The following is a 100,095-nucleotide window of genomic DNA, read 5'->3' as shown; positions in this document are numbered from 1 at the left end:
ACCAACTACATCGCCAGATCCCTGCTCGAGTCCGGCGGATTCAGACCTCAACTACACCCTCATCTGTGAAGAGCCTGTTTGAGAGAGCCCTCGTGGAACCTTGTGACCCAACTCACTGCGGCGTGTCCGTGCTGGGTAGGGTGAGCGCGGGAGGGCTTCTCATGGCTGCCGGCACCTGTCGGCGTGCGGTTCGGGAGGCTCGCGCACTCTGCGCCTGCGTCGATCGATCCCGGGCGGCGCGCGCGGACGAAACCAGGACCAGCAGATTCTCAGGAGCACCCATGAGCCGCTCGATTCGTGTCACCAAGGCCGTCGCCGTCGCGTCGTTGTTCGGCGCCGCGACGATGGTGGCGCCCGCCGCCAACGCCGCCCAGGAACCGTCGATGACGATCACTCTCGGTGCGACCGTCACGGGCAAGACGGTCGACGTCGCCTACAAGGACAGCGGCGTCCAGTACTACGCCAACGACGGCCGGAAGGCGATGAGCCGCTACGGCGCGATGGCGTTTTTCGTCGACTACGGCGACGACAGCGACCCCGACGGCTACGACGGTCGCCCCGGCCTCACCTGCGAGACGACCGGCCCGACCTCGCCGTTCCGTGACTCGGTCTCCTCGGGCTACTCGCACACCTACCGCAAGGCGGGCACGTACACGATCACGGCCACCGGCTACTTCTGCGGTGAGGGCGGCCTGCAGACGGTCGAGAAGACGACGACCGTCAAAATCGCCAAGCCGGCGCCCGCGCCGAAGGTGAGCGCCGCCGCGCACATCGAGTACACCGTGGACGGCCTGACCGCGACCCTCGTGCCCTCCGTCACCGGCACACAGCACGAGATGAAGTACGGCCGCGACAAGCACGCCAAGTACGGTGTGCCGCTCGTGTACACGATGGCGTTCCCCGAAGGTGCCGAGGTCTCCGGCGGCGCCACGAAGGGTGGCATCAAGCGTGCCACCTGCACGAAGCACGGCTCGGTCGAGTTCGACCCGGTGATGCTGAGCGGCGATCCTGTCGTCGTCACCTTCCCGAAGCCGGGCACCTACGAGGTGACGCTGAGCGCCGATGTCTGCACGAGCCAGCGCATCGTGTCGAAGACTGTGGCGATCGTCGTCCCGCCGACGGACCCAACGCCGACGGACCCGACCCCGGAGCCCACGACGCCGACGCCGACGCCGACCGAGCCGACCCCCACCCCGACGACGCCGGTCCCGACCACGCCGGCTCCGACCACGCCGGCTCCGACGACGCCGGTCCCGACCACCCCGGTTCCGACGACGCCGGTCCCGACCACCCCGGTTCCGACGACGCCGGTTCCGACCACCCCGGTTCCGACGACGCCGGTTCCGACCACCCCGGTTCCGACGACGCCGACGACCAACACGACCGTCCCGACGACGACGACGTCGACGACGGCTGCGACCACGCCCGGCACGGGCCCCAAGGTCGAGACCGACCGCAAGGGTGACGACACCAACGCCCTTTCGCTCGGCGTCGCGGGTCTCGTCGGTGCGGGTGCGCTCGGCGGCATCGTCGTCGCTCGCCGTCGCCTTCAGCAGTGACACCGCGGTCCTGAACCGCTGACCACACCCCACCCTGGCCCTCGCCCGGTGGGGTGTGGTGCGTCCGGCTGGCCTTCGAATCGGCGCGGATCTCAGGTGCGACGCGGGCTGGACACGACGCGCAGCGCAGGGCCGACGGGGTGCGCGCTCGGACGCCGACGTGCGGCGGGTGCGCTCATCGCCTACTGTCGCGAGCGAATCCCTCCCCCTGAGCTCCCACTGAATCGAAGGCGTCTCGTGGCCATTGACCTCGTCTGGATCGTGCTCGGCTTCGCGCTGCTGCTCGCGGTCTTCCTCCCGACCGCCGTCGAGCGCTTCCCGTTGTCGACGCCGATGGTGCTGCTCGGCGTCGGGGCGCTCGTCGGCCTCGCGCCGATGCCGAAGGGGTTCACGTTCTCGCCGCAGGAGCACGAGGCGTTCGTCCTGCATGCCTCCGAGGCGACGGTGCTCGTCGCGCTCATGGGTGTCGGTCTCGCCCTCGATCGGCCGATGCGCGTTCGCAGCCTGACGTCGTGGCGCGCGTGGGCGCCGACGTGGCGTCTGCTCGCCATCGCGATGCCGCTCGGCATCGTGGGCGTCTCACTGCTCGGCTGGACGCTCGGTCTGGCCGCGCCGACGGCGTTGCTGCTCGCCGCGGCGCTCGCCCCGACGGACCCGGTGCTTGCCTCCGACGTCCAGGTCGATGGGCCGCAGACCGAGGCCACGCAGGAGATGACGCAGGACACCGAGATCGACGAGTCGGACGAGGTGCGGTTCGCGCTGACGTCGGAGGCCGGTCTCAACGACGGTCTCGCGTTCCCGTTCGTCTACGCCGCGATCCTGTGGGCGAGCGAGGGCTCGCCGTCGCACTGGGGGTGGAAGTGGCTCGGTTGGGAACTCGTCGGCAAGGTCGCGCTCGGCGTGGCCGTCGGCCTCGTCGTCGGGTGGGTGCTCGGCAAGCTGTTCTTCCGGCTGCCGGCGAAGAAGTATCGCCTCGCCGACGCCGGTGAGCCGCTCGCCGCGCTCGCGGCGATCATGTGCTCGTAAGGGCTGACGGAGCTCGCCGGCGGGTACGGGTTCCTCGCCGTGTTCGTCACGGCGATGGCGATGCGTCAGGCCGAGCGCGGCCACCGTTACTACGCGGACATGCACGCGTTCATCGAACGTCTCGAGCAGATCCTCACCCTCGTCATGCTCCTGCTGCTCGGCGCGGCGGCGACGAACGGTGTTCTCGCGCACGCTGATTGGCGCAGTGCCGTCATCGTCGCGGCCCTCATCCTCGTCATCAGGCCCGGCGGGGCGTGGCTGTCGCTGCTCGGGCGGCGCGACGACACGGCGAAGGCCGTCGGCCTGACGACGGGGGAGCGCTGGATCACGTCGTTCTACGGCGTGCGCGGCATCGGCTCGATCTTCTACATCGCGTACGCGACGGGGCACGCCGACTTCGCGGGCAGCGACTGGCTGTGGTCGACGATCGCCCTCGCCATCATCGTCAGCGTCGTCGTGCACGGCTCCACCGTCACGCCCGCGATGAACTGGCTCGAACGTCACCGCACGAACCACCGTCGGGCGCTCGCGGACGCTTGATCCACCTGCGCCCCGAGGGCGCCTGCGCTGCACCCCGGCGCCGGGCTGGCAGGGCCGCACACGCGGGCGCGTTTCTTCACCCCTCGAGGTGAAAAACTGCGTGCAGGAATGCTTCTGGGGGCCGGTGGTGTTGTGATCGATGAGAGAGCTCATCGATCTGAAGGAGAGACCTCATGGCCTACCGCACCGAAAACCCCGCCACCGGCGTCGTCGAGAAGGAGTACAACTCCGCGACGGATGCTGACGTCACCCGCGCCATCGAGCGCGCCGACGCCGCGTTCGGCACGTGGCGCACGACGGACGCGTCCGAGCGCGCCTCCGTCCTCGCCAAGGTCGCCGACATCTACGACGAGCGCGCCGACGAGCTCGCCCGCGTCATCGGCGCCGAGATGGGCAAGCCGCTCGCGCAGGCGCAGGGTGAGGTCGCGCTCGCGTCGTCGATCTTCCGCTGGTACTCCGAGCACGGTGAGGAGCTGCTCGTCGAGGAGCAGCTGAACATCGGCGACGACGCGAAGTCGCTCGTCGTCACCGACCCGATCGGTGTTCTCATGGGCGTCATGCCCTGGAACTTCCCGCACTACCAGGTCGCGCGGTTCGTCGCGCCGAACCTCATGCTCGGCAACACGATCCTGCTCAAGCACGCCTCGATCTGCGCGCGCACGGCCGAACTGATCGAGGAGATCCTCCACGCCGCGGGTGTGCCGCGGGATGCCTACATCAACCTGTTCGTCAGCAACGAGCAGATCACGTCGATCATCGAGGACCCGCGCGTGCGCGGCGTCTCGCTGACCGGTAGCGAGGGCGCCGGCAAGGCCGTCGCCGAGACCGCGTCGCAGAACCTCAAGAAGAGCGTCCTCGAACTCGGTGGCTCGGACGCGCTCATCGTCCTCGACGACGTCGACGTCGCCGAGACGGCGAAGGCCGTCGCCACCGCGCGCATGAGCAACGCCGGGCAAGCCTGCAACTCCCCGAAGCGCATCTTCGTTCCGTCGACGATGTTCGACGACTTCGTCAACGGCGTTGTCGCCACCGTCGAGGGCATGAAGGTCGGCAACCCGGACGACGAGGGCACGGACATGGGCCCGCTTTCGTCGGTCGAGGCTCGCGACGACGCGATCGCCCAGGTCGAGCGCGCCGTCGAGCAGGGTGCGACCCTGCGCACGGGTGGCACGGCGCTCGAGCAGGACGGCGCCTGGATGGCCCCCGCCGTGCTCACCGGTGTCACGCGTGAGATGGACGCCTTCAAGGAGGAGATCTTCGGCCCCGTCGCCGTCGTCTACTCCTACGACTCGATCGACGAAGCCGTCGAGCTCGCCAACGACTCCTCCTTCGGCCTGTCCGGCTCCGTCTGGGGCAAGGACACCGACAAGGCGGAGCAGATCGCCCGACGCCTCGAGGTCGGCATGGCCTATGTCAACGAGCACGGCACGACGAAGGCCGGCCTGCCATTCGGTGGTGTGCGCCGCTCCGGTTACGGGCGTGAGCTCGGACGCTGGGGCTTCGGCGAATTCGCCAACACGAAGCTCGTCCGCGTCGCCAAGTGATCGATGCGTCGTGACCCGCGACGCGAGGAGGAAATAACCATGACTCGTTTCACCCGACTGATCGAGTCCGTCCGGTCACTCGCCGAGCCGGCCCCGCCTGCGACCCGTGGGCAGGAGGTGGCCCGTCTCGGCCTCGGAGCCTTCATGTCGTTCGCCGGTGTCTCGCACCTGACGTTCGCCCGCAAGGACTTCCAGGCGCAGGTGCCGGACTGGTTCCCGATGGACAAGGACGTCGTCGTCCTCGCCTCCGGTGTCGTCGAGGTCGCGTTCGGTGCGGCGATGCTCACCCTGCCGCAGCGTCGCGCTGCGGTGGGGGTGGCGCTCGCCGCCTTCTACGCCGCGATCTTCCCCGGCAACATCAGCCAGTACGCGGAGCGCCACGACGCCTTCGGCCTCGACACCGACACCAAGCGCCTCGTCCGCCTGTTCGGCCAGCCCGCCCTCATCGCTGCGGCGCTGTCGGCGGCCGGCTTCCCCCGACGCGGCTCGCGTCGCTGATCTCACCGTTTCGCACCCAAGCGAAGGAGACCCCAATGTCGGACACCACGCAGCTCACGTAGACCGAGAAGGCCAACCTCGACCTCGCGCACGAGTACACATGCGCCCTGTTCCGCGTCGAAGACGACAAGCTCGTCGAATTCGTCAAGGAGTGGAACAAGCTGCCGATGTGGCAGCAGCTCGGCTGGCCGATCGAGGAGGGCCTCACCTACCACGAGTGACGACTCGCCCCGATGCGAACGCCGCTCACTGAATCACCAAGGAGATTGACATGTCCAACGTTCTCTTCGTCGTCACCGGCGCCCGCTCCTGGACCCTGGCCGACGGCTCGAGCGTCCCGACGGGTTACTGGGCGGAAGAACTTCTCACCCCCTACCGTCTGATCACCGGGGCAGGTCACTCGGTCACGTTCGCCACGCCCGGCGGTGTGACGCCGGTGGCCGATGAGGTCAGCCTCGCCCCCGACGCGAACGGCGGCGCTGACGTGCGTCCTGACCTCGACGCGATCGACGGCCTGCAGCACCCCATGAAGCTCGAGGACGTCGTCCTCGGCGACTATGACGCGGTGTTCTACCCGGGTGGGCACGGCCCGATGGAAGACCTTGCGCAGGACGCCACCTCCGGCAAGCTCATCGCGGACGCACTCGAGGGCAGCAAGCCTGTCGCCATCGTGTGCCACGGCCCGGCAGCGCTGCTTCCGGCGCGGACGTCGGCGGGCGAGCCCGTCGTCGCCGGACGCAAGATCACCGGCTTCTCCAATGAGGAGGAGAAGGCCGCCGGCAAGGCTGACAAGGCCAAGTGGTTGCTGGAGGACCGGCTGCGCGAACTCGGCGCCGACGTCTCGACCGGCCCCGCCTGGCAGCCGTTCACCGTCGTCGACGGTGACCTGCTGACGGGTCAGAACCCGGCATCGTCCGAGGCGCTCGCCAAGAAGCTGCTCGAGCGCCTGAGCTGAGCCTGGCTGCGCCAAGCGCGAACATGCCGAAGGCGCCTGGATCCCCATGGGGTCCAGGCGCCTTCGGTGTTCACGGGCGGCCGGCGAAGGGCCGATTGGGCTCGGCTCTCACGTGGCGTGGCGCCTCGTCGTGCGAGATGAACGGGCTCAGTCCGCTGCCCCGCGCATCATGGGGATGCTCGCGACGAGGACGACCAGCGAGGTGAGCGCGCAGAAGAGAGCCAGGCTCGCGCTGATGGACAGGCGTGTCGTGAGCAACCCCGCCAGCACGACGGGGATCGTGATGCCGATGTAGGCGGCCAGGAAGACACCAGCCACGCTTCCCCCGGTGTGTCCGGCCTCGCTGACCGCGGAACCGACGGCGACAGCACTTTGGAAGAGCAGGCCGATCCCAGCCCCCGCCATGACCGCGCCGCCTGCGTACAGGACGAAGGGGTGGGTGAGTGCGGACGCCGCGACGCACCCGAGGCCGGCGACGGCGAACAGGACGCCGCACGCGATCTTCGTTCGCGGGTTGGGGATCGGAAGGGCGACCTGGGCCAGGGCAGATGCCCCCATGGCGAGGAAGACGACCACGCCGCACACGAGCGGAGACGAGCGATGCGCGACGTGCGCCAGGAACGTCCCCGTCATCGACGTCAGGATTCCCAGTGCAGCGAAGGCCGCGCCGGCCACGACCTGCGCTGAGCGAAAACGGGCTTCATGACCTGCTCGGACGACGGCGCGCTGCGGTCGATACCTCGGGCGCTCGTTCGCCGGTGTTGCCGGGTTGGTCTCGGGAACCAACGTGAGCGCGAGGCCCACCCCGGCGAGCAGGACGAAGAAGACCACGTAGGGCGTCCTCAAGGGGGCCGGGGCCCACTGCACGAGGACTCCACCGACGAGGGGGCCGAGGGCCAGCCCGCCAGTGTTCACGCTCGAGGCCACCGTCGAGGCGAAACTGCTCGGCTCGTGCGGGCGATGAACGCGCCGCAATTCACCGAGCATCGCCGTTGCTGCCGGAGTCAGTATGCCGATCCCCACACCACACAGCAGCCGGGCGACCAACAGCGCCGGCACGGACGGCGAACCGATGAAGATCGCCGCGCTCACCAGAGAGACGGCAGTGGCGATCGCGATCATGCGGCGTCGCCCGAACTGGTCACTCAGGTGGCCCGCGAGGTAGAGGCTTGCCATGACGCCCAGCCCGTAGGCCGCGAAGATGGCGGTGATCATCACGGTGGGGAAGTGATCGTGGTGTTGGTAGAGCGGATAGATCGGCGTCGGCACGGTCGAGTAGGCCATGAGGATGGGAAACGCCGCAGCAAGCAGCCAGAAACCGCGGGCGTGGCGCTCAGCGGCCGCAGGCGCGGTGGGTGTCGTGGTCACGGGGTCAGGATGATACGGGAGCGTCGCGAGAACGACGGCACGAGCTCTTTCGCTTCGTTCTTGTTGATCCCATGCACTCGTCGGTCCATGGCGGACGACGCAGCAAGCGCCACCATCCCGCTCGGGGTGGTGGCGCTTGCTGTTGCACCTTCGCTCACAGCGAAGTCATGGGGCGATCGTGGGCCCGGACGTGAGTCGTCAGTGGACCTTGATCGGGTCGGGGCGGCTCGGGTCGACCGCCTTGGGGATGTGACGCGTCGTGATGCGCTTGCGGAACACCCAGTACGTCCAGCTCTGGTAGATGAGGACGATCGGGGTGAAGATCAGCGCGACCCACGTCATGATGACGAGCGTGTGGTGCGAGCTCGCCGCGTTCGTCGTCGTCAGCGACCACGCCGGGTTCGTCGAGCTCGGCATGACGTTCGGGAACAGCATGAGGAAGTACGTCAGAACGAACAGGGCGATCGCGACGAACGTGCACAGGAACGCCAGGCCCTCCTTGCCGCGCATGTTGAAGAACAGCCCGGTGAGGAAGATGACGGCGAGTGCGACGGTCGTGATCCACGACCACACCGAGCCGCCTTCGATGCCCAGCCACAGCAGCAGGACGACGGCGGCGACGGCGGCCGCGAGGCCGATCTTCGTGCCGAGCGCGCGAGCGTCGTGACGGATGGCGCCGTCGGTCTTGAGCGCGACGAAGAAGCAGCCGTGCGTCATGAACACGAGCATCGTCGTGACGCCGCCGAGAAGCGACACCGGGTTGAGCATGGTGAGCAGGTTGCCCGTGTACTCCATGTCCTGGTTGATCGGCAGGCCGTGGACGATGTTCGTCAGCGCGACGCCCCAGAGGATCGCCGGCAGGAACGAACCGAACACGATGGCGGCGTCCCAGCCGCGGCGCCAGCCGTCGGAGTCACGCTTGTGGCGGTACTCGAAGCCCATGTTGCGCACGATGAGCGCGACGAGGATGAGCAGCAGCGGCAGGTAGGCGCCCGAGAACAGCGTCGCGTACCAGTTCGGGAACGCGGCGAAGGTCGCGCCACCAGCAGTGAGCACCCACACCTCGTTGCCGTCCCAGACCGGGCCGATCGTATTGAGCATGACGCGGCGGCGTCGCTCGTTCTCGCCGATGTGGTCGGTGACCGGGTCGGTGACGCCAGTCGCCTCCGCCTTGCCTTTGCCGAGCACGGGAAGCAGCATGCCAACACCGAAGTCGAAGCCCTCGAGGACGAAGTAACCCGTCCAGAGCACGCCGATGATGATGAACCAGAAAGTGGTGAGTTCCATCGTTCAACCTCGCCTATCAGTACGCGAACGCGAGTTCGTCATCGTCGGAACCGGCGGAGCCGTGGCCATCGTCGTGACCACCGGGCAGATCCTCACCGTCGGAGGCGACGGGCTCGGCGCCCTTCTTCATGTAGTCCATGAACAGCTTCACCTCGACGACGGCGAGTGCGCCGTACAGCAGTGTGAAGACGATCATCGACGTCAGCACCTCACCCGAGGTGACGCTCGGACTGACGCCCTGCTTCGTCGTCATGAGGCCGTTGACGATCCACGGCTGACGGCCGATCTCGGTGAAGATCCAGCCGATGCTCATCGCCGCGACCGGCGACAGCGCGCCGACGAGGGCGGCCGGGCCCATCCAGCGGTTCGTCGCGTTGCGGCCCTTGCGGGTCAGCCACAGCACCCAGCAGGCGATGAGCATGGAGATCGCGCCCCAACCCATCATCCAGCGGAAGCTCCAGTACGACCACATGATGTTAGGCGCGTACGTGTCCGCCGCCGTCAGCTCGTTGCCGCTGTACTTGGCCTTCTGGGATTCCTCGAGGTTGTTGATGCCCTCGACCTTGCCGTGGAAGTCACCCGTCGCGAGGAACGACAGCAGGTTGGGCACGGTGACCGCGAACTTCTCCTGCTTGCCGTCACGCGTACCGACGGTGAAGATCGAGAACGGCGCGTCCTTCTCCTGCGTCTCGTACAACGCCTCGGCGGCAGCCATCTTCATCGGCTGCACCTCGGTCATGACCTTGCCCTGCAGGTCGCCGGTGATGACGACGAACAGGCTCGAGACGAGCAGGACGATCGCGCCGACGCGCGAGCCCTTGCGGTACATCGTGAGGTCGTCGGAGGTCGACGCCAACTTCGTCGCGCCCGTCGAACCGTCGGAACGGCCTTCGAGAGTTTCACCCTTGATTGCTTCGGCAGCAAGAGTGCGCTTGCGCAGATTCCACAGCATGACGCCCATGACGACGGCGCCACCGACCATGTACGAGCTCGCGATGACGTGCGGGAACGTGACGAGCTGGACCTTGTTCGTCAGGACGGCGACGAAGTCGGTGAGCTCCGCGCGGTGCGTCGTCGGGTTGTACTTGTAACCGACGGGGTTCTGCATGAACGAGTTCGCGGCGAGGATGAAGTACGCCGACAGCACCGTGCCGATGTGGACGATCCAGATCGTCGCGGCGTGCAGCTTCTTCGGCAGTCGGCCCCAGCCGAAGATCCACAGACCGAGGAACGTCGACTCGAGGAAGAACGCGAGCAGCGCCTCGATCGCGAGCGGCGCGCCGAAGATGTCGCCGACGAAACGCGAGTAGTCGCTCCAGTTCATGCCGAACTGGAACTCCTGCACGATGCCGGTGACGAGACCGAGCGCGAAGTTGATCGTGAACAGCTTGCCGAGGAACTTCGCGACCCTCAGATGCTGCGTGTTACCCGTGCGCAACCATGCGGTGTGGTAACCGGCGACGACGGCAGACAAGCCGATCGTGATCGGCACGAACAGGAAGTGGTAGACCGTCGTGATGGCGAACTGCCATCTCGCCAGCTCCAAGGCATCCATGAGTGACCCCTCGACGAGACGAATGTGAAGACTTTCACAACCACGCTACGGGGTGAGTTCCGCAATCCGTGGGGACCATGGTCCTGACGTAGGCGTGTCGTGCCTCACGCGGCGCCCGAACCGGCGGCCGGCCACGCGTCAGGTCGTGGCCTCGCCGGACGGTGACGGGTCCGGCGCCATCTCCCCACCGTCGAGAGCGCCGACGGGGCGCGGCACCGCGATCTTCTCGTTCCAGCGTGAGAACGTCGCCGTGCCCAGGTCGTCCGTGCCCGCGGCCTCGTCGACGACCTTGAGGAGGTCGTGCGTGTCGTCGGTGGTCACCCAGGCGCGAGTGTCTCCGTCAGCGCTGACGATCTTGTACGCCGGCCTGCCGTCGAGCGTCTCGGGCGTCAGGGTGCCGTCGCCGAGGTGACCCCACTTGGCGTCGGTGGTGTCGCCCATGGCCTCGATGTACGACTTGGCGCTGAGGTCGGACAGGTCCTTCTGGGCGAAGGCGCTTTCGGGCACCTTGATCCACCGGTTCGCCGGTGGGCTCGAGCCCTGGAGGGACGGGTCGTCCTTGTCGACGGAATCCCAGTACGTGCGATCGCCCTTGAGGTAGACGTCATGGGAGATGCGACGCATCGTCACGTGGCCCACCTCGTCACCCTCGTAGGACATCTCCGACGGCTCGCCGTCCAGCTCGCCGAGGAAGGTGGCCCTGGGGCCGGAGCCGTCCGCGCTGTCCGTTCCTGTCAACGACAGGGAGGTGTAACCACGCACCGACTGTTGGGTGCGCGACCAGACATCCTTCGCGCTCGGCTGTTCCGCAGGGGCCGAGGCGCTCATCGATGCGGTGCCTGGTGCCGTCGAGCTCCCCGACGGGCCCTTCACCGGACCCGACGCGGGCTGCCCCGCGTCATGCCCCATCGTGCAGCCGCTCAGCACCACCGCCGTCACGGCGATGGTGCTGAGCGTGCGGGACGCGGGCAACGCGGTCGTCCTGTCGGGGAGGCGGGGGACACCTCAGCTGCCCATCGCGTCCGTGATGGACGTGGCACCGCTCGGTGCCTTGATGCCGTAATCCTTGTCGTGCGACAGGAACGTCACCGTCTTCATCGACTCATCGGACTTCGCCGACGAGCCCGACGTGGAGGCGACGGAGGCGCTGTCGAAGCCCTCGGTCTTGAGGATGTCGCGGCGATCCTCCTGCGACACCCACGCGGTGACCTTCTTGTCCTCACTCTGGATCTTCCAGGCATCCTTGCCGTCGACCTTGTCCTCCGACACGGTGGCCTTGTCGGAGAGCAGCTTCTTGTTCGGCTCCGAGGAGTCGTTCTTGATGTTGTCGATGAGTTCCTTGAACCCGGTGTTGGACGAACCGTCCGCCGGCATCTCGAGCCACTTGTCGGCGATCTTGTCCGTGTTGGATGCCGCGGGCGAACCCGAACTCGTCTGCGTGAAGAAGGCCTTGTTGGCCTTCATGTAGTTCTTGGAGTCAACCGTGATGAGGTCCATCGTGCCGTCGCCGATCTTGCCGCTCATCTCGAGCTTGCCGCCGTTGACGTCGCCCTTGGCCGTCATCGTGGCCGGCTTGCCGTCCGAGGTGCCTTCGCCCTTGAGCTCGAGGCTCTTGTAGGCGCCGGCGGTGTCCTGGGCCTTGTTCCAGGCGTCCTTGGCCTTCGGAGCCTCCTTGCTCGAGCAGCCGGTGACACCGGCTGCCGTGCCGGCCGCGAGGACGAGGGCGAGGGCGGACGTGCGGAGCTTCGTCATGGTTTCCTCCCAGAGAAGTTGGTTGTGCCCCCAGTGTTGCAGGTGGCCTTCACCGTTCAGACGTGTCGGGCGCCGTCATCGTGCCCTTCGTCGCCGAGGGAGTCGAGCGGTGGGTGCCCCGGCATGATCGTGTGCGTCGTTCGGGCCGCGCGCTGCCGGCGTGCGGAAAGGAATTTGCGCGCGCCACTAATCTTGACGTCATGGACGCCATCTCCGCACTGACCGGTCATCTGAGCAACGCGATCGCCTCGGCCCTCGGTGACGAGTGGCGCGACGCCGACCCCGTCATCCGTCCTGCGAACAAGAAGCAGACGAGCGCCGACGTGCAGGTCAACGCGGCGATGGCGCTCGCGAAGAAGGTCGGCAAGAACCCGCGCGAGGTGGCGTCTGCGATCGTCGAGGCGCTGCGCGCGGACGACGAGGTCATGGCACTCGTCGACGACGTCGAGATCGCCGGGCCCGGCTTCCTCAACATCACGCTGTCGACGGATTGGGTCGCGGCGCAGGCGTCGACGATCCTCGCGGACGGCTCGCTCGGCGTCGCGCCGGCAGCGAAGACCGAGATCATCCCGATCGACTACTCCTCGCCGAACGTCGCGAAGGAGATGCACGTCGGGCACCTGCGCACCACCGTCGTCGGGGATTCGCTGGCGCGTGTGCTCGAGCGGCTCGGGCACACCGTCATCCGGCAGAACCACGTCGGCGACTGGGGCACGCCCTTCGGGATGCTCATCGAGCACCTTCTCGAGGTGGGCGAGGATTCGCCGGAGGCGGCGCTGCTCGAGAGCGACCCGAACGCGTTCTACCAGGCGGCGCGCACCAAGTTCGACACGGCCGAGAAGGCCGAGCCCGCCGGTTCGAAGGGTGACTTCAACACGCGGGCCCGCAAGCGCGTGACGTTGCTGCAGGGCGGTGACCCCGAGACGCTCGCGCACTGGAACAAGCTGATGGAGCGCTCGAAGGCGTACTTCAACAAGGTCTACGGGTTGCTCGGCGTGACGTTGACCGACGCCGACCTCGCTGGTGAGTCGACGTACAACGACGAGCTCGCGGGCATCTGCGACGACCTCGAGTCGCGTGGCATCGCCGTCGTCTCCGACGGGGCGCTGTGCATCTTCCAGGACGAGTTCACCGGGCGCGACGATGCGCCGGTGCCGCTCATCATCCGCAAGTCCGACGGCGGGTACGGCTACGCGACGACCGACCTCGCGACGGTGCGTCACCGCTCGTTCGACCTCCAGGGCGATCGGATGGTGTACGTCGTCGGCGCGCCGCAGAACTTGCACTTCCGCATGACGTGGGCCGCCGCCGACAAGGCCGGCTACATCCGCCCCGAGTCGACGCCGATCCACGTGCAGATCGGGTCGGTGCTCGGCAAGGACGGCAAGATGTTCAAGACGCGCTCGGGCGACTCGGTGCTGCTCATGGACCTGCTCGGCGAGGCCGTCGACCGCGCCGCGGGCGTCGTCAGCGAGTCGAAGGCGGAGATGAGCGACGAGGAGCGCGCCGTCGTCGCGCGTCAGGTCGGCATCGGCGCGGTGAAGTACGCCGACCTGTCGGTCTCGCACGACTCGGAGTACATCTTCGACTTCGACCGCATGCTGGCGTTGACGGGCAACACCGGCCCCTACCTCCAGTACGCGGCGACGCGCATTCGCTCGATCCTCGCGCGTGCCGCCGAGGCGGGGTACTCGCCGGCGGCGGAGATCACGCTGGGCGAGGACGCCGAACGCGCCCTCGCGTTGAAACTGCTCGACTACGGCGCCGTCGTGGCTGCCGTCGGCGAGTCGTTGGAGCCGCATCGCCTCGCCGGTTACCTGTTCGAACTGGCGACGACGTTCACGGCGTTCTACGAGAAGTGCCCGGTGCTCAAGGCTGATGACGACGACGTCCGTGCGTCGCGTCTGGCGTTGTGCGAACTGACGCTGGGCGTCCTCGTCGACGGATTGTCGCTGCTGGGCATCGAGACGCCCGAGAAGATGTGACGCTCGGGGCCCTCCCGGACCTGCCCCATCGGCGATTTACCTCCACATTCGCTCGATCCTGCAGGAGCGTCAGGGATGTTCCGGGCGGGGCTCGAACCAACGGAACGTCAGGTTGATGCGGGGTTCGGTCACTCGCGTGCGTTTCGGAACGGCGTGCTGCCAGGCGCTCTGCGAGTCCTCGCGCATGACGACGAGGCTCCCGTGCGTGAGTGCGAGCGTCTCCTTCACGGTGTGATCGTCCTTGCGGCGCATGACGAAGTCGCGCGTGGCGCCGAGCGAGACACTTGCGATGGTGGGCGCATGGCCCAACTCGGCTTCGTCATCGCTGTGCCAGGAGATGGAGTCCCGGCCGTCGCGGTAGAGGTTGAGCAGCACCGAGTTGTAGGGCGCTCCGGTGTCGGCGGCCAGACGCTCCCGCAGCGCGGCGAGCTTGGGCGTCCACGCGTTCGGCGGCTGTGTCGAGCCGGAGAAGGTGTACGGCGCGTCGGCGTACCAGGCGATGAGGCGTGGCATCGCGATCGTGCGGCCGTACATGGTGAGCGACGACGTCCGCCAGGGTGTCGCGCCGACGAGGTGCGACATGAGGTGGTCCGCCTCCTCCGTCGACAGATACGTCGCGCGCAGCTCGATCGGTGCCTCGCCCATGCCGCCCCTTCCTTGGCAGGTGCCCGCCCCATGATGCGGCACGACGCACGAGTGGGGCATCCCCGACGTCGCCCTTCCTCACTCGAGCGATCCCACGCATGGGTGGGGCATCACGAGGCGCGTAACCTCACCTCGGCGCGACAGCGGTGAAGACCGCGACGACGAAGCCGTCGTCATGCGCGGGGGAGTGCATCTCCCACGTCGAGAAGCGCGCGTCGAGGCGCCAGCAGGCGGCGTCGGCGTCGTCGAAGAACTGCTCGAACGTGTAGCCGCGGCCCGCGCCGAAGCCGACGGCGAGGCGCCCGCCGTCACGCACGCACTGACGCATCGCGGCCAGGCCGTCGCGGCGTGCGTCGTCCGGCATGAACGGCATGACGTTGCCCGCACAGACGATCGCGTCCAACGGCGTGACGTCGAGATCGTCGAGGGACAGCCGTGCGAGATCGACCACCTCGAAACGCAGCGACGGGTGGTCCTCGCGTGCGGCGGCGATGAGGACGGGGTCGAGGTCGACGCCGACGACGTCATGCCCGAGGGCACTCAACGCGGCGGCCACACGTCCCGGCCCGCAACCCGCGTCGAGGATGCGTGAGCCGGGCGTGACGAGCGCGTTGACGAGCCGCGCCTCGCCACCGAGGTCGTCGCCGCGCGCCGCCATGGCGCGGATGCGGTCGACGTACCACTGCGAACGCGTCGGATCCTCGCTCACCCACTCCGCCCAGCTCGGGTTCTCGCGTCGCGACTCGCGCGTCGGCTCGGTCATGCCAGTCTCCTCGTCGTGGGTCGCACGTCTGCTTCCATCATCGGGGCCGGGGCCGGGGGCATAGGACGGGGCGTGGTTCGGCGCCTCGCCGAAGCCTGAACATGCGGGGCACGGACTCGAGAGACCGTGCCATGCGGTTTCCGAACGGCGTCGGCTCAGCCCCCGAAGCCGTTCGGGTTGGCCGACTGCCAGCGCCACGTGTCGGTGCACATGTCGTCGATGGTCTTCTGGGCCTTCCAACCGAGTTCTTCGCGAGCGCGCGTGGGGTCGGCGAACGTCGTCGGCAGGTCGCCCGCACGTCGCGGCCCGACCTCGTAGGGCAGTTCGCGGCCGCACGCCCGCTCGAACGCGTGCAGCAACTCGAACACGCTCGTGCCCTCACCCGTGCCGAGGTTGAACGCGCGCGCCGAATCGTCCATGGCGTCAAGATGATCCAGCGCCGCGACGTGCCCTGCCGCGAGATCGACGACGTGGATGTAGTCGCGCTCGCCGGTGCCGTCCTTCGTGTCGTAGTCGTCGCCGAAGACCCCGAGCTTCTCGCGGCGCCCGACGGCGACCTGCGCGATGTACGGCATGAGGTTGTTCGGGATGCCGCTCGGATCCTCACCGATCAGCCCCGACGAGTGCGCGCCGATCGGGTTGAAATAACGCAGCAGCGCGGCCTTGAAACCGGGCGACGCAGCGGCGACGTCGGTGACGATCTGCTCGATCATCGCCTTCGTCCAGCCGTACGGGTTCGTGGCGCGCAGCGGCTCGTACGTCTCGCTGTACGGCAGCGGCGCGTCGGGCCCGTACACTGTCGCCGACGACGAGAACACGAACTTCTCGACGCCGTGCGCCGTCATCGCCGACAGCAGCGAGAACGTCGAGTCGAGGTTGTTCGTGTAGTACATGAGCGGCTTCTCCACGCTCTCACCGACGGCCTTGTACCCCGCGAAGTGGATGACGGCGTCCGGCTTCACCGAGGCGACGAGGGCACTCGTCGCGGCAGCGTCCGTCAGGTCGATCTCGTGCAAGTCGATCGAGCGGCCGGCGATCTTCTCCAGGCGCGGCAGCACGGCCGGGCTCGAGTTCGAGAAGTTGTCGGCGATGACGGGTTCGTGCCCCGCCTCGATCAGGGCAAGGACGGTGTGGGATCCGATGTAGCCGGCACCACCGGCAACGAGTACGCGCATGACCTCAGCCTAGGCGCCCCACCCGCCGAGAACGATGAGACGCGGCTGTGCGCCGGCCCAGGGCATCTCGGGCATCAAGGGCGCCGCGGCCGTAGCCGACATCCCCAGCGCCCCGCGGCGAGGGCTCACCGATACGTGATGAGCGAACGATCCCCGCCGAGATGAGCGTGGTCGTTGAGGCTCACTGCGGTGAGCGCCGACCCGGCAAGCACCGTCGTCACGCCCGTGTTGACGGTCACCTCGTTGAGGCGCCGCCACACCGTCACCGCACCGTCAGGCAACGCCGCGGGCAGCGTCGATGCCGGTGACGGCGCCGTCAGCAGCCCCGCGGCGACCCACGCGATCGGCCCGCCGGAGCTGACGACGACGGCGCTGCGCCCCGACTCGAGGCGCGAGGTCACGCGCCCGAGCGCGAGCGCGACGCGGTCGCGGAACTGCGAGAACGTCTCGGGATAGTCGTCGTCGAAGTCGCCACTCGCCCAACGCGATGCGGCCGCGACGAACATCTCCTGAAACGCCTTGCGCGGGTGACGGTGACGCGCGAGGTCGGCGCGCATGACGGCGTGGTTGCGGTACGCGGGCTTGTACGCCTCGATGATCGCGTCGTGGTCGTACTCGTTCCACCCCGCATCCGTGCTGACGTCCGACTCCCACCCGGCGGCTTCCCACAGCCGCGACCCGGTGAGTTGCTGACGCCGCATCGTGCCCGTGACGAGGACGTCGGGCGTCACGCCGCGCGCCGCCAACCCCTCGCCGGCGAGGCGTGCCTGACGTTCGCCGAGCTCCGACAGCTGGTCGTATGCCGCGCGCGACGGCCCGGCCTGCCCGTGCCGCACGAGGTGGATGACGCTCACGACAGCCGTCCCGCGCGTCGCATGAGGCGCCGGCAGCGCCATTCGAGGTAGATCACCAAGCCGCGAAACTGCTTGAACGCGGGGTTGCTCGTCTGACCGTTCGCATACCGGTAGTAGATCTGCTGGGCGATGACGGCGAGTCGGAACAGGCCGAAGATCTCGTAGAACAGCTGATCCTTGGGGCTGATCGCACGCCCTGACGCGTGCGCGTAGTACTGCCACACCTCGTCGCGCGTGAGCATGCCGGGCGCGTGCGTGGGCTGACGGCGTGAGCCGCGCATGATGCGGTCATCGTCGGCCTGCACCCAGTAGGCGAGGGCGCCGCCGAGATCCATGAGCGGGTCGCCGAGCGTCGCCATCTCCCAGTCGAGGACACCGATGACGCGCGTCGGGTCGTCGTGCGCGAGGACGAGGTTGTCGAAGCGGAAATCGTTGTGAATCAGGCAGTTTCCGACGTCGTGTGGCTGGTGCTCGTCGAGCCAGGCCATCACCTTCTCGAACGATCCGGTGCCGTGACGCACACCGTGCGTACGTGCCTTGCGGTAGCGCGCCGACCATCCGTCGACCTGCCGCTTGACGTACCCCTCCCCCTTGCCGAAGCGCTCAAGCTCGGTGCCGGCGACGTCGATCGAGTGCAACGCGACGAGCTGGTCGATCGCGGCGGTGCACAGTGCCCGCACCTCGGCCTCGCCGAGACCCAGCTCAGCGGGAATGTTCTTGCGCAGGATGATGCCGTCGAGGCGCTCCATGACGTAGAAGTCGCTGCCGATGACGCCGGCGTCGTCGCAGAACGCGATCATCGGCGCGACGGCGGGGAACACGGGCGCCAGCGCGCGTTGGATGTCGTGCTCACGGCGCATGTCGTGCGCGCCCTTCGCCTTCGTGCCCGCCGGCGGACGACGCAGGATGAGGTCACGGGTCGGGTAACGCAGCAGATACGTCAGATTGCTCGCGCCGCCGGTGAACTGCTTGACCTCCGGCGCCGCGTCGAGTCCGCTCGTGTCTGCGTCGGGGTGCGCGTGCTCACGCAGCCATGCGGCGACGCGTTCGACGTCGAACGCATCCTCGCTGCGCACGTCGGAGGCGTTCGTCGCGACGTCGTCGACGGGCGCCGCCGTGGGGGCGGTGGGGGCCGAGGGAGCGCCAGGAGTGTCCGGGGCCGGGCTCACTTGGCCTCACCCTTCACGGCGGCCAGGTAAGGCTTGAGCTCGGCGCGCGCGACCATGCCGAGGTGCACCTCGTCGGGGCCGTCCGCGAGACGCAGCGAACGCGCCGTCGCATAAGCGGACGTCAGGGGGAAGTCGTCGCTCATGCCGCCGCCGCCGTGCATCTGGATGGCGAAGTCGATGACGTCGCAGGCGATCTGCGGCACGACGGCCTTGATGGCGCTGACGTCGACGCGCGCGCCTTCGGTGCCGTAGGCGTCCAGCTTCGCTGCCGCGTTCTGCACGAGCAGACGCGCCATGTCGATGTCGATGCGGGCCTTCGCGATGCGCTCGCGGTTGCCGCCGAGCTGCACGAGGGGCTTGCCGAACGCGACGCGCTCGGTGCCACGACGGCAGGCGCGCTCGAGCGCCATCTCGGCGAGCCCGATGAGGCGCATGCAGTGATGGATGCGGCCCGGGCCGAGGCGTCCCTGCGCGATGGCGAACGCCTGACCCGGCCCCGACAGCACGTTGGACGCCGGCACGCGGACGTTCTCGAGCGACACCTCGCAGTGCCCGAGCGGCTCGTCGAGCTGACCCATGACGGGCAGCGCACGCTCGATCGTCACACCGGGCGCGTCGGCCGGCACGAGAACCATCGAGTGCTGGGCGTGACGCGGTGCGTCCGGGTCGGTCAGACCCATGAAGACGAATACCTTGCAGTCGGGGTGCGCTGCACCGGAACTCCACCACTTGCGGCCGTTGATGACGATCTCGTCGCCGTCGACCTCGGCGCGCGCCGCCATGTTCGTCGCGTCCGAACTCGCGACCGCGGGCTCCGTCATGAGGAACGCCGAACGAATCTTTCCCTCGAGCAGCGGCACGAGCCACTCCTCCTGCTGCTCGCGCGTGCCGTACTTGAGCAACACCTCCATGTTGCCGGTGTCGGGGGCGTTGCAGTTGAAGATGAGCGGCGCGAGCGCCGTGCGGCCCGTCTTCTCCGCGATGGCGGCGTAATCGACGTTGGAGAAACCCTTGCCGCCACGCGTGCCGAAGCGTGCGGCCCACTCGTCGCCGTGCTCGCCGGCGGGCAGGAACAGGTTCCACAGCCCCGCTTCGCGCGCCTGCGCCTTGAGCTCGTCGATCTTCGGGTGCACGACGAACGAGTTCTCGCCGCGAGCGCGCATCGCGGCGTAGTCGCGCGTGATCTCGGCCTCGGCGGGCTCGATCCTCTCGCGCACGAAGGTGTCGACGTCTGCGGCGATCTCGGCCGCGCGGGGCGAAACGGTGAGGTCCATGTCTTGACCGTAACCCCTTTGTTGAGCAATGCTCAATAGGGTGAGCGAGAAAGATTCCAGACCCCGTCAGCGCCTGACACAGGACGAGCGCCGCCGTCAGCTGCTCGGCATCGGGCTGAAGATGCTCACCGAGCGACCCATCCAGGACGTCGCGCTCGACGCCGTCGCCGAGGAGGCCGGCATCTCGCGCGGGTTGCTCTTCCATTATTTCCCGTCGAAGACCGCGTACTATGAGGCTGTCGTCGCAGCCGCGGGTCGCCGCATCCTGCGCAACGTCACCCCGCCCGACGACGTGACGGGCCGCGCGGCGCTCGCCGCCATGGTCGAGGCGCTCGTCGCTCAGATCGAACGCCGACACGAGCTCTATCGCGCCCTCGTCGAGGGCAGCCTCGCCGACGTCGGGGGAGCCGAGGTCGCTGTCACGCTGCGGGAGCGCCTCACCGGCATCGTCCTCGATTCGCTTGCCACAGAACCCGATTCGACGACGCCGCACCCCGCCGTCGTCCACGCCTGGCTCGCGTACGTCGAGGATCTTGCCGTCCAGGGCACACGCCCCGCCGTGCGCGAGCAGTTCGACGCCGCCGCCACCGTCCGTCATGCGCTGGCGGCGCTCGACGCGTTGAGCGGCGTGGCGATCACGCCGTCGCACTTCTCCCCCCAGGACGACGGCGCGCCCCGCCACGACTGCGGGCCTGACGTGCCCAAGCCTGTCACCCCTCACGATCACACCTCCCAGACCCCCACCAAGGAGTAGCCATGCGCGCAGTTCAGGTCGTCACCCTCGACGGGCCCGGTGCCGTCCGTATCAACGACGTCGACGCCCCCACGCCGAAGCCGCACGAGGTGCTCATCGACGTGCGCGCCGCCGGGTTGTGTTACCCCGACGCGTTGCTGACCCGTGGGCTGTACCAGATGAAGCCCGAGCCGCCGTTCACGCTCGGGGCCGAGGTGGCGGGCGTCGTCGCCCAGGCGCCCGAGGGGTCGGGGTTCAGCGTGGGCGACCGTGTCGTCGCCTTCCCCGGCTTCGGGGGGATGGCCGAGCAGGTGTGCGTCGCAGCGCCGTTCGTCTTCCACCTGCCGGACGACGTCAGCTTCGAGACGGGTGCGGCGCTGCCCATGAACTACCTCACCGTGCAGTTCGCCCTCGACCGACGTGGGCGCCTGGCCGAGGGGGAGACGGTGCTCGTGCATGGTGCGGCCGGCGGCATCGGCATCGCCGCGATCCAGCACGCCAAGGCGCGTGGTGCGCGCGTGATCGCCGTTGCCTCGAGCGACGACAAGCGCGCGATCGCCACCCAGGCCGGCGCGGACGACGTCATCGCGCCCGACGGGTTCAAGGACGCCGTCATGGAGCTGACGGACGGCCGCGGCGTCGACATCGTCGTCGACCCGGTCGGCGGCGACCGCTTCACCGACTCGCTGCGCAGCCTCGCAGTCGAAGGCCGCTTGCTCGTCATCGGGTTCACCGGCGGCGCGATTCCCGAGGTGAAGGTCAACCGGCTACTGCTCAACAACGTCGATGTCGTCGGCGTCGGGTGGGGCGCGTTCTGGATGCCGCGCCCCGAGACCGTCCCCGCGCAGTGGAAGGCGATCGAGCCGCTCGTCGCCTCCGGTCAACTCTCACCCGTACTCGGCGAGGTGCGCCCCCTCGAGCGTGCCGGCGAGGCCATCGCCGAGATGGAGGAGCGCCGCGCGACGGGCAAGCTCGTCCTCACGCTGTGACGGTTCGGGTGCCGCCCGGTGCCGAGCCGGGCGCACTCGCCTCGTTCTGCTCGGGATCCGCTCTGCAGGCCCGGCGCACGAGCAGGCCGGTGGCGCCGATGAGGGCGCCGACGACGAACACCGTCACGGCGAGCAGCCCCAGCATTCCGGCCAGGACGGCGTTGATGACACCGGAACCTGCGTGGGTCGTGACGTACTCGCTCGTCGGCAAATGGCCTCCCCCTCAGCAGCCGCGTCGCCTGCGCCGATCGCGCTTAGGGTGCGACTCACGCTCTTGGCTCAGCCAAGCACGGATCGTCGGCGGGCGGGGTTTGCGAGGACGTGAAAAGGTGGGGGCATGTCGTGGAGTTCCGAGCAGATCGCCTACGTCGAAGGAGCGCGTTTCGCGCCGAGCACCATCGGGTACGAACGTGAGGACGTCGAGCGCCTGCGCCGTCGCGCCGTCATCGCGATGAGAGCCGGCAAGCCGCTGCCCGACCTCGATGCGATGGTGCTGCGGCGCACCGCGCGCGGCGGGCTGAACCTCGGGCAGGTCGACGGTCTGCGCACCGTGCTGTCGGTGTGGCGACGCACCACGCCGATCGAGGATCCGCAGGACGTGGCACGTCGCGCTCAGGAAGCCGAACTGGCGGCCTTCGCGGGGGTGCGTGACGGCGCGCCGCGCTGGAGTTCGCAGCAGATGGATCGCGTGCGCGACAAGCACTTCACGTTGCTGCGGCGCACGGCGACGAGCTACGACGAGAGCGACGTCGACGACTACCTCGACTCCGTCGTCGTCGCGATGCGCCGCGGCGTCGAGCTGCCCGACCCGGCGCAGGCGCGTTTCGCGTCGTCGGGCTTGCGGCGCGGCTACGACCCGAAGGAAGTCGACGACTTCCTCGACGAGATCGCCCACCTGCGACCGGAGGGATGACGAGCGATGACCGATCCCGACAAGCCCGCCCACGACAGCCGGGCCCCTGAGAACCAGGCTCCCGAGAACCGCGCCCTCGAGAACTCAGGCGATGAGAAGTCAGCCCCCGCGACGAGCTCGCCGGTCGACGACGCCGCGCAGAGCGGCACACCTGCAGGGGCCGACGAGTTGCGTCGTGCGACGCGCGCCGAGGTCGACGCCGAGGGCCTGCCCGACGAGAACACTGTCTCGAAGGCGGCGGTCTACCTCAACCGCAAGCTGCCGCGCACGCGCACCATCACCCAGGGGCTCGTGCGTGACGCCGAGGGTCGGGTCATGCTGTGTCAGTTGTCGTACAAGAAGTTCTGGGATCTGCCCGGCGGTGTCGTCGACCCGCACGAGTCACCGGCGCACGCCCTCGTGCGGGAGATCGCGGAGGAACTCGGCGCGACGGCGACGATCACAGGTCTGCGTGTCGTGTCGTGGCTGCCGCCGTGGCGCGGCTGGGACGACGCGATGCTCTACCTGTTCGACGTCGAACTCGACCGTCCGGCAGGCGAATTCGCGCTGCAGCGCAAGGAGATCGCCGGCATCCACTTCGTCGGCCTCGACGAACTCGACGACCGCGTCGCGGCCTACACCGCCAAGGTGATCCGGCGCGCCGTCACGGCGATCGAGAACGGCGAGAGCGGTGTCTACCTCGAGAACGGTGACGAGCCGGGCTGGGCCTGAGCCTCAGACGCGGTAGTCGCTGCGCTCGTCGTCCGGGTCGATGATGAGCCCGAGGACCCATGACACGACCGACACGATGGCGGCGCCGACGACAGCGGTCGGCCAGAAGCGGTCGATGTGGAACGCGAAGCCGAGCTGACCCGCCAGCCACGACGTCAGCATGAGCATCGCCGCGTTGATGACGAAGATGAACAACCCGAGCGTCAGGATGAGGAACGGCAGCCCGAGCAGCTTCGCGAGGGGCCGCGCGAGCGCGTTGACGACGCCGAAGAGTGCGCCGACGACGAGTGCCGTGACCAGCTTCGTCGAGTTCGTCGTGAACCCGTCCGCGAGCGTCATGCCCTCGAGCAGGGCGGCGGCCACCCAGATGGCGGCCGCGTTGATGGCGACCTTGACGAGTGTGCGCATGAACCCACTCTGCCCCGCAGGGCTGAATGTTTCCTCGATCTGAGCGGCGCGCTCGCTGACGGCCGGCCTCAGGTCTGCGGTTGGGTGAACGCCCACTGGATCATCTCGCCCAGGTGGGGGACGTACGTGTTGTAGTTGTGCCCGCCGTGCGCGATCCACATCGCCGACACGTGCGGATCGGCCTTGGCCAGGTCGGCCATGCGCTTCGAGGTGGTCCAGGTCGCCTTGTCCTCGCGGCTCGCGACGACGAGCATGCGCGTCGTGGGCATCTGGTAGAGGCGGTAGAGGTGGGACGGGGAGTTGAGGTCGCGCTCACTCTTCGAGCGGTAGAGGTCGCCCGTCGTTCCGTCCGTCATCGATTCGAAGTACCCACCCATCGAGACTGCCGAGCCCCATGGTGAACCGGAACGGGTGTAGAGCGCCTTGGCCGCGCAGTACCCGCCGGTGCTCCAGCCCAGCGCCGACCACTGCTTCGACTCCTTGGCGACTCGCAGGTGCGAACGGATGGCGTTGGGCACCGTCCGCGTCAGGAACGTCAGTTCCTGGGGGCCGTGCGTGATGTTGGTGCACTCGGTGTCGCGTCCCTGCACCGTCTGGTAGGGCGCGAACACGGCGACGAACGGGGCGGTCGTCCCCTTCTCGACGAGAGCGCTCGCCGTCTGACCGAAGTTGAGGTTCTCGACGGTGGAGCCGACGGTGTTGGCGTAGCCAGGCAGCACGACGAGGACGGGGTAACGCTTGTTGGCGTTCGTCTTGTCGTGGTAGCCCGGCGGCAACCAGGCGACGCTCTGCGCGGTGCCACCGCCCGGTGTGGTGATGGGGAACGACTCGAAGCGGCCGCTGCCGGCGGAGCTGGCGTCGACACCACCGGCGGCGATGGCGGCCGCGCCGTTGTCCGTCTTGCCGAGCGCGTCGTCCCAGCTCGAGTAGAAACCGTACTGACGGTTGACGTACAACCCGAGGGAGGCGACGGCGAGAACCTGGGCGACGACGACCGCCACCCAACTGCCGACGGCGCGCTGCCACGTCGCCTTCGTGCGCTGGCGCACCAGGACGAGCGCCAGTGGCACGATGACGGCACCGATCACCACGAGGGTGAGCAGCGACGGGCTGGTGATGGACAAGGTGGCCTCCCCTGATCTGATTCTCGGCGTCATTAAAGGTGCCCTTGCTGGGGGAACGATGAGGAGCATCTGGAAACCTCGCGCGGCCTAGGCTGGGAGCATGAGCGAATCGCTGGAGACCCCCGTCCGTCTGCGCACCACCCTCGACTCCGTGCCGGGATACAAGCCGGGCAGGCCGGCGGCCATGGCCGCGGAGGATTCCGAGCGCGGCGTCACGAGTGTGTTCAAGATCTCCAGCAACGAGAACCCGTACCCGCCGCTGCCGTCCGTGCTCGACATCGTGCGCGAGGCCGCGACGACGATGAACCGTTACCCGGACATGGCGTCGTCGGAGCTGACGCACGCCCTGGCGCAGCGGGTGGGTGTGAGCGCCGACGAGGTGAGCTTCGGCACGGGCTCGGTGGGCGTCCTCGCCTCCCTCATCCAGATCACGTGCGAGCCGGGCGACGAGGTCGTCTACGCGTGGCGCTCGTTCGAGGCGTACCCGATCGTCGTCGCGCTCGCGGGGGCGCGCTCGGTGCAGGTGCCGCTCGACGCCGACGCGCGGCACGACCTCGATGCGATGGCGGCTGCCGTCACCGATCGCACGCGGCTGCTCATCGTCTGCACACCCAACAATCCGACGGGCCCGAGCGTGCGTGCTGACGAGTTGCGCGCGTTCCTGCGGTCGCTGCCGGAGGATCTGCTCGTCGTGCTCGACGAGGCTTACCTCGAGTTCGTCGTCGCGGACGATGCGCCGGACGCGCTCGCCATCTACCGCGAGTTTCCCAACGTCGTCGTCCTGCGGACCTTCTCCAAGGCCTACGGCCTCGCGGGGCTGCGCGTCGGTTACGCGTTGGCGCGCCCGCGCATCACGACGGCGCTGCGCAAGGCGGCCACCCCGTTCGGCGTGAGTGACATGGCGCAGAAGGCCGCCATCGCCAGCATCGCAGCGTTCGACGAACTGCAGGAGCGCGTCGTCTCCCTCGTCGCTGAGCGTCGACGCGTCGTCGACGCCCTGGGCGAGGCGGGCGTCGACATCCCCGACACGCAGGCCAACTTCGTGTGGCTGCCGCTCGGCGAGCGGGCACTCGAGTTCGCCGCCTTCGCGGACGAGAACGGACTCGTCGTGCGCCCCTTCGACGGTGACGGCGTGCGCTGCACGATCGCCGAGGTCGAGGCCAACGACCGTCTCATCGACGTCGTGACGCGCTTCTACGCGGGGTGAGTCGTCTCTGCGGGCTAGATTCGAGTGATGCCGATCACATCGTGAGACGGGGGTTTCGCGCCTCGATACGACTGTGAACCTGGCCGAAGAAACCGTCGTTCGGATGCGAATTACTCGTCGGTAGCCAGGTAGCGTCTCCTAGGTGGCGTGACCTGCGTCACAAGCCCTGTGGTGGCGTCCCGCACTCCGTGACGTCACCCCCGAACGCCTCGCGCCCCGCACTCAGGGCGACGTCGCGCAAGGAGGAAACGATGACGATTCCCGACGCTTCGCGCACCAATCACGCAGCGCACCTCGATGGGGTGACGCACGTGGCCGGTCATGCCCTCGACGGCAAGCCGGACATCACCGACGGCGGCCCCGACATGGTGCAGCTCATCGCACCCAACGGCACCCGCTCGCCGATGACGAGCGTCAATGAGCCCTACATGGAAGCGCTCAAGGCCATCACGGCCGAAGAGGTGCGCGCGATGTACCGCGACATGGTGCTCGTGCGCCGATTCGACATCGAGGGCTACAGCCTGCAGCGCCAGGGCGAGCTCGGCCTGTGGCCGCAGCTGCTCGGCCAGGAGGCCGCTCAGGTCGCCGCCGGCCACGCGCTGCGCGAGCAGGACTACGGCTTCCCCGGCTACCGCGAGCACGGCGTCGCGTTCTGCCGCGGCATCCAGCCGAGCCAGGTCTTCGCGCTCTACCGCGGCGTCACGCACGGCGGCCACGACCCGCGCAAGCACAACTTCAACACCTCGACGATCGTCATCGGCAACCAGATGCTCAACGCCGTCGGCTATGCCATGGGCCTGCGCCTCGACGGTGTTGTCGGCACGGGGGACGTGAACGTCGACGCGGCCGTCATGGCATTCACCGGCGACGGCGGCACGAGCCAGGGCGACTTCAACGAGGCGATGGTCTACGCGGCCGTCAACCACTCGCCGATGGTCTTCTTCATCCAGAACAACGGCTGGGCGATCAGCGAGCCGAACACGCGTCAGTTCATCATCCCGCCCTACAAGCGCGCTGACGGCTTCGGCTTCCCCGGCGTGCGCACCGACGGCAACGACGTCCTCGCGACGTACGCCGTCACCCGTCGCAGCCTCGACAACGCGCGCAGCGGGCTCGGCCCGACGCTCGTCGAGGCGTTCACCTACCGCATGGGCGCGCACACGACGTCCGACGACCCGTCGCGCTACCGCGACTCGGCGCACGTCGAGGCGTGGAAGGCAAAGGATCCGATCGCGCGCCTGCGTTCGCTGCTCGAGCTCGAGAACCACGCCGACGCGGCGTTCTTCGACGACGTCGACGCCGAGGCGAAGGAGCTCGCCGCCGAGTGGCGCCGCTCGTGCCTCGAGATGCCCGACCCGGAGATGACGGCGATGTTCGACCACGCCTACACGGTCATGGACGACCAGCTCACCGCTCAGCGCGACGAGTTCGCGGCCTACCTCGCCTCCTTCGAGGACGATGCAGCATGAGCGGCGCTACCACGAGCACGGCCCCCGGCGCCGAGAAGGCCGCGAAACCCAAGAAGGCCCCGAAGCTCTCCCTTGCCAAGGCGCTCAACGCGGCGATGCACGACGCGATGGCGGCCGACGACAAGGTCGTCGTCATCGGTGAGGACGTCGGCGAGCTCGGTGGCGTCTTCCGCCTGACCGACGGGTTGAAGAAGGAGTTCGGCGAGCGCGTCATCGACCCGCCGCTGGCCGAATCCGGCATCGTCGGTTCGGCCGTCGGCCTCGCGATGCGCGGGTACCGCCCGATCGTCGAGATCCAGTTCGACGGGTTCGTGTACCCGGCGTTCGACCAGATCGTCAGCCAGGTCTCCAAGGTGCACAACCGCACCGAGGGCGCCGTCAAGCTGCCCATGGTCATCCGCATCCCGTTCGGCGGCGGCATCGGCGCCGTCGAGCACCACAGCGAGTCGAACGAGGCGTACTTCGCGCACACCGCCGGCCTGCGCGTCGTGGTCTGCTCGCGCCCCGTCGACGCGTACTGGATGATGCGTCAGGCGATCGACTGCGACGACCCGGTCATCTTCTTCGAGCCCAAGCGCCGCTACCACGAGCCCAGCCCCGACCAGCTCGACCTCGCCGCCGGCCCCGCTCGCGGCCTCTTCGAGGCCGAGGTGCTGCGCGAGGGCGCCGACCTGACGCTGCTCGCGTACGGCCCGATGGTGCGCACGTGTCTCGACGTCGCCGCGGCCGCCGAGGCGGATGGTCGCTCGCTCGAGGTCATCGACCTGCGCACGCTGTCGCCGATCGACGAGGAGACGATCTGCGAGTCCGTGCGCAAGACGGGCCGCGCCGTCATCGTGCACGAGGCCGCACGCTCGTACGGCGTGGGCGCCGAGCTGGCAGCGCTCCTGCAGGAGCGCTGCTTCTATTCGCTCGAAGCGCCCGTGCAACGCGTCACCGGCTATGACATCCCCTACCCGCCGAGCCGCCACGAGCGCGAATACCTGCCCGGGCTCGACCGCATCCTCGACGCCGTCGACGCGTCCTTCAGCTTCTAGGAGTACCGCCGAACATGGCCATTCAAGAGTTCACCCTGCCCGACCCCGGTGAAGGGCTCGTCGAGGCCGAGATCGTGACGTGGCACGTCGCCGCAGGCGACACCGTCGACGTCAACCAGGTCGTCCTCGAGATCGAGACGGCGAAGTCGCTCGTCGAACTGCCCATCCCGTGGGCCGGGAGGGTCGCATCGATCCTCGTACCCGAGGGCGAGACGGTCGAGGTCGGCACGCCGATCGTCACGATCGACGTCGGCGGCGATACAGCACCTGCGGACGGTGGCGCTGCCGGTGCCGCCAATGACGTTTCCGGAGCTGCTGACGGTGGCGAGGTCGCGGCCGAGATGCAGACGGCGGCCGACGTCGCGCCCGCCGAGACCGGCGAGTCGGATGACGAGCCGCAGCAGAAGACGCTCGTCGGCTACGGCCCGACGCCGTCGAGCTCGACGCGCCGCGCTCGTCGCGGCCGTGGGGCCGGTGGCGGCGCGTCGGGTGGCGGCACGCTCGCCGCCCCCGCGACGCGCGGGTTCGCGAAGCAGCAGGGCGTCGACATCGATACTGTCGAACCCTCGCGCGACGACGGCGTCGTCACTCGGGACGACGTGAAGAAGGCCGGGGGTTCAAACGCGCCCGCGGCGATGTCGACGCCGAGCGTCGCGTCGAGCGCCCCATCAGCGCCGAGTGCGGACACCGTCGCGAAGGCTGCGGCCAGTGCCCCGTCGGTGCGCCCCGACAAGCCGACGGCTGCCGCTCCGGCCCCGGCCGGTCTGAGCGACGAGCGCATCCCGATCAAGGGCGTGCGCAAGGTGACGGCGCAGGCCATGGTGAGCAGCGCGTTCACGGCGCCGCACGTCACGGAGTTCCTCACCGTCGACATGACGCGCACGATGGAGTTCGTCCGCGAACTGCAGGGCATGCGCGAGCTCAAGGACATCAAGGTGACGCCGCTGCTCGTCGTCGCGAAGGCGTGCCTCATCGCGATGCAGCGTGAGCCGATGATGAACGCACTGTGGGACGACGCGAACGGCGAGATCGTCATTCGTTCCGAGGTGAACCTCGGCATCGCCGCGGCCACCGACCGTGGGCTGCTCGTGCCGAACGTCAAGGACGCCGGCCGCTTCGGCCTCGGCGACCTGGGGCGTGAGATCGCGAAGCTCGTCGAGATCGCACGCCACGGCAAGCCGAGCCCGGCCATCCTCAACGGCGGCACGTTCACGATCTCGAACATCGGTGTCTTCGGCGTCGATTCGGGCACGCCGATCATCAAGCCCGGTGAGAGCGGCATCCTTGCCATCGGCACGGTGCGTCCGATGCCGTGGGTCGTCGAGAACGAGCGCGGCGAGCAGGAGATGGTGATCCGCCAGATCGCGCAGCTGTCCTTGAGCTTCGACCACCGCATCATCGACGGCGACGTCGGTTCGCGGTATCTGTCGACCGTCGGCCAGATCCTCGAGAACCCCGCGAAGGCGATGCTCTGGGGCTGATTTCGCTCCCTCGTTCGGCCGGCTGAGTCACGCGTGCCACCTGCGTCAGTCCTGACGGACTCGCGTGGCACGAAGTGACTCAGCTGCGCCCTGAGCGTCCTCGGTGCGTGAGTCGTGGAGGGTGTGCAGATCGGCCGCGAGGCGCGCGTAGGCGTGACGCTTGGCCCACTCGGCCTTCTTGCGCTCCGAGCGTCTGCGGTTGCGATTCGCGGTGACGCCCCAGAACGCGGCCGCGACGATGGGTACCCACACCTTCGGGTGCTCGAGCAACCATGCGAGCCAGCCCGGTGGGGTCCACGACGGCAGCCTGGGCCACGGGATCGACGGCAGGTCGACCGAGGGCCACGAGACGCTCGGCCATGGGATCTCGGGCCAGTCGATGTCCGGCACGAGTGATGCCATCCACGCGATGATCGGGCCGAAGATCCACGCGAGCAATCGCGCGACGAGGGGACCGAGGACGAGCACGCTGACCGCCCATCCACTCTTGCCGAGCCCGCCGAGGATCGGGTAAAGCACCCGCTTGAGCGGCGACGAATCCATCGCGGCGTACCGGTGTGCCGCCATCGAACCCACCGGCGCATCGAAGGCGGTGACCCCGCCGTCGTCGCGCAGCTGGACGTCCATGACGTACCCGCGCACCGGGTTGACGCTCACCTCGACGCGCGGCTTCTCCGTCGCCTGGGTGTGCTCGGTGAAGTGCCCGTCGGGTGTGGAACGCATGAGGCGGATCTTGACGTTGCCGATGCTGCGGCGGCGGGCGAACACCACCCCGTCACGCATGAGCACGAGCCCTGGGCGCGCCCACTCATCGTCGAGGCCGAGGTGGGTGCGCAGCTTCTCGTTTCGCCCCGGCGAGAGGGGCAGACGCTCGCCTGCCCGGCGGCGGGTGCTGCCGCGGGCGCGACTGGCACCGGCCGGCGTGACGACCGGCGCACCCGTCGAAGATTCTTTGACCCCGTGCCCCTCGTCGCCCACCGGCGACGCGCCCGTGCCGTCATCGTCGCGGCCGGGATCCGGTGCGCCGGGTGTGAATCCCGGGTCGACGGTACGGAGTTCGTCAGCCGACCCGGCGTAGGCCTCCAACGTTCCGCGTTCGGGGTGATCGAGCTGCCAGTGCTCCATGCCTGTCCCTCCCTCGGCCCGTCGTGCGGCGCCGACCATGAACCGCCCATTCAAACATCGGGTGCGCCGAAGACGAGTGATGCCCACCCCGAACAGGTCGGGGTGGGCATCACTCAGCGTGCGTCGCGAGCAGCCGTCACTCGTCGTGGGACGCGTGACGAGCGACCGAGTGATCGACCTGCTCGCCGTGCTTGCGCGCTTCGACGCGCGCGATGGCGGCGGCGACGGCGTCGCTCACGTCATCGTGCGTCTCGTCGGCGGGCGTCGAACCTGCGTCCACGCCACCGTCGGCTGCGGTGTCGGCGCGACGTGCCGCGCCACCGTCAGCGGCGAGCGCGGCGTTCGACTTGTCCTGCGCCGCGGCCGCGGCCGCGGCCATCGCCGATTGCTTGCGCAACTCGATCTTCGGCAGGAACAGCAGGGTGATGAAACCGAGCAGTGCGATAGCGGAGGCGAGCAGGAACACGTGGTCCATCGACTGCGCGAAGCCTGCCTCGAACGGGTGAGCAACAGCCTTCGGCAGGCGAGCGATGACGGAGGAGTCCTCGCTCACGTTGTTCAGGGCGCCGCCGCCGGACTTCGGGTTCGCCAGGCTCTGCAGGATGCCGTAGGCGTGTTCGTCCTTCATGAGCTCCTTGTCGGCGAGACCACTCTTGAGGGCCTGCTGGAACGCGGGCGTCTTCGCCTCGTCGGTGAGGTTCGTCTTGATGTTGCCGCCCACCGTCGAGAACAGCATCGACAAGAAGATGGCGACGCCGACGGTTCCACCGATCTGACGGAAGAACGTGGCGGACGAGGTGGCCATGCCGATCTCGCGGGGGCTGACGGCGTTCTGCACGATGAGCGTCAGCGCCTGCATGCAGTTGCCGAGGCCGATGCCGACGATGGCCATGAACACCATGACCTGCCACAGCGGCGTGTCGGCGCTGATCGTGTGCAGCAGGAACATGCCGACGGTGACGATGGCGGTGCCGATGATCGGGAACTCGCGCACGCGACCCGTACGAGCCGTCAACTGGCCGGCTGTGATGGAGGCCGTCATCATGCCGGCGACGAGCGGCAGCATCATGAGGCCCGACTTCATCGGGGAGGCGTTGTGCACGATCTGCATGTAGAGCGGCAGCATCATCATGGCGCCGAACATCGCCATGCCGATGATGACGGAGGCGACGACGGTGACCGTCACGGCACGGTGGCGGAAGATGCGCAGCGGGATGAGGGCCTCGTCCTTCATCTTCGCCTCGGCGAGGACGAAAGCGATGAGGCCGAGGATGCCGATGGCGAAGCAGGCGATCGACTTGCCCGAACCCCAGCCCCACGTGCGTCCCTGCTCGGCGACGGTCAGCAGCGGCACGAGGCCGACCGTGAGCGCGACGGCGCCCCAGTAGTCGATGCGGTGGTCCTGACGCGTGTGCTCGAGGTGCAGGGTGCGGGCGACGACGAGGAAGGCGACGATGCCGATCGGCACGTTGATGAGGAAGACCCAGCGCCAGCCGGTGAGACCGAGGATGTGGTCCTGCTCGGCGAAGAAGCCACCGATGACGGGGCCGAGGACGGAGCTCGTCGCGAAGACGGCGAGGAAGTAACCCTGGTACTTGGCGCGTTCGCGCGGCGGCAGGATGTCACCGATGATCGCGAGGGCCAGCGACATGAGGCCACCGGCGCCGATGCCCTGGATGGCGCGGAACGCGGCGAGCATGTACATGCTGTTCGCGAATGAACATGCGAGCGAGCCGATGACGAAGATGACGATCGCGAACAGGTAGAACCCGCGGCGGCCGAAGATGTCGGAGAGCTTGCCGTACAGCGGGGTCGCGATGGTCGAGGTGATGAGGTAGGCCGTCGTCACCCAGGCCTGCGCGGAGAGGCCGTGCAGGTCGTCACCGATGGTGCGGATGGCGGTGGAGACGATCGTCTGGTCGAGTGCGGCCAGGAACATGCCCATCATGAGACCCGCGAGGATCGTCATGATCTGGCCGTGCGAGAGCTCTGCCGAGCTCGATTGCTGCGCGGGTGGCGCAGCGGTCTGTGCAGACAAGAGGGTGCCTTTCGACGTTCAGGCTGGGGGACGGAGGTGAGTGGGTTGCCCGGCGCGGGGCGTGCAGCCGCCCTGGTAGGCATCGAGCGATGCGGTGAACTTGAGCAGCAGGTGCTGGAACTCGCGGGCTTCCGCGGTGCTCCAGTCGGTGAGCAGGTTCTGCATCCACGCGGCGCGATCCTCGCGCAGTGTGCTGACGAGTTCGCGCGCGTCGGGCGTCAGGGTGACGAGTTGCGCGCGTCCGTCCTGCGGATCACAGATCTTGGTGACGAGGCCGCCGTCGGTGAGTGCGCTCACCTGGCGACTGACCGTCGAGACGTCGGAGTGGACGATGTCGGCGAGGGCCGAGACGCGCAGCGGCTCCGCCTCGAGGGCGTAGAGCAGGGGCAGCGCGCCGTGGTCGGCGTGCGGGTGGGGTCGTGGCAACTTGCGCTTGTGCGCGCTCATCGCCTTCGCGGCCCCGACGAAGGATGTCGCGATGTCGCGTGCGACGGGGAGGTCGACGGTCACTTCGGTTCCTTGAGGGGAGGGAGTGCCCAAGAATGCTTGGGCTGCACAACTATATGTTTGGTTGTGCCATGCAAGCAAATTTATTGGGGTGCGCTCGATCGGATGGATGGATGGGTCGCCGGGCCGCGCGGGCCCTGTCGGGCATGACGACGCCGGACGTGCGGGGATCGGGTGGCGCGAGGGGTTGTCACCGGGCCCACGTAGGCTGGGCGCATGAGTTCGAGCGCCACGAAACCCACCCCGTCTGCCCCCACAGGGCCGCTCGGTGGCGGGCGTCTGCTCGCGGCTGCGATGGCGCTCGCGGTCGCCGTCGCAGCCGGCGCCGTCGTGTTCACCGGAGCGAGCAAGCCGCAGCAGCTGCTCGACGCCGGCGCGATCGTGCGCTGGGGCATTGCTCTGTTCAAGCCCGCGGCGGACGTCGCGATGGCGGCGACCATCGGTTTCACCGGGCTCGGTGCGTTTCTCGTCGCCGAGGGCCACAAGACGATGCGGGTCGCGCGCATCGGGCGCTGGGCCTCGATCAGCGCAGCCCTGTGGTTCGGCGCGACCCTCGTCGTCAGCTACCTCAGCTACGGCGACCTGGCCGGCATCCCCGTCGGTTCGCGCGGGTACACGGGTCAGTGGTGGAGCAACACGTGGCAGCTGGAGATCCTGCGCAACCCGATGCTGACGGCGACCGCGGCGCTCGTCATCGCGGTGGTCTGCTGGTGGCACTCCTCGCGCACGAGCCTGGCATGGATGACGGCACTCGGTCTGCTCGCGCTGTGGCCGATCGCGTTGAGCGGCCACGCCGCCGGTTCGAGCGATCACGAGACGGCTGTCGACTCGCTCATAATGCACCTCGTCCCCGTGACGCTCTGGGTGGGCGGCATCATCGCCCTCGGCGTCATGTGGGGCCGCCTCGGCAAGGCCGCGGCGGCGTCGGTGCGGCGCTACTCGAGCGTCGCGACGTGGTGCGTCGGCTTCGTCGCTTTCTCCGGCGTGCTCGCCTCGACGCTGCGCGTACCCGACCTCAGCCAGTGCGTGACGACGCGCTACGGCCTCGTCATCGTCGCGAAGGCACTGTGCCTCGTCGTGCTCGGCGCGCTCGGGCTCATGCAGCGACGCCGTGTCGTCGCCGTCCTCGAACGTGATGCGAGCGACCGGCCCAGCAAGGCGCTGTTCGCCCGGCTCGCCCTCGTCGAGGCGCTCGTCATGGGCGCGACGATGGGCCTCGCTGCGGCGCTCGCGCGCTCCGCGCCGCCGTCAGGGCAGGTCGTCGAGAGCGCCGACCCGGTCGTCGCGCTCACCGGATACCCGGCGCCGCCCGCTCTGACGCCTGCGAACTTCTTCTCGCAGTGGCGCATCGAGTGGCTGATGACGACGTTCGCCGTCATCGCCATCGTCCAGTACGTGCGCTGGGCTGTGCGCCTGCACCGCCGCGGCGACCACTGGCCGATCCACCGCACGATCCTGTGGGTGCTCGCTTGGCTCGTGTTCATCGTGACGATCGACAGCGGCGCCGGGGTCTACGGGCGCGTCATGATGAGCGTCCACATGGCCGGACACATGGCCATCTCGATGACGGTGCCGATCCTGCTCGTCATGGCCGCGCCCGTCACCCTCATGCTGCGGGCATGGCCCAAGCGCTCCGACGGCACACGCGGACCGCGCGAGGTGCTGCTGTCGGTCGTGCACAGCCGTTACCTCAACGTCGTCGCCAACCCTGCTGTCAGCTCGGCCCTGTTCTTCGTCAGCCTCATCGTCTTCTACTACACGCCGTTCTTCGAGCTGGCGCTGCGCACGCACACCGGTCACATCCTCATGAACATCCACTTCCTCGTCAGTGGCTACCTGTTCGCGTGGGCCCTGATCGGCATCGACCCCGGCCCCAAGAAGTGGCCGGCGCCGCTGCGGCTGCTCGTGCTGCTCATCACGATCACGTTCCACGCATTCTTCGGTGTCGCGATGATGACGGGTAGCACGTTGCTCGCGCCCTCGTTCTTCACCGCCCTGCACTACGTCTCGGATCCGCTGCGCGACCAGCAGGCCGCCGGAACGATCACGTGGGGCTCCGGTGAGGGCCCGACATTCTTGCTCGCCATGGTCGTCGCCGCGCAGTGGTACCGGTCCGACCGCATCGAGGGTCAGCGCGCGGAGCGTCGTGCCGAACGCGACGGTGACGCTGAGCTCAAGGCCTACAACGCCTACCTCGCCTCGCGGGGTGGTCAGGGTGGTCAGGCTGCGTCCCCCGGTCAGGCGGAGGGTGAAGAACCGGCCCGTCAGATGTCGTCGAGCACGACGGAAGCATCGTCGTCGACTACGGTCGAGGGTGAGCACGACGAACGTCCCGAGCAGCCCTCTGGGCGCGCCGAATCCGGCCGCGTCACCGTCGGGGGCATCGACAAGGAGTAGCCATGCGCGTCGCCGTCATCCAGCTTGCGTACACCGATTCGGAGCCGATGGGGGCGCGCATCGAACGCGTCGCGTCGCTCGTCGAGTCGCAGAAGGGCGCCGACCTCGTCGTGCTGCCGGAACTGTGGAGCGCCGGAGGTTTCGACTACCCGGCGTGGAACGAGAAGGCGCAGAGCGTCGAAGGGACCGTCGCGCGGGCGTTGTCAGAGGCCGCGGCGAACGTCGGCGCATTCGTTCACGCCGGCTCGATCATCGAGAAGCCCGGCGAGAAGGGTCCCGAGGGGCGCGGGCTGTGGAACACCTCGCTGATGTTCGACCGTGACGGCGACCTCGTCGGCACCTACCGCAAGATCCACCGATTTGGCTTCGGCAACGGCGAACCCAAACTGCTAGAAGCCGGCGAGGAGGTCATCGTCCTCGACCTGGCGCTGGGTGACAGGGCGGGTGGCGCCATGGCCGCCGAAGTCGCAGCCGACGACGGCGCCGTCTGCGACCCGGCGAACCCGGAGGCCTGCGTCGAGGCGTCACAGAGCGAATGGGCGATGGGCGCCGAACTGGCGGGGGTCAACCTCGACGGCGACATGAGCACCTCCAGCGAGGTGGACGATGCCCCCGCCGCGAGTGTCGCCGACGATGCAAGGGGTGGTGCATCTGCGCCCGACGGCCACGTCAAGGTTGGTCTGTCGACGTGCTACGACCTGCGTTTTCCCGAGTTGTACCGCAAGCAGGTCGACGCGGGCGCCCAGGTGTTCGTCATCCCTGCCGCTTGGCCGGCTGCGCGCATCGCGGCGTGGCGCACGCTGCTGCAGGCTCGCGCCATCGAGAACCAGGTGTTCGTCATCGCCTGCAACACCGCCGGCACGCACGCCGGTACGGAGATGGGCGGCAACTCGGCCATCGTCTCGCCGACCGGTGAGGTGCTCGCCGAAGCCGGGCGCGGCGAACGCACCATCACCCTCGACATCGACCTCGACGATGTCGCCGCGACCCGCGAGGCCTTCCCCGTCCTGAGCGACCGTCGCCTCTGACCGCGGCCCGGATGTTGTGTCATGAACGCGCGCCATACCGCGCGTTCATGACCCAAGGTCGGGTTGTCCACAGGGCCTCAGCGCGCGCCACCCCGATTCGGGCACCCTCGGAGGGTGACTTCAGCGCAAGCGACCCACGTTGACGCCTGCGAACTGGCGTCGAAATGTTCGGGGTGGTGTCGCGGGGGCAACTACGTCAGCTGGGCATCACGCGTCATCAGATCCGGACGCACGTGGTCGCGGGGCGATTCCGCGTGCACGGGACACAGGCGGTGCACGTGCTCGCAGCTGGGTGGTGAGACGAACGATCACCCATCTTGGCCGCCGTGCTCAACGCCGGCAATTCCGCCTGGGCTGACGGCGAGAGGCGGTGATGCTGGCAGGCCTGCGCGGTTGGCGTCATGGCTGCGCAGTGATCGTGCGGCGGCGACCGTCCTCAGCATGGTGGCGCAACGACGAATGGCGCGGCCCGAGGCGATGATGCACGCCCTGCGGCTGCTGCCCAAGCTCAAGCGTCAGGTGTTGATCGGCGACGTGCTCGGCGACGTGAGTCAGCCTTGGCCGGTGCAGCCGCTGATCTTGCGTCGTGAACGCGCGGTATTGCATGCGTTCGTGACGCAAGATCGGGCGCGTAGGGTAGCGGTCATGAAACTTCGGGCGCCGGAACTGACGGGGCGGGGCTGGCTCAACACCGGCGGCGCCGACATCACGCTGACGAGCCTGCGCGGCAAGGTCGTCGTCCTCGACTTCTGGACGTTTTGCTGCATCAACTGTCTCCACGTGCTCGATGAATTGCGCCCGCTCGAAGAGAAATACGGCGACCAGCTCGTCCTCATCGGCGTGCACTCGCCGAAGTTCGAGCACGAGGCCGATCGCGATGCCCTCGAAGCCGCCGTCGAGCGGTACGCGGTGCACCACCCCGTCCTCGACGACCCCGACCTCACGACGTGGCAGGCGTACGCGGCGCGCGCGTGGCCGACGCTCGTCGTCCTCGACCCGGAGGGCTACATCGTCGCGTCGATGTCCGGTGAAGGACACGCGCACGGATTGAGCGTGCTCATCGACGACCTCATCGCCGAGCACACGACCAAGGGGACGCTGCGTCGCGGTGACGGTCCGTACGTCGCGCCGCCTGCCCCCGAGACGTTGCTGCGTTTCCCGGGAAAGGTCATCACCGCGCCGGCGCGCCCGGTGCAGGCGCAGCCCACGGGCCGTCAGAGCGCGGACGACGCCGCCTCTTCCGCGGGTGCCGGGGAGCACCTGACGAGCGGGGGTTTCTTCGTCAGCGACACCGCGCACCACCAGGTCGTGCACCTCGCCGAGGACGGCGAGACGGAGCTCGCGCGCTACGGCGGCCCGGGGGTGTTCAACGAACCACAGGGGCTGTTGCTCCTTCCCGAAGAGGCTCGCGCACGCACCGGCGACGACCTGCTCGTCGCGGACAGCGTCAACCACGAGATCAAGGCGATTCGGTTGAGTGACGGGCGGATTCGCACCGTCGCGGGCACAGGCGAGCAGCTGCGCGAACGTGACGGCGGCGGCCCGGCGCTGCGTCAGGCGCTGTCGACGCCGTGGGATCTCGCGTGGTGGCACGACCGCGTCATCATCGCGATGGCGGGCACGCACCAGCTGTGGGCGCTGCATCTGGGCGAGAGCCCCGAGCTCAACACCGTCGCCGTGCTCGCAGGCACGAGCAACGAGGGGATCCGCGACGGCGCCGCCCACGACGCCTGGTTCGCGCAGCCCAGCGGTCTCGCGACGAGCGCGGACGGCTCACACGTCTGGGTCGCCGACTCCGAGACGAGTGCCTTGCGCAGCCTCAGCGTGAGCGACGAGGGTTTCGAGGTGACCACCCACGTCGGGCAAGGGTTGTTCGACTTCGGCCACGTCGACGGCGCGGCTGACGCGGCGCTGCTGCAGCATCCCCTCGGTGTCACGGAACTACCCGACGGATCCGTCGCCGTCGCCGACACGTACAACGGCGCGATTCGGCGCTTCGACCCGTCGAGCGGCGAGGTGACGACGCTCGCCACGGGCCTGGCCGAACCGAGCGACGTCATCGTCGTCCCGGGGGAGGTGGACGCTGATGCACACCTGCTCGTCGTCGAGTCGAACGCCCATCGTCTGACGCCGGTGGCGCTGACCGCCGAAGCGCAACGCATCGAGGGCGATGCGCAGCAGACGCAGCGCCCGCCGAGCGAGATCGCCTCGGGCGCAGTGGAACTCGTCGTCACGTTCACGCCGCCGGCGGGGCAGAAACTCGACCACCGTTACGGCGACCCGACGATGCTGCAGGTGAGCAGCTCTCCCGAGGCGTTCCTACGCGACGGAGCGGGCAAGCAGCAGGGGCTCACGCGCACGCTGACGATCGACGAGAGCGTCGGCTCGGCCATCCTGCACGTCAGCGTCCGCGCAGCCGCCTGCGACGGCGACCCCGACACCGGCGAGGTGCCCGAGCACGCCGCCTGCCATCTTTACCAACAGGATTGGGGCATCCCCCTCGTCATCACCGGCGACGGCCCCCGCACGCTGACGCTCGACCTGCGCGGCGTCTGACGATCACGTCTGCTCTTGCCGGCCCCGGGAGCTGCAACTCGGCGATGCGGGGTCGCCGCTCTCAGGCAGTGCGCCCGCACGGGCGGTGTTCAGCACGTCGAGGAATCGATGCTCCGCCGACGTGACGTCAGCACCCCTTCGAAGCGTGCCCCGGCGTCAGACGAGCGGAGCGTAGAAGTACGTCTGGCGGTAGGCGATGCGATCGTCGGCGCCGAAGCGGAAGAAGTCGGCGAACTCGAGGTGCGCGTCGCTGCCGTCCTTGAGCACCCCGTTGAACTCGCCGCGCACGAACGCCTCGTCGCCGTCGATGAGCAGTGACGTGACGCTGTGGCGCCCCGATTCGATGACGCGATCGCCCGAGTAGAACGCCCGCAGCGCCTCGCGGCCGGCCATGGGTTCGTATCCGGGGCGGCAGTAGGTGGCGTCGTCGGTGGAGATGTCGAGCACGCCCTCGACGTCGCCGGCGTCGACGACCTCGTAGTAGCGGCGGATGTGAGCGTCGCGGGATTCGCGCTGCATTCGGGTGTCCTCTCGTCACGTGGGTGTGGCGGCCGAGCATCGTCCGTCCGTCGCCACCGCCATGCCGTCGGCCCGAGCCGACCGCATGCCGTGTATCGCTGTCTGGCCTCAACCTAGTGCGCGAGTCTCACCGCGGCTAGGCTGCCGCGATGACAGAAGCATCGCTGCCCAATGCGTCGGTGGCATCCGCGACGGGGACGTCGGTCGCCGCACGCCTCGACCGGCTCCCGATCACACGCAAGCATCTGCTCGCCACGGGCGTCATCGGCCTCGGGTTGTTCTTCGACGCGTACGAGAATTTTCTCGCCTCGACGATCGCCGCTGTGCTGAAGGAAGACTTCGCGCTGAAGGGCGACGTGCTCAAGTGGGTGCTCGCGTCGGCGTTCATCGGGCAGTTCATCGGGGCGCTGTTCATGGGGCGCCTCGCCGACCGCATCGGGCGGCGCAAGGCGTTCATGGTCAACCTCGCGCTCTACTCGGCGTTCTCGCTCGCGGGCGCGTTCAGCCCGAACGCGGCGTGGCTCGTCATCACGCGGTTCTTCGCGGGCATCGGCATCGGCGGCGAGTACGCGCTCGGCGACTCCTACCTGTCCGACATCCTGCCGAAGAACAAGCGCGGGCAGTTCATCTCGTGGGCGTACACGATCAGCTTCCTCGGGGTGCCGACGGTCGGCTTCCTCGCGCGCTGGCTCGTGCCGATGACGCCGTTCGGCATCGACGGATGGCGCTGGCTGTTCGTCTTCGGCGCGATCGGCTCGATCGTCGTGTGGGCCGTGCGTACCGGGTTGCCCGAGTCGCCACGCTGGCTCGAGGCGCAGGGCCGTCACGACGAGGCCGACGCGATCACGCGCGAGTTCGAGGACGCCGCGCGCGCCGAGGGCCACACCCTCGCCGAGCCGGACGCGTCGCTCACGCCCGTCGCGTCCCGTCAGGTCTCGATGGCGTCGCTGTTCAAGGCGCCGTACACGAAGCGCACGATCATGTTGTGGCTGCTGTCGGCCCTCGAGGTGTTCGGCTACTACGGCTTCGGGACAGTGGCGCCGCTCGTCCTCGTCGCGAAGGGCTACAGCGTCACGAGTTCGCTGCTGTTCGTCGCGCTCAGCTACCTCGGCTACCCGCTCGGGTCGCTGCTGGCCGTGCCGATCGTCGAGCGCATCGAGCGCAAGTACCTCGTCATGGCGACGGCGACGCTCATGGCGATCTTCGGCCTGTGGTTCGGATTCGCGTCGTCGACGGCTCAGATCATCGCCGCCGGCTTCCTGTACTCGTGCGCGTCGAACCTGTTCTCGAACGCGTACCACGTGTATCTCGCCGATTCGTACCCGACGGCGATCCGTGGCACGGCTGCCGGCGCGGCGTACTCGTTGAGCAAGCTCGTCACGGCGTTCCTGCCGTTCATCCTGCTGCCGGTGCTCGAAGACCACGGCAGTACACCGGTGTTCGTCATCGTTGCCGTCGCGATGGGCTTGCTCGTCGTGACGGTGGGGGTGCTCGGTCACCGCAGCACGGGGCGTAGCGCGGACGCGGTGTGACGGATGCCCGAGGCGCCGCGGAACCACCACCGGGGCCCACCGGGGCACCACCTGGATCCGTCGCCCGAACCCGACGACAATGGGCCCATGACTCGCACGCTGCACGTCCTCAACGGCCCGAACCTCAACCTGCTCGGTGAGCGCGAACCGTCGATCTACGGTGCCGACACCCTCGCTGACGTCGAGACGCTCGCCGTGCGGGTCGGTGATGAGCTGGGGTTCGGCGTCGAGTGCTTCCAGAGCAACCACGAGGGGGCGCTCGTCGACGAGATCCAGCGCATCCGTCACGACAGCGCGGGCATCGTCATCAACGCGGGGGCGTACACGCACACGAGTGTCGCCATCCGGGATGCTCTCGCGAGTTTCGAGGCGCCGTTCGTCGAGGTGCACATCTCGAACGTCCATGCGCGCGAGGCGTTTCGCCACCACTCGTACTTGAGCGACAAGGCGGTGGCCGTCATCGTCGGGTGTGGTGTCCAGGGCTACGAGTTTGCGCTGCGCCGCCTGGCTGCGCTCGCCGCGACCCGCTGACCCATCTGCGATTCCTGTCCACATCTGCCATTTTCTCCACATTCGTCGGGCGTGGTGATCGGTACCGCCGCACGGCTGACTCGGGCGGACGCGTCGCCCGACGCACAGGACCAAGGTCGCGGACGGGTTGTCACCGCTCTCGCCTAGGGTGGAAACCATGACGCGCAGTGTCTTCGTCACCTCAGCCGAAGGTGAAACCGGCAAGTCCACCGTGGCCTACGGGCTGCTCGACCTCCTCTCGCGCCAGGCCGGGCGCATCGCGATCTTCCGGCCCGTTGCCACCAGCTCCCGCGACAAGGTCGTCGACCTGCTGCTGTCGCACCCGGCCGTCGACCAGGCCTACGACGACGCGCTCGGCGTCACCTACGACCAGATGCACGATGACGAGTCGGGCTCGCTCGCAACGATCCTGGCCCGTTTTGACGAGGTGTCCGCCGACGCCGATCTCGTCATGGTGCTCGGCAGCGACTTCGCGGACGTCTCGACCGGCCGCGAAGCCGAGATCAATGCCATGGTCGCCGCGAACCTCGGCGCGCCCGTCGTCCTCGTCGTCCACGGGCGCGAGCGCACCCCCGAGCAGATCGCGCAGGTCGCCGTCATGGGTTGCGAACAGTTGCGCGCGAGGCACGCGACGCCCGTCGCGATCGTCGTCAACCGCGCCACGAGCGGGGACGTCACCGGCATCCGCCTCGCCCTGACGAAGGACGCCGAGACGGCCTCGGTGCCCGTCGCCGGCGTCATTCCCGAGGTGCCCCTGCTCGTCGCACCCACCGTCGCGGCGCTCGCAGAAGCCGCCGGGGCCGAGCTGTGGCGCGGCAATCCTGAGTGGCTGCAGCGCGAGTCGCGCGGGTTCGTCGTCGCTGCGATGTCACTGCCGAACGTGCTGACGCGCCTCGTCGAGGACGTCACCGTCATCGCCCCCGGCGACCGCTACGACATCCTGCCCGGGCTCGTCCTCGCGCATCAGTCCGGCACGTTCCCCGGGCTCGCCGCCATCGTCCTGACGGGCGGTTATCGCCCGCCGGAGAGCGTGCAGCAGCTGCTCGACGGCACGAAGCTCGACGTGCCGATCCTCGTGACAGATTCGGGCACCTTCGAGACGACGGCAGCCCTGGCGCGCACGCGCAGCGCCCTCAGCTCCGGCAGTGTCGTGAAGAAGCAGACGGCGCTGCGTGCGTTCGGCGAAGCCATCGACGCCGACGGCCTCCTCGCCGCCATCGACATCGACGAGGCGGCCGCCGTCACGCCACTGATGTTCGGCCACCGTCTGCTCGATCGCGCGCGCAGCGCCCGCAAGCACATCGTCCTGCCCGAGGGTGACGATCTGCGCATCCTCAAGGCTGCCGACGAGGTGCTGCGCGGCGGCATCGCGCAACTGACGATCCTCGGTGACGAGACGCAGATCAAGGCGCTCGCGAGCAGCAACGGCCTCGACATCTCGTCCGCCTCGATCGTCTCCCCGCACGACGAGGAGCTCGTCGAGAAGTTCGCCGCCGAGTACGCCGAGATCCGCAAGGAGAAGGGCGTGACGATCGAGCTGGCCCGCGAGACGGTGCAGGACGTGTCGTACTTCGGCACGATGATGGTCCACCTCGGGCTCGCCGACGGCATGGTGAGCGGCGCAGCGCACACGACGGCGCACACGATCAAGCCGAGCTTCGAGATCATCAAGACGGCGCCCGACGCGGACATCGTCAGCTCCGTGTTCCTCATGGCGCTCGCCGATCAGGTGCTCGTCTACGGTGACTGCGCCGTCAACCCCGACCCGAACGCCGAGCAACTCGCCGACATCGCGATCAGTTCGGCGAAGACGGCGTCGGCGTTCGGCATCGAGCCGCGCGTCGCGATGCTGTCGTACTCGACGGGCACCTCCGGCAGCGGCGCCGACGTCGAGAAGGTGCGGGCCGCAACCGAACTCGTGCACGAGCGCGCGCCGGAACTCGCCGTCGACGGGCCGATCCAGTACGACGCGGCCGTCGAACCGAGCGTCGCGAAGTCGAAGATGCCCGACTCGCCCGTCGCAGGGCGCGCGACGGTGTTGATCTTCCCCGACCTCAACACCGGCAACAACACGTACAAGGCCGTGCAGCGCTCGGCGGGTGCCGTCGCCATGGGCCCGGTGCTGCAGGGGCTCAACAAGCCCGTCAACGACCTGTCGCGCGGCGCGCTCGTCGAGGACATCGTCAACACCATCGCCATCACGGCCGTGCAGGCGCAGGAGGAGAAGGCATGAACGACGTGGCGCAGGCGCCGAGCAGCGAGCGGGACGGCGGGGCCGGCAACGTCCTCGTCATCAACGCGGGGTCGAGTTCGCTCAAGTACCAGATCGTCGACCCGGTGACGGGGGAGTTCGTCGTCAAGGGCCTCGCCGAGCGCGTCGGCGACTCGGGCGGCACGATCACGCACGAGTACCGCAGCGAGAAGACGACGCACGACGTCGACATGGCCGACCACGGCGTCGCCCTCGAGGAGATGACGAAGGTCATGGCCGAGACGGGGTTGCCGATCGAGGACGCGGACGTCGTCGTCGTGGGTCACCGCGTCGTGCACGGCGGGCGCAACTTCACGGGCCCCGAGATGATCACCGACTACGTGCTCGACGAGATCAAACGCCTCGGAACCCTTGCGCCGCTGCACAATCCGGCGCACGCGCTCGGCATCGAGGCGGCTCGGCGCATCTTTCCCGACCTGCCGCAGGTCGCCGTGTTCGACACCGGGTTCTTCTCGACGTTGCCCGCCTCCGCGTACACCTACGCGATCGACGCGAAGCTCGCGAAGGAGCACGCCATCCGTCGCTACGGCTTCCACGGCACGTCGCACGAGTACGTCTCGGCGCGGGTCGCACAGTTTCTCGAACGTCCCGTCGAGGGGTTCAAGCAGATCATCTGCCATCTCGGCAACGGCGCGTCGATCTCGGCGATCGACGGGGGCCGCGCCGTCGACACGTCGATGGGCATGACGCCGCTCGAGGGCCTCGTCATGGGCACGCGTGGTGGCGACATGGACCCGGCCGTCGTCCTGCACCTCAACCGTGTCGCGGGGCTCGGCGTCGACGAGATCGACACGCTGCTCAACAAGAAGTCGGGCATCCTCGGACTGACGGGGTCAGGCGACTTCCGCGACCTCATGCGGCGCGTCGACGACGGTGACGAGACGGCGCAGCTCGCATTCGACGTCTACGTGCACCGGCTCGTCAAGTACATCGGCGCGTACGCGGCGGCGCTCGAGGGCGTCGACGTCATCACGTTCACCGCCGGCGTCGGCGAGAACAACGCCGCCATCCGCGAGGCCGTGTGCCGCCGTCTCGGGTGGCTCGGCGTGACGTTCGACGCAGCCGCCAACAGCGCCGACGATCATGACGCGCGCATCATCTCCGCGGCAGGATCGCCTGTGACCGTGTGCGTCGTCCCGACGAACGAAGAGCTTGCCATCGCGCGTCACGCGGTGGCGGCGATCGACGCCTGACGCGCGCCCCCATTCGCTGCAGTTGCGCACCGAGTGGGTCGCGGTGCGCCTCCCCACATCGTGCGTCTACGCGTCATGTGGGGCGTCGCGGAATCGCTGCGGCCCGGCTCCCTTCGTGAGGGAGCCGGGCCGCAGCGGTTCTGGTCGAGACCGGTGAGGTCAGATCAGAAAGCGCTCTCCGGGACGTCCATGAGCGAGCCGTCCTCGGCGATGGTGATGGCCTTCTCCGACGCCATGCGCGGCAGCACGGTGCGCGCGAAGAACTGCGCCGCGGCAACCTTGCCGGTGTAGAAGTCGGTGTCCTTGCCGGCGTCGCCCGCCTCGAGGCGGGCCTGCGCGACGATGGCGGCCCGCAGCAGCAGCCAGCCGATGACGACGTCGCCCGCAGCGAGCAGCAGACGCGTCGACGTCAGGCCGATCTTGTACGCCTCGGTCGGCTTCTCGAGCGAACCCATCGCGGCTCCGAACATGAACTCACCCATGTCCTTGAGGTCCGTCGCGGCCTGCGCGAGCAGACCCGCCTCACGCTTGAGGGCCTCGGGAGCCTGGCCGATCGTCGTCTCGATCTCCTTCTGCAGCATGCCGAGGGCGACACCCTGATCCTTGACGATCTTGCGGAAGAAGAAGTCGAGGCCCTGGATGGCCGTCGTGCCTTCGTAGAGCGTGTCGATCTTTGCGTCACGCACGTACTGCTCGAGCGGGTACTCCTTGAGGAAGCCCGACCCGCCGTACGTCTGCAGCGACTCGGTGCCGAGCAGCACCCACGCGCGCTCCGAACCGACGCCCTTGACGATGGGCAGCAGCAGGTCGTTGAGGCGCGCCGCCATCTCGGCGGGGCTGCCCTCCTCGAGCTCGGCGGCCGGGTTGCCCTTCGTCGCCTGGTCGACGACGTCCTGCTGGCACGCGGTGTACATGACGAGCGAACGCAGACCCTCGGCGTAGGCCTTCTGCAGCATGAGGCTGCGGCGCACGTCCGGGTGGTGCGTGATCGTGACGCGCGGCGCGTCCTTCTGCGGCGTCGTCATGTCGGCACCCTGGACGCGCTCCTTGGCGTACTCGAGCGCGTTGAGGTAGCCGGTCGACAGCGTCGCGATCGCCTTCGTGCCGACGAACATGCGGGCGTTCTCGATGACCTTGAACATCTGTGCGATGCCGTCGTGGACGTCGCCGAGCAGCGTGCCGACGGCGGGTGCACCGTCACCGAACGTCACCTCGCAGGTCGTGGAGACCTTGAGGCCCATCTTGTCCTCGACGTTCGTCACGTATGCGCCGTTGCGCTCGCCGAGCTCACCCGTCTCGAGGTCGACGTGGAACTTCGGGACGATGAACAGCGACAGGCCCTTCGTGCCGGGGCCGGCGCCCTCAGGGCGGGCGAGGACGAAGTGGACGACGTTGTCGACCATGTCCGACTCGGCCGAGGTGATGAAGCGCTTGACGCCCGTGATGTTCCACGTGCCGTCGTCGTTCTGCGTGGCCTTCGTGCGGCCGGCGCCGACGTCAGAACCGGCGTCGGGCTCGGTCAGCACCATCGTGCAGTGCCAGCCGCCGTCGACGATGTGCTTGGCGAGCTTCTTCTGCTCGTCGTTGCCCATGAAGTACAGCAGCGACGCGAACGCGTAGCTCGCGGAGAACATGTGGACGGCCGGGTTGGCGCCGCAGACGAGTTCGGCGAGCGACCAGCGCACGGACGGCGGCACCTTCATGCCGTCGAGCTCGACGGGGGCGTCGAGCATGCCCCAGCCGGCGTCGATGTACGACTTGTAGGACTTCTTGAACGACTCCGGCATCGTGACCGACTTGGTCTCCGGGTCGTAGGCCGGGGGGTTGCGGTCGGAGTCGATGAGGCTCGCCGCGAGGTCACCCTCGGCGAGCTTCGCGACCTGGCCGATGATGTCCTTCGCGACGTCGACGTCGACGTCCTCGTAGATGCCGGTGCCCAGCACGTCCTGACGGTTGAAGACCTCGAAGAGGTTGAACTCAAGGTCGCGAACGTTGCTCTTGTAGTGAGACAAGATGTCCTCCGAGATCGGTAGGGGTGCAGCGCGATGATCCAGGCGCTACTCGCCGGTAAGTCTACTCATGAGTACGTGACGATGTGCTGAGTGCTCGGTTTGCCTCGCCGGTGGGGAGCCCGGACGATGGAGGCATGACCCCTCGAAGCCCTGACGCACGTGGTGCTGCAGCGAGCGTTGACCTGCGCGCGGACGCGAGCCCGAGCGATGCCCGCCGCGACGCAGCCCTCGCGCGACTGCGGGCCCGCGGAGAACGCGTGACGCCGGGGCGGCGCGCCGTCCTCGACGTGCTGAGCCGCGAACCGGGTCACGCCGACGCCGACGCCGTCGCGGCGCTCGTCGACGAGGTCGAACCGGGTATCCACCGCGCGACGATCTACCGCTCGCTGCAGGCTCTCGTCGACGCTGACATCGTCACGCACACCCACGTTCCGGGCGGCGCGACGATCTACCACCTGGCGGCCGACGTGGCGCGTGAGGGGGCGAAGGCCGATGTTGGTGCATCGGATGGGGACTCGGGGGAGGGCGATGCCGCCGGGCACGAGGTCACCGGGCACGTGGCCGAGCCTCACGCCCACGCGCACCTGCAGTGCGACACGTGCGGGCGCTTCGTCGACGTCGACGTGGCCGAGTTCGCGCCACTCGCCGCAAGAATCAAGGAGCTGACGGGGTTCACGCTCGACGCCGAGCACGGGGCGCTGCTGGGGCGGTGTGCGCAGTGCTCGAAGGAGCCACAGCCGACCTCGCGTCCCGGCGAGGCCGAGCAAGAATGACGAAAGGGGCCGGATCCCATCGGATCCGGCCCCTTTCACATGCTTGGAGCGAGTGACGAGAATCGAACTCGCGTATTCAGCTTGGGAAGCTGATGTTCTACCATTGAACTACACTCGCGAGCCCCGCCACGGCGGGGTTCTTGCCTGTCCGGCGCCCGTCCTGGTGAACGTCCGGCGCGTCGATCAAGCGCCTCGTACTCTAGCGCGTCCGCGCCGTACGTGCATGTCATGACGGACGGTGTGTCGGTCTCTCGCCACCGACGGCGCCGATGAGTGAGAGCGGGGCCGCGGCAGACGCGCGTCGATTACCGTAGCCGTGTGCTGCTTTCGGACCGTGACATCAAGAGCCAGATCGATTCCGGCCGGGTCGTGCTCGACCCGTACGAACCGTCGATGATCCAGCCGTCGAGCATCGACGTGCGCCTCGACAAGTTCTTCCGGTTGTTCGACAACCACAAGTACCCCTTCATCGACCCCGCCGCCGAGCAGCCGGAACTGACGCGCCTCGTCGAGGTCGACGCGTCCGAGCCGTTCATCCTGCACCCCGGCGAGTTCGTCCTCGGCTCGACCTACGAGCAGATCACGCTGCCCGATGACGTCGCCGCTCGTGTCGAGGGCAAGTCGTCGCTTGGTCGCCTCGGATTGCTGACGCACGCGACGGCGGGCTTCGTCGACCCCGGTTTCTCCGGCCACGTGACGCTCGAGTTGAGCAACGTCGCGACGCTGCCCATCAAGCTGTGGCCGGGCATGAAGATCGGCCAGCTGTGCTTCTTCCAGCTGACGTCCCCCGCCGAACACCCTTACGGCAGCTCCGAATACGGCTCGCACTACCAGGGCCAGCGCGGCCCCACCGCGAGCCGCAGTTTCTCCTCCTTCCACCGCACCGACGTCTGACGATGGCCGACGAGAGCGACGACGACGTCACGTCGCTGCCGGCGCGCGCGGCCGTCGAGCTCAGCCGTCGTCTCGGCTCCGAGCTCGAGGTCGAGGTCGCCCCGGGGCAAGCAGATTCTCCGCGCGTACCGGACGGTGAAGCCACCCCCGTCGACGAGACCTCCCTCGGCGACAAAGTGGTCGGCCTCGCCGCCGACGCCGCCGATGCGCTGCTGCGCGACGACGAACTCGGCGACGAGGCGCTCGACGGTGTCACCGTCGATGACGACGCCGACGCCGTGAGGGCACCGCAGCGTGCCGCAACGACGCGTCGCGAGTCCGACGTGCTGGCGTCCACCAACCCGCCGACGCCCATGCCGCACGTGCATCGTCCTGAGGGTGAGGACGACGGGGACGAGCAGGATGACGGCAGGGCGGACCGCGACGGCGGGCGGGCCGGCGCCGGGGGTGCCGCCGCTCCTGACGCTCCCGCGCAAGACGGTTCGGCTGCCGTCGACGCCCCCCTGAGCGTGGAGGCGCCACAGCGTCCGGCGACGACGAAGCGCGGTGGTGCGGCCGTCGTCGCGAGTCCGTTGCTGACGATGCCGCGCGTGCGTCACCCCGAGGCGATCGTGCTGTTCGTCCACGGAGGCGACGTCGAAGGTCACCTGCGGATGCGTCGCGGTGACCCCGCCTACCTGCGCATCGTGCCGTTCGCGCGCGACGTCGAGCGTCGTAGCCACGGCCGAATCGGGGGTGCGACGCTGCGCCTCGCCGTCCGTGGGTGGAACGAGCCGGAGAAGCCGGCCGTCGAGGACACACGCTGGGCTCTCGGCGAGCTGCGCGATCGCTACCCGGGCGTGCCGATCGCCATCGCCGGCCACTCGATGGGTGGGCGGGTCGCGCTCGACATCGCGAGCAGCGAGGACGTCGCCGCCGTCGTGGCGCTCGCGCCGTGGGCGGCAGAAGCGTCCGAGCCCGCGACGTTCCGCACCATCCCGCTGCTCGGCATCCACGGCCGACGCGACACCGTGACCAACCCCGTCGCGACGAAGAAGCTCATCGACGACGTCGCGGCCCTCGGGGGCGACGCCCGCTTCGTCTCGATGCCGGGCTGGCACGCGATGCTGTGGGGCGCGCCGCGCTGGCACCGTGAGACGTCGCGGTTCCTCATCGACCACTTGCTCGACGGTGCCGCCCCGGGTGACGGCGACCGCGCCATCCCCGCAACCGGTGTGGAGAACGTCGAGACGTAGAGCGCCGGGGACGAAACCGTCAGCCCGGCCTCCAGGCCCTGACGGCGCACCGGCAGCGGCCCCGCGACTGCAGACGAAAATCGCCGGTGGGGACAGTAATCGCGGAGGGGCGCGGTCATGGCGAGGTCACCCGGTACTGCCCGGCGGGGCCGACGCCGAAGTTCGGCGTCGGTGACGGCTTGTGCGTCGTCTCCGACGTGCACGTCAGCGTCGGCGTGACGGCGTTCTGCGTTGCTTCGACGCCGGGCTCGCGCGAGGCGTCGTACCGGTAGGTGCGAGCCTCGCCCTCGAAGAACGGCGCCGCGCTGGTCTCGAAGTCGACGGCGGCGCTCGGCGGGCCGGGGCGTCCGCGTTCCTGACCCATGACGGCCTCGTAGTTCCACCGATACTTCTCGTGCGAGTGCGGCTCGATGATGCTCGTCGAACCCTTCGCGGTCACCGCCGACGTCGGGTCGTCGATGACGAGTCGGACGCGTCCAGGGTCGCCGTCACCGGTGGCCCGCCCGTCGATGCGATGGATGAAATCAGCCGAGTTCTCGATGTTGAGCGTACGCACCCCCGCGGGGAGCTTGGCGGCCCCGACCGGCGAACCGTACGTCGTGACGTGGGTGACGTTGAGACCGTCGGAGCGACGGCGCGCGAGGTTCGTCATCACCATGCCGCCCTGCGAGTGACCCACGAGCATGACCGGCTCGCCCTTGCCGAGCACGCCCTCACGCTGCATCGCATCGCGCAAGGCATCCCGGACGGCGACTTCGCCACCGCTGACGAGACCCGCCGCGGCGGCAACGTTGCCGGAGCCGTCGAGTGGCGTGCGGGCGTTCCAGGAGAACGTCGCGGTGCCGGGGATCATCGCGATCCAGCGGCCCTGGCCAGTGGCCGGGTCGACGACGCGCTGCACCTGGATGTGGGCGGAGTCGTTGCCGTTCTCGTACAGATCGTCGATGCGTCCCATGCTCTGGCCGACGCTGCGCACTGCGGGTGCGGGCCGGGGCGCATCGGGCCCGCTGACGATCGAGGTGGTGACGGGGTTCGGAGTGCCCAGCGCACGCACGAGGCCGATGTTGATGCCGGCGACATTCTCCTCGTACGAACCCGGCAGTCTCGCGTCGATGATGGCGACGACGTCACCGACGATCATCGCGGTCGTATCGGGCGAGGGCGCGTTGCCGGTCCATTGGCGCATCGAGATCTTCGCCAGAGTCACCGTCAGCGAGTACGTCGCGATGGCTGTTTTCATGTGGGCGACGGCGCAGGCTTCGGCGAGCTCGTAGGCGTCGAGCGAGGCGCTCACGAGAGTGCTGAGCAACTGCGCGCGCAGCGCCGTGGCCGTCAGGGTGGCCGCCAGATCGAGTGACGCCGTGGCGCATGTCGTGGCCGTGCCAGGGGAGAGGGCATCCCCGGTGAACGGCAGGCCCCAGCCGATCGACAGGCTCGTGGTGGAAGCGCTGCTCGCGTCACCGTGCGCCGTCGTCAGCGCGGCGGCGAGGGTGCGCAGATCAGCGAGGTTGGCGTCGACGGCGCTCGGGCCGGCGCTCTTCTTAGCGATGACGGTGCCTGTCACCGACGAGCTGGGCGGGTCGACTCTCATGCGGCGTGCTCCCATCCGGGGTCGGGACGCATCTCATCCTGGGCGTCGCCAGCCGCGAGGCAGCCGCTCGGCGCGCCCGATTGCGCATGGAGGCCGACGAGTGCCGCCACGACCTCGGCGCGAACGTCGAACCAGTCGCGTGTTGCGTCGTCGAACCCGACGTCGCACCACTCGCCGCCTCGGCGCGCTGCGATGAGGCAAGGTGTCGCGACCTCGTCCAGACAGCCGATGACGACGAGGTCGGCGTCGGCGTCGGGCGGGGCGTCGACGACGAGCTGTAGCACGGCGCTGACGACGTCCTCGGCGGCGTGGACGCTCGCGCCCCGGGTGCTCGCGAGGCGGAACAACCCGTCAGCGAAGGTGACCTCGAGCAACGACGTGTGTTGCCCGGCACGGGCTCGCACGAGCAGGAACGGCTGCGTCATCGTCATCCCCGCCAGTCGCCGTAGTGGGAGTAGTCGTACGGACCCTCGCTCTCGTCGCGGTGCAGGGCCTTGCCCACCTTCGACAGGCCATCGCGCGCGAGATCGATCGGCGCCATGACGACGTTGGTCACGCTGGTCTGATGCGATTCGACCGATGCGGCGTGCCGGCCGATGTCGGTCGCGAACGACGCCGCGTCGTCACCGCAGGCGTCGAGGTCGCGGGCGAACGAGGTGAGGACGCTGCGGCAATGGTCGGCCGCACCGGACGTCCACTGCGTCGTCGTGATGGTCGTGCGCAGATCCGTGGCGGACTGTGCGAGGTCGCTCGAGAGCAGGTCGGCTCGCCGCTGCTGCGCCCGGATGTCGTCTCCGAGAGTGCTCATGACGGCGACGCTAGGTCCCTGCGTCGCCCCCGCGCAGCCCGGGCGCCGCGACCCTGTGGATCAGCCCTCCCGAGAGCGTCGAAACGGCCCGTGGCCGTCACTGCCTGTGGATGACGAGGCCGCGCCGCCGGTCCGCCTCGTCGTCCAGATGCACCCGGGTGCATCTGGACGCACGAGGCGGGGGCGTGAGTAGCGGAACCCTGGCAGGCGAACTGGGATGGACGAACCCCGCTCAACGAACCTCGCTCAACAAACCCCGCCCGAGGCGCCCCATGAAACGACGAACGGGGCGCCCGTCCCGCTGATCTCTCAGCGGAACGAAGCGCCCCGGGTGTCAACCCTCGTGCCCGTGACGGGCGGGTGCGGCGGCTCAGACGGTCTGCGTCGCGCCCTCGTCGACGGCCTTCGTGTCCTCACCGCGACGCACCGCGGCGAGCAGCATGTTGGCGACGTCGACGACCTCGACCTCTTCGCGCGCGTTGCCGTCGCTCTGCTCGGCCGTGAGGCCGTCCGTCATCATGACGCGGCAGAACGGGCAGCCGATGGCGATGCGGTCGGCGCCGGTGGCGACGGCCTCCTTCGTACGGTTGAGGTTGATGCGCTCACCGAGCTTCTCCTCCATCCACATGCGGGCGCCGCCGGCGCCGCAGCAGAAGGACTTCTCGCCGGAGCGTTCCATCTCCTTGTACTCGACGCCGGGCAGCGACGCGATGAGTTCGCGCGGCGGCGCGTAGACCTGGTTGTGACGGCCGAGATAGCACGGGTCGTGGTACGTGACCGACTTGCCCGTCGACGCAGCGCCCGACTTGTCCTTCGGCTGCTGCGCGAACTCCTCCGGCGCCGCGACGGGCGTCAGCTTCTTCTCGCGCACGAGACGGTTGAGCAGCTGCGTGTGGTGGACGACCTCGTACTCGCCCCCGATCTGCGGGTACTCGTTCTTGATCGTGTTGAAGCAGTGCGCACACGTGACGACGATCTTCTTCGCCTTCGCCTCGTTGAGCGTCGCGACGTTCTGGCCGGCGAGCATCTGGAAGAGGATCTCGTTTCCGGCGCGGCGTGCCGGGTCGCCGGTGCAGCTCTCGCCGTCACCGAGGACGGCGAAGTCGACGCCCGCTGTGTGCAGCAGCTCGGCGACGGCGCGCGTCGTCTTCTTCGCACGGTCCTCGTAGGCGCCGGCGCAGCCGACCCAGAACAGCCACTCGACCTCGTCGGCGGATTCGACGTCGGAGCCGATGACCTTGACGTCGAACGGCAGGCCCTTGGCCCACTCGAGGCGAGCCCGCGCCGACATGCCCCACGGGTTCGACTTGTTCTCGAGGTTCTTGAACAGGCCCGCGAGTTCGGTCGGGAACGCGGACTCGATGAGCGTCTGGTAGCGACGCATGTCGACGATGTGGTCGACGTGCTCGATGTCGACGGGGCACTGCTCGACACAGGCGCCACACGTCGTGCACGACCACAGGACGTCCTCGTCGATGATGGCACCGGCCGCGTCACCGTTCGCGGTGGTGCCGGCCGGGTTGTACGCCGTCAGCGGGTTCGCGATGTCGTAGCCGGTCGAGCCGATGAGCGGCGTGCGCAGCAGGTCGACGCCGGAGTGGTCGGCGACCGTCGGCAGGCCCTTCTCGTCGACGGGCCCGGACGCGGCCGCAGCGGCCTGCAGGAACGGCGCCTTCGCGGCGGAGTGGTCGCGCAGCGTCATCATGAGCAGCTTGGGCGACAGCGGCTTTTCGGTGTTCCACGCGGGACACTGGCTCTGGCAACGACCGCACTCGGTGCAGGTGGAGAAGTCGAGCAGGCCCTTCCACGTGAAGTCCTCGACCTTGCCGACACCCAGGACGGTGTCCTCGTCGAGCTCGAGCTCCTCGACGTCCTTGAGCGGCTCGCCGTCGACCATCATCGGCTTCGCGGCGCCGAGGGCCGTGCGGCCGTCCGCGTTGCGCTTGAACCAGATGTTCGGGAACGCGAGGAAGCGGTGCCAGGCAACACCCATCGTCGTGTTGAGCGAGATCGTGATCATCCACGCCATCGAGATGAGGATCTTGATCGCGGCGATGACGACGATGAGCTGCTCGAGGCCGTCCTTGCCGATCGACTCGAACGGCTTGCCGAGGAAAAACGTCATCGGGAAGTGCAGGACGCTCGCGTGGTGGCTGCCGTCGACGCGGCCCAGCGCGTACTCGAGCGCGCGCAGGCTGACGATGCACAGACCGACGCCGAAGATCGTGAACTCGACGTAGTAGGCCTGCCAGAACGACGAACCGAAGAAGCGCGACTTGCGGCCGTCCTTGCCGGCCGAACGGCCCGGGTGGTTCTTGCGGCGGTTCCAGATGAGCCAGCAGATGCCGAGGAAGCCCGTCCACGCCATGAACTCGGTCAGCCACTCCCAGGGAGCGAACGTTCCGATGATCGGCAGCGTGAAGTCGGGGTTGAAGATCTGGCCGTAGGCGGTGACCAGGGTGAAGAACAGGATGCCGAAGCTGATCATCGTGAACCAGTGCGCGACGGCGACGATCGGCAGGCGGGACATGCGCGTGTGTCCGAGGAACTCGCGCAGCAACGTGACGGTTCGCGCACCGGGGTTGTCCGTGCGCTTTTCGGGTGCGCCGACCTTGAACCGCGCCACCATCTGTGCCACGGCGCGCACGAGCAGCGAGACGCCGATGACGGTGATGACGACGCAGATCACTGCGGCGACGATCTGGAGGGCTGACATGGGCCCCAGTCTAGACGGGGCTACCGGCCGGTAACCCGGGGGCGGGGCGATGTCGTGTCCATTTCGAATTAGTCAACGAGCACGTGTGCTATTGCCTGGCCCGTGGGCATAAACGTAGATAACGCAGAGTTGGTAAAGTCATAAGCAGTCATCGCACCGCGTCTGCTCGCCTCCTTGGGGCGAGATTGGACGCGCCGCCACCGTCGAAAGGCCCCCCTCATGCCCATCCTCGCCAACGTCACTGAGGCCATCGGCAACACGCCGCTCGTGCGCATCAACCGCATCATCGACGCCCCCGACGTCACCGTCGCGGCGAAGCTCGAGTTCAGCAACCCCGCCGCCTCCGTCAAGGACCGCATCGGCAAGGCGATCGTCGAGGCCGCGGAGGCCTCCGGCGAGCTGAAGCCGGCCGGGACGATCGTCGAGGCGACCTCGGGCAACACCGGCATCGCGCTCGCCATGGTCGGCGCCGCCAAGGGCTACGACGTCGTGCTGACGATGCCCGAGTCGATGTCGAAGGAGCGTCGCGCGCTGCTCAAGGGCTTCGGCGCCGAACTCGTCCTCACCCCCGCCGCCGAGGGCATGAAGGGCGCCGTGACGAAGGCCGAGGAGATCGCCGCCGAGCGTGACGGCGCCGTCCTCGCCCGCCAGTTCGCGAACACGGCCAACCCCGAGGTGCACCGCAAGACCACCGCCGAGGAGATCTGGCGCGACACCGACGGCGCCGTCGACATCGTCATCGCCGGCATCGGCACCGGCGGCACGATCACCGGCATCGGCGAGGTGCTCAAGGAGCGCAAGCCCGACGTGAAGATGATCGCCGTCGAGCCCGCTGAGTCGCCGATCCTCAACGGCGGTCAGGCCGGGCCGCACAAGATCCAGGGCATCGGCGCCAACTTCGTGCCCGACATCCTCAATACCGACATCTACGACGAGGTCATCGACATCGACGCCGAGACCTCCGTCGAATGGGCGCGCAAGGCCGCGACGCAGGAGGGGCTGCTCGTCGGCCTGTCGTCCGGCGCCGCACTCGCCGCAGCCTCGCAGGTGGCAGCGCGCCCCGAGAACAAGGGCAAGACGATCGTCGTCATCATCCCCAGCTTCGGTGAGCGCTACCTGTCGACGATCCTGTTCGAGGGCATCGTCGACTGACATCCGTCTCATCGGCCGGGCGCGTGGTGCTGCACCGCGCGCCCCGGCGTTCGGGCACCCCGGGCGGGTGCGCCGATGATGAGCAGAGCTGTTGGGCGAGAGTCGAGTTCGAGGAGATGACGGTGGCGAAGAACCCGTTGACGCGTGCAAGGGCTGCGCTGGAGACGATGAACGAGGACGTCGACGCGGCCCTCGCACGCGACCCCGCCGGGGGTTCGCGGTTGGAGATGGCGCTCGCCTCGCCCGGTCTGCACGCTGTGTGGAGCCACCGGGTCATGCATGCGATGTGGCAGCGCGGCGGCCGCTGGAAGCTGCCGGCGCGTCTCGGATCGCAGGTGACGCGGGCCGTCACCGGCGTCGAGATCCATCCCGGTGCGACGATCGGTCGGCGTTTCTTCATCGATCACGGCATGGGCGTCGTCATCGGGGAGACGAGCGAGATCGGCGACGACTGCATGCTCTACAACGGCGTCAACCTGGGTGGGCGGACGCTCGCGAAGGTCAAGCGTCACCCGACGCTCGGGGACGGCGTGACGGTGGGCGCGGGCGCTCGTATCCTCGGCCCGATCGTCGTGGGCGATGGCGCTCAGGTCGGCGCGAACGCCGTCGTCGTCAAGGACGTGCCCGCGACGGGCGTCGCCGTCGGTGTGCCCGCGAAGGTGCGGGTGCCCGCCGTCGAGCACGACCCGTTCAGCGACCCTGCCGTCTACATCTGATCGTGTGCACTGCCCCCGCGCTGACCTCGATGTTGCCCGGGTTTCTGGGGATCGATTGCCCGAAAGCCGGGCAACATTGTCGGGTGACTGGCGCGCGGCCAGGCATGACGAAGGGGGCCGCTTCACCCCGATGTGGTGAAACGGCCCCCTTCGTCAGATCAGGCAGTTCAGCCCTTGGCGGCGGCCTTGAGCTTGGAACCGGCCGTCACCTTCGCGGCGTAGCCGGCCGGGATCTCGATCTCAGCGCCCGTCTGCGGGTTGCGGCCCGTGCGGGCGGCGCGCTCGACACGCTCGATCGTGAGCAGGCCGGGGAGCTGGATCTTGTCACCGCGGCCGACGGCCTCGATGATGACGTCGTTGAGGCCGGCGAGGACGGCGGTGGCGTCCTTGACGCTGACGCCGGTGCGCTGGGCGATGGTGCTGGCGAGGTCACTGCGGTTCATGAATCAATCCTGTTCTATCCGACTGGTCGTGGCCGAGACAGCCACCCGAAGGGCTGTGTTAGGCCGCGCTGTCTGCGAATCTACGCGAAATCCCGCGAGATGTCGCGCCTGACGCGGGGTTCGTCGCACGTCGTGCGCCTCGAGCGTCAGGGCGAGTCGAGTGGGTGGGGGTCAGGGGAGCTTCTCGCCGCCGGGGCCGAAGCCGCTCGTGTCGGCGTGAAGGTCGCCCTTGGAGTCGCGGTGGATCGTCTCGGGCAGGTCGCTGTCGTCCTTCGCAGCGTGCTTGCCGCCGGACGTCTTCGACGAGACGGCGTCCTTCGCGTCGGCGGCCTTGGAGGTCGTCGCGTCCTTGGCGTCCGACGCCTTGCTCGCGACGCCATGCGCTGCGTCCTTGCTGACGTCAGCGGCCTTCTGGCCGACAGCCGCGGCGACGACGGGCGCCTTGGCCTTGACGGTCTCCGTCGCGGCGGTGACCTTGTCCTGCACGGCAGGGTTGCTCCAGGCCTTGTCGGCCTGCTTCTTGATCTGCTCGTAGCGCTTCTCCCCAGCGCGCGTACCGAGGACGTAGCCGACGACGCCGCCGGCGAGGAAGGAGATCTTGCCCATGATGTGGCTCCATTTCATGTGAACGGACAACTTGCCGTCGAGCCTACCCAATCTGCGTTGGCGCGCCAGTGCCTTACGATGGTTTCTCGTTGCCCGGTTGCCGTGCGACGCCTGGGTTCGGCCCTGCTGGGAGCGTCGATGACGATGCGCTCGAAGGGTCGTTGCGCGTGGTGTTCGCGGTTGGTGCAGCGACGAGGAGGGCTCGCATAGTGGCCGAGTGCACCGGTCTTGAAAACCGGAGTTGGGAAACCAACCGTGGGTTCAAATCCCACGCCCTCCGCAGATGAGTAGGACCCCCGCCGGATCAGCGACGAAGTCGCCCGGCGGGGGTCCTACTCATCTGCGGCATGACAGGCTGGGGATTTGGCAGGAGCGACGCGCGAGTGAGTGATAGCGAGCCTGCGCGGCGCGACGGTTCCCACGACCTCCCTCCTAACGGTGCAGAGCGACCCAACTGCGATTTTCGTCCACATCTGCGATTTTCGTGCACAACGATCGGCCGACTGTTGCTCCTGCACACCGTGGGTGCTTGGGTGACATGAGGGCCCCATTCGTCGGGGCTGACGGTCGACACCAGGGAGCGCTGAAATGCTCGACGACACCCAGGACACAGGGGCCCGCACCGACACCACGCATCACGCCGGCGCCTACCCGTCCGGCATCCAGGGCGACGGTGTTCACGACAACACCCACCCGCCATACCCGCGCGACGGCGCTCTTGGAACCACTACCCGCGACGTCGGTGCCCGCACGTCAGGCGCCGACGCCGACGTCAGGGCCGCCGGTGGACTCGACCCTGCAGGTGCGATCGTCGCCCAGGCGAACGAGGCGCCCACCGCAGAACGCCCCGTCGAGGGTGTTGTTCAGGTTCTCTCACCCCGCCAGGTTCCGCTCGGCGGGCTGCGTGCCCTCGAGGTGCGACGCACCCTGCCGCACCGCGACCGCTCGTTCGTCGGGGCGTGGTGCTTCGTCGACCACTACGGCCCGGAACGCGGCGTCGGCATGGATGTGCCGCCGCACCCCCACACCGGGCTGCAGACGGTCTCGTGGTTGTTCGAGGGCGCCATCGAACACCATGATTCTGGTGGCGCGCACGCCGTCGTCCGCCCCGGCGAGGTCAACCTCATGACGAGCGGCCACGGCATCGTCCACTCCGAGGTCTCGACGCCCGGCACCGAGACGCTGCACGGCGTCCAGCTCTGGGTGGCACTGCCCGACGTGACCCGCGACGGCGACCGCGCGTTCGAACATCACGCGCCCGAGTGCGTGCCGCTACCGAGCGGTCAGGGTTCGGCGCTCGTCTTCATCGGCGAACTGCGCGGCGTCGCCGGTTCGCCGATCGTCACGCACACGCCGCTGCTCGGCGCCGAATTGCGCCTCGACGCGGGCGCGCGTGTCACCCTCGATGTCGACGAGGGGTTCGAGCACGGCATCCTCGTCGACACCGGCACGGTCACCCTCGACGGCGCGCGCCTCGAACGCGGCGACCTCGGCTGCGTCGACGAAGGCCGCGCGACGCTGACGCTCGACGTCGGTAATGAGCCCGCGCGCGTCATCCTGCTCGGCGGCACGCCGTTCGAGGAGGAGATCGTGATGTGGTGGAACTTCATCGGCCGCAGCCACGACGAGATCGTCCTCGCGCGCGACGAATACGAGGCGGGTGCAGAGCGTTTCGGCTCGGTCGAGGGATATGTCGGCGACGTCGAGCGCATCCCCGCGCCGACCATGCCCCCGGTTCGCCTGCGCCCGCGTAACCGTCGCGGGCGCGGCGGAGGGTGACGATGGCTCGCGAACGCGACACACGTCGCATCGCGACGAACCCGCCGACCATCCGCCCAGCCCCGCAACGAGGACCGCCCGTCGCACGACTCGCTCAGCCCGACCCCATCGAAGGAGAACGTCGTGCCCGACCTGACGTTGACGAAGAACACCGACGCCAACCGCTACGAGGCGTGGGACGGTGACGCCCTCGCCGGATTCGCCGAATATCAACTCACCGATCAGCGCATCGTGTTCACGCACACCGAGGTCGATCCGAGCTACGAGGGCAAGGGCGTCGGCTCACAGGTCGCGAGGTTCGCGCTCGACGACGTGCGCGCCGACGGCACTCACGACGTGCTGCCACTGTGCCCGTTCATCAAGGGCTGGATCGGGCGTCACCGCGAATACGTCGACCTCGTCCACGGCGCACCCGAGACCAAGGCGAAGGACGGACGCATGCCCGCCGAGCCCAAGGGTCCTGGCGGTGTGCCCCGCGTCGACAGTCCGGACGCGGCCACCGATCCTCACCGCCCGTCCGAGTCTGACGGCCCTGACGGCGTGCGCCGCGTCGACGTCATCGTCGTCGGTGGCGGGCCGACGGGCGAGAACGTCGCTCAGTACGCCCATGACGGTGGGCTGAGCGTCCTGCTGATAGAGGGCGAACTGCTCGGCGGTGAGTGCTCCTATTACGCGTGCATGCCGAGCAAGGCGCTGCTGCGCCCGCTCGACGTCAGGGCGACCAGCGAGCACCTGCCCGGCCTGCGGCCCGCCGAACTCGACGTCGCAGCGCTCCTCGCACGCCGCGACGCGTGGGTCTCGGACTACGACGACACCTCCCAGCTCGACTGGGCGACGGGCGCAGGCCTCGACGTCATGCGCGGCCACGCACGTCTCGTCAGCGAGAGGACGGTGAGCGTGAGCTCGGACGGCGGCGCGAGCACCGTCGTCGAAGCGGGCGTCGCCCTCGTGCTGGCGACGGGTTCGGTGCCCGTCGTCCCGCCGATGTTCGCCGACCTGCACGCCTGGGGGTCGCGTGACGCGACGGGCGTCGTCGAGGTGCCTGACCGGCTCGTCATCGTCGGCGGCGGGGTCGTCGCCTGCGAGGCCGCGACGTGGATGAGCGCCCTCGGCAGCAGCGTCACGATGCTCGTGCGCGGTGATGCGCTGCTCACGGACCAGGAACCATTCGCCGGCGCGGCCGTCCTCGACGCGCTGCGTACGGCCGGCGTCGACGTCCGCCTCGCCACCCGAATCACCGACGCCAGCCGCGCCGGCGCCGCCGACACCGGCCTCGGTCGCGTGCACGGCGGGCCGGTGACGCTCACCGTCGAACGTGATGAATCGGGCAGCGAGCGGATCGTCGCCGACGAACTCCTGCTCGCCACCGGCCGTCGCCCGCGCCTCGACGACGTCGGTCTCGACGCGGTCGGCGTCAACGCGGACGACGTGCGCGCCGGGCGCCTGCCGACCTGGCTGCACGCCATCGGTGACGCCGGCGGCGGCGCGCCGCTGACACACATGGGCAAGTACGAGGCGCGCGTGCTCGGCGCCCGACTCGCCGGCGCGCACGAGACGCCGCCGCCGCGTGACGTTCCCGTCCCTCAGGTCGTGTTCACGGACCCGCAGGTCGCGGCGGTCGGCTCCAGCGAGGCTCAGGCGCGCGAAGCGGGGCATGACGTCGTCACCGTCGCGGTGCCGTTCGCGAGCGCCGCGGGTACGGCTCTGCTGCGTGACGACGGTGTGGGGAGCGCCAAGATCGTCGTCGACCGTGCCACCGGGTGCCTGCTCGGCGCGACGTTCGTCGGCCACGAGGCGGCCGAACTCGTCCACGCGGCGACGGTCGCCATCGTCGGCCAGGTGCCGGTCGGCGTCCTTCGGCACGCGGTGCCGAGCTACCCGACGTCGTCGGAGCTCTGGCTGCGCCTGCTCGAGGAGCTGCCGACGAACCTGCGCTGACGCGTGACGACGGGGCGCTCGGGGGCATGACGGAGGCCCCGTCGAGCACGCACAAGGGGACGGTTGCGTCGTACATCACAGGGCAAGAGCTACGCGTTGACGGGCGGCACCGGCGTCGCGGGCTCCGGTACAGCCGGCACGCCGAACGGCGGCTGCAGTGGTCCTGCCAGTTCAACAGCCCAGGTCTGCAACACGTACATCGGCATCTCACTCACGAACTCCTCCGGCACGAGCAGCGCCAACCCGGCCTCCGTGTCACTCAGTTACCTCGTGACTGTCGACGGCTACGGCACGACAACCGTGACGCTCAACGTCGCGTCCTTCATCAAGGACGGCACCAAATGGGCGGGGTCGGGCGTCACGTTCTGCTGACCATCGGAGCGCCGTGTCGGCTCACAACGCCTCCCCACCCAAGGATGGTGTGTCATGAACGCGCGCTATTTCGCGCTTTCGTGACACAACATGGGCCGTCTCGATGCTCATTCTGCTCGGAGCGCCTGAGCCCCGACGGGGCCTGAACGGCCGCCTGTTTCGCCACTTTCGCTGACAGGACCGGTGCGACGTCAGCGCCTCAGCGCACCCGGTAGTCGATGGGTTTGCAGACGCCGGCGTTCGATTTCTCGGCCGAGCAGGCCGTCAGCCCGACGAACAGGTCGGCTTCGGCGCGGATGGCGAAGACGTCGCCCGCCTGCGTCGGCGGCGGGTCGATGTGCAGTTCACCGTCGGGGCTCGTCCACACGTCCATGAAGATGTTGAGCGTCGTGCCGATGTGGTCGGGCGCGACGCCGACGGGTTCGAGCGCGCCGCACAGGTTCGCGAAGCAACTCGGGTGCGGGGCGCCGTCGAACTCGGGGTAGAGGATGTCGAACGTCTGCTGGCTGCACGGCGTCACCGTCATGTCGTGGATGCCCACCGAGTCCGCGACGATCGTCGCCATGACGCTGCTGCGGTTGCTCCACAACCGGTGCCCCGTCGATGGGTACAACGTGTTGTTGTAGTCGACGGTGCGCCCCGCCGAGAAGCACTCGGCGATGTCGTCCTGCATGACGGCGTAGAAGTCGCTCACCTGCTCACCACACGGGTCGACGACCTCGAGCACCTGACCGGCCGCCAGCGGCACGAGCACCCCCGTCTGCGGGGCGATGCGCGACCAACCGTCGGCGGGAGCTTCGGGGCCGCCCGCGTACGGCGGCCGCGGCGTCGGCGGGTGGGGGGAGCGCGGGCGTCGCGGGTCAGTCATCAGGATTCTCCTTCGAAGGGTGCGCGGTGAACGGGGCACGCCAGTCGTCCTCCACGTGCCGCCCAGAGTACTGACGCGCCTCCGACGAGCGTCCATGATCGGTGACGACCGGATTGATCGAACCCTGCAACGCAGCATCGCGGCGGCGGATCGCGTCGCGCATCCGGTCGAAGCCGCCGTCAGCTCGCAGCTGCTCGAACTGATCGTGCAGGTTGAACACGACCGTCGTCAGCGGAGCACGGCGCGCGATGCGCGAGGCCTGCGGATGCAGCCCGACGAGGAAGAACGGCACGCCGCCGAGGCTGAAACTGAAGTGCGGTGACGTCGTGTCGGGCGACACGCGCTCGGCCCACGGCGCGTCGTCACGATCGTGCAATCGCTGCAGCATGCCCCACAGGAGGTTCTCGAACTCCCGCTCGTCGCCCACCCGCGGGCGACGGAAGACGGCGATGAACGAGCCGAACTCGCGCGGGCCACGCTCGATCGCGGCGAAGTCGGCCAGCTCAGCGCTGAGCGTCGAGAGACACGCGTCATCGGTCATGTCGTCGAAGACGCGGACGAGCGCGCCGTCGCGTTTCAGCGCCGAACGCGCTCCGAGGCACGGAAACCGAGGGTGCTCGATCATCGCGCCGATGACGTCGCGGATGGCTGCCTCGTCCGCGCCCTCGAGGCCCGCGTCGGCTTGTTCGGCGAGCCAGTCGGCGAGGTCAGGGGCCTGCGACTCGTCGTCATCGGTTGGGTGCGTCGACGAGCCGGATGATGAGGTGGGGGCCGCGGCTGGCGGCCAGTGATCGTCGGACACATGACCACCGTAGCCGCGCGCCAGACCCCACAACACGGCTTGAGGGCGCGTCTGCACGTCCATCGCGCGGTAGGCGCCTCTGATGTGCGACTTGATGCTGTTGACGCTCAGGTGCAGGCGCTCGGCGATCTGCGCGTTCGGCATGCCCGAGCAGATGAGATCGACGATCTGCGCCTGACGTGCGGTCAGCCCGTCGGAGGGGACGGTCGGCCGCGCGTCCGTGGGGGAGGGTCGAAGCACCGCGGGGCGGACGATTCGGCCCGCGACCACGTCATCGACCCCGGCGCGCAGATCGGCGGCGCTCGCCGACCGTCCGACGACTCCCGACGCGCCGCGCGCGAGGAGCCGGCTGATGGCGGCCTCGTCGGTGTGCAGCGACGACACGAGCAGCTTCGTCGTCGGGTTCGCGGCGTGCAGCGCGCGTAGTTGATCCCAGGCGTTGCGGTTGGGTTCGTTCCACTCGAGCACGGCCACGTCGGCATCGAGCGCGAGATCCTCGGCGCGCAGGCCCGGGCCACGCACGAGCACGAGGCGTGTCGCGACGCCGAACGCGTCGAGAGCCGCCATCGCGCCGCATCCGAACAGCTCGCTACGTGCGACAACGGCGACGGTGAGGCGGGGCACAGCTCTCCTTCGAGCGATCCGACGATCAAGGGTCGTGAGGTGTCGGTGGTGATGAGAAGTGTTGTCGCTCACCGTGTTTCGCGCCACACCCGCAAGGAGGTGAAGCGTCGGCTGCCTGATGGACCGCCGTTGCGCGGCGCCATGCTGGAAAGTGGTGAGCGCGTCAGGGCCGGCCGTCGACGTGCAGTCCGCGGGCGACGCCCCACAGCACCGCCTCGCTGCGGGAGGCGACGCCCATGGTGCGGTAGGCGGAGCGGATGTAGCTCTTGAGCGTGTTGAGGGAGACGTTGAGTTCGTGCGCGATCGCGCCGTTGGGCAGGCCGCGGCAGATGAGCGTGACGGCCTGCGCCTCTCGCTCGGTGAGCCCCTCGGCGCGCCCGGGCCACCAGTCGTCACCCAGCTCGACGGGGAACGCGGGGTCGACGACGCGCTCGCCGCGGGCGACGCGTTCGAGTGCGGTGACGAGCTCGTCGGCCGTCGCGTGCTTCGTCAGTACGCCCGCGACGCCGAAGTCGGTGAGCGCACCGACGTGCGCCTGCGGAGGGTCGTTGGTGTAGACGACGAGGCGCGCGACGGCGGCTGTGTCGCGCAGGCGCGCCAGCGTCGCCCACCCCGGCTCGGGGGCGGCGAAGCAGTCGAAGAGCGCGACGTCGGTGGGTTCGGTGGGCACGCCGCGGCTGCACGTCGCCTCGACGCGTGCGGCGAAGGGCGCGAGCAGTGCCTGGAAACCGGCCATGACGAGGGCGTCGTCGTCGACGAGGGTGACGCGCAGTGCGCGGGGTGCGGGCGCGCCCCTCGACTCCTCACCCGTCGCCAGACGGAGGTGTGCGGCTCCATCGGTGCTCGGATGGGACGACATGGGGATACCTTGCCAACATGTTGCGACACAAGGAAATCAACCATGACGAACTTCCGACATCCACCGTGTTGCGTCGGGCTGGTCGCGCGCACGGTGACCTCCTAGGCTGACGGTGACACCCGTTCTCGCAGACCTGCAGGAGGTCGATCATGGAATCGCGCGACAAGTTCGTCACCAGCTACGTCGCTCATCACTGGGCCGCATCGAAGGGTGGGCTCGACCTGTTCGAGCGCGCGTCGCGCTCGCAGAGTTCGGCGCGCACGCGGAAGGTGCTCGCGACGCTGACGCGGGAGATCGCCGAGGACCGCGCACGCCTGCGCGTCATGGCCGACGCGCTCGGGGTGGGTGAGGCGCGGCTCGCGCAGCTCGCGCTGAGCGTCGGCGAGACCGTCAGCCGCGTGAAACTCAACGGCCGTTTCGTGCGCCGCTCGCCGCTGAGCGACGTGCTCGAACTCGAGGCGCTGCTGGCGGCCGTTCGTGGCAAGCGGGCCGGCTGGGAGGGCATGCGCGTGCTCGCGATCAACGATGCGCGCATCGACGTCGCCGAACTCGACGACCTCATCGTGCGCGCCGACAGCCAGATCGAACGCCTCGTCGCCGCTCATGCCGAAGCGGCCGCGACGCTGCGCTGAGCTCAGCTGCGCTCGGCTGGCGAGCCGCCTGACGAGTCGCCCAGACGGACCGCTCCGGCGGTCCGCGGCCGGCTCGCCTTGACGCGCCTCGAGGTCGGCCGCCCACGTCGGTCGAGGGTGTCCGCCATGTGAGGCGCCCCTCCCGAGATGCTTTCGTGGGCGCCGCCTGCGTGCTAATAATGAACGAAAGTCATTTAAGTGTGGCGCTCACCACAGTGCTTACCGCCGCGACATCCGAGGAGAAGCTCATGAGCACCCTGCTGCGCAACGTCATCGACGGCGGGGCCGTCGACGCCCACGGCGAGGGCCGACTGGACGTCGTCGACCCCAGCACCGGCCAGGTCGTCGCGACGTCACCGATCAGTGACGCCCAGGACGTCAACGCCGCGTTCGACGCCGCCCAGAAGGCCGCGAAGACCTTCAATCGCACGACGCCGGGGGAGCGTCAGACCATGCTGCTCAAGTTCGCGGACGCTCTCAAGGCGAACCTCGACGAGCTCGTCGAGGCGCAGCACCGCAACACCGGTCAGCCGCGGAAGCAGATCGCCGATGAGGAGGTGACGACGGGAGCCGACCACATCCGCTTCTTCGCCGGCGCGGCGCGCACGCTCGAGGGCAAGGCCGCCGGTGAGTACTTCGGCGGGCACACCTCGTACGTGCGCCGCGAGCCCGTCGGCGTCGTCGCGCAGGTCACGCCCTGGAACTACCCGATCCTCATGGCGTTGTGGAAGCTCGGCCCGGCGCTCGCGGCGGGCAACACCGTCGTCCTCAAGCCGTCGGATACGACGCCCGAGTCGACGCTCGTGCTCGCCCGTATGTGCACCGAGGTGTTCGGGGCCGGGGTCGTCAACGTCGTCCTCGGCGACGCCTCGACCGGGCAGCTGCTGACCGAGCACCGCACGCCCGGCATGGTCTCCATTACCGGTTCGGTGCGGGCCGGCCGCGCTGTCGCGCGCAGTGCCGCCGATGGCCTGAAGCGCGCGCACCTCGAGCTCGGCGGCAAGGCCCCGGCGCTCGTCTTCGCCGACGCCGACCTGCCCGCGACGGCGAAGGCGCTCGTCGAGTTCGGCACGTTCAACGCCGGCCAGGACTGCACGGCCGTCACCCGCATCCTCGTCGAGCAGGGCGCGCACGACGACCTCGTCAGCCTGCTCGTCGAAGCTGCGCAGGCCACCGTCACCGGCGCCGACGACGAGACGCAGAACGCCTACGGCCCGCTCAACAATGCGCGTCACTTCGCCGACGTCACGACCAAGCTTGACGCGCTGCCCGAGCACGCGCGCGTCCTCACCGGCGGCCGTCCGATGGAGCGCGACGGGTTCTACTTCCCGCCGACCATCGTCGACGGTGTGCGTCAGGACGACGACATCGTGCAGCAGGAGACCTTCGGCCCCGTCCTCACCGTGCAGACCTTCACCGACGAGGCCGAGGCGATCGAGCTCGCCAACGACGTCGAGTACGCGCTCGCCTCGAGCGTGTGGACGAGCGATCACGGCACGGCGATGCGCGTCAGCCGCGACCTCGACTTCGGCTGCGTCTGGGTGAACACGCACGTGCTGCTCACCCCGGAGATGCCCCACGGCGGGTTCAAGTCGAGCGGGTACGGCAAGGACCTGTCGCTGTACTCGGTCGAGGAGTACACCCGCGTCAAGCACGTCATGCACGCCCTGGACGCCTGAGAGGCCGCGAGGATCACCATGCGCATCATCACATCGCTCGGGGCGCCGCGACCCCTGTCACGCACAGCCGAGGACGCCGCCGCCCCCGCCCGTGAGCCCGTCAGGGTCGCCCTCGTGCAACACCACTGGCGCGGCGACGCCGACTCTACGGCCGCCGAGCTCGCCGACGGCATCGCCGCGGCCGCCGCGCAGGGCGCTCGATTCGTGGCGCTGCCCGAGCTGTCGCTCATGCGCTACCCGGCGGACACACTGCCGGAGGGTGACGCCGCCGCGGCCGCCGAAGATCTCGCGGACGGCCCGACGGCTCGTTTCGCCGCGGAGCAGGCGCGTCGTCACGGCATCTTCGTCCATGCCTCGATGTTCCGCCGCGACGCCGTCGGTGATTCGCTCGGCACGAACACGGCCGTGCTCATGGCGCCCGACGGCACACGCGTCGGCGCGACCGACAAGCTGCACATCCCCGTCACCGAGGGCTACTACGAGGACCACTACTTCCGGGCGGCACAGCCCGACGAACCCTACCCGGTGCACGAACCGTCAGAGCTCGGAATGCGTGTCGGGTTGCCGACGTGCTGGGACGAGTGGTTTCCCGAACTCGCGCGCCTGTACTCGCTGGCGGGCGCCGACCTGCTCGTCTATCCGACGGCGATCGGTTCCGAACCGGGCTTCCCCGACTTCGACACCGAGCCGCTGTGGCGGCAGGTCATCGTCGGCAACGCCATCGCGAACGGCCTGTTCATGATGGTGCCGAACCGTTGGGGTGACGAGGGGACGCTGACGTTCTACGGCAGTTCGTTCATCTGCGACCCCTACGGGCGGGTCCTCGTGCGCGCACCGCGCGACGAGTCGGCCGTGCTCGTCGCGGACGTCGATCTCGATCAGCGACGTGACTGGCTGCAGCTGTTCCCGTTCCTGCGCACGCGGCGTCCCGAGACGTACGGCGCCCTCGTCGAACCCGTCAACGCCGACGACGCGTTGGGGCAGGCGCGGTGACTCGGCGCGACGCCTCGAACGAGGCCGTCTGCTGGCGCATGCCCGCGGAATGGAGCCCGCAGGAGCGGATCTGGATGGCCTTCCCGCACCAGGGCTACACCCTCGGCGAGACGCCCGCGGACGCCGAACGCGCGCGTGCGGCGTGGGCCGCGGTGGCGGCAGCGTGCGCCGAGTTCGAACCCGTGACGATGGTCGTCGACCCTGCCGACGTCGGGCACGCCGAACGTCATCTCGCGGGCCACGCACGCGACGGCGCTCGCATCGACATCGTCACCACCGCGCTCGACGACGCGTGGATGCGCGACATGGGCCCGACGTTCGTCCTCGACGCCCGTGGCCGGCTCGGCGCCGTCGACTGGGTCTTCAACGGCTGGGGCGCTCAGGACTGGGCGACGTGGAAGCACGACGAGGACGTCGGCGCCTTCGTCGCGCAACGCGCCGGAGCCCAGCTCGTGTCGAGCCCGCTCGTCAACGAAGGCGGTGGCTTCCATGTCGACGGCGAGGGGACGGCTCTCGCGACGCGCAGCGTCCAGCTCGACCCGCACCGCAATCCAGGCCTCGTCGAGCGCGACGTCGAGGACGAGTTCCGTCGCGTGCTCGGCGTCGAGAAGGTCATCTGGCTCGATCGTGGCCTGACGCGTGACGCGCAGGAGTTCGGTACGCGCGGCCACGTCGACATCGTCGCGACGTTCAGCGAACCGGGCGTCGTCCTCGTCCACGACCAGCAGGACGCGCGCCACCCCGACCATGCCATCAGCGCCGAGGTCGTCGAGACGCTGTCCCAGGCCGTCGACGCATGCGGCCGCCGATTACGGGTCGAATGCGTCCCCGCGCCCACACAACTGCGTGACGACGAGGGCTGGGTGGACTTCAGCTACATCAACCACCTCGTCGTCGACGGCGGCGTCATCGCCTGCCGATTCGCCGACGCCGACGACGAGGAGTCGCCCGCAGCACGCGCGGACGCCGCAGCCGTCGCCGTCCTCGAACGCGCCTACCCGGGACGCCGCGTCGTCACCGTCGATGCCCGCGAGATCTTCGTGCGCGGCGGCGGCATCCACTGCATCACGCAGCAGCAACCGTCGACCCCGACCGATGAGGATGACCGATGACCGCCGAAGCGCCCATCGAGGACAAGGGCCTCAAGAGCGGCAGCCTGGGGCTGCTCGCCGTCATCGCCATCGGCATCAGCACGATCGCGCCTGCGTACGCGATGACGTCGAGTCTTGGCCCGACGGCCCTCGAGGTCGGCAAGCAGGTGCCGGCCGTCCTGTTGCTCGGGTTCATCCCGATGTTCTTCGTCGCGATGGGCTACAAGGAGCTGAACGACGAGATGCCGGACAGCGGCACGACGTTCACGTGGGCATCGCGCGCGTTCGGCCCGTACGTCGGTTGGATGGGCGGTTGGGGTTTCCTCGCGGCCAACATCATCGTGCTGTCGAACCTCGCGGGGGTGGCCGTCGACTTCTTCTACGCCTTCCTCGGGCAGGTCTTCTCCGGCCCTCACCTCGCCGACCTGGCCGGCAACACCCTCGTCAACGTCGTGACGTGCCTGGCGTTCATGGGCATCTCGACGTGGCTGTGCCTGCGCGGGGTGGAGACGACGAAGTGGGTGCAATACGTGCTGCTCGGCTTCCAACTCGTCGTCCTGCTCGTCTACGCGGGGATGGCGATCTACCGCGCCGCCGAGCACGGCTTCCCCGCCGGGCAGGCCGACCTGTCGTGGTTCGACCCGCTGCAGATCACCGACTTCGGTGCCTTCAGCACCGCGATGAGCCTGTCGATCTTCCTGTTCTGGGGTTGGGATCTGTGCCTGACCCTGAGCGAGGAGACGAAGGGCGGCGGACGCACCGCGGGCTGGGGCGCGACCATCACGGCCCTGTCCGTCCTCGCCGTCTACCTCCTGCTCGCCGTTGCGACGATCATGTTCTCGGGCACCGGCGACACCGGCAACGGCCTCGCCAACCCCGACAACGCGGAGAACGTCTTCCTCAACCTGTCCGGCCCCGTCATGGGCCCGCTCGCGTTCCTGTTGACGCTGTCGGTGCTCTCCTCGAGCGCCTCGTCGCTGCAGGCGACCATGGGCGGCCCCTCGCGCGCCCTGTTCGCGATGTCGTACTACAAGGCGCTGCCTCCGGCACTGCAGCGACTCAACCTCAGCCGCGGCACCCCGTCGGCCGGCATCCTGACGTCGGCGCTCGTCTCCGGCGGGTTCTACGTCGTCATGCGCCTCATCTCCCAGAACGTCCTCAACGACACGATCACGGCGCTCGGCATGATGGTGTGCTTTTACTACGCGGTGACGGCGTTCGCGTGCGTCTGGTACTTCAGGCGCCGCGCACACGGCCTGCGCGCGCGGTTGATGCGCACGATCCTGCCGCTGCTCGGCGGGGTGGCGCTCGCGGTCGTGTTCTTCGAGACGACCGTCGAGAGCTGGAACCCGGCATTCGGCTCCGGCTCCTCGCTCGGCGGCGTCGGCCTCGTCTTCGTCATCGGTGTCGGCATTCTCGCGCTCGGGCTGCTCGTCATGCTCGCGGTGCGAGCGCGCTACCCGCAGTTCTTCCGCGAGGGCCTCACGTGGAGCGGACGCGACGCCGCGGCATCCCTCGACGAGGCGACGTCATGACGATCGCCGGCGGGCCCTCAGCCCCGCCGCGAGGCCAACCCGTCGAGCAGCGCGACGAGCCCGAGTTCGAACGCCGCGTCGGCGGCCTCGCGCCCCACCCCGTGACGCGCGGCGCGCGCATTGACGGCGCTCGCGATGCTCGGAGCCTCGTCGGAGGCGCTGCGCGCGTCGAAGATGTCGGCGGGCGCGCCGACGTCGAGGGCGGCGCCGAAGACGAACGCCTCCACCGCGACGACGACGTTGAGCACGTCCGCGACGTCCCACCCACCCGCGACGAGACCGCGGGCGACGGCCTCGTACATCGCGGCCGTGCGCGGGGCGTCCGCGATGGGTTGCGTCGCCATGAGCGGCACGAGCTGGGGGTAGGGCGCGTACGCCTCACGGTACGAGCGCGCCCACGCGGCCATCGCCGTACGCCAGTCGGCGCTCGCGAAGGCGCTCGTGTCGATCGTCGCGTTGATCGCGTCCTGCATCCACACGAACAGCGTGGCCTTCGAGGCGGCATGGTTGTAGAGCGCCGACTTCGACACCGCGAGATCGCGTGCGAGTGCATCGACCGTCAGGGCGCGGTGGCCGCGGCGTTCCGCCAGCTGCAGGGCCGCCCGCGTGATGCGATCCCGCGTCAGCACCGGAGCCTGCGGGCGCCCGCGCCGCCTGCGCGCGTCGCCGTCCGTCACCACCGTCGCCCCCTGCCATCGATCACCGCACAGAGTCTAAGAGAAAGAACAGAGAGCCGATGAACACGGTAGAAACCGAACGACCCACCCTGCACGCCGACGTCTGCATCGTCGGGGCGGGCCCCGCCGGGCTGACGGCCGCCCGCCGCCTCACGCAGGCCGGCAAGCGCGTCGTCGTCCTCGAGGCACGCGACCGCGTCGGCGGCCGCACCTGGTCCGACACGATCGACGGCGCGTTCCTCGAGATCGGCGGCCAGTGGGTCTCACCCGATCAGACGGCGCTCATCGCGCTGCTCGACGAGCTGGGCCTCGAGACGTTCACTCGCTACCGCCAGGGCAAGAACGTCTACCTCGCCCCCGACGGGCGCCGCGAGCTCTACACAGGCGACATGTTCCCCGCCGGGGAGAAAGTCGAGGCCGAGATCGAGCGCCTCACCGGCATCCTCGACGACCTCGCCGCCGAGATCGGCGCCGAGGAGCCCTGGGCGCACCCCAAGGCGCGCGAACTCGACACGATCTCCTTCCACCACTGGTTGCGCGAGCAGTCCGACGACGAGGAGGCGTGCGACAACATCGGCATCTTCATCGCCGGCGGCATGCTGACGAAGCCCGCACACGCGTTCTCCGCGCTGCAGGCGGTGCTGATGGCGGCGTCCGCCGGGTCGTTCTCGAACCTCGTCGACGACACCTTCATCCTCGACAAGCGCGTCGTCGGCGGCATGCAGTCCGTCTCCGAGAGGATGGCGCGCGAGCTCGGCGACGACGTCGTCAAGCTCGGCCAGCCGGTGCGCACCATCCGCTGGAACGCGGACGACGCGGCGGCGGGCGCGGGCGTCATCAGTGACGGTCTCGTCGTCGAGGCGAAGGACGTCATCCTCGCCGTACCGCCGAACCTGTACTCGCGCATCAGCTATGAACCGCCGATGCCGCGCCTGCAGCACCAGATGCACCAGCACCAGTCGTTGGGTCTCGTCATCAAGGTGCACGCCGTGTACGAGACGCCGTTCTGGCGCGAGAAAGGCCTGTCGGGCACCGGGTTCGGCGCCGAGGAACTGAACCAGGAGGTGTACGACAACACCAACCACGGTGACGAGCGCGGCACCCTCGTCGGGTTCGTCTCCGACGAGAAGGCCGACGAGGTGTTCCGCCTCAGCGCGCAGGAGCGCAAGGAACGCATCCTGCGCTCGCTCGCGAACTACCTCGGCGACGAGGCGCGCGAGCCGGTCGTCTACTACGAATCCGACTTCGGCTCCGAGGAATGGACGCGCGGGGCCTACGCCGCGAGCTACGACCTCGGCGGCCTGCACCGCTGGGGCCCCTACCAGCACGACGCCGTCGGGCCGATGCGTTTCGCGTGCTCCGACATCGCCGCGGAGGGCTACCAGCACGTCGACGGCGCCGTCCGGATGGGGGAGCGCGTCGCCCGCCAGATCCTCGAGGGTGACGGTTCGTGATGATCCGCTACCTCGTCGCGTGGGGCGGCGACGCCCGATCCGGCGATGCGCTCGCGCTCGGCGTCGACCTCGCACGGACGTTCGGTGCGAGCCTCGACGTCGTGTACGTGCTGCACGAGGAGAGCGCCTTCGGCGTCCAGCATCCGGGTGAACGGGCCTTCCGTGATCGCGTCGAGGACCAGGCACGCACCAAGCTGACCGCAGCTCTCGCGGCGGTGCCCGATGGCGTGGACGCGCAGGTTCACGTGCGCCGCTCGACGTCGGTGACGCGCGGCATCCTCGACGCCGTCGACGAGCTGGGCGCGGCGTTGCTCGTCATCGGCGCCGGCGCGGGCCCGGGCAACCGGTTCGTCGCGAACCCCGTCGCGGGTGCGCTGCTGCACGCCTCGAGCGTGCCGGTCGCGATGGCGCCGCGACGCTACCGCCGCGCGGAACGGGGCCCGCTCGACGAACTCGTCGTCGCCGTCGGAACCCGCCCAGGCGCGCAACTCGTCATCGACGAGGCCGTCGCCGGCGCGTCCAGGGTCGGGTTGCCGATGCGGCTCATCTCGCTCGTCGATCGCGACGGTCGCAGCCGCGGCGCGGCGAAGGACGAGGCTGACGCCGCCCGCACGCTTCTCGACGAGCTGCGCGCGGGGCTGGGCTCTGGTTCTCGTCCTGGTGACGCGGGTGGCGGGCTCGCGGGGGCTGATCTCGACGTGCGCGTCGACGTCGGTGAGGGCCGCACACTGAAGAAGGCCATTAGCCGCATCGATTGGGCGCCCCGCAGCGCCCTCATGGTGGGCTCGTCGCGCCTGGCGCAGAGGCGTCAGACGTTCCTCGGCACGACGGCCACCCGGTTGCTCGCGCACCTGCCGGTGCCGATGATCGTCGTCCCTCGCCCCGAGTGACGCGTGACGAGTGACTCGCCCCGCATGACGCGCGCGGCGGGGCGCCCGTCGTCGGACACCCCGCCGTCAGCGAGTCATGTGTCAGCGAGTCACTTCATGTGCGCGTCGAACCACGCGATGAGCTCCTCCGGGTGGTCGCCGAAGTAGTTGTAGGCGTGGAAGCGCTGGTTCGAGTCCTCGATCCAGAACAGTTCCTTGTCGTCGGCGCCGAGGGCGTCGAAGATCTCCTGCCCGTCCTGCTCGGCGTGGATGAGGAAGTCGCGCTTCAGCTGCGCCATGAACGTCGGCACCGTCACGGCGTGCGCGTGCGGGCGCGGCATCTCCTCGTCGAGGCGGAAACCGGTCAGCTCACGGATGCGGACGTCGAGACGCTCGGCCGGGTCCATCTTCGCGAGCTCGGCGCCTTTCTCGATGAAGGTGCGGCCGCTGATGACGTTGAGCACGCCGAGTGCCTTGATGTCGGGGAACTCTTCGGGGTAAGGGTCCATCGCGGTGATCGTCGAGTTGCCGCCCATGCAGCGACTCCAAGTCCGAGCGTCATCTCCGGCCAGCGCTGCTTGGCGTAGCGCACCGAACCGACGACGTCGCCGCACTCGACAAGGCCGAGACCCGACGTGCCGGCCGGGGTCGGCGGCGCAAGCTGCGGGCCGTCACCCATCTCACGGGTTTCGTAGTCGTAGAACCACGTCTCGCCCGGCTTGAAGCTCTGGACGACGCGGTGGCCCGTCAACGCGTGGCCCGTCGACGCGTGGTGCGCGAGTCGCAGCAGCCGACATGCCCGCACAGCGCGCAGCGACGCAAGTGCCCCCACCAACCGCCGCTCGCCTCGCACTCGACGCAGCCCATGCCGCTCGGGGCGGCGGTGACGTCGATCTGGTGGTTGTTCATGGGCTCAGGCAACGTCGCCACCGACCCGTCGCGTCCGGGTCGGTGGCGCCCGGCCCCGTGCCGCTCAGGCCCCAGGCCCGCCGAGGGCGACGATGCGCTTGGCTTCCTCGACGGCGCCGTCGAACGCGAGCTCGGGGCGGGTGCGCAGCAGGTCGGTCGCGCGAGCATGTTCGGTGACGGCCGCGTCTTGGCTCCGGATTGCCGACCTGACCGCTGGGACGGCGGCGTCGCCGAGACCGAGCAATGCGACGCTTAACGCCATCTGCGTGCCGGCGTCACCACGGCCGAACTCTTCGACCAATTCGTCAGCGAGAGAGCCATGTTGACTCTGCGGGGCCAGTGCGGCGGCCGCGCGCCAAGCGGTGCGGGCGAGATCGTCGTCGGCGTCGTGCAGGAACTCGGGCGTGATCCAGGGCCATGCGCGCTCGTCGCCGACCTTCGACAGCACGTGCAACGCCTGCGTGCGCGCCTGGATGTTCTTCGACGCCAGCTCGCGCTGAACGCGCGGCAGGACGTCGTCAGCCGGCAGGCGCGTCAGCGCCCAGGCGAGGGTCTCGCGGACGAAGAAGTCGGGCTCGACGCCGCAGCGACGCACGAGCGTCTCCAGCAGGTCGGGATGCGGATGTGTGCCCGCCGCCATCGCGGCCTGCAACCGCACCGACTGATCCTGCACGTCGAGGGCGCGGGCGATGTTCGCGGCGTACTGCTCGGGCGTCATGCTCACTGCAGCGCCCGTCGCGCCCGCACTATTCCGCGCACCATTCCAGGCGGCGCCGCCTGGACGTAGAACGCACGATGGCGGGTAACTCACAGGTCGGCGCCTAACCGCGCGCCTACCCGTGAGTTACCCGCCATCCTGTGGTGGCCGGGCGGCCGGGTGGCCCAGCGTCTCGGTGGACGCCGACCCGATCCCAGGCCGTCAGTGCGTCAGGGCTTGAGGACGACCTTCTGGCAGCCGTCCTGCTTCTTCTGGAACACGTCGTACATCGTCGCCGCTTCGTCGAGCCCGACGCGGTGCGTCGCGAGCTGCTCGACGCCGAACGGGTCGGCGTCGACGAGCACGTCGCGCAGCTCGTCGGTCCACTGCTTGACGTGGCACTGGCCCATGCGCATCGCGATGCCCTTGTCGAACATCTGCATCATCGGCATCGGGTCGAGCGCGCCGCCGTAGACACCGGAGACGGAGACGGTGCCGCTGCGGCGGACGCTGTCGATCGCGGCGTGCAGCGCGGCGAGACGGTCGATGCCGGCCTTCTTCGCGAGCGGCTCCGAGATCGCCGACGGCAGCTTGCTCACGGCCGACAGGCCCGCAGCGGCAACCGGGTTGCCGTGTGCCTCCATGCCGACGGCGTCGACGACGCCGTCCGCACCGCGCCCGCCCGTCAGGTCGCGCACCGCGTCGCCGACGGCGCTGACCTGCGAGCCGTCGAGGTCGTCGAGGTTGATCGTGCGGGCGCCGCGGGCCTTCATGCGCTCGAGGCGCTCCGGCACGCGGTCGACGACGATGACGTCCTCGATCCCCAGGTACTGCGCGCTCGCGACGGCGAGCTGACCGACGGGGCCGGCGCCCATGACGGCGAGCGTGTCGCCGGGGCGCACGTTCGCCCATTGCACGCCCTGCCACGCGGTCGGCAGGATGTCGGACAGGTAGAGGTAGCGCTCGTCCTCGCCGGCCTCGGGTACCTTGATGGGGCCGAAATCGGCGTGCGGCACGCGGACGTAGTCCGCCTGGCCGCCGGGCACCGCACCATACAGGCTCGTGAAGCCGAACAGGCTCGCGCCGGTGCCCTGGTCGACGTTCTGCGTCGTCTCGCACTGCGCGAACAAGCCTCGGTTGCACATCCAGCAGTGGCCGCAGGAGATGTTGAACGGCACGACGACGCGGTCGCCGGGCTTGAGGTTCGTGACGCCCGAACCGACCTCCTCGACGATGCCCATGAACTCGTGGCCGAGGATGTCGCCCTTCGTCAGGAACGGCGCGAGGACGGTGTAGAGGTGCATGTCCGAACCGCAGATCGCGGTCGAGGTGACGCGCACGATCGCGTCGGTGGGCTCCTGGATGCTCGGGTCGGCGACCTGCTCGACCGAGACCTTGCCCTGGCCCTGCCAGGTGAGTGCTCGCATCAGTTTCTCCTCGAGAGGATCACCGCGACGTGCGGCGATCAGCTGGTGGGGATGGGGTGGTGGGGAGCGTGGTGCCGGGAGCCGCCGCGCGTCGGTTCGGCTCCCGGGTTCGTCACAGCTCGGTCGTGGCGCTCTGGCCCTTCGGACGCTCGCCGCTGACGCGCGCCTTGACGATGCTCGCGAGCGCGGAGGCCTTGCCGCCGGGCTGGCCCCAGAACTGCGCGGACTCGCTGACGACGCGGACGAGACCGAGGTCCGGGTCGTCCTTGCCGCCGTCGTACCACGCGGCGACGTCGTCGCCCCACAGCTCGTCGACCTTGGCGCGGTCGTCGACGAACTCGACGCGTCCCGCGACGGACAGCCACGAACCGAGGTGCGCGAACGACAGGTTGACCTGCGGGTTGCTCTGCAGCGCCTGCGCCTGCTCGGTGCCGAGGCCGACGAAGAACCACACGTCGGCGTCGTCCGTCACCTCCTGCGGCGTCATCGGGTGGCTGTGCAGGGCCCCGTCGACTGCGATCGAGGTGAGCATGACGAAGCGCTCACCACGCATGATCTCGACGACCTGCTCCTGCGAGATGTCGGACTTCGGGGTTCCAGCAGACATGGTGCGTGCCTTTCGTCGGGGGTCTGGGATGCTCGGGTGGTTGGGTTCAAATCTTCGGGTGGCGCGACCCGGGGCCGCTCGCCCCTCGGGTTCGAGGTTGCTGCGCGACGCGCGATCACCGAGCGTCGTGAGGAGCTTGACGAATCGTCCGGCCTTCGGTGCGAGCTTCGATCCGGGGACAGGCGTCGTCGCACCGGGAACGGGCCCGGGCAGCGCACGCCCGACGAGGCCCATGACGCGCGTCGTCACGCCCGGCATGACGCCGTGGACGCGTGCGCCGAGCTTCGCGGCGGGCGTGAGGATGACGTACGGCTTGCCGGCGAGGACGCCGTCGACCATGCGTCGCGCGGCCTTCGTCGCGTCCATGCTGACGAACGGCAGCGACGCGGCGGGCGCAAACCACGCGTATTCGGCCTGCGCGTTGCCGTAGAACTGTGCGGCCGTGTGCGAACCGGTGCGCATCAACCCCGGGGCGATGACGGTGGCGCTCACGCCCGTGCGGGCGAGCGACGCGGCGAGGCCCTCGGTGTAGCCGACGGCCGCGAACTTCGCCGTCGAGTAGGCGAGCAGGTGCGGTGCGCTCAGCAGGCCGCCGATGGAGGTGACGACGCCGAAGCGCCCGCGCCCGCGTTCGCGCATGCCGGGGATGACGGCGTCGGAGAGGTTGATCGGCCCCCACGCCATGATGTTCATCGCGCCTTCGATGTGCTCGTGCGTCGTGTTCTCGGCCGGGCCGACCTCTATGACACCGGCGACGTGGATGGCGACGTCGATCGGGCCGTGCTCGCGCTCGACCTGGGCGACGGCTCGAGCCACCCCGTCGCGATCACTCACGTCCATGACGATCGTCGAGACGGCACTGCGCGCGTGGCCGTGGGAGACAAGCGTGTCGGCGGCCTTCGCCAGGGCGTCGGCGGAGCGAGATGCGAGGACGACGCGGTGCCCGGCGTCGGCGAGGGCGGTGGCGACGAGAAAACCCAGCCCGCGCGAGGCTCCCGCGACGAGTGCCAAGGGCTTCTCTGACGAAGCCGATGCATTCTGGTTCGGCGAACTGACCGGGTGATCCGACTGGCTGCGCGACGTCTCCATGAGTTTCACCCTAGAGTCGATCCCTAATTTTTCCAATGGGTTTCGCCTCTCACACCGAGTCGTCACCCACACGGGTGCCCGGCGGCTCATGTCCCGTCAGCGCCCTGGGCCTCGCTGCGATCCTTGTCCACATCTGCGATTTTCGTCCACATCCGTAGGGGCGTGGTGAGAGGGGGTGCGGTGGCCTTACTCTCCGACATAGGGTCGAGAGGCCATGATCGAACGACCACCAGCATGAGGAGAGCCATGAGCGACAACGAGCGCACCACGAGCCCCGACACGCGCGGCACCGGGGACGAGCTGCACCAGGGGGTGAGCGGTGGCAACGCCATGACGACGTCGCAGGGTATTCCGGTGACCGACGACCAGAACCAGCTGCGTGCGGGCGACCGCGGCCCGTCGCTGCTGCAGGACGCCGCGTTCCGCGACAAGATCATGCACTTCGACCACGAGCGCATCCCGGAGCGTGTTGTCCACGCCCGCGGCTACGGCGCGCACGGCGTGTTCGAGAGCTACGACGACCACAGCGACCTCACGGCCGCCTACCTGCTCGGCAAGAAGGGCCGTCAGACGGAGACGTTCGTTCGTTTCTCGACGGTCGCCGGCAACATGGGCTCCGCCGACCTCGCGCGCGACGTCCGTGGCTTCGCGACGAAGTTCTACACCGAGGAGGGCAACTGGGACCTCGTCGGCAACAACATCCCCGTCTTCTTCATCCAGGACGCGATCAAGTTCCCCGACCTCGTGCACTCGGTCAAGGAGGAGCAGGACCGCGGTTGGCCGCAGGCGGCGAGCGCGCACGACACGTTCTGGGACTTCATCTCCCTCATGCCCGAGTCGACGCACATGGCCCTGTGGGCGATGAGCGACCGCGCGATCCCGCGCAGCTTCCGCTTCATGGAGGGCTTCGGCATCCACACCTTCCGCTTCGTGACGGCCGACGGCAAGAGCTCGTTCGTCAAGTTCCACTGGAAGCCCGTGCAGGGCATGCAGTCGGTGGTCTGGAACGAGGCCGTCAAGATCAACGGCGCCGACGCCGACTTCCACCGTCGTGACCTGTGGAACGCGATCCAGAGCGGCGACTTCCCCGAGTACGAACTCGGTGTCCAGGTGTTCGACGACGCGTTCGCCGACAGCTTCGACTTCGACGTGCTCGACTCGACGAAGATCATCCCCGAGGAGATCGTCCCGATCCGCCCGCTCGGCAAGATGACGCTCAACCGCGTCGTCGACAACGTCTTCTCCGAGACGGAGCAGGTCGCGTTCATGACGCAGAACGTCGTGCCCGGCATCGACTTCACGAACGACCCGCTGCTGCAGGGCCGCAACTTCAGCTACCTCGACACGCAGCTGTCGCGCCTCGGCTCGACCAACCACACGCAGCTGCCCGTCAACGCGCCGAAGTGCCCCGTCGCGCACTTCCAGCGTGACGGTCACATGCAGTTCGCGCACCAGAGGGGCCGCGCCAACTACGAGCCGAACGGCTTCTCGGGTGACGACCGTGGCCCGCGCGCGCTGACGACGTTCCAGCCGGACACGTACCCGACGAAGGTCGAGGGTGAGGCGCGCCGTCTGCGTGCGGAGTCGTTCGCCGACCACTACAGCCAGGCCAATCAGTTCTGGAAGAGCCAGACGGAGGTCGAGCAGAAGCACATCGTCGACGCGTTCGCGTTCGAGCTCGGCAAGTGCGAGATCCCCGAGATCCGCACGCGCATGCTCGGCAACCTGCGCAACGTCGACGAGTCGCTCGCGCAGCGCGTCGCCGACGAGCTCGCGATGGAGCTGCCGGAGGCCTCGCCCGCGAAGGTGGCGCCGCGTCACGACCTGCCCGTCTCCGACGCGCTGAGCATCGTGAAGAACGGACCCGACAGCTTCGCCGGCCGCAGGATCGGCGTCGTCGTCAGCGACGGAACCGACGCCGACCTGCTCGCCGCGGTGCGTTCGGCCGCCGAGGCCGAGGGCACGGTCGTCGAGATCGTCGCGAAGGCCGTCGGTGGCGTCACGCTGTCGAACGGTGAGAAGCTCGCCGCCGATCACGCCATCGCCGGTGCGCCGTCTGTGCTGTTCGACGCCGTCGCGCTGCTGCCGTCGGCTGACGGTGCGGCGACGCTCGGCAAGGTCGCTGAGGCTCGTGACTTCGTGACGGACGCCGTCGCGCACAACAAGTTCCTGGCCCTCGGCCCGGACGCGTCGGGTCTCATCGAAGCCGCGGGTGTGGCGTCGAAGAAGGACGACGGGTTCGTCGACGTCAGCGACGCGGCCGGCGCGAAGGGCTTCGTCGAGACGTGCCGTGCGCTGCGCTTCTGGAAGCGGGAGCTCTCCGCTTGAGCGAACCCTCTCGCGCGCTGCGCCGCCCCGATATCCCTGCTGGGGACATCGGGGCGGCGCTTGCCGCTGCCGGTGAATTCGCTTCCGCCGCAGCGGCGTTGGGCCGCGACAGCGCGGTGTATCTCGACACGCTCCGATCGCTCGGCGCCTCCGACCTGACGACGGCCCGCGTCATCGAACCGCACCTCGATGCGCTTGCGATCCTCGCCGAGGCGGGGGTTGCGCCGGGCGACGTGCTGCCCGGCGGTGGGGACGGCGCCTGGGGCGTGTTCGCGGCGCGGGCGCCGGGCCTCGCCGCGCGTCGCGAGGGTGATGGCTGGGTGCTCGACGGGGTGAAGCCGTGGTGCTCGCTCGGTGAGCAGTTGTCGCATGCGCTCGTGACGGCCGGTACGCCTGAAGGGCAGCGGTTGTTCGCCGTCGATCTCACGGACGCGCGGGTGGGTGGCGCCGAGGAGTCATGGGTGTCGCGTGGGCTCGCCGCGATCCGTTCGACGTCGCTGACGTTCGACGCGATGCCCGCGAAGCCCGTCGGGGAGCCAGGTTTCTACCTCGGTCGTGACGGTTTCGCGTGGGGTGGCATCGGTGTCGCCGCCGTCTGGGCGGGCGGCGTGGACGGCCTCGTCACAGCGGTTCGTGCGGCTGCGGGGCGGCGTGAACCCGATCAGATCGCGCTCATGCATCTGGGCCGGCTCGAGGTCATCACGTATCTGCTCGACGCGGTACTCGCCGACGCAGCCCGCGCGATCGACGGTGGAAACGCCTGCGGTGCAGCGGGTCTCGCGTTGTCGTCGCGCGTGCGAGCAGTCGTCGCCGATGCGGCGGAGCAGGCGCTGACGATCTGTGGCCACGCGCTCGGCCCCGGCCCGTTGACGAGCGACGAGACCCACGCGCGGCGCGTTGCCGACCTCGGTGTCTACGTGCGCCAGCACCATGCCGAACGCGACCTCGCCGCCATCGGCGCCGCCACGCTGGAGCGTCACTGATGCGCGGGATGCCCGCCGCGCCGGCCTCGTGGTCGTCGCGGGAGCCCGGCACGAGCGAACGCACGTGGTTGCGAGGGACGCCATGGGCGTCGCTTGGCCACCTCGACGTCGAAGCCCTCGCTGCCCGGTACAGCCGCGTCGTCGTCGTCGCGGCTCACCCCGACGACGAGACACTCGCCGTCGGCGCATTCTTGGCGATGCTCGCGGACGCGGGGTTGCCCGTAGACGTCGCCCTCGTCACCGACGGCGAGGGATCGCACTCTGCGGCAACGGGACTGACATTCGAGGTCGTCCGCGAAGTCCGTCGTCGCGAGTTCGACGACGCTCTCGGTGTGCTGCTCGGCGGTGCGCTCGGGCGGGTTGAGCGCCTTGCGCTACCTGACGGCCGCGTCGCTGACCACCGTGCCGAGCTGGCCGCTGCGCTGGAGCGCGTCGTGCGGGTAACTGCGGCGGAGGCATCCACGGTGTCGGACCAGTCGCCCTCGAGAGCGGTCGGCTGCGATGACGCAGCCACCGATGTGACCTCGACGGTGACGCCGTCGATGACGCCGGTGCGTGGGTCGGGAACTGAGCGGGTGCTCGTCGTCGCCCCGGCGGAGGCCGATGCGCACATCGACCACGACACGTGCGGAGCCGTGGCGCGTGACGTCGCGGCGCAGCTCGGGGCGGCGTGCGTCAGCTATCCGTTGTGGTGGTGGCACTGGGGCGACCCATCGTCGGTCGCCGAAACAGTCTGGGAGAGCAGCGTTCTCGCTGTCCCCGACGTCGCCTCGCTCCAGCGCAAACGCGCGGCCATCGCGGCGTACTCGTCACAGATCGGGACGTTCGCGCGCCCGACAGCCGAGCCTGCGATGCTCGACGCCGGCGTCCTCGCCCACTTCGAACGTCTCGTCGAGACACTCTTCGACCCGGACGGCGCGCTGCCCCGCGTCGCCTCGTTCGATGACGGACGCACGCCGGCGGCATCCTTCGACGCGATGTTCGAGGGCAGCGACGACCCGTGGGGTGTCGAGACGCGCTGGTACGAGCGGCGTCGCCGTGCCCTCATCGAGGCGATGCTGCCTGACGAGCATCTCGGGCGCGTGCTCGATCTCGGATGCTCCACGGGCGCCCTGACGCGGGTGCTCGCCGAGCGCGCCGACGGCGTGGTCGCGGTCGACGGGAGCGCCCAGGCGCTGGCGCGCGCTCGTCGACGTGACGTCGACGGCGTCGACTGGCGCCACGCCGAACTGCCTTCTGTGCTCGATGAACTCGCCGACGAAGGGCAGCGGTTCGACACCGTCGTGCTCAGCGAGATCGGCTACTTCCTCGACGGCGCGACGCTGCTGGCGACCCTTGCCGGCATCGACGCGCTGCTGCGCGATGACGGTGTCGTCGTCGTGGCGAACTGGCTGCACCCGACGCGTGACATCCCCCTCGACGGGCGTCTCGTCGATGAGCAGGTGCGCCTCGTGTGGCCGACGCTCGCGCGTTACGAAGACGACGACGTCGCCATCGTGGTCGCTCGCCCGAGCAACGGCGATGCCCCAACCGCCGCAACGGCCCCCGTGTCGCGCGACACCCGCGCCGTCCTGCGAATCCCGTCCACGGCGAATCCTGTCCACATCGGCGATTTTCGTCCACATTCGTCGGCTGACGGCGAGCGCGGCGTTGGCGCCGTCAGCGGCGAAAGTGCCAGAGATGACGTCGAAGGAGAGGCCTCATGACAGTGCCTGCCGTCGAGGCGACGCCTCGCAACCTGCACTACGGCGAGTTCTACGGTCTCACCGACCCCGTGCCGACGGCCGATCCTGCCGGCCGCCCGGTGCTCGTCGTCCACGGCAACTGCCAGGCGGAGTCGCTGCGCGTACTTCTCGACGGTCGGTACGGCGATCGCATCCGCACGATCCGCCTCATCCCGGCGCACGAACTGCTTGCCGATGATGTGCCGCACCTGCATCGCATCCTCGCGCAGGCCCACTACCTCGTGACGCAACCCGTCGCCCCCGGGTATCGCGGCCTGCCCGTCGGCACGGACGAACTGCTCACGGCGGCGCCGCACGTCAGGTCGACGATCGTGCCCGTCATGCGGTGGGCGGGGCTGCACCCGGCGCAGGTCATCGTCCGCACGCCCGCGGGCGAGCCGCCGATCGTGCCGTATCACGATCTGCGCGTCATCGCGGCGTGCCGCCGAGCGGGTGACCACGCGACTCGCATGACGAGCGACGACCTGCCGCAGCTCGACGAGCGCGCCGTCGCTGCCCTGCGCGACGCATCCCTCGCCGAGCTGACGCGGCGCATCGAGGCGCACGGCGCCGTCGACATTCGTGATGCCCTCGCGCGCCCTGGACGGCGCAGCGTCCACGTCATCAACCACCCGACGAACGACGTCCTCGTCGAGGTCGCCGACCGCATCGCGGCCGCCCTCGACCTCGGCGCACCCCGCGAGTACGACCCTGGCCGGTCGCTGCTCGGCGCCCTCGTCGCGCCGATGGACGAGCGCGCCGCCGCGCTCGCGCAGGTGCCGATGAGCGATGACGACGTCGCCCGCGTGTGGCAGGTGCGCGGTCAGGCGGTGGGCGAGGACGAGATCGTCGCCGCCCACGCCGCGTGGTACGCCGAGCACCCGCAGGCACTCGCGGACGCGGTGCGTCGACATGCGACGTTGCTCGAGATCGTGGACGGTGACGTGTGAGCGCCGCACCGAGCGGCGATGCGTTCGAACATCCGACGGACGTCAAGATGACGAGAAGCCCCGTCGCACATGACAATACGAGGATGACGACGACGCGCCCGGCGAGCACTGCCGCTGAGGAACCCCGCAGCGCGCACGTTGCATCGGGTGATGCGGCTGCAACCGTCGACCACCTCCTGCTCGGCCCGCCCGAGCACGGGGTGACGCGCCACGGGGCGGCTCTCGCCGGTGCGCGCCGCACGTCGATGCTCGACGTGGGGACCGGCGCGCGTGACCTCGCGGCGTACCTCGCGGACGATGCGGGGCCCGTGCATGTTCACCTCACCGACGCGCTGCTCGGCGCCGACCACCGGGCGATCGAAGCCGGGGTGCGCGCGATCGAGGGCGCCGCGCGGCCCGTGCACGTCACGCTTCACGACATTCCGCAGCCCGCCGAGGGGCAGGCGCGCTACGAACGTCGCGCTGCGCTGTATGCGCGCATCGTCGCGGCCGCCGCGTCTGTTCAGGTGTGCAGCGAGGCCGAGCGCGCGATGCTGGGTGACGTCGTCGCGGCGCCTGCCGGTGACGCTGACAGCGCCGCTCGGGGTTTCGGCGACGCCGATGTCGCTGGTGTCGGTGTCGTCACGTTGCCGGTCGATGCGCGAGCGAGTGCAACCGAGGCGGGTGACGCGGTGCTCGCCCTGGGCGATGACGCGCCCGTCGGCGTCCTCGGGTTCGTCCATCCGGGCAAGGATCCGCAGTTGGCGCTCGATGTTGCCGCGGCGCTGGGTCGCGACCTCGTCATGCTCGGCGCGGTGGTCGAGGGGCACGAGGACTTCGTCGATGACTTGCGCCGCACCGCGAACGCGCGCGGAATCGAACTGCGCGTTCTCGGGCACCTGAGCGAGGACGAGATGGACGCCGCGATCGCGACGATCGCCGTGCCGCTCGCGGCCTACCGTCACATCTCCGCGTCGGGTTCGATCGGCCGATGGATCGCCGCCGGTCGCCGGCCGATCACGCTGGCCACGCCGTGGGTCGCCGAACTGTCGACGGCGGCACCCGGTTCGGTGACGGTCGTCGAACCTCGTACAGATGCAAGCGATTCGGGTGATCGGGATGGGGTGGTCGACGCTTTCGTCGATGCCGCCCGGTCGGCGCTGAGCGACCCGATGATGACCGTGACGAACCCGTCGCATCCCGGCTTGCTCACGACGCCGGACGCCGCGCGTCGCCAGAGCGAACTGCTCGCCGCGCACCTGACGTCCCTGGGTGGTGTCGGGTGAGCGCGAACGCTCGCGCAGGCGAGCAGGGGGCTGACCTGAGCGTGGGTGACGGACGCGACGTCGACGTCGTCGTCACGCATTTCGAAGACCCGCAGCGTCTGCGATGGGTGCTGGATTCCCTGGCGGCGCAGGATGATTCGTCGCTGCGCCTCCACGTCGTCGTCGCGGATGACGGTTCGGCCACCCCGCCGAGCGTCCCCGACGGCGTCACGCTCCTGCGACAGGCGAACGAGGGCTTCCGCGCCGCGGCAGTGCGCAATCTCGGCGCGCGCGCCGGGTCGTCACCGGTCGTCCTCTTCCTCGACGGCGACACCGTGCCGACGCCCGGCTACTGTGCCGCGATGGTCGACGCCTTGCGAGAGGCGTCGCGCGAGGCGCCGGGCGCCGGCGCCCTCGTCGTCGGAGCCCGTCGGCATGCCGATCTCAGTGCCGTCGCCGCGCGGGGTGACGACGTCGTGTCCTGGTGTGCGGCAACCGATCCCGAGGCGCCGGCCGACGGTGACGTCCTCGCCGCACCCCAGTGGCTGCGCGACGGCTATACGCGCACGAACGACCTGCGTGACGCCGGCGACGGCGACTGGCGACTCGTCATCAGCGCCGTCATGGGCATGACGCGCGACGCGTTCGAACGACTCGACGGGTTCGACGAGAGCCTCGTCGGGTACGGCGGCGAAGACTGGGATCTCGCCTATCGCGCCTGGAACACCGGCGTCGCCCTGCGTCATGCGCCGGCCGCGGTGGCCTGGCACGACGGCCCCGACGCGGGGGAGCGAGCCGATCTCGCGCAGCTCAAGGAGGGCGAGCAGCTCGCGCTCGCTGCCCGCATTCCACAGCCAGACGTGCGGGGGCGCCACGGTATCTGGCGCGCCCCGCGCGTCGTCGTGTTCTGGCGGCCGGCGCGAACGGTGGCACCGAGCGGCGAGTACGCCGCCCTCGAGTCGTGGCTCGCGCTCGCGGACGTCGGGATCTGGTGCGGTGAACACCGTCCCGACGTGCTCGCCGATGACTCTCGCGTGTGCGCCGGCGAACCGTCCGACGACGTTCTGCAGCGCGCTGAGTTCATCGTCGACGTCATGCAGCCGTGCGTTCTGCGCGATGCCGAGGGTCTGCTCGCAGCGTGCGACGGCGCGCCATGGGTGGGCGGCGGCGTGACGGCGGCGCGCACCCGTCATCGGACGAATGTGGACGAAAATCGCAGAAATGACAGGGTCGCTGGGCCGGTCGAATCGTCCGCGGATGCGTCACCGATCGTCGACACCGTGCCCGCAGACGGGCCCCTCGACCTCGAGGCCTGGGGCCGACGGAGGTGGTCATGAGCGAGCGCACCTATCCGTGCGTGACACGTGCGCTCACTCGCAGCCGTGACGGTTCGCCTCGCCCTGCTCTCGCCGGCGCCACCGTCATCGTGCCTGCGCGTGACGAAGAGCAGGCGCTTGCGCACTGCCTCACGGCGCTCGAACGAGCGCTCGTCGAGGTTGCTCATCTCGCGCCGGCGATGACGTTACGTGCGTGCATCGTCCTCGACACGTGCACCGACGACAGCGAGGCCATCGTGCGTGCCTTCGCGGGCGCCGCGGCGCACCGCGGGCAGTTCAGCGTGGAGCCGCTCGTCGTCACGGCGGGGAGCGTCGGGCGAGCGCGTGCCGCGGGAGTGCGCTGCGCGCTCGAATGGGCGGAACGTGACGGCATCGATGCCGACGCGCTGTGGCTCGCGTCGACCGACGCCGACACGCACGTCCCGCCGCACTGGCTGAGCGCCCACATCGCGACGGCCAACGCCGGCGCCGACGCGTACGTCGGCACCGTCGAACCGGACGCGGCTCTCACCGGCGCGCGGCGCGCAGAGTGGATGGAACGACACCATCTGCGGGAGGGGCATCCTCACGTGCACGGCGCGAATCTCGGTGTGCGCGCCTCTGCGTACCTGCGGGTCGGCGGGTTCGCGCCGCTGTCGCTGCACGAGGACGTAGACCTCGTCGAGCGGCTGCGCGCCGAGGACGAGCGCCTCGTGCGGGCGGCCGATGACGCGCGCGTCGTCACGTCGAGCCGTCTCGACGGGCGAGCTGTCGGCGGGTTCGCGACGTATCTGGCCAACCTGCGAGGAGGAGTCGCATGACGTCGCTGCGCATCGCCGTGCTCGCCACGAACCGCAACCCGTTGAGCGAGCCGTTCGCCGGCGGCCAGGAATCGCTGACGGCGGCGCTCGTCGCCGGGTTCCGTCGGCGCGGCCACCACGTCGTGCTGTTCGCGGCCGAGGGGACGCCGGCCGACGTGGCCGACGAGGTCGTGACGTACCCGGCGCTGCCGCGGTTCTCGGCGGTTGCCGCGCTCGACCCGCAGCTGCCGGAGAAGCCGTTTCTCGACGACCATCACGCGTTCACGTTCGCGGCCGCCGAACTGGCGCGCCGGGATCGTGCCGGTGAGCTCGACGTCGTCGCCAACCACAGCCTGCACCACCTGCCGATGTCGCTGTCGCGCGCCTACGACGCGCCGGTCGTCACGACGTTGCACACGCCGCCGTTTCCGTGGATGGAGCTCGGCGCTGCCCTCGCCTCGCCGGCGTCGCGGTTCGTCGCGGTGTCGAAAGCCCTCGCGGCGCAGTGGTCGACGGTGACGCGGCAGGTCGTGGCGAACGGTGTCGACGAGTCGCGTTTCGTCCTCGGGCCGGGTGCTGCCGACGGCCGTCTCGCCTGGGTCGGTCGGATCACGCCGGAGAAGGCGCCGCATCTCGCGATCGATGCGGCGCGGATGGCCGGGCGACGGCTGGCTCTTGTCGGGCCGGTCAGCGATGCCGCGTACTTCGAGGCGGAGATCGCGCCGCGGCTCGGGGGTGACGTCGAGCATCTCGGCGCATTGCGGCCGCAGGAGGTGGCGAAGGTCGTCGGGCGGAGCGACGCGTTGTTCGTCACACCGGCATGGGATGAGCCGTTCGGCCTCGTCGCCGTCGAGGGCGCGATGTGCGGGACGCCTGTCATCGCCCTCGCACGAGGTGGTCTCGTCGAGGTGGTGCGACCGGACATGGGTGTCCTCGTCGACGTGTCGACGAATCCGGTCGTGGATTCGTCTGAGCTCCCGGCAGGAGCCGTGATGGCGGCGCCCGACGACGTGCTGGTCGCCCGACTGGCCTCTGCCGTCACCGAAGTCGACGCTCTCGAGCGCGCGGCGGTGCGCGAGTGCGCCGTCCGCCATTTCTCTCTCGATGCCTGCATCGACGGGCATCTCGCGGTGCTGACGGAGGCGGCTGACGCGGCGCGCCGTTCGCAGCCTGGATCGGGCGCGCGATCCGTCGAAGGTCACACACCGCTGGATCCGCTCCCGAGCGACGCCGACGCGCGGCGGCTCGTCATCCGTGAGGACATGAAGCCTCCAGCCGGGGTTCGTCCGGGCGTGAGCGCGCCGAACGGCACGGGCAGCGACGTTGCGGACCGTCCGTTGCTCCCGGGGGGCCTTTCGGGCGACAGCGTCTCAGGCGGCGCCCAACCGGACGCGACAGGGGCGATGTCGTGATGCGCATCGGTTACTACGTGCACCATCACGGGCGGGGGCACGCGACGCGGGCGGGCGTCATCGGCGCCGAACTGACGCGGCGCGGGCACGTCATCACCTATCTCGGCAGCGGCGCACTACCCGACGGGGATCAGGTCGCGCTCGGGTCGGATGCCGATGAAGCGGATGCACCGTTCGTCGACCCCGATGCGGGTGGGCGTCTGCACTGGGCTCCGCTCGGCGGTGGCTACGCCGAGCGTTCGGCGCAGATCGCGGCGTGGGTGACCCAGGGGCGCCCGGACGTCGTCGTCGTCGACGTCTCTGTCGAGGTGAGCGCTCTCGTGCGGCTGCTCGGCGTCCCCGTCGTCGTCGTGGCTCAGCCCGGGCGACGCGACGACGCACCGCATGCGCTGGCGTTCGACCTGGCGGCGGCTGTGCTGGCGCCCTGGCCGGCGCGGCTCGACGTCGCGCCGCACCTCGAACGCCATCGCGACAAGACGGTCGAAGTCGGTGGCCTGTCGCGCTTCGCGGGTCATGCTGCGGGGCCGAACACTGCGGGCGGTGGTTCGTCGGCATGTCCCTCCCCGAACTCCTCGGAAAGTGTTGCGTCAGGCCCGCGGGCGGCCGGTTCCCGCGATGCCGGCGGCTGCGGCGTCGCGGCGGACGTCTCGCAGAGCACTGCACCGGGCGCCGGATCCGGCGGTGCAGCAATAGACGCTGTGGGAGGCCCTTCGCTGGGCGCACGGCGAGGGGCCTCGTCAGATGCCTTGGCGGGCAGCGATTCTGACGGTGCCGCGGTGAACGTTCCGGAGGGCCTTTCGGTGGGCACGCCGAGAGGGGCCTTCTCGGACGCGACATCGCGGGGCGCCCAAGAGATACCAAGGTTGCGTGGTGTGCTCCTCGTCGGCGGCGAGGGCTGGGACGACGCTGAGCTTCCGGGCGCCGTCGAACGCGCTGTGCCGCAGGTCCATTGGCGGACGCCCGACGCCGACCACCCCGTCGAGGTTCTGCTCGCGACGGCTGACGTCGTCGTCACCCACGCGGGGCAGAATGCTCTTGCGGACGTCGCTGCCTTCGGTGTTCCTGCCGTCGTCGTGCCGCAGGAGCGTCCGTTCGACGAGCAGGCCGACATGGCTCGTGCTCTTGACGACGCCGGCATCGCGCGCAGGCTGACTCTGGGTGCGACCGCTGACGAGGTCGCTGCCGGCATCCGTGAACTCCTCGCCGGGGACGACGAGCGATCGACAGGACGTGCGTGGGCGCGCTGGTGCGTCGACGGCGCTGTTGACCGCGCGGCTGACGTCATCGAGGCCGCTGCGCGCGGGGGCGTCGCTGACCTAGCCGCTGGAACTGAGGCCGACGATCTGGGAGGTGCTGTGCGTGGGAGCAGGCACGGCATCGACGATGTTGCGCGCGCAGGTGTCGCAGAGCGAGGCGTCCGCGAAGCCGGGGGCGCTGCGCGTGGAGTCGTCGAGGGCGGCTCCGGCTGGCCAGCCGCTACCGGCGCCGAGACGCCCGCACTCGGTGATGGGACGCTGCCGTGATGACCGACATGGGGTCGGGCCGGACGCTGCCCGTCGCCGTCGTCACTCCGGTGCGGGGGCGTCTGGAGCACCTCGTCAATCAGCGACGGTTCCTCGACGAGGTGGCGCCCGACGTGCGACACGTCATCGTCGCCGTCGACATGCCTGATCTGGGTGACGACCTGCGCGCGGCGGGCGTCATGGGTGAGAGCGTCAGCATCGTGCCCCTCGACGATCACCCGCTGGGCATGCCGACAGCGCGGGCCCGCAACGTCGGCGCCACGGCGGCACTCGATGATGGCCCGGAACTCATCGTCTTCCTCGATGTCGACTGCGTCCCCCTGCCCGGTTTCGTCGATGCGTCGCGTGACGCGCAGCGTCAGCTCGATGCTCGCGGCGAGCGTGCCGTGCTCAACGGCATCGTCACGTATCTGGGGGAGGACGATCGTCTCGACGGTGAATTCCCGGCGGCTGCAAGACGTTTCGTCGCTCCGCATGCTGCGCGCCCCGCGCCGTCGTCGGGTGCGGTCGAGGTTGACGACGACCATCGTCTCCTGTGGTCGCTCGCGTTTGCGCTCGATGCCGACGCCTGGCGCGCGTGCGGCGGTTTCGACGAGCGGTACGTCGGGTACGGCGCGGAGGACACCGACTTCGGCATGCGGGCCCGTGACGCGGGCCTGCGGATGGCGTGGGTCGGCGGCGCGCACGCGTTGCATCAGTGGCATCCGAGCGCGAACCCGCCGCGCCATCACGTCGTCGACATCGTGCGCAACGCGAACCTCTACCGCGAGCGGTGGGGCACCTGGCCGATGGAGGGCTGGTTGCAGGCGTTCGCCGACGAAGGCCTCGTCGAGTGGACCCCTACGTCGTTGTCCCTGGCGTCGCCGCATTGAGCCTTGCGGTGTGCCCGAATGTGGACAGGATTCGCAGGCGTGTCCGAGAATCGCGAATGTGGACGAAAATCGCAGTTGTACACGGCGCGCCGGGGCCATCCTGCGATCTACGTCCCCATCTGCGAATCCCGTCCACATTCGTACCGCGGGGTGACGCATCGCCACCGAGACGAAGAGCGCGGACGGGCCGACTACGCGACGTCGCCGCCGCCGCTCCGCGGGAGGCCTCAGCCTGGGCGCTTTCATCGACGCGGATGCGGCTGTACATGAACATGTCCTTGCGCGAATCGCCCACCTGCTGCCAGGAACGCAGCAGTCCTTCGCGTTCGAAACCACAGGCTTCGGCGCAACGCCATGACGCCTCATTCCACGGCTCGACGTAGAGCTCGAGGCGGGCCACGTCTTCGAGCGTCTCGGCCCAACCGCTCAGGATGGCGAGTGCGCGCTTCGCGTAGCCGCGTCCCCGGAACGCCGGCGCCAGCCAGTACCCCGTCGAGGCACGCCCCTGGTGGATGGAGCTGAGCCACAGGCCGATGTTGCCGATGCACTGATCGTGCTGGTCGGTGATGGCGAAGGAGTACCCGGCGCCGGTCCGTAGTCGCTCGTGCTGACACGCTATGTAACTCAGCGCGTCGTCATGGGAACCGCTCGCGGGGACGGTCGTGATGAGGGGAATCAGCGGGTCGCGGGCAACGCTGCGAACCAGATCCACGTCATCGTTCACGAAAGCGCGAAGGGTGACACGTCCGTCCCCCAGGTTCGGCAGTTCGGCGGGGAGCATGGTCTCACTCTCTCCCCATCGGCGATCAGCGGCAACCGGGTGACATGCGAAGGCTCAGGAGGCGCGGTCAGGGGGTGAGTCTCGCGATACGGTTGGGAAGTTGCCTCGCGGTCTTCGTCCGTGCTGCACATCGCCTGAGCGTTATCGCCCCGATGATCGGAACCTCGAATGTTCTCGCTCGAATCGCCACTGCAGACCGACGCATGGGCCAAGGTCCAACGCAAGCTCGGCAAGCCGACGTCGACACTGCAGGGTGACGGGTGGTCGGCACTGTGCGTCGAGGAGAAGCGCTCAGTCGGCTCCTACCTGTACGTGCCGTACGGGCCGATCTGCCGTGACGCGGGCGCACTCGACGACGCCTTGCGTGCCATCCACGCCCATGCTCGTCGACGGCGAGCCTGGTGGGTTCGCGTCGAGCCGCGCAGCAGCGAACGCGAGGCCCTCTGGTCGGACCTGCCGCTGTGGCGGGACGTGCTCGAGGCCGACAGATTTCACCCGGCGCTGCACGATCACCAACCGAAGCACACTCGCCTCATCGACCTGACTGCGGGCCCGGACGCCATCCTCGCCGCGGCGACGGGCAGCATCCGCACGATTCACCGCAACCACGCGAAGAAGGGCCTGGAGGTGCGGACGAGCCGCAACCCGGACGACGTCACCATCCTCGCCGCGTTCCTGTCGCAGGCTGCTGGGCACAAGCACATCGTCGTCCGCTCGACCAGCTACCTGCATGCGGTGGCTTCCGCGATGATGCCGGTGGACGCGGCGACCCTCTACTCGACGTGGAAGGACGGCGCCCCGCTGTGCGCCACCCTCGTCTACGACAGCCCCACCCAGCGGCTCTTCGCCCACGCCGCGATGCCCGTGGAGCATCGAAAACTGCGTCCGAACCAGCCCCTCATCACGCGCGCGCTGCTCGACGCCCACGACGCAGGCATTCGGACCGCTGACCTGTTCGGCCTCGCACCACCGGACGAGCCGAACCATCCCTGGGCGGGATTCAGCGCCTTCAAGCGTTCCTTCGGTGGCGAGGACGTCACCCACCTCGGCACCTGGGAACGCGACATCGTGCCCGGAGCGCGACGTGCCCTCGAAGCCCGCGAGCATCTCGCGGAACGTCGTCAGACGCAGCGGGCTCGAGGCCCGGAGGCCACCGCGGACTCGTCGGCGCCCGTGGCGACGACGGCGTCAGCGGAGAACAGCTCGGTGCCGCACTGACGATTGGCCGACGGGTCAACGGCGCGACTGGGGCGTCGTAGGGTCCGCGGGGGGGCGACGGGGCAGCGGTGGTGACCACGACATCGCCGATGTGACGAGGATTCGCAGACCGGGACGCGGCTCGCAGAGGTGGACGAAGATCGCGAATTTCGTGCACATTCAGGCACACGACGTATGTCGCTCACAGACGCGCCAGGGGCGACGTCGCGTCAACGAGTGGGAATGCTGGCGCGGTAGATCTCGGAGTGAACGCGTGCTCCGGCATCGCGTTCGTCGCGGCGTGCGGCGACGTCGGCCGGGGCAGCGCGCCCTTGGTCGACGGCGACCAGGATCGTGTCGGCAAGCCTGCGAGCGTCGACGGTGGCGTCCTCACTCGCGGCCGCACCGTCCTCGGCCTCATCGCCCCGGCCCGCGAGATCGTAGAGGACGGGCGCGTGCTGTTCGCCGTAGAACCCGATGTTCGGTGCCACGACGCGCACGCCGAGGTCGTGACACATCTCGATCCACCCCGAGTGGGTGCCCCAGACGTTCGCCATGACGCTGACGTCGAGGCCGCCGACGAACGCGAACAGCGTCGCGTCATCCATCGGCTCGTGCAGGACGAGCGTGATGGCGCCGCGCGCCGCCAGCGCCTCGGCGCGCTCGACGACGCAGGCGTCGTGACCGCGATCGGTTGGGTCCGCCACGGCGCGGTGCATCGTCACGACGATCTCGACGTCAGGCCGCTCATCGGCGACGAGGGCGAGCGCGTCGAGCGCTCCCGCTGCGTCTACGTTCGTGCGAAGACTCTTGAGGTGCAAGCCGATTCGCCGACGATCATTTCGCGCGGGCGCCGCTGTGCTGTCGTCGCTCGACCGCGCGTCGGCGCGGTTCGTCCGAGAGGAAGTGTCATCGAGCAGGAGCGCGGCCATGACGTCCAGCGGCACGATGTGCGGGTGGCGCACGACGACGGCGTCGCGACCCCAGCGAGCCTGGATCGCATCAGCCGCGCCCTGCGTCAGCGTGATGACGGCGTCAGCCGCCGGCACGAGCGCGTCGAGTCGGCTGAGCTGCGCCGCCGGGTCCTTGATGTGCGGGTTGCGCAGGTCGTGCACCGTGACGACGACGCCCTTGCCCAGCTCGTGCGCCACGTCGACGACCTCGCGCAGGTGCTCAGGGCTGAACGACTCGAACCCGAAGTGGACGTGCAGCACGTCGAACTCGCCGGCATGCTCGCGTAGCCAGGCCGGATCGAGGATGCGCGGCGGCCACCAGCGCGTCGAGCCGTCGTCCGCGATGACGGGCGGGTCGGTCAGGCGGATCACCTCGTCGCACCCGTCGCCTGGTGTCTCGCCGGTCGGGGAGAGGTGCGCGACGTAGGGGTGATCGGCCGGAACCGACGCGACACGAATCATGGCTTCTCCTGGACGCGATCTCATCGGCTACGACACTGAGCACGACACAGTGAACGCGACCGAGGGCGGGCGCCGTCACCCTACCCGCAGGCTCGCCCGTTGACGGATCATCGTTGCCCGGATTCGCGTCATGTTCGACGCCAATCCGGGCAACGATCGTCCCTCGGCCTGACAAGTGCATCGCGCATCTGCAGTCAGACGGTGCCGCCGACATGAGCCAGGCCCCGGGGAGGCGGCGCGAGGCAGACCCGTCTTCATCGGCGCGGGCATGTCAGACGTGCTCCGGTGGACACGCGGCGGCGTGGGCCGTCACAGTGGGCGGGTGAGTGAACCCGAGCGCACCCCGGACGGTCGCTACATCGTCGTGAACGGTCGACGCTGGCGCGCGTCCGACCCCGGCATCCCGCCGAAGCTGCGGCAAGAACTCGTCGACGAACTGATGGCCGCCCGTCGCCTCGTGCGCACGGACGCCGAGCACGCCCGACCGCGCGTGCAGGCGGCCAAGATCGCTCTCGGCGAACGGGGCTACGAATGGTGGACTACTCCGTCCGACGACGAACGCGACGTCCGCATCGAAGCGACGATCCGCGCGCTGCTGCGTCATCGCGCCGGCAAGAGCATCTGCCCCAGCGACGTCGCGCGCGTGGTCGGCAGCGGCGCGCACACTGACATCCATGGCGGCGGTATTTCGCAGGCGAGTGGCCACGAGACGGCGACCCAAGTCGGAGGCGAGTCGACCACTACCGGGGGCAGCGATGCGACGAACGGCGATGACGGGTGGCGCGACCTCATGCCCGCCGTCCGCGCCGTGGCGCATCGAATGCGAGCGGCCGGCGAGGTGCTCGTCACCCAGAAGGGCAAGGCCGTCGACGAGACAGCTCGCGGGCCCGTCAGGATCATCTTTGCCGACGGTGGCGCTGACGATGACATTCGTGGTGACGCTGGGGAGCGCCCCACGTCGTGATGTTCCCCGACATCGCGTCGCTGCCGACGCGATGTCGGGCGAAAATCGCTGACGCTCAGTCTGACGACGGGCTTATCACTCGAGATCCGCCGCGACCGTCCCCCGACGCCGCCCTGAGTGCCAGCCTGGCACCACAGGTTGACATCCACCGTAGATCGCAGAGGGGGGACACCCACGTCAAGGGCGTCGGGCGGCCGATCTCACTACACGACGTGCGGCAGGACGAACAGCATGAGCATCGACCACGTCAGGTGCGTGACGATCGGCCCCGCGAGCGAGCCCGACTGCTGACGCAGGACGGCGACGACGAAGCCGAGCATCGCCGCGGCGAGTGCGAGCAGCGGAATGCCGGTCAGGGCCGTGACGGCGGTGTAGGCGACCGTCGTCCACAGCACGCGCTTCCTCGGCGACAGCACGCGCCAGAGCCCGCCTCGGTAGAACACCTCCTCGGCGATGCCGTTGACGGCCGTCGTCAGTGCGACGATCGGCAGGCTGCCCTTGCGGGCATGGTCGAGCAGGTGCGAGACGGGGTCGCGCAGCGCCGGGATGAAGCGCACGAGAAACGCGCCGACGACGAACAACAGCGCCAACGCGATGCCGATGCCGAACGCCTCGAGCAGTTCGCGTCCGTCAGCGCGCCAGCGCAGCCTGGTCGCCCCGACCCGGCCGGCCGAAAAGATCCCCGCTCCGTAGATGACGGCGACGAGGAACGTCGCCGGGTAGAACAGGGCCTGCCCCGGCTCGAGATTGAGCGACCACGACAGTGCGACGGCGGCCGCGACGCCCGTCGCGCCGATGATGACCCGCGTCGCCCCGAGACGATGCTCGGGCACGGGATCGGTTGCGGCGTCACGTAGTTCGACGTCGCGTGCCCCTGCGAGCGCGGCGCCGAAGACGTGGCGAGGTGAGCGGTGCGATGTCGCCATCAGCGTCCCGGGTTGCGACGGGCGATGACCGCGCTGAGGACGGTGGCGAACCCCGTCCACGCCGCGTACGGCGCGAGCACGACGCCCTTCTCCGGCGAGGCCTTGTGCGCGCGGCGCACGAGGTCGGCCGAGCTGGCGGCGAGCACCGCAGCCTCCAGCACCGCCGGACGCAGCTTCTTCGCGGCGAAGAACGTGCCGTTCCAGCCGACGTTGAGGGCCAGGTTCGCGGCGAGCGCCGCGATGTACGCCCGCTGTTCCTTGGTGCGGCCCGTCTCGGCGAGGTCGGCGATCGTCAGGCTCGAGATGAGCGCGAGGTCGGTGTAGAGCGCGCTCCACACGATCGGGAACGCGGCGGGCGGCGGCTGGATCGCAGGCTTGCGCAGCGTGCGGTACCACGCCGACTTCGGGTCGGTCAGCAGCGAGCCGGCGACGGCGGTCGCGGCGACGGCGGCGGACGTCAGCCCGAGCGTGCGTACCCAGCGCGAGGTGTCGAGGTCCTTCACGGCCGCGCGCACGGCATCCTCGAACGTCGTGTGACCGCCCGGAGGTGCGCCGACGAGGTCGTCGAGGTCGCGTTCGTGGACGACGGTGTCGTGCTGCAGGCTGCCGATGAGCGGCGCCGCCAGGCTGCTGGAGACGGGCGTCACGAGGCCGATCCAGTGCCCGGCGAGTCCGGCCGTCGTCACCGGCGCGGTGCCCACGATGCGCGGCAGCCAGCGCTTCGTCGCCTTCGCGTAGCGCTTCATCATGTCGCCGTACGGCATCGGTTCGGGGCCGCCGATGTCGAAGGTGCGGCTGACGTCGGCGGGCAGGTCGGCGGCACCGACGAGATAGTGCACGGCGTCGGCGACGGCGATCGGCTGGATGCGGTTCTTGATCCACTTCGGCGCGATCGCGCCGGGCAGGCGCTCGCTGAGGTTGCGCAGCATGATGAACGACGACGACTCGTCACCGATGACGACGCCCGCCTGCAGCGCCGCCGTCGGAACGCCGGAGTCGATGAGCACGTGGCCCACCTCGACGCGCGAGCGCAGGTGGTCGGACAACTGCTCGACGTCCTCGTCGTCCGGGTGCAGGCCACCGAGGTAGACGATGCGCGAGACGCCGGCGTCGCGGGCGGCGTCGGCGAACGTCGAGGCCATCTCCTTCTCCTCGGAGACGAAGTCGTCGGACGTGCTCATCGAGTGCAGCAGGTACCAGGCGACGTCGACGTCCTGCATGGCGCGCGCGACGTCGGAGGCCTCGGACGCGTCACCCTCGACGACCTCGACGTGCTCGCCCCACGGCAGCGCACGCACCTTCTTCTCGCTGCGGCTGAGCACGCGCACGCGCCATCCCCGCTCGACGAGTTCAGCGGCCACCTGGCCGCCGACGTATCCGGTGGCCCCGGTGACGAGGGCGAGGCGAGAGGTCATGAAGTCCATCCGTTTCATCGAGGAGTGCGCGTGGATCACGTTGGAATTTCAGGATAGTCGTACCTGACGTCGGCGTCAGCGGCGCCGGTCACAGCGGGGTTGCTCAGCGCGGGCGTCAGCTGCGCCGCTCATGCGGGCGCACCTGAGCGCCGCGGTGCGTGGGGAACGGTTCGCCGTCATTCCAGCCTGCCGGCGCCCACGAGGGGGCTGGGCGGCTGCGGCCTACACTCCTCGACGTGTCCGAACCTCAGGGCGAGCCCTCGTACCCGCCGCTCCGAGCCGAGCGCCGCTCGGCTCGGCGCGAGCGTTCGGCGGCGGCATTGCTCGTCCTCGGGCTCGTGCTGTGCGTGGGCGCGTACGTCGCGGCGGTGCATGCTCGGGGCGCGTCTTTCTCCTGGCGGCGCGCGATGATCAGCGACCTCGGACGCACGATCTGCCGCGACTGGCACGGATTCTGGGTCTGCTCGCCGCGCGCCGACCTCTTCAACGTCGCCGTCGGCGTCGCAGGAGCCTGCATCCTGACGGCGGGGGTTCTGACGCACGATCGACTCGGACGATTGCTGACGGCGGCGCTCGTCTGCCTCGGCGTCGGACTCGTGTGGGTCGCGGTCTTTCCCGCTGACGGAGCCATCGGGGTGCACATGGTGGGCGGCGTGCTCGCTCTGCCGGCGCCGTCCGT

90 protein-coding genes and 2 tRNA genes (1 of these 92 only partly in view) are annotated in these 100,095 nt (G+C 69.2%); 51 read left to right on the top strand and 41 right to left on the bottom strand.

The features are described 5' to 3' along the window. Positions 1 to 281: 281 nt before the first annotated feature. The 6 genes from AC1RS9_RS09015 (at position 282) to AC1RS9_RS08990 (ending at position 6,122) form a co-directional block, all read left to right on the top strand. Complete coding sequence (locus AC1RS9_RS09015) at positions 282 to 1,559, top strand: hypothetical protein (RefSeq protein WP_074039666.1); 1,278 nt, start codon at positions 282 to 284, stop codon at positions 1,557 to 1,559. 237 nt (positions 1,560 to 1,796) lie between these two features. Then, a complete protein-coding gene (locus tag AC1RS9_RS09010; protein WP_492921188.1) occupies positions 1,797 to 2,585 on the top strand; it encodes a cation:proton antiporter domain-containing protein in 789 nt (262 codons plus the stop codon). Between the two features lie 3 nt (positions 2,586 to 2,588). Continuing rightward, the gene (locus AC1RS9_RS09005) at positions 2,589 to 3,125 is read left to right on the top strand and encodes a cation:proton antiporter domain-containing protein (RefSeq protein ID WP_492921192.1); all 537 of its coding nucleotides are present in this window, start codon (positions 2,589 to 2,591) and stop codon (positions 3,123 to 3,125) included. A 173-nt stretch (positions 3,126 to 3,298) separates the two neighbouring features. Beyond that, complete coding sequence (locus AC1RS9_RS09000) at positions 3,299 to 4,669, top strand: NAD-dependent succinate-semialdehyde dehydrogenase (RefSeq protein ID WP_074039669.1); 1,371 nt, start codon at positions 3,299 to 3,301, stop codon at positions 4,667 to 4,669. A 39-nt stretch (positions 4,670 to 4,708) separates the two neighbouring features. Beyond that, on the top strand, positions 4,709 to 5,167 hold the full coding sequence (locus AC1RS9_RS08995; protein ID WP_006947037.1) for a DoxX family protein: 459 nt from the start codon (positions 4,709 to 4,711) through the stop codon (positions 5,165 to 5,167). Between the two features lie 271 nt (positions 5,168 to 5,438). Continuing rightward, positions 5,439 to 6,122: a type 1 glutamine amidotransferase domain-containing protein gene (locus tag AC1RS9_RS08990; protein ID WP_047310650.1), complete on the top strand. Its 684-nt coding sequence runs from the start codon at positions 5,439 to 5,441 to the stop codon at positions 6,120 to 6,122. A 147-nt stretch (positions 6,123 to 6,269) separates the two neighbouring features. On the opposite strand, the gene AC1RS9_RS08985 is transcribed toward AC1RS9_RS08990, so the two are convergent. The 5 genes from AC1RS9_RS08985 to AC1RS9_RS08965 form a co-directional block, all read right to left on the bottom strand. Further along, entirely contained in the window at positions 6,270 to 7,490 is a 1,221-nt protein-coding gene (locus tag AC1RS9_RS08985) for an MFS transporter (protein WP_286697565.1), read from the bottom strand. Positions 7,491 to 7,688: 198 nt separating this feature from the next. Beyond that, the gene (gene cydB, locus AC1RS9_RS08980; RefSeq protein WP_006947079.1) at positions 7,689 to 8,777 is read right to left on the bottom strand and encodes a cytochrome d ubiquinol oxidase subunit II; all 1,089 of its coding nucleotides are present in this window, start codon (positions 8,775 to 8,777) and stop codon (positions 7,689 to 7,691) included. 16 nt (positions 8,778 to 8,793) lie between these two features. Continuing rightward, positions 8,794 to 10,332 carry a cytochrome ubiquinol oxidase subunit I gene (locus tag AC1RS9_RS08975; protein WP_038566639.1) on the bottom strand — a complete coding sequence of 513 codons (1,539 nt, stop codon included), beginning with the start codon at positions 10,330 to 10,332 and terminating at the stop codon, positions 8,794 to 8,796. 138 nt (positions 10,333 to 10,470) lie between these two features. Further along, entirely contained in the window at positions 10,471 to 11,160 is a 690-nt protein-coding gene (locus AC1RS9_RS08970) for a hypothetical protein (RefSeq protein WP_038566642.1), read from the bottom strand. A 177-nt stretch (positions 11,161 to 11,337) separates the two neighbouring features. Continuing rightward, positions 11,338 to 12,084: a hypothetical protein gene (locus AC1RS9_RS08965; RefSeq protein ID WP_062256581.1), complete on the bottom strand. Its 747-nt coding sequence runs from the start codon at positions 12,082 to 12,084 to the stop codon at positions 11,338 to 11,340. Between the two features lie 200 nt (positions 12,085 to 12,284). On the opposite strand from AC1RS9_RS08965, the gene argS reads away from it, so the two are divergent. Further along, entirely contained in the window at positions 12,285 to 14,069 is a 1,785-nt protein-coding gene (gene argS, locus AC1RS9_RS08960) for an arginine--tRNA ligase (RefSeq protein ID WP_006947076.1), read from the top strand. Positions 14,070 to 14,138: 69 nt separating this feature from the next. Here the strand turns inward: argS and AC1RS9_RS08955 are convergent, their stop codons facing one another. The 6 genes from AC1RS9_RS08955 to AC1RS9_RS08930 all read right to left on the bottom strand — a co-directional run bounded on the left by AC1RS9_RS08955 (position 14,139) and on the right by AC1RS9_RS08930 (position 19,949). Beyond that, positions 14,139 to 14,714, bottom strand: a complete 576-nt coding sequence (locus tag AC1RS9_RS08955; RefSeq protein ID WP_074039678.1) for an alpha-ketoglutarate-dependent dioxygenase AlkB family protein — start codon at positions 14,712 to 14,714, stop codon at positions 14,139 to 14,141. Between the two features lie 127 nt (positions 14,715 to 14,841). Next, positions 14,842 to 15,477 (bottom strand): class I SAM-dependent methyltransferase, encoded by a 636-nt coding sequence (locus AC1RS9_RS08950; protein WP_074039679.1) that lies wholly within the window; start codon positions 15,475 to 15,477, stop codon positions 14,842 to 14,844. Positions 15,478 to 15,632: 155 nt separating this feature from the next. Beyond that, the gene (gene galE / locus AC1RS9_RS08945) at positions 15,633 to 16,652 is read right to left on the bottom strand and encodes a UDP-glucose 4-epimerase GalE (RefSeq protein ID WP_006947110.1); all 1,020 of its coding nucleotides are present in this window, start codon (positions 16,650 to 16,652) and stop codon (positions 15,633 to 15,635) included. A 125-nt stretch (positions 16,653 to 16,777) separates the two neighbouring features. Beyond that, complete coding sequence (locus tag AC1RS9_RS08940) at positions 16,778 to 17,506, bottom strand: histidine phosphatase family protein (RefSeq protein ID WP_074039785.1); 729 nt, start codon at positions 17,504 to 17,506, stop codon at positions 16,778 to 16,780. Next, the gene (locus AC1RS9_RS08935) at positions 17,503 to 18,675 is read right to left on the bottom strand and encodes a phosphotransferase family protein (protein ID WP_038566649.1); all 1,173 of its coding nucleotides are present in this window, start codon (positions 18,673 to 18,675) and stop codon (positions 17,503 to 17,505) included. Before AC1RS9_RS08935 ends, AC1RS9_RS08940 begins: the two co-directional genes overlap by 4 nt. After that, a complete protein-coding gene (locus AC1RS9_RS08930; protein ID WP_062256569.1) occupies positions 18,672 to 19,949 on the bottom strand; it encodes an acyl-CoA dehydrogenase family protein in 1,278 nt (425 codons plus the stop codon). The genes AC1RS9_RS08935 and AC1RS9_RS08930 overlap by 4 nt, the downstream gene beginning before the upstream one ends. Before the next feature lie 40 nt (positions 19,950 to 19,989). Here AC1RS9_RS08930 and AC1RS9_RS08925 point away from each other — a divergent pair, with 40 nt between their 5' ends. Together AC1RS9_RS08925 and AC1RS9_RS08920 are read left to right on the top strand one after the other, a co-directional pair. Then, on the top strand, positions 19,990 to 20,703 hold the full coding sequence (locus tag AC1RS9_RS08925; protein ID WP_492921181.1) for a TetR/AcrR family transcriptional regulator: 714 nt from the start codon (positions 19,990 to 19,992) through the stop codon (positions 20,701 to 20,703). A 2-nt stretch (positions 20,704 to 20,705) separates the two neighbouring features. After that, positions 20,706 to 21,671 carry an NADPH:quinone oxidoreductase family protein gene (locus AC1RS9_RS08920; RefSeq protein WP_038566655.1) on the top strand — a complete coding sequence of 322 codons (966 nt, stop codon included), beginning with the start codon at positions 20,706 to 20,708 and terminating at the stop codon, positions 21,669 to 21,671. Here the strand turns inward: AC1RS9_RS08920 and AC1RS9_RS08915 are convergent. Continuing rightward, positions 21,661 to 21,882 (bottom strand): hypothetical protein, encoded by a 222-nt coding sequence (locus tag AC1RS9_RS08915; protein ID WP_038566657.1) that lies wholly within the window; start codon positions 21,880 to 21,882, stop codon positions 21,661 to 21,663. The genes AC1RS9_RS08920 and AC1RS9_RS08915 overlap by 11 nt on opposite strands. Before the next feature lie 126 nt (positions 21,883 to 22,008). Here AC1RS9_RS08915 and AC1RS9_RS08910 point away from each other — a divergent pair, with 126 nt between their 5' ends. Then, positions 22,009 to 22,584, top strand: coding sequence for a DivIVA domain-containing protein (locus tag AC1RS9_RS08910; RefSeq protein WP_286697566.1), 576 nt, complete (start codon positions 22,009 to 22,011; stop codon positions 22,582 to 22,584). Here AC1RS9_RS08910 and AC1RS9_RS08905 read toward each other — a convergent pair. Next, complete coding sequence (locus AC1RS9_RS08905; RefSeq protein ID WP_171969818.1) at positions 22,521 to 22,733, bottom strand: pentapeptide repeat-containing protein; 213 nt, start codon at positions 22,731 to 22,733, stop codon at positions 22,521 to 22,523. The two genes, AC1RS9_RS08910 and AC1RS9_RS08905, sit on opposite strands and share 64 nt — an antisense overlap. A 142-nt stretch (positions 22,734 to 22,875) precedes the next feature. Here AC1RS9_RS08905 and AC1RS9_RS08900 point away from each other — a divergent pair, with 142 nt between their 5' ends. Beyond that, the gene (locus AC1RS9_RS08900; protein WP_353887039.1) at positions 22,876 to 23,295 is read left to right on the top strand and encodes an NUDIX domain-containing protein; all 420 of its coding nucleotides are present in this window, start codon (positions 22,876 to 22,878) and stop codon (positions 23,293 to 23,295) included. A gap of 3 nt (positions 23,296 to 23,298) precedes the next feature. On the opposite strand, the gene AC1RS9_RS08895 is transcribed toward AC1RS9_RS08900, so the two are convergent. Together AC1RS9_RS08895 and AC1RS9_RS08890 are read right to left on the bottom strand one after the other, a co-directional pair. Continuing rightward, a complete protein-coding gene (locus tag AC1RS9_RS08895) occupies positions 23,299 to 23,703 on the bottom strand; it encodes a phage holin family protein (RefSeq protein ID WP_038566662.1) in 405 nt (134 codons plus the stop codon). 68 nt (positions 23,704 to 23,771) lie between these two features. Continuing rightward, positions 23,772 to 24,827: an alpha/beta hydrolase gene (locus AC1RS9_RS08890; RefSeq protein ID WP_074046277.1), complete on the bottom strand. Its 1,056-nt coding sequence runs from the start codon at positions 24,825 to 24,827 to the stop codon at positions 23,772 to 23,774. A 100-nt stretch (positions 24,828 to 24,927) separates the two neighbouring features. Here AC1RS9_RS08890 and hisC point away from each other — a divergent pair, with 100 nt between their 5' ends. The 4 genes from hisC to AC1RS9_RS08870 all read left to right on the top strand — a co-directional run bounded on the left by hisC (position 24,928) and on the right by AC1RS9_RS08870 (position 30,021). Further along, complete coding sequence (gene hisC / locus AC1RS9_RS08885) at positions 24,928 to 26,034, top strand: histidinol-phosphate transaminase (RefSeq protein ID WP_038566667.1); 1,107 nt, start codon at positions 24,928 to 24,930, stop codon at positions 26,032 to 26,034. Between the two features lie 251 nt (positions 26,035 to 26,285). Further along, on the top strand, positions 26,286 to 27,503 hold the full coding sequence (locus tag AC1RS9_RS08880; protein ID WP_311200781.1) for a thiamine pyrophosphate-dependent dehydrogenase E1 component subunit alpha: 1,218 nt from the start codon (positions 26,286 to 26,288) through the stop codon (positions 27,501 to 27,503). Further along, positions 27,500 to 28,540 (top strand): alpha-ketoacid dehydrogenase subunit beta, encoded by a 1,041-nt coding sequence (locus tag AC1RS9_RS08875; protein WP_082740533.1) that lies wholly within the window; start codon positions 27,500 to 27,502, stop codon positions 28,538 to 28,540. Before AC1RS9_RS08880 ends, AC1RS9_RS08875 begins: the two co-directional genes overlap by 4 nt. Before the next feature lie 14 nt (positions 28,541 to 28,554). Continuing rightward, positions 28,555 to 30,021, top strand: a complete 1,467-nt coding sequence (locus AC1RS9_RS08870) for a dihydrolipoamide acetyltransferase family protein (protein WP_492921176.1) — start codon at positions 28,555 to 28,557, stop codon at positions 30,019 to 30,021. A gap of 45 nt (positions 30,022 to 30,066) precedes the next feature. On the opposite strand, the gene AC1RS9_RS08865 is transcribed toward AC1RS9_RS08870, so the two are convergent. The 3 genes from AC1RS9_RS08865 to AC1RS9_RS08855 form a co-directional block, all read right to left on the bottom strand. Next, the gene (locus tag AC1RS9_RS08865) at positions 30,067 to 31,146 is read right to left on the bottom strand and encodes a hypothetical protein (protein ID WP_492921174.1); all 1,080 of its coding nucleotides are present in this window, start codon (positions 31,144 to 31,146) and stop codon (positions 30,067 to 30,069) included. Between the two features lie 136 nt (positions 31,147 to 31,282). Continuing rightward, positions 31,283 to 33,184 (bottom strand): MDR family MFS transporter, encoded by a 1,902-nt coding sequence (locus AC1RS9_RS08860; protein ID WP_492921172.1) that lies wholly within the window; start codon positions 33,182 to 33,184, stop codon positions 31,283 to 31,285. Positions 33,185 to 33,202: 18 nt separating this feature from the next. Beyond that, positions 33,203 to 33,694 carry a MarR family winged helix-turn-helix transcriptional regulator gene (locus AC1RS9_RS08855; RefSeq protein WP_074046281.1) on the bottom strand — a complete coding sequence of 164 codons (492 nt, stop codon included), beginning with the start codon at positions 33,692 to 33,694 and terminating at the stop codon, positions 33,203 to 33,205. A 213-nt stretch (positions 33,695 to 33,907) separates the two neighbouring features. On the opposite strand from AC1RS9_RS08855, the gene AC1RS9_RS08850 reads away from it, so the two are divergent. Next, positions 33,908 to 36,088 carry a bifunctional copper resistance protein CopD/cytochrome c oxidase assembly protein gene (locus tag AC1RS9_RS08850; RefSeq protein WP_286697268.1) on the top strand — a complete coding sequence of 727 codons (2,181 nt, stop codon included), beginning with the start codon at positions 33,908 to 33,910 and terminating at the stop codon, positions 36,086 to 36,088. A gap of 2 nt (positions 36,089 to 36,090) precedes the next feature. Further along, positions 36,091 to 37,116 carry a nitrilase-related carbon-nitrogen hydrolase gene (locus tag AC1RS9_RS08845; RefSeq protein WP_074039702.1) on the top strand — a complete coding sequence of 342 codons (1,026 nt, stop codon included), beginning with the start codon at positions 36,091 to 36,093 and terminating at the stop codon, positions 37,114 to 37,116. Positions 37,117 to 37,515: 399 nt separating this feature from the next. Here AC1RS9_RS08845 and AC1RS9_RS08840 read toward each other — a convergent pair whose 3' ends face one another. Next, positions 37,516 to 37,737, bottom strand: coding sequence for a hypothetical protein (locus AC1RS9_RS08840; RefSeq protein WP_143181187.1), 222 nt, complete (start codon positions 37,735 to 37,737; stop codon positions 37,516 to 37,518). 24 nt (positions 37,738 to 37,761) lie between these two features. On the opposite strand from AC1RS9_RS08840, the gene AC1RS9_RS08835 reads away from it, so the two are divergent. Continuing rightward, positions 37,762 to 39,672, top strand: coding sequence for an NHL domain-containing thioredoxin family protein (locus AC1RS9_RS08835; RefSeq protein WP_040015046.1), 1,911 nt, complete (start codon positions 37,762 to 37,764; stop codon positions 39,670 to 39,672). 156 nt (positions 39,673 to 39,828) lie between these two features. Here AC1RS9_RS08835 and AC1RS9_RS08830 read toward each other — a convergent pair whose 3' ends face one another. Beyond that, positions 39,829 to 40,191 carry a nuclear transport factor 2 family protein gene (locus AC1RS9_RS08830; protein ID WP_074039704.1) on the bottom strand — a complete coding sequence of 121 codons (363 nt, stop codon included), beginning with the start codon at positions 40,189 to 40,191 and terminating at the stop codon, positions 39,829 to 39,831. Positions 40,192 to 40,340: 149 nt separating this feature from the next. On the opposite strand from AC1RS9_RS08830, the gene AC1RS9_RS08825 reads away from it, so the two are divergent. The 4 genes from AC1RS9_RS08825 to AC1RS9_RS08810 all read left to right on the top strand — a co-directional run bounded on the left by AC1RS9_RS08825 (position 40,341) and on the right by AC1RS9_RS08810 (position 45,719). Continuing rightward, entirely contained in the window at positions 40,341 to 41,723 is a 1,383-nt protein-coding gene (locus tag AC1RS9_RS08825; protein WP_074039706.1) for an MFS transporter, read from the top strand. Positions 41,724 to 41,810: 87 nt separating this feature from the next. Next, a complete protein-coding gene (aroQ, locus tag AC1RS9_RS08820; protein WP_074039708.1) occupies positions 41,811 to 42,254 on the top strand; it encodes a type II 3-dehydroquinate dehydratase in 444 nt (147 codons plus the stop codon). 157 nt (positions 42,255 to 42,411) lie between these two features. Further along, complete coding sequence (pta, locus tag AC1RS9_RS08815; RefSeq protein WP_074039711.1) at positions 42,412 to 44,487, top strand: phosphate acetyltransferase; 2,076 nt, start codon at positions 42,412 to 42,414, stop codon at positions 44,485 to 44,487. Then, complete coding sequence (locus tag AC1RS9_RS08810) at positions 44,484 to 45,719, top strand: acetate/propionate family kinase (protein ID WP_074039713.1); 1,236 nt, start codon at positions 44,484 to 44,486, stop codon at positions 45,717 to 45,719. Before pta ends, AC1RS9_RS08810 begins: the two co-directional genes overlap by 4 nt. 164 nt (positions 45,720 to 45,883) lie before the next feature. Here AC1RS9_RS08810 and AC1RS9_RS08805 read toward each other — a convergent pair whose 3' ends face one another. After that, complete coding sequence (locus AC1RS9_RS08805; RefSeq protein WP_074039714.1) at positions 45,884 to 47,731, bottom strand: acyl-CoA dehydrogenase; 1,848 nt, start codon at positions 47,729 to 47,731, stop codon at positions 45,884 to 45,886. 134 nt (positions 47,732 to 47,865) lie between these two features. Here AC1RS9_RS08805 and AC1RS9_RS08800 point away from each other — a divergent pair, with 134 nt between their 5' ends. Next, a complete protein-coding gene (locus AC1RS9_RS08800) occupies positions 47,866 to 48,504 on the top strand; it encodes a Fur family transcriptional regulator (RefSeq protein ID WP_083603802.1) in 639 nt (212 codons plus the stop codon). 44 nt (positions 48,505 to 48,548) lie between these two features. Here AC1RS9_RS08800 and AC1RS9_RS08795 read toward each other — a convergent pair. After that, a tRNA-Gly gene (locus AC1RS9_RS08795) sits at positions 48,549 to 48,622 on the bottom strand. 200 nt (positions 48,623 to 48,822) lie between these two features. Here AC1RS9_RS08795 and dcd point away from each other — a divergent pair. Next, positions 48,823 to 49,398 (top strand): dCTP deaminase, encoded by a 576-nt coding sequence (gene dcd / locus AC1RS9_RS08790; RefSeq protein WP_006947114.1) that lies wholly within the window; start codon positions 48,823 to 48,825, stop codon positions 49,396 to 49,398. Positions 49,399 to 49,400: 2 nt separating this feature from the next. Then, positions 49,401 to 50,633, top strand: coding sequence for an alpha/beta hydrolase (locus AC1RS9_RS08785; protein ID WP_006947111.1), 1,233 nt, complete (start codon positions 49,401 to 49,403; stop codon positions 50,631 to 50,633). Positions 50,634 to 50,748: 115 nt separating this feature from the next. Here AC1RS9_RS08785 and AC1RS9_RS08780 read toward each other — a convergent pair whose 3' ends face one another. The 4 genes from AC1RS9_RS08780 to AC1RS9_RS08765 form a co-directional block, all read right to left on the bottom strand. Continuing rightward, a complete protein-coding gene (locus AC1RS9_RS08780; RefSeq protein ID WP_131940421.1) occupies positions 50,749 to 52,224 on the bottom strand; it encodes a lipase family protein in 1,476 nt (491 codons plus the stop codon). Next, positions 52,221 to 52,655: a hypothetical protein gene (locus AC1RS9_RS08775; RefSeq protein WP_143181188.1), complete on the bottom strand. Its 435-nt coding sequence runs from the start codon at positions 52,653 to 52,655 to the stop codon at positions 52,221 to 52,223. Before AC1RS9_RS08775 ends, AC1RS9_RS08780 begins: the two co-directional genes overlap by 4 nt. Continuing rightward, a complete protein-coding gene (locus AC1RS9_RS08770; RefSeq protein ID WP_040015042.1) occupies positions 52,652 to 53,032 on the bottom strand; it encodes a hypothetical protein in 381 nt (126 codons plus the stop codon). The genes AC1RS9_RS08775 and AC1RS9_RS08770 overlap by 4 nt, the downstream gene beginning before the upstream one ends. 370 nt (positions 53,033 to 53,402) lie before the next feature. Further along, positions 53,403 to 55,748, bottom strand: coding sequence for a (Fe-S)-binding protein (locus AC1RS9_RS08765; protein ID WP_006947058.1), 2,346 nt, complete (start codon positions 55,746 to 55,748; stop codon positions 53,403 to 53,405). 219 nt (positions 55,749 to 55,967) lie between these two features. Between AC1RS9_RS08765 and cysK the strand changes: the two genes are divergently transcribed. Both cysK and epsC read left to right on the top strand, forming a co-directional pair. Next, the gene (gene cysK, locus AC1RS9_RS08760) at positions 55,968 to 56,900 is read left to right on the top strand and encodes a cysteine synthase A (protein WP_006946929.1); all 933 of its coding nucleotides are present in this window, start codon (positions 55,968 to 55,970) and stop codon (positions 56,898 to 56,900) included. Positions 56,901 to 57,016: 116 nt separating this feature from the next. Further along, a complete protein-coding gene (epsC, locus tag AC1RS9_RS08755; protein ID WP_074039719.1) occupies positions 57,017 to 57,616 on the top strand; it encodes a serine O-acetyltransferase EpsC in 600 nt (199 codons plus the stop codon). A 167-nt stretch (positions 57,617 to 57,783) separates the two neighbouring features. Here the strand turns inward: epsC and AC1RS9_RS08750 are convergent, their stop codons facing one another. Together AC1RS9_RS08750 and AC1RS9_RS08745 are read right to left on the bottom strand one after the other, a co-directional pair. After that, a complete protein-coding gene (locus tag AC1RS9_RS08750; protein ID WP_006947090.1) occupies positions 57,784 to 58,059 on the bottom strand; it encodes an HU family DNA-binding protein in 276 nt (91 codons plus the stop codon). A gap of 171 nt (positions 58,060 to 58,230) precedes the next feature. Then, entirely contained in the window at positions 58,231 to 58,665 is a 435-nt protein-coding gene (locus tag AC1RS9_RS08745; protein WP_006946922.1) for a hypothetical protein, read from the bottom strand. A gap of 195 nt (positions 58,666 to 58,860) precedes the next feature. Between AC1RS9_RS08745 and AC1RS9_RS08740 the strand changes: the two genes are divergently transcribed. From AC1RS9_RS08740 to AC1RS9_RS08725, 4 genes are all read left to right on the top strand, one after another. Then, a tRNA-Ser gene (locus tag AC1RS9_RS08740) sits at positions 58,861 to 58,945 on the top strand. A gap of 308 nt (positions 58,946 to 59,253) precedes the next feature. After that, entirely contained in the window at positions 59,254 to 60,444 is a 1,191-nt protein-coding gene (locus tag AC1RS9_RS08735; protein ID WP_074039722.1) for a pirin family protein, read from the top strand. Between the two features lie 123 nt (positions 60,445 to 60,567). Further along, on the top strand, positions 60,568 to 62,382 hold the full coding sequence (locus AC1RS9_RS08730) for a GNAT family N-acetyltransferase (RefSeq protein ID WP_083603808.1): 1,815 nt from the start codon (positions 60,568 to 60,570) through the stop codon (positions 62,380 to 62,382). A 63-nt stretch (positions 62,383 to 62,445) separates the two neighbouring features. After that, on the top strand, positions 62,446 to 62,754 hold the full coding sequence (locus AC1RS9_RS08725; RefSeq protein ID WP_062256523.1) for a hypothetical protein: 309 nt from the start codon (positions 62,446 to 62,448) through the stop codon (positions 62,752 to 62,754). 199 nt (positions 62,755 to 62,953) lie between these two features. Here AC1RS9_RS08725 and AC1RS9_RS08720 read toward each other — a convergent pair whose 3' ends face one another. The 3 genes from AC1RS9_RS08720 to AC1RS9_RS08710 form a co-directional block, all read right to left on the bottom strand. Continuing rightward, positions 62,954 to 63,622, bottom strand: a complete 669-nt coding sequence (locus AC1RS9_RS08720) for a DUF1989 domain-containing protein (RefSeq protein WP_006946721.1) — start codon at positions 63,620 to 63,622, stop codon at positions 62,954 to 62,956. After that, positions 63,615 to 65,048: a guanitoxin biosynthesis heme-dependent pre-guanitoxin N-hydroxylase GntA gene (gntA, locus tag AC1RS9_RS08715; RefSeq protein ID WP_083603810.1), complete on the bottom strand. Its 1,434-nt coding sequence runs from the start codon at positions 65,046 to 65,048 to the stop codon at positions 63,615 to 63,617. Before gntA ends, AC1RS9_RS08720 begins: the two co-directional genes overlap by 8 nt. Positions 65,049 to 65,211: 163 nt before the next feature. After that, positions 65,212 to 65,907, bottom strand: a complete 696-nt coding sequence (locus AC1RS9_RS08710; protein ID WP_062256521.1) for a LuxR C-terminal-related transcriptional regulator — start codon at positions 65,905 to 65,907, stop codon at positions 65,212 to 65,214. A 149-nt stretch (positions 65,908 to 66,056) separates the two neighbouring features. On the opposite strand from AC1RS9_RS08710, the gene AC1RS9_RS08705 reads away from it, so the two are divergent. The 5 genes from AC1RS9_RS08705 (at position 66,057) to AC1RS9_RS08685 (ending at position 71,837) form a co-directional block, all read left to right on the top strand. Next, on the top strand, positions 66,057 to 66,539 hold the full coding sequence (locus tag AC1RS9_RS08705) for a hypothetical protein (RefSeq protein WP_006946737.1): 483 nt from the start codon (positions 66,057 to 66,059) through the stop codon (positions 66,537 to 66,539). A gap of 248 nt (positions 66,540 to 66,787) precedes the next feature. Beyond that, on the top strand, positions 66,788 to 68,218 hold the full coding sequence (locus tag AC1RS9_RS08700; protein ID WP_115297107.1) for a gamma-aminobutyraldehyde dehydrogenase: 1,431 nt from the start codon (positions 66,788 to 66,790) through the stop codon (positions 68,216 to 68,218). An 18-nt stretch (positions 68,219 to 68,236) separates the two neighbouring features. Further along, positions 68,237 to 69,211 (top strand): nitrilase-related carbon-nitrogen hydrolase, encoded by a 975-nt coding sequence (locus tag AC1RS9_RS08695; RefSeq protein WP_115296625.1) that lies wholly within the window; start codon positions 68,237 to 68,239, stop codon positions 69,209 to 69,211. A 38-nt stretch (positions 69,212 to 69,249) separates the two neighbouring features. Further along, the gene (locus AC1RS9_RS08690) at positions 69,250 to 70,323 is read left to right on the top strand and encodes an agmatine deiminase family protein (protein WP_115297106.1); all 1,074 of its coding nucleotides are present in this window, start codon (positions 69,250 to 69,252) and stop codon (positions 70,321 to 70,323) included. Beyond that, on the top strand, positions 70,320 to 71,837 hold the full coding sequence (locus AC1RS9_RS08685) for an APC family permease (RefSeq protein ID WP_115296624.1): 1,518 nt from the start codon (positions 70,320 to 70,322) through the stop codon (positions 71,835 to 71,837). The genes AC1RS9_RS08690 and AC1RS9_RS08685 overlap by 4 nt, the downstream gene beginning before the upstream one ends. A gap of 17 nt (positions 71,838 to 71,854) precedes the next feature. Here the strand turns inward: AC1RS9_RS08685 and AC1RS9_RS08680 are convergent, their stop codons facing one another. Further along, positions 71,855 to 72,517: a TetR/AcrR family transcriptional regulator gene (locus AC1RS9_RS08680; protein ID WP_115296623.1), complete on the bottom strand. Its 663-nt coding sequence runs from the start codon at positions 72,515 to 72,517 to the stop codon at positions 71,855 to 71,857. 56 nt (positions 72,518 to 72,573) lie between these two features. Here AC1RS9_RS08680 and AC1RS9_RS08675 point away from each other — a divergent pair, with 56 nt between their 5' ends. Beyond that, positions 72,574 to 73,968 carry a flavin monoamine oxidase family protein gene (locus AC1RS9_RS08675; RefSeq protein ID WP_131940425.1) on the top strand — a complete coding sequence of 465 codons (1,395 nt, stop codon included), beginning with the start codon at positions 72,574 to 72,576 and terminating at the stop codon, positions 73,966 to 73,968. Further along, complete coding sequence (locus tag AC1RS9_RS08670) at positions 73,968 to 74,858, top strand: universal stress protein (RefSeq protein WP_115296621.1); 891 nt, start codon at positions 73,968 to 73,970, stop codon at positions 74,856 to 74,858. The genes AC1RS9_RS08675 and AC1RS9_RS08670 overlap by 1 nt, the downstream gene beginning before the upstream one ends. 89 nt (positions 74,859 to 74,947) lie before the next feature. Here AC1RS9_RS08670 and AC1RS9_RS08665 read toward each other — a convergent pair whose 3' ends face one another. The 5 genes from AC1RS9_RS08665 to AC1RS9_RS08645 all read right to left on the bottom strand — a co-directional run bounded on the left by AC1RS9_RS08665 (position 74,948) and on the right by AC1RS9_RS08645 (position 79,566). After that, positions 74,948 to 75,373, bottom strand: coding sequence for an alpha/beta hydrolase family protein (locus tag AC1RS9_RS08665; RefSeq protein ID WP_172462920.1), 426 nt, complete (start codon positions 75,371 to 75,373; stop codon positions 74,948 to 74,950). A gap of 211 nt (positions 75,374 to 75,584) precedes the next feature. Next, positions 75,585 to 75,746 carry a ubiquitin carboxyl-terminal hydrolase family protein gene (locus AC1RS9_RS08660; protein ID WP_200829269.1) on the bottom strand — a complete coding sequence of 54 codons (162 nt, stop codon included), beginning with the start codon at positions 75,744 to 75,746 and terminating at the stop codon, positions 75,585 to 75,587. A gap of 64 nt (positions 75,747 to 75,810) precedes the next feature. Beyond that, positions 75,811 to 76,464, bottom strand: a complete 654-nt coding sequence (locus AC1RS9_RS08655; protein WP_235006266.1) for a HEAT repeat domain-containing protein — start codon at positions 76,462 to 76,464, stop codon at positions 75,811 to 75,813. Positions 76,465 to 76,673: 209 nt separating this feature from the next. Then, a complete protein-coding gene (locus AC1RS9_RS08650) occupies positions 76,674 to 77,870 on the bottom strand; it encodes a zinc-dependent alcohol dehydrogenase (RefSeq protein WP_062256513.1) in 1,197 nt (398 codons plus the stop codon). Positions 77,871 to 77,982: 112 nt separating this feature from the next. Continuing rightward, positions 77,983 to 79,566, bottom strand: coding sequence for an SDR family NAD(P)-dependent oxidoreductase (locus AC1RS9_RS08645; RefSeq protein WP_370448805.1), 1,584 nt, complete (start codon positions 79,564 to 79,566; stop codon positions 77,983 to 77,985). Between the two features lie 246 nt (positions 79,567 to 79,812). On the opposite strand from AC1RS9_RS08645, the gene AC1RS9_RS08640 reads away from it, so the two are divergent. The 10 genes from AC1RS9_RS08640 to AC1RS9_RS08595 all read left to right on the top strand — a co-directional run bounded on the left by AC1RS9_RS08640 (position 79,813) and on the right by AC1RS9_RS08595 (position 92,718). Next, complete coding sequence (locus AC1RS9_RS08640; RefSeq protein WP_131940431.1) at positions 79,813 to 81,894, top strand: catalase; 2,082 nt, start codon at positions 79,813 to 79,815, stop codon at positions 81,892 to 81,894. Continuing rightward, positions 81,891 to 82,877 carry an acyl-CoA dehydrogenase family protein gene (locus AC1RS9_RS08635; protein ID WP_235006070.1) on the top strand — a complete coding sequence of 329 codons (987 nt, stop codon included), beginning with the start codon at positions 81,891 to 81,893 and terminating at the stop codon, positions 82,875 to 82,877. The genes AC1RS9_RS08640 and AC1RS9_RS08635 overlap by 4 nt, the downstream gene beginning before the upstream one ends. Next, entirely contained in the window at positions 82,877 to 84,583 is a 1,707-nt protein-coding gene (locus AC1RS9_RS08630) for a PIG-L family deacetylase (protein ID WP_131940435.1), read from the top strand. Before AC1RS9_RS08635 ends, AC1RS9_RS08630 begins: the two co-directional genes overlap by 1 nt. Further along, complete coding sequence (locus AC1RS9_RS08625) at positions 84,580 to 85,551, top strand: WcbI family polysaccharide biosynthesis putative acetyltransferase (RefSeq protein WP_131940437.1); 972 nt, start codon at positions 84,580 to 84,582, stop codon at positions 85,549 to 85,551. Before AC1RS9_RS08630 ends, AC1RS9_RS08625 begins: the two co-directional genes overlap by 4 nt. A gap of 83 nt (positions 85,552 to 85,634) precedes the next feature. Beyond that, complete coding sequence (locus tag AC1RS9_RS08620) at positions 85,635 to 86,816, top strand: glycosyltransferase family protein (protein ID WP_131940439.1); 1,182 nt, start codon at positions 85,635 to 85,637, stop codon at positions 86,814 to 86,816. Further along, a complete protein-coding gene (locus AC1RS9_RS08615) occupies positions 86,813 to 88,132 on the top strand; it encodes a glycosyltransferase family 2 protein (RefSeq protein WP_131940441.1) in 1,320 nt (439 codons plus the stop codon). The genes AC1RS9_RS08620 and AC1RS9_RS08615 overlap by 4 nt, the downstream gene beginning before the upstream one ends. Continuing rightward, positions 88,129 to 88,932 carry a glycosyltransferase family 2 protein gene (locus tag AC1RS9_RS08610; RefSeq protein ID WP_082740547.1) on the top strand — a complete coding sequence of 268 codons (804 nt, stop codon included), beginning with the start codon at positions 88,129 to 88,131 and terminating at the stop codon, positions 88,930 to 88,932. Before AC1RS9_RS08615 ends, AC1RS9_RS08610 begins: the two co-directional genes overlap by 4 nt. Beyond that, positions 88,929 to 90,323, top strand: coding sequence for a glycosyltransferase (locus AC1RS9_RS08605; protein WP_131940443.1), 1,395 nt, complete (start codon positions 88,929 to 88,931; stop codon positions 90,321 to 90,323). Before AC1RS9_RS08610 ends, AC1RS9_RS08605 begins: the two co-directional genes overlap by 4 nt. After that, entirely contained in the window at positions 90,323 to 91,846 is a 1,524-nt protein-coding gene (locus AC1RS9_RS08600; RefSeq protein WP_083603811.1) for a glycosyltransferase, read from the top strand. Before AC1RS9_RS08605 ends, AC1RS9_RS08600 begins: the two co-directional genes overlap by 1 nt. Further along, positions 91,846 to 92,718 (top strand): glycosyltransferase family 2 protein, encoded by an 873-nt coding sequence (locus AC1RS9_RS08595; protein WP_241725155.1) that lies wholly within the window; start codon positions 91,846 to 91,848, stop codon positions 92,716 to 92,718. Before AC1RS9_RS08600 ends, AC1RS9_RS08595 begins: the two co-directional genes overlap by 1 nt. Here the strand turns inward: AC1RS9_RS08595 and AC1RS9_RS08590 are convergent. Beyond that, the gene (locus AC1RS9_RS08590; protein WP_492921153.1) at positions 92,687 to 93,499 is read right to left on the bottom strand and encodes a GNAT family N-acetyltransferase; all 813 of its coding nucleotides are present in this window, start codon (positions 93,497 to 93,499) and stop codon (positions 92,687 to 92,689) included. The genes AC1RS9_RS08595 and AC1RS9_RS08590 overlap by 32 nt on opposite strands. A 168-nt stretch (positions 93,500 to 93,667) precedes the next feature. Between AC1RS9_RS08590 and AC1RS9_RS08585 the strand changes: the two genes are divergently transcribed. Further along, positions 93,668 to 94,717, top strand: a complete 1,050-nt coding sequence (locus tag AC1RS9_RS08585; protein ID WP_492921151.1) for a lipid II:glycine glycyltransferase FemX — start codon at positions 93,668 to 93,670, stop codon at positions 94,715 to 94,717. A gap of 209 nt (positions 94,718 to 94,926) precedes the next feature. Here the strand turns inward: AC1RS9_RS08585 and AC1RS9_RS08580 are convergent, their stop codons facing one another. Next, positions 94,927 to 96,111 (bottom strand): glycosyltransferase, encoded by a 1,185-nt coding sequence (locus AC1RS9_RS08580; RefSeq protein ID WP_492921149.1) that lies wholly within the window; start codon positions 96,109 to 96,111, stop codon positions 94,927 to 94,929. Between the two features lie 322 nt (positions 96,112 to 96,433). Here AC1RS9_RS08580 and AC1RS9_RS08575 point away from each other — a divergent pair, with 322 nt between their 5' ends. Next, complete coding sequence (locus tag AC1RS9_RS08575; protein ID WP_253184064.1) at positions 96,434 to 97,075, top strand: DUF3253 domain-containing protein; 642 nt, start codon at positions 96,434 to 96,436, stop codon at positions 97,073 to 97,075. A gap of 203 nt (positions 97,076 to 97,278) precedes the next feature. Here AC1RS9_RS08575 and AC1RS9_RS08570 read toward each other — a convergent pair whose 3' ends face one another. Both AC1RS9_RS08570 and AC1RS9_RS08565 read right to left on the bottom strand, forming a co-directional pair. Further along, positions 97,279 to 98,001, bottom strand: coding sequence for a CPBP family intramembrane glutamic endopeptidase (locus AC1RS9_RS08570; protein WP_492921147.1), 723 nt, complete (start codon positions 97,999 to 98,001; stop codon positions 97,279 to 97,281). Next, complete coding sequence (locus AC1RS9_RS08565; protein ID WP_062256606.1) at positions 98,001 to 99,416, bottom strand: tryptophan-rich sensory protein; 1,416 nt, start codon at positions 99,414 to 99,416, stop codon at positions 98,001 to 98,003. Before AC1RS9_RS08565 ends, AC1RS9_RS08570 begins: the two co-directional genes overlap by 1 nt. Before the next feature lie 236 nt (positions 99,417 to 99,652). On the opposite strand from AC1RS9_RS08565, the gene AC1RS9_RS08560 reads away from it, so the two are divergent. Beyond that, positions 99,653 to 100,095: the 5' portion of a DUF998 domain-containing protein gene (locus tag AC1RS9_RS08560; protein ID WP_074046431.1), read on the top strand. Its footprint extends 280 nt past the window's final position; 443 of the gene's 723 nt are visible here — the first part of the coding sequence; it begins with the start codon at positions 99,653 to 99,655; its stop codon lies off the right edge, out of view.

This window comes from Dermacoccus sp. MPR-E5 (genome assembly GCF_058809565.1).
The sequence above is the reverse complement of the archived record's forward strand: the minus strand, read 5'-3'. Positions and strand labels throughout refer to the sequence as shown.

Bases quoted from the DNA above. Each gene is read 5' to 3' on its own strand.
- AC1RS9_RS08775 (WP_143181188.1), bottom strand. From the start codon at position 52,655: ATGACGATGACGCAGCCGTTCCTGCTCGTGCGAGCCCGTGCCGGGCAA.
- AC1RS9_RS08830 (WP_074039704.1), bottom strand. From the start codon at position 40,191: ATGCAGCGCGAATCCCGCGACGCTCACATCCGCCGCTACTACGAGGTC.
- AC1RS9_RS08570 (WP_492921147.1), bottom strand. From the start codon at position 98,001: ATGGCGACATCGCACCGCTCACCTCGCCACGTCTTCGGCGCCGCGCTC.
- AC1RS9_RS08990 (WP_047310650.1), top strand. From the start codon at position 5,439: ATGTCCAACGTTCTCTTCGTCGTCACCGGCGCCCGCTCCTGGACCCTG.
- AC1RS9_RS08800 (WP_083603802.1), top strand. From the start codon at position 47,866: ATGACCCCTCGAAGCCCTGACGCACGTGGTGCTGCAGCGAGCGTTGAC.
- AC1RS9_RS08685 (WP_115296624.1), top strand. From the start codon at position 70,320: ATGACCGCCGAAGCGCCCATCGAGGACAAGGGCCTCAAGAGCGGCAGC.
- AC1RS9_RS08785 (WP_006947111.1), top strand. From the start codon at position 49,401: ATGGCCGACGAGAGCGACGACGACGTCACGTCGCTGCCGGCGCGCGCG.
- galE (WP_006947110.1), bottom strand. From the start codon at position 16,652: ATGCGCGTACTCGTTGCCGGTGGTGCCGGCTACATCGGATCCCACACC.
- AC1RS9_RS08665 (WP_172462920.1), bottom strand. From the start codon at position 75,373: ATGGGCGGCAACTCGACGATCACCGCGATGGACCCTTACCCCGAAGAG.
- AC1RS9_RS08565 (WP_062256606.1), bottom strand. From the start codon at position 99,416: ATGACCTCTCGCCTCGCCCTCGTCACCGGGGCCACCGGATACGTCGGC.
- AC1RS9_RS08590 (WP_492921153.1), bottom strand. From the start codon at position 93,499: ATGCTCCCCGCCGAACTGCCGAACCTGGGGGACGGACGTGTCACCCTT.
- AC1RS9_RS08895 (WP_038566662.1), bottom strand. From the start codon at position 23,703: ATGCGCACACTCGTCAAGGTCGCCATCAACGCGGCCGCCATCTGGGTG.
- AC1RS9_RS08620 (WP_131940439.1), top strand. From the start codon at position 85,635: ATGACGACGACGCGCCCGGCGAGCACTGCCGCTGAGGAACCCCGCAGC.
- AC1RS9_RS08735 (WP_074039722.1), top strand. From the start codon at position 59,254: ATGCTCGACGACACCCAGGACACAGGGGCCCGCACCGACACCACGCAT.
- AC1RS9_RS08630 (WP_131940435.1), top strand. From the start codon at position 82,877: ATGCGCGGGATGCCCGCCGCGCCGGCCTCGTGGTCGTCGCGGGAGCCC.
- AC1RS9_RS08610 (WP_082740547.1), top strand. From the start codon at position 88,129: ATGAGCGAGCGCACCTATCCGTGCGTGACACGTGCGCTCACTCGCAGC.
- AC1RS9_RS09000 (WP_074039669.1), top strand. From the start codon at position 3,299: ATGGCCTACCGCACCGAAAACCCCGCCACCGGCGTCGTCGAGAAGGAG.
- AC1RS9_RS08655 (WP_235006266.1), bottom strand. From the start codon at position 76,464: ATGACGCCCGAGCAGTACGCCGCGAACATCGCCCGCGCCCTCGACGTG.
- AC1RS9_RS08950 (WP_074039679.1), bottom strand. From the start codon at position 15,477: ATGACCGAGCCGACGCGCGAGTCGCGACGCGAGAACCCGAGCTGGGCG.
- AC1RS9_RS08640 (WP_131940431.1), top strand. From the start codon at position 79,813: ATGAGCGACAACGAGCGCACCACGAGCCCCGACACGCGCGGCACCGGG.
- AC1RS9_RS08880 (WP_311200781.1), top strand. From the start codon at position 26,286: ATGACGATTCCCGACGCTTCGCGCACCAATCACGCAGCGCACCTCGAT.
- AC1RS9_RS08705 (WP_006946737.1), top strand. From the start codon at position 66,057: ATGGAATCGCGCGACAAGTTCGTCACCAGCTACGTCGCTCATCACTGG.
- AC1RS9_RS08955 (WP_074039678.1), bottom strand. From the start codon at position 14,714: ATGGGCGAGGCACCGATCGAGCTGCGCGCGACGTATCTGTCGACGGAG.
- AC1RS9_RS08710 (WP_062256521.1), bottom strand. From the start codon at position 65,907: ATGTCGTCCCATCCGAGCACCGATGGAGCCGCACACCTCCGTCTGGCG.
- AC1RS9_RS08690 (WP_115297106.1), top strand. From the start codon at position 69,250: ATGCCCGCGGAATGGAGCCCGCAGGAGCGGATCTGGATGGCCTTCCCG.
- AC1RS9_RS08835 (WP_040015046.1), top strand. From the start codon at position 37,762: ATGAAACTTCGGGCGCCGGAACTGACGGGGCGGGGCTGGCTCAACACC.
- AC1RS9_RS08670 (WP_115296621.1), top strand. From the start codon at position 73,968: ATGATCCGCTACCTCGTCGCGTGGGGCGGCGACGCCCGATCCGGCGAT.
- AC1RS9_RS09015 (WP_074039666.1), top strand. From the start codon at position 282: ATGAGCCGCTCGATTCGTGTCACCAAGGCCGTCGCCGTCGCGTCGTTG.
- AC1RS9_RS08595 (WP_241725155.1), top strand. From the start codon at position 91,846: ATGACCGACATGGGGTCGGGCCGGACGCTGCCCGTCGCCGTCGTCACT.
- AC1RS9_RS08765 (WP_006947058.1), bottom strand. From the start codon at position 55,748: ATGTCAGCCCTCCAGATCGTCGCCGCAGTGATCTGCGTCGTCATCACC.
- AC1RS9_RS08625 (WP_131940437.1), top strand. From the start codon at position 84,580: ATGACAGTGCCTGCCGTCGAGGCGACGCCTCGCAACCTGCACTACGGC.
- AC1RS9_RS08695 (WP_115296625.1), top strand. From the start codon at position 68,237: ATGCGCATCATCACATCGCTCGGGGCGCCGCGACCCCTGTCACGCACA.
- AC1RS9_RS08910 (WP_286697566.1), top strand. From the start codon at position 22,009: ATGTCGTGGAGTTCCGAGCAGATCGCCTACGTCGAAGGAGCGCGTTTC.
- AC1RS9_RS08700 (WP_115297107.1), top strand. From the start codon at position 66,788: ATGAGCACCCTGCTGCGCAACGTCATCGACGGCGGGGCCGTCGACGCC.
- AC1RS9_RS08875 (WP_082740533.1), top strand. From the start codon at position 27,500: ATGAGCGGCGCTACCACGAGCACGGCCCCCGGCGCCGAGAAGGCCGCG.
- AC1RS9_RS08580 (WP_492921149.1), bottom strand. From the start codon at position 96,111: ATGATTCGTGTCGCGTCGGTTCCGGCCGATCACCCCTACGTCGCGCAC.
- cydB (WP_006947079.1), bottom strand. From the start codon at position 8,777: ATGGAACTCACCACTTTCTGGTTCATCATCATCGGCGTGCTCTGGACG.
- AC1RS9_RS08965 (WP_062256581.1), bottom strand. From the start codon at position 12,084: ATGACGAAGCTCCGCACGTCCGCCCTCGCCCTCGTCCTCGCGGCCGGC.
- AC1RS9_RS08600 (WP_083603811.1), top strand. From the start codon at position 90,323: ATGCGCATCGGTTACTACGTGCACCATCACGGGCGGGGGCACGCGACG.
- AC1RS9_RS08675 (WP_131940425.1), top strand. From the start codon at position 72,574: ATGAACACGGTAGAAACCGAACGACCCACCCTGCACGCCGACGTCTGC.
- AC1RS9_RS08750 (WP_006947090.1), bottom strand. From the start codon at position 58,059: ATGAACCGCAGTGACCTCGCCAGCACCATCGCCCAGCGCACCGGCGTC.
- AC1RS9_RS08810 (WP_074039713.1), top strand. From the start codon at position 44,484: ATGAACGACGTGGCGCAGGCGCCGAGCAGCGAGCGGGACGGCGGGGCC.
- AC1RS9_RS08975 (WP_038566639.1), bottom strand. From the start codon at position 10,332: ATGGATGCCTTGGAGCTGGCGAGATGGCAGTTCGCCATCACGACGGTC.
- AC1RS9_RS08870 (WP_492921176.1), top strand. From the start codon at position 28,555: ATGGCCATTCAAGAGTTCACCCTGCCCGACCCCGGTGAAGGGCTCGTC.
- AC1RS9_RS08720 (WP_006946721.1), bottom strand. From the start codon at position 63,622: ATGACTGACCCGCGACGCCCGCGCTCCCCCCACCCGCCGACGCCGCGG.
- AC1RS9_RS08920 (WP_038566655.1), top strand. From the start codon at position 20,706: ATGCGCGCAGTTCAGGTCGTCACCCTCGACGGGCCCGGTGCCGTCCGT.
- AC1RS9_RS08845 (WP_074039702.1), top strand. From the start codon at position 36,091: ATGCGCGTCGCCGTCATCCAGCTTGCGTACACCGATTCGGAGCCGATG.
- AC1RS9_RS08745 (WP_006946922.1), bottom strand. From the start codon at position 58,665: ATGGGCAAGATCTCCTTCCTCGCCGGCGGCGTCGTCGGCTACGTCCTC.
- AC1RS9_RS08605 (WP_131940443.1), top strand. From the start codon at position 88,929: ATGACGTCGCTGCGCATCGCCGTGCTCGCCACGAACCGCAACCCGTTG.
- argS (WP_006947076.1), top strand. From the start codon at position 12,285: ATGGACGCCATCTCCGCACTGACCGGTCATCTGAGCAACGCGATCGCC.
- AC1RS9_RS08650 (WP_062256513.1), bottom strand. From the start codon at position 77,870: ATGCGAGCACTCACCTGGCAGGGCCAGGGCAAGGTCTCGGTCGAGCAG.
- AC1RS9_RS08585 (WP_492921151.1), top strand. From the start codon at position 93,668: ATGTTCTCGCTCGAATCGCCACTGCAGACCGACGCATGGGCCAAGGTC.
- cysK (WP_006946929.1), top strand. From the start codon at position 55,968: ATGCCCATCCTCGCCAACGTCACTGAGGCCATCGGCAACACGCCGCTC.
- aroQ (WP_074039708.1), top strand. From the start codon at position 41,811: ATGACTCGCACGCTGCACGTCCTCAACGGCCCGAACCTCAACCTGCTC.
- AC1RS9_RS08825 (WP_074039706.1), top strand. From the start codon at position 40,341: ATGACAGAAGCATCGCTGCCCAATGCGTCGGTGGCATCCGCGACGGGG.
- AC1RS9_RS08660 (WP_200829269.1), bottom strand. From the start codon at position 75,746: ATGAACAACCACCAGATCGACGTCACCGCCGCCCCGAGCGGCATGGGC.
- AC1RS9_RS08995 (WP_006947037.1), top strand. From the start codon at position 4,709: ATGACTCGTTTCACCCGACTGATCGAGTCCGTCCGGTCACTCGCCGAG.
- AC1RS9_RS08770 (WP_040015042.1), bottom strand. From the start codon at position 53,032: ATGAGCACTCTCGGAGACGACATCCGGGCGCAGCAGCGGCGAGCCGAC.
- epsC (WP_074039719.1), top strand. From the start codon at position 57,017: ATGACGGTGGCGAAGAACCCGTTGACGCGTGCAAGGGCTGCGCTGGAG.
- AC1RS9_RS08645 (WP_370448805.1), bottom strand. From the start codon at position 79,566: ATGGAGACGTCGCGCAGCCAGTCGGATCACCCGGTCAGTTCGCCGAAC.
- hisC (WP_038566667.1), top strand. From the start codon at position 24,928: ATGAGCGAATCGCTGGAGACCCCCGTCCGTCTGCGCACCACCCTCGAC.
- AC1RS9_RS08970 (WP_038566642.1), bottom strand. From the start codon at position 11,160: ATGAGCGCCTCGGCCCCTGCGGAACAGCCGAGCGCGAAGGATGTCTGG.
- AC1RS9_RS08930 (WP_062256569.1), bottom strand. From the start codon at position 19,949: ATGGACCTCACCGTTTCGCCCCGCGCGGCCGAGATCGCCGCAGACGTC.
- AC1RS9_RS08780 (WP_131940421.1), bottom strand. From the start codon at position 52,224: ATGAGAGTCGACCCGCCCAGCTCGTCGGTGACAGGCACCGTCATCGCT.
- pta (WP_074039711.1), top strand. From the start codon at position 42,412: ATGACGCGCAGTGTCTTCGTCACCTCAGCCGAAGGTGAAACCGGCAAG.
- AC1RS9_RS08865 (WP_492921174.1), bottom strand. From the start codon at position 31,146: ATGGAGCACTGGCAGCTCGATCACCCCGAACGCGGAACGTTGGAGGCC.
- AC1RS9_RS08850 (WP_286697268.1), top strand. From the start codon at position 33,908: ATGAGTTCGAGCGCCACGAAACCCACCCCGTCTGCCCCCACAGGGCCG.